This window comes from Chromobacterium sp. FG89 (genome assembly GCF_057808735.1).
Map to the genome: position 1 here is coordinate 57672 of NZ_JBMDIQ010000004.1, position 113520 is coordinate 171191.

Sequence of the window (113520 nt, forward strand, 5' to 3'; positions counted from 1 at the left end):
GCGGTGGCGCGGACAGAGGAGAACGCACATGTCGCTGAGAACATGGCTGAGCTGGCTGCGCGCGCAGCCGGAGGCGCCGGTGGACAAGAACCAGGAGGAAATCAACGCCAGCTACCGCCATTGGCGCCTCCACATCATGTTGGGCTTGTACGCCGGCTACGCCGTCTACTATTTCACCCGCCGCAGTTTCAATTCCATCCTGCCGGCGATGCTGGACGACCTGGGCTGGGAGCGGGCCGCCGGCGGCGCCATCCTGTCGATGTTCTACATCGTCTACGGCGTGTCGCGCTTCGTGTCCGGCATGATGAGCGACTTCGCCAATCCGCGTTACTTCATGGGCCTGGGCCTGATCGCCACCGGCGTCATCAACATTCTGTTCGGCTTCAGCAGCAGCTTGCTGGCCTTTACCGCGCTGTGGACGCTGAACGCCTTCTTCCAGGGCTGGGGCTGGCCGCCGTGCGCCAAGTTGATGACGGCCTGGTACTCGCGCAACGAGCGCGGTTTCTGGTGGGCGATCTGCAATACCTCGCACAATGTCGGCGGCGCGCTGATTCCCTTGCTGGCGGGCGCCTTGGCGATGGCCTACGGCTGGCGCTACGGCATGATCGTGCCGGGGGTGATCGGCATCGCCGTCGGCCTGTTGCTGTGCGTCCGCCTGCGCGATCGGCCGGCGTCCATGGGCCTGCCGACGGTGGGGGCCTGGCGGCGGGACGAACTGGAGCTGGAGCAGGAGAGGAATAGCGCCAAGCTGCCGATGTGGCAGGTATTGCGGCGTTATGTGTTCGGCAACCGCTTCATCTGGCTGCTGGCCGCGTCTTATCTATTCGTCTACGTGGTGCGCATCGGCATCAACGATTGGGGCAACAAGTTTCTGCAGGAGCAGCACGGTTACGCGTTGCTGAAGGCCAACTCGGCGATTTTCTGGCTGGAGGTGGGCGGCTTCATCGGCACCATCGTCGCCGGCTGGGGCTCGGACCGTTTTTTCCGCGGCAACCGGGTGCCGATGAACATCATCTTCACCCTGGGCATCCTGCTGTCGGTGCTGCTGCTGTGGACCTTGCGGGTGGATCACTACCTGTTGATCGCCGGCAGCTTCTTCTTCATCGGTTTCTTTATTTTCGGCCCGCAGATGCTGATAGGCATGGCGGCGGCCGAGGCCGCGCACAAGGAGTCGGCGGGCGCGGCCACCGGTTTCGTCGGCGTGTTCGGCTATCTGGGGGCGGCGCTGTCCGGCTACCCGCTGGCCAAGGTGACCGACGCCTGGGGCTGGGACGGGTTTTTCCTGGCCTTGTCCGTGACCACCATGCTGTCCGCCGTCTTGCTGCTGCCCCTGCTGGGGCAGCGCAAGCGGGTCAAGCTGGCGGATGAGCGGATCTGAGGCTCAGCGGACGTTGGCCGGGCTGAGCAGCTCGGCCAGCAGGGGGACGCCGGAGCGGTGTTGCAGCGGATCGAAGAAGCTGAAGTTCAAGCGCATCGCGTTGCCGGTGTCCTGTCCCGGGGTGTGGAACATCTGGGACGGCGCGAAGTGCAGCCCCTGTTGCATCGCCATCGGCAGCAGGCGGCGGCAGTCGACGCCGGGCGGCAGCTCCACCCACAGGAAGTAGCCGCCCTGCGGCCGGGCCATCCGGCAGTCGGCCGGGAAATGGGCGGAGATCTGCTGTTGCAGCGCGGCCAGATTGTTTTGCAGACGCTGGCGCAACAGGCTGAGCATGTCCTCGTGATGGCCGCCGGCCAGCAAGCGCGCCAGCGCCATCTGGCTGGGCAGCGGGGTGGCCAGCGAGCTGCACAGCTTGAGGCCCAGAATGCTGTCGCGGAAGCGTCCGGCGGCGATCCAGCCCACGCGATAGCCGGGGGCCAGCGATTTGCTGAAGGAGGAGCAGTGCAGCACGCTGCCGCGCTGATCGAAAGCCTTGAGCGGCAAGGGCGCGCCTTCGCCGAAGTACAGCTCGCGATAGGTGTCGTCCTCGATGATGGGCACGCGGTGGCGTTCCGCCAGCGCCAGCAGCGCGGCTTTTTGCGAATCGCTCATCACCTGGCCGGTGGGGTGCTGGAAATTGGGCATGGCGATGATGCCGGCCGGCTGGTGCTGGATCAGCAGCGCCTCCAGCCGCTCCAGGTCCAGCGGCTGCCCCGGCGGACAGTTGAAGCCGACGGCGCGCAGTTCCAGGTGTTCCAGTTGTTCGAAGATGGGCGGGAAAGCCGGGGTGATCACCAGCATGCAGTCGCTGCCGCTGAGGCGGGCCACCGAGCGGATCGCCAGGTTCAGCGCCTCCATGCCGCCGCAGGTGATCAGCATTTCCTCGCCGTCCAGCTCCACGCCCTGGGCGAGATAGCGCAGCGCCAGTTCTCGGCGCAGCCCCTCGTAGCCCTCGCTGTCGGTGCTGGACAAGGCGTAGCGGTAATCGCTGAGCGCGCGGGTCAGCGCGCGGGTCAGCGGCGTGGTGTTGATCAATACCGGGTTCATGAACGGGCAGCCCCAGGGCATGGGCAGTGCCATGGTCAGGTGCTCGGCGCGGAACTCGCCCGGGTGGTCCGGCAGCGGCGGCGATTGGCGCAGCGACAGCGAGGACAGGCCCAGCACCCGGAAACCGGAGCGGGGCAGGGACTCGATCAGGCCTTGTTTCTCCAGCTCGGCGTAGGCGCGTTGGGCGGTGGTGATGCTGACCTTGTGGTCCAGGCATAGCTTGCGCAGCGAAGGCATGCGATCGCCGGGGCGCAGATGGCCTTGCTCGATGGCATGGCGAAAGCGCTGGCTCAGTTGACTGGTCTTGCTCATTGTATTCCTGGCGGTTGAGCCGCGGCGGCGTTGCGCCGCGGCATGACTCCTGATGGACTGCCTAGGGCCGCCGACGTTTGCTTGGCGCTGAAAAACATCGGCGGGTCCTAGATTCATTCGCCGATGAAGCTGGATTTTTCCCTGATCATACTACCGTCATGGCTCAGCGAGCTGACCACGAAGTAGATGTCGTGCGCGCCGCGGGTGGCGTGCTCGGGCTCGGCCTGCACTCGCACGGTGACGGTCTCGGTGCGGGTGGGCGCGACTTCGACCACCTGGCCCGGCTTGTCCAGCCTCAGGCTGGGCAGGCCTTCCACCTGGATCTTGAAGCGCTGCGCCTGTTCGCTGGTGTTGATCAGCTTCAGGTTATAGCTGTTTTCCAGCAGGCCGTCGTCGGTGGCGCGCACCAGGACCGCGCGGTCGCGCAGCACGTCCACCTTGAACGGTTTTTTCAGGATCAGCGCGGTGGTGGACAGGGCGATGATGCCGGCCAGCAAGCTGGAGTAGACGATGACCCGCGGGCGATGGCTGCTGCTGGGGCGTTCCGGCTTGCCGGCGGCTTCCAGCGCGGCGGCGCTGGTGTAGCTGATCAGCCCGCGCGGCGCATGGATCTTGTCCATTACCTGATCGCAGGCGTCGATACAGGCGGCGCAGCCTATGCACTCGTATTGCAGGCCGTTGCGGATGTCGATGCCGGTGGGGCAGACCTGGACGCAGATGCCGCAATCGATGCAGCTGCCGCGCGCCTTGTCGGCCGCCTGCTTGCTCTTGCCGCGTGGTTCGCCGCGGCGGTTGTCGTAGGAGATGATCAGGGTGTCGTTGTCGAACATCGCGCCCTGGAAGCGCGCGTACGGGCACATGTGCAGACAGACCTTCTCGCGCAGCACGCCGGCCAGCAGCCAGGTGAAACCGCCGTAGAACAGGATCCAGAAGCTTTCCCACGGGCCGTAGGCCAGGCTGGGCGCGGCGGCGGCCAGCTCGCGCACCGGGGTGAAGTAGCCGACCAGGGTGAAGCCGGTGATCAGCGAGAACAAGCCCATCAGCCCGTGCGACAGCGTCTTGCGCGTGAACTTGTTCACGCTCATCGGCGCCGCGTCCAGTTTGCGGCGGGCGTTGTGATCGCCCAGGGTCAGCCGTTCTATCCACAACATGATCTGGGTGTAGACTGTCTGCGGACAGCTGTAACCGCACCAGAGCCGGCCGGCCAGCGCGGTCCACAGGAACAGGCCCAGCGCGCAGATCACCAGCAAGGCGGCGAAGAAGATGAAGTCCTGCGGCCAGAAGGTGAGGCCGAAGATCAGGAAGCGATGTTGTTCCAGATCCAGATGCACAGCCTGCCTGCCGTTCCACTGCAACCAGGGCAGGCCGAAGAACGCCAGTTGGGTAGCGAGAACCATGAACACCCGAACGTTGTTGAAGCGGCCGGTGGTCAGGCGCGGATAGATTTTGATGGGGACGGCTTGCTGGCTAGACATGGCAAAATGACCATTGGATGAAAACCCCTTATTAGTACTGCTTGGGATCGGTACAAACAATGAACAGTTGTCTTTGAAAATGTGTATACAGCGCCGTCTGTCTATATACAGATGCGGGCTTGGGCTTGAGCGTGGACATGGAAAACCCCAAGTAAAAACAAGGGGTTTTCCATGCGGCGAACGGGCGGAGCCCGGGTCTTGCCCCGCTTTGTCTGGTATTGAACGCCAGGCGCTGTGCTGATCGCCTCAGCACAATAATCCTGCCGAGTTTGTGGGTTTTTTGGGATTTTATCGTGCAAGCTGCGGAAAAAGCCGGTAAATCCCATCCACGATGATTTCCACCGACACCGCCGCCAGCAGCATGCCCATCACCCGGTTGACGATGTTGATGCCGGTCTGCCCCAGCAGGCGGGACAAGGGCGAGGCCAGCACCAGCGCGCCGTAGCAGGTGATGGCCACCAGCAAACTGCTTACCAAAAGGTAAACCACCTGTACCCACGACGAGGCCGTCGTCGCATAGATGATCACGGTGGAGATGGTGCCCGGGCCGGTCATCAGCGGGATGGCCAGCGGCACCACGGCGATATTGGTCTTGGTTTCCGCTTCCTCGCGCTCCACCTTGGTGGTCTTGGTCGGTCCCGGTTTGGCGTTCATCAGCGCGATGGCGATCAGCATCACCAACAGGCCGCCGCCCACCTGGAAAGAGCCGACGCTGATGCCGAGAAAGCGCAGCAGGGTCTCGCCGACGACGGCGAACAGGCAGAGCACGATGGCCACGGCGATGGCCGTGGTCTTGGCGATCTTCTTGCGCTCCAGCTGATTGGAGGTGGGCGTCAGACTGATGAAGATGGGAATGGCGCCCAGCGGATTGACCAGCACCAGCAGCGCGATGAATATTTTTGCGATTTCGACTTCCATGGTTCGGATCATACCTTTCGCTGGAGGCCGCCGCATTCAGGCGGGAGACGAGAAGCGTCGACGCCGCGCCACGGCGGCGCGCCGCAAAGCAAAAAAACCGGCCGCGCCAGGCGCAACCGGTTTCAGCATAGCCGGAATTCGGCTTAGTCAGTGTTCAGCAGCAGTTCCAGCGTGTGGCGATAGATGGCGGACAAGGGCTCGACATCGGCCGCCTCCACGCACTCGTTCAGCTTGTGGATGGTGGCGTTGACCGGGCCGAACTCCACCAGCTCGCGCGCGATGCGCTTGATGAAGCGGCCGTCGGAGGTGCCGCCGGTGGTGGAGAGCTCGGCCCGGCGGCCGGTGGCGTCGGCGATGGCGAGGCCAAGCGCCTCGGTGAGCTTGCCCGGCTGCGTCAGGAAAGGCTGGCCGGACAATTGCCAGTGCAACTCATAGCCCAGGCCGTGGCGGTCCAGAATGGCGCAGACGCGCTCCTTCAGCGATTCCGCGCTGCTCTCCGGCGAGAAGCGGAAGTTGAAGCGGATGTCGCAATGGCCGGGGATGATGTTGCTGGCGCCGGTGCCCGCATGGATGTTGGACACCTGCCAGCTGGTGGGCGGGAAAAAGGCGTTGCCCTCGTCCCAGCGCGTCTCCGCCAGTTCGGCCAGCGCCGGCGCCATCAGGTGAACCGGGTTCTTGGCCAGGTGCGGATAGGCGATGTGGCCCTGGATGCCGTGCACGATCAAATGGCCGGACAGCGAGCCGCGGCGGCCGTTCTTGATGGTGTCGCCCAGCGCCTGGTCCGAGGTGGGCTCGCCGACGATGCAATAATCTATGGTTTCGCCGCGCGCCTCCAGCGCGTCCACCACCTTGACGCTGCCGTCCACCGCCACGCCTTCCTCGTCCGAGGTGATCAGGAGGGCGATGGAGCCGGGGTGTCCGGGATGGCGGGCGACGAAGTCTTCGCAGGCGGTGACGAAGGCGGCCAGCGAGGCTTTCATGTCGGCGGCGCCGCGGCCGTAGAGCAGGCCGTTGCGGATGGTGGGTTCGAAGGGCGGGCTGTCCCATTGCTCCAGCGGACCGGTGGGCACCACGTCGGTGTGGCCGGCGAAGCAGACCAGCGGAGCTGCGTCGCCGCGGCGGGCCCAGAAGTTGTCGACCTCGCCGAAACGCATGCGCTCCACGCGAAAGCCTATGGCTTCCAAGCGGGCGATCATCAATTCCTGGCAGCCCTGGTCGCGCGGGGTGACCGAATCCAGCCGGATCAGCTGCCGCGCCAATTCTAAGGTTGCGCTCATTTCAGCAGGCGCTCCGCCCAGTCGGCTTCGACGAAGCCGACGCTGATTTTGCCGCCGGCGTCCAGCACCGGGCGCTTGATCACCGAGGGATTGGCCTGCATCAAGGCCAGCGCGGCCGGCAGTTGCTCTGCGCCGGCCTTGGCCTCGTCCGGCAGCGCACGCCAGGTGGTGCCCTGGCGGTTGATCAGCTTGGCGAGGCCGACCGCGGCGGCCCAGCGCTCCAGGCTGGCGGCGTCCGCGCCTTGTTTCTTGAAATCATGGAAGTGGTAGTCGAGGCCGTTGTCGCTCAGCCATTGGCGCGCTTTTTTGACGGTGCTGCAATTGGGTATGCCGTAAAGAGTAATCATGGGTGGGTTTACAGGTCCAGTTTGATGCTGTCGAAGCTTGGCGGCTCGCCGCCGGCTTGCTTATCGTCGCCGCTCGCCGCTTTTTCCTTGCTCTGATTGATCAACCAGTACAAGTTGGTGGGCGAGTCGGCGTTTCTCAGGGCCTCGTCCAGGCTGATGCGCCCCGTGCTGTAGAGCCGGTACAACGCCTGTTCGAAGGTTTGCGAGCCATCGCTCATGCTGCTTTCGATGGCTTCCTTGATTTTGTCTATCTCTCCGTTTCGGATCAACTCCGAAATGCGCGCGGTGTTGATCAGGATTTCGATCGCCGGCACCCGGGCGCCGTCCACCGTGGGGATCAGCCGTTGCGAAACCACCGCCTTCAGCGCGGAGGACAGGTCCATCAGCAAGGCGGCGCGGCTTTCCGCCGGGAAGAAGTTGATGACCCGGCTCAGCATGTGATAGCTGTTGTTGCCGTGCAGCGTGGAGATGCACAGATGGCCGGACTGGGCGTAGGTCACCGCCTGGGTTAGGGTTTCCGGGTCGCGGATCTCGCCTATCATCAGCACGTCCGGCGCCTCGCGCATCGCGTTTTTCAGCGCGCGGGCGTAGGAGAGGGTGTCGAAGCCCACTTCGCGCTGGTTGACGATGGACTTGTCGTGGCGGAACAGGAATTCGATCGGGTCTTCCACGGTGAGGATGTGGCCGCTCATGCTCTGATTGCGGGTTTGCAGCATGGCCGCCACGGTGGAGCTTTTGCCGGAACCGGTGGAGCCGACCACCAGGATCAGGCCGCGCTTGAGCTTGATCAGTTCGCTGAGCACCGGCGGCAGCTGCAAATGCTCCAGCGACGGAATATTGGGCAGGATGTAGCGCACCACCATGCCCACCGAGCCGCGTTGCCAGAAGATATTGATGCGGAAACTGCCGAGGCCGGGCACCGGGTGGCCCAGATTCATTTCGCGTTCCTGTTCGAAGACGCCGATTTCCTCTTCGCTCATCAGGCTGTAGGCCAGCTGTTTGACCATATCCGCGGTCAGCGGTTTTTCGTTCATCGGCAGCAGCTCGCCGTTCTGCTTGATCATCGGCGGGGAGAAGCTGGTGAAGAACAGATCGCTGGCGCGGCGTTCGGCCATCAATTTGAAAAACGGCAGCATCAACATAATCGTGCACCCGAAGCGGCAAGGTTTATCAATGGAACGGTTCTTTAAAGTGTAGCCGGCCCGCGCCCAAAAAAAACGCCGCCCGACAGCGCGGGCGGCGGCGATTTCATGGCGTCCGCATGGATCAGGCGGGTTTGGCGCCGCTGTTCTCGTCGCGCAGCGCGCGGCGCAGAATCTTGCCGACATTGGTCTTGGGCAGCTCGTCGCGGAATTCCACCAGCTTGGGCACCTTGTAGCCGGTCAGATTGTCGCGGCAGTGCTGGATGATGTCTTTTTCCGTCAGCGCGCGGTCTTTGCGCACCACGAAGACCTTGACCACCTCGCCGGACTTGTCGTCCGGCACGCCGATGCAGGCCACTTCCAGCACGCCGGCGTGGCCGGCCACCACGTCTTCGATCTCGTTGGGGTAAACGTTGAAGCCGGACACCAGGATCATGTCCTTCTTGCGGTCCACCAGTTTGACGAAGCCGTCCGGCGTCAGCATGGCCATGTCGCCGGTGGCGAGGAAGCCGTCCGGGCTCAGCACCTTGGCGGTTTCGTCCGGGCGGTTCCAATAGCCTTTCATCACCTGAGGGCCGCGGATGCACAGCTCGCCCTGCTCGCCGGGGGCCACTTCCTCGCCCTCGGGGCCGCGCAGCTGCATCTCGGTGGAGGGCACCGGCACGCCGATGGTGCCGTTGTAGGCGGCGAGATCCAGCGGGTTCATGCACACGGCCGGGCTGGCCTCGGTCAGGCCGTAGGCTTCCACCAGAGTGACGCCGGTCACTTGCTTCCACTTGTCCGCCACCGCTTTTTGCACCGCCATGCCGCCGCCCAGCGCCAGGCGCCAGGTGGAGAAGTCGAGCTTGGCGAATTCCGGATTGTTCAGCAGCGCGTTGAACAGGGTGTTGACCCCGGTCATGCAGGTGATCGGGTACTTGCCCATTTCCTTGATGAAGCCGGGGATGTCGCGCGGATTGGTGATCAGGATGTTGAGCGCCCCCACTTCGGTGAACACCATCAGATTCGCGGTCAAGGAGAAGATGTGATAGAGCGGCAGCGCGGTGACGATGATTTCCTGTCCCGGGCGGATCACCGGCTTCACCCACTCGCCGGCTTGCAGCATATTGGCGACGATATTGCGGTGAACCAGCATCGCGCCCTTGGAGACGCCGGTGGTGCCGCCGGTGTATTGCAGGAAGGCGATGTCGTCGTGGCCCAGCTCCACCGGCCGGTAGGGCGCGCGCGCGCCGCGGGACAGGGCGTCGCCGAAGCGGACATGGCCGGGCAGGCGCCACGGCGGCACCATCTTCTTGACCTTGCGCACCACGAAGTTGACCAGCATGCCCTTGGCGAAGCCCAGCATCTCGCCGATGGAGGCCACGATCACGTGCTTGACCTGGGTGCGTGGCAGCACCTGCTCCAGCACGCTGGCGAAGTTCTCCAGGATCACGATGGTTTCCGCGCCGGAGTCCTTCAGCTGATGCTCCAGCTCGCGCGGGGTGTACAGCGGATTGACGTTGACCACGGTGCCGCCGGCGCGCAAGGTGCCGAACACCGCGACCGGATATTGCAGCAGATTGGGCATCATCACCGCCACGCGGTCGCCCTTCTGGAGCTTCAGCTCATGCTGCAGATAGGAGGCGAACTGGCCGGAGAGCTGGTCCATCTCGCGGTAGCTGAGTTCTTTGCCCATGCAGGCCAGGGCGGGGCGGTCATGGAATTTCTTGACGCTGCGGTCGAAGACTTCGACCACGGATTGAAACTGGTTGATGTCGATTTCGTGAGCTACGCCCGGCTGGTAGTTTTTGAGCCACACCTTTTCCATAAATCCCGGTTTCTCCATCGTGCTGGTTAACGAGAGTCGCGCCAGCGTATCGCGCGCCGGCGGGCGTCGTACCTATTTGGTGACTATATATTTGTTATGTCGCGGCGGCTTGGCCGCTCATGACGTCAAACTGCTGTTTGAGTGCCCGGTAATGTACCGTAACTGGAACCGCTCGCAAAGAAGTCCGGCGCAAACAGCCGTCCGGTCCCGTTGGAGGCGGGCGGTTCGCCGGTTTTCTTTTTCAATGGAATAGGTTACAATCGCGTCGGTTAGGGATGGGCGTTTCGCCCATTTTTTATTTGTGGAAAAAGCAATGGATGTTCGTTTGCTGCTGGAAAACACCCTGCCGGGTCTGGGCTACGAGTTGGTCGATTTCGAAATGACCCCAGGGGGCGGTTTTCGCGTTTTTATCGACAAGCCGGGTGGCATCACCGTGGAAGATTGCGTCCAGGTGAGCAATCACTTCACCCGCCTTTTCATGGTCGAGAACATCGACTACGAGCGACTCGAAGTGTCTTCGCCGGGCTTGGACCGTCCGCTGAAGAAAGAGGCTGATTTCGTCCGCTTCGCCGGTAAGCTTGCCAAGATCAAGACGCGCATGCCGATCGAGCAGCAGAAGAAATTTACCGGTCGTCTTGCCGGGGTCGAGGAAGACTCTGTGAAGCTGGATGTGGATGGCCGCATCGTGGCGATTCCGTTTGCCAATATCGACAAGGCCAGGCTGGAGCCTGAGTTTTGATGTCTGGACGGCCATAAGCCACGCAAAAGGACAAAAATCGGAGAGGAATGAATGAGTCGCGAGATTTTGTTGCTGGTGGATGCCCTGGCGAGCGAAAAGAATGTCAGCAAGGATGTGGTGTTCTCCGCCCTTGAGATGGCGCTTGCCTCGGCAACCAAGAAAAAGTTTACCGATGACGAGATGGACGTGCGCGTCGAAATCGACCGCCACAGCGGTCAATATCAGACCTTCCGCCGCTGGTTGGTGGTGGAAGACGAGCTGCTGGAATCGGAAAGCAAGGAAATCGGCGTAATCGACGCGCGCGAGCGCGATCCGCGCATTGAAGTGGGCGCGTTCATCGAGGAGCCGATGGAGGCGGTGGAGTTTGGCCGCATCGGCGCGCAAACCGCCAAGCAAGTGATCCTGCAACGCATTCGCGACGCTGAGCGCGAGCAGCTGCTGAACGAGTTCCTGCAGCGCCGCGAGCACCTGGTGACCGGCACCATCAAACGCATCGAGCGCGGCAACGCCATCGTGGAATGCGGCAAGCTGGAAGCGGTGCTGCCGCGCGATCAGATGATCCCCAAGGAAAACCTGCGCGTGGGCGACCGCGTCAAGGCTTTCCTGTTGCGCATCGATCGTCTGGGTCGCGGCCCGCAGCTGGTGCTGTCGCGCACCTCTCCGGATTTCCTGACCAAGCTGTTCGAGCTGGAAGTGCCGGAAATCGACGAAGGCCTGCTGGAGATCAAGGCCGCCGTGCGCGACGCCGGCATGCGCGCCAAGATCGCCGTCAAGGCCAACGACGCGCGCATCGATCCGCAGGGCACCTGCATCGGCATGCGCGGTTCCCGCGTTCAGTCGGTCAGCCAGGAGCTGGGCGGCGAGCGCATCGACATTGTGCTGTGGGCGCCGGAACCGGCTCAGTTCGTGATCAACGCGCTGTCGCCGGCTGAAGTCAGCCGCATCATGGTGGACGAAGACAACCACAGCATGGACGTGGTGGTGGAGGAGGAGCAACTGGCGCTGGCCATCGGCCGCAGCGGCCAGAACGTCAAGCTGGCCGCCGAGTTGACCGGCTGGTACCTCAACATCATGACCGTTGCCGAGGCTGAAGAAAAGCATCAGGCGGAAGACGCCGCCGTGCGTGATCTGTTCGTGAGCGCCCTGGGCGTGAGCGAAGACGTCGCCGCCGTACTGGTGCAAGAAGGCTTTGCCGCTTTGGAAGAAGTGGCGTATGTGCCGATTGCGGAGATGCTGGAGATTGAAGGGTTTGATGAGGAGCTGGTCAACGATCTGCGCATCCGCGCGCGTGACGCTCTTTTGACACAGGCTATTGCGTCCGAAGAAAAGGTGGAAAGCGTTTCCGATGGCCTGCGCGATATCGAGGGCCTGGACGCCGAGCTGGTTCGCAAGCTGGCCGAAGGCGGCGTGATCACCCGCGACGATCTGGCCGATTTGGCCGTGGACGATCTGGTGGACATGACCGGCATGGAGGCCGAGACCGCCCGCGCCGTCATCATGAAGGCGCGCGAGCACTGGTTCGACCAGTAAGGCCTGTCCGGAAAGAATTTACAGAATTTGGGAAGACGCATGGTTTTGACAAACGTAAAACAATTTGCCAGTGAGCTTAACCTCACACCGGAACGCCTGCTGGAACAGCTGGGCGCGGCCGGCGTGAGCAAACGCTCGCCGGATGACGCGCTATCCGCGCAAGACAAGTCCCAGCTTCTTGACTATCTGAAGCGCTCCCACGGCGCGCGCGACGAAGAGTCGCGCATCGCCCTGACGCGCAAGTCCACCAGCGAGATCAAGACCGCCGACGGCAGCACCGTCAAGGTGGAGACCCGCAAGAAGCGCTTCGTGGTGCGTCCGGAAGAGGCGTCCGCGGCTCAGCCCGCCGCGGCCGAGTCCAGCCCGGCCGAGCCGGTGAAGGCGCCGGAACCGGCGCCGGCTCCGGCGGTGGAAGCCAAGCCCGAACCGAAACCGGAAATCAAGCCCGAGCCCAAGCCGGAACCGGCTCCGCAAGCCGCGGAAGCCAAGCCCGAGCCCAAGCCGGCTGAAGCGCCGCGCCAGGAAGCCGCCAAACCGGCCGCTCCCAAGCCGGCCGCTCCGGCGCAGCGTCCGACCGTGGCCTCCATCCTGAGCCCGGAAGAAATCGCCGCTCGCGAAGCCGAGGAAAAGCGCCAGGCCGCTTTCCGCGCCCGTCAGGAAGCGCTGATGCGCGAAAAGATCGAGCGCGAAGAGCGCCGCCAGGCCGCGCGCCAGGCCGCCTTGCAACCGCCGCCGGCTCCCGAGCCGGTGCGCGCCGCTGAGCCGCCGGCTCGCCGCGAAGAACCGCGCCGCGACGACCGTCGTCCGGCCGGCGCCGGCGACAACCGCGGCCCGCGCCCGGCTGGCGACAACCGTGGCCCGCGTCCGGCTGGCGACAACCGCGGCCCGCGCCCGGCTGGCGACAACCGTGGTCCGCGCCCGGCTGGCGACAACCGCGGCCCGCGTCCGGCTGGCGATAACCGCGGTCCGCGCCCGGCTGCTGCCGGCGCGCCCGGCGCCCCGGCGGTTCCGGCCACCGTGGCCGGCCGTCCCGACGCCAAGAAAGGCGGCGGCGGCAAGAAGGGCGGCGATCGCTGGGACGAAGGCAAGAAGGGCGGCCGCGGTCTGAGGACCAAGGGCGGCGATGCCGGCAACGACTGGAAATCCCGCGGCGGCAAGAACCGTCACAAGCAGAACAATCAGCACGCCTTCCAGGCGCCGACCGAACCCATCGTGCATGAAGTGCTGGTGCCGGAAACCATTTCCGTCGCCGATCTGGCGCACAAGATGGCCGTCAAGGCCGTCGAGGTGATCAAGGCGCTGATGAAGATGGGCATGATGGTGACCATCAACCAGGTGCTGGACCAGGAAACCGCGATGATCGTGGTGGAAGAAATGGGTCACGTGCCGAAGGCGGCTCAGGCCGACGATCCGGAAGCCTACCTGGAACTGGGCGGCGCCGAGTCCGCGGTGGAAGTCGTGGAACTGCCGCGCTCCCCGGTGGTGACCGTGATGGGTCACGTCGACCACGGCAAGACCTCGCTGCTGGACTACATCCGCCGCGCCAAGGTCGCCGCGGGCGAAGCCGGCGGCATTACTCAGCACATCGGCGCTTACCACGTGGAAACCCCGCGCGGCATGATCACCTTCCTGGACACCCCGGGTCACGAAGCGTTTACCGCGATGCGTGCCCGCGGCGCCAAGGCCACCGACATCGTGGTGCTGGTGGTGGCGGCCGACGACGGCGTGATGCCGCAAACCATCGAAGCCATCCACCACGCCAAAGCGGCCAAGGTGCCGATGGTGGTGGCGGTGAACAAGATCGACAAGCAGGGCGCCAACGTCGAGCGCATCCGTCAGGAACTGGTATCGCATGAAGTGGTGCCGGAAGACTGGGGCGGCGACACTCAGTTCGTCGAAGTGTCGGCCAAAATGGGCCAGAACATCGACGCGCTGCTGGAAGCCATCCTGCTGCAAGCCGAAGTGCTGGAGCTGAAGGCTCCGGTGGAAGCGCCGGCCAAGGGCATCATCGTCGAGGCTCGCCTCGACAAGGGCCGCGGCCCGGTGGCCACCTTGCTGGTTCAATCCGGCACCCTGAAGAAGGGCGACGTGGTACTGGCCGGCACCGCCTTCGGCCGCGTCCGCGCGATGATGGACGAAAACGGCAAGGCCATCGAATCCGCCGGTCCGGCGATTCCGGTGGAGATCCTGGGTCTGTCCGACGTGCCGCAAGCCGGCGAAGACGCGATGGTGCTGACCGACGAGAAGAAGGCGCGTGAAATCGCCCTGTTCCGCGCCGGCAAGTTCCGCGACGTGCGTCTGGCCAAGCAGCAGGCGGCCAAGCTGGAGAATATGTTCGCGCAGATGGCGGAGGGCGAGGTGCAAACCCTGTCCATCATCATCAAGGCCGACATGCAAGGTTCCTACGAAGCGCTGGCCGGCAGCTTGCAAAAGCTGTCCACCGACGAAGTGCGCGTGGGCATCCTGCACTCCGGCGTGGGCGGCATCTCGGAATCCGACGTCAACCTGGCGATCGCCTCCAAGGCCATCGTGATCGGCTTCAACACCCGTGCCGATGCCGCCGCCCGCAAGCTGGCGGAGAGCGAAGGCGTGGACATCCGCTACTACAACATCATCTATGATGCGGTGGACGAAGTGAAAGCGGCGCTGTCCGGCATGCTGGCTCCGGAGAAGAAAGAACAGATCCTGGGCACGGTGGAAATCCGTCAGGTGATCCCGGTGTCCAAGGTGGGCAATATCGCGGGTTGCATGGTGACCGACGGCATGATCAAGCGCACCGCTTCGATCCGTCTGATCCGCAACCACGTGGTGGTGCACACCGGCGAACTGGACTCCCTGAAGCGCTTCAAGGACGACGTGAAGGAAGTGAAGCAGGGCTACGAATGCGGCCTGATGCTGAAAAACTTCAACGACATCCAAGAAGGCGACCAGCTGGAAGCGTTCGAAATCGTGGAAGTGGCGCGCTCTCTGTAAGCGAGACGCCAAGGGCGGGCGCCGGTCTGACCGTGAGGTCGGCGGGCGCTCGCCTTTTTTCTTGTTTGAATTAGCCACGGAAGTACACGGAATGAATGGCGCTGAATGAGGGGGCCTGATTCGGTGGACAAGGGGGCGCGCCGCCGATGCGCGTTTTCCGTGCCGTTCCGTGTGCTTCCGTGGCTAATTAATCAATTTATTGGAAATGCTATGGCCAAAGCCAAAAAAGGTTTCTCCCGTTCCGACCGCATCGCCGAGCAGATTCAGCGCGAACTGGCGGAACTGACCCGCAAGGGCCTGAAAGATCCGCGCGCCGGTTGGATCACCATCACCCTGGTGCAAGTGACCCGCGACTATTCGCACGCCAAGGTGTTCTACACCGTGATGGACGAGAAGACGCGCGAAGCCACCCAGGAGGCGCTGGAAAGCTCGGCCGGCTATCTGCGCTCCGAGCTGGGCCGCAGCATCAAGATCTTCACCACGCCGCAGCTGCACTTCGTCTACGACGAATCGGTGGAGCGCGGCATGCATATGACCAGCCTGATCAATCAGGTGGCGCGCGAGGACGCCGAGAAGTTCGGCGGCCAGGAAGCCGCGGCCGGCGAGGACGGCGCCGAGGGCAAGGAATGAGCAAGCCGCGCAGCAATCGCCGCCTGATAGACGGCGTGCTGCTGATCGACAAGCCTTACGACATCTCCAGCAACGGCGCGCTGCAAAAGGCGCGCTGGCTGCTGAACGCCGCCAAGGCCGGCCATACCGGCGTGCTGGACCCGCTGGCCACCGGCCTGCTGCCGGTCTGCCTGGGCGAGGCCACCAAGTTTTCCTCCTATCTGCTGGACGCGGACAAGGGCTACCGCGCCACGGTGAAGTTCGGCGTGGTGACCACCACCGGCGACGTGGAGGGCGAGGTGGTGTCCGAACGTCCGGCGGCTTTCGACCGCGACGGCCTGCTGGCGGCGATGGCGGCCTTCCGCGGCGAAATTTCCCAGGTGCCGCCGATGTATTCGGCGCTCAAGCATCAGGGCAAGCCCTTGTACGAGTACGCGCGCGCCGGCATCGAGATCGAACGCGAGGCGCGGCGGGTGCATATCCGCAAGCTGGAGTTGATCAGCCTGGACGGCGACACCGCGGTGATCGACGTGCTGTGCAGCAAGGGCACCTATATCCGCACTCTGGCCTGCGACATCGGCGAAGCCCTGGGCTGCGGCGCGCATCTGACCGGCCTGCGCCGCACCGCCACCGGCGGTTTTTCGCTGGACGAGGCCTTGCAACTGGCGGATATCGAAGCGCTGGAAATGCCGCAGCGCGAGGCCTTGCTGTTGCCGGCGGACATCCTGGTGCGCCATCTGCCCGAGGCGGAACTGGCGGCCGAGGAGGCCGGTAAATTCATGCACGGACAGCCCGTGCGTTTTACCGAAAAATGTGCGAAAATGCAGCGTTTCCGGATTTACCGCGAGGGAAGCCGGGAATTCTTGGGGCTGGGCGAGGCGCGCGACGATGGTCGCCTGCATCCGATCCGGCTCCTGGCGAGCAAGGCGGCGACGTCTTGAACGCCGACGGCCGCAAGGCCGCTTTACCGGAGTGTTGATGGGTTGCGAGGGTTTCGGCCTTGGCTGCTCGCTGCACTTGTCGGGTTGAAAGACCCCTACTGATAATTTGGAGTTACCCCAAATGGCAATGACCGCCGCTCAAAAAGCAGACATCGTTAAAGACTTCCAGCGCAGCGAAGGCGACACCGGTTCGTCCGAAGTGCAAGTGGCTCTGTTGACCGCTCGCATCAACGACCTGACCCCGCACTTCAAAGCCAACACCAAGGACCACCACAGCCGTCGTGGCCTGTTGAAGCTGGTAAGCCGTCGCCGTCGTCTGCTGGATTACCTGAAGCGCACCGATGCCGATAGCTATCGCGCATTGATCGCTCGCCTGGGCCTGCGCAAGTAAGGTTGGGTTTTGGAAAAGTCGCAGCGTGCTGCGACTTTTTCATGCCGCATGCAAGATCGCGAGCATTATTGCTGTAACAACGGGGGGAGCCTCTAAAAATTCGGATCGGCGCTGTTGGTCGGAATTTTTAGGGGTTCCCGTTGTTTTTTCGGCTTGCGATTATTTGTCACACACAAAGAAATAGGGAAACCCTGTGTTCAATAAAATCACCAAGTCTTTCCAGTACGGCCGTCACACCGTCACCCTGGAAACCGGCGAAGTCGCCCGTCAGGCGTCTGGTTCCGTCATCGTCTCCGTTGAAGACACCGTCGTGCTGGTCTCCGTGGTGGGCGGCAAGAACGTCAAGCCGGGCCAGGACTTCTTCCCGCTGACCGTGGATTACCTGGAGCGCACCTACGCCGCCGGCAAGATCCCGGGCGGTTTCTTCAAGCGCGAAGGCAAGCAGTCCGAGAAGGAAGTGCTGACCAGCCGCCTGATCGACCGTCCGATCCGCCCGCTGTTCCCGGAAGGCTTCTTCCACGACGTGCAGATCGTCGCCACCGTGATGTCGCTGAATCCTGAAGTGGATTCCGACGTTCCGGCGATGATCGGCGCTTCCGCCGCTCTGGCCATTTCCGGCCTGCCGTTCGCCGGCCCGATCGGCGCCGCCCGCGTGGGCTACGCCAATGGCGAATACATCCTGAACCCGACTCGCACCGAGCTGGCCGCGTCCGAAATGGATCTGGTGGTCGCCGGCACCGAGCGCGCGGTGCTGATGGTGGAATCCGAAGCCAAGGAACTGCCGGAAGCCGTGATGCTGGGCGCCGTGGTGTTCGGTCACGAGCAGATGCAAGCCGCGATCAAGGCCATCAACGAACTGGCCGACGAAGTGAACCCGGTGATGTTCGACTGGGCCGCTCCGGTGGCCGATGAGGCGCTGATCGCCCAAGTGCGCGCCATCGCCGGCGAGCAACTGGCCAACGCCTTCCGCCTGCGTCAGAAGCAAGCCCGCACCGTGGCCATCAACGAAGCCTGGAGCGCGGTCAAAGCCGGTCTGATCGACGAAAACACCGACACCCTGAAGGCCAATGAGATCAAGGGCATCTTCAAGGGCCTGGAAGCCGAAATCGTTCGCGGCCAGATCCTGGCCGGCGATGCGCGCATCGACGGTCGCGACACCCGCACCGTGCGCCCGATCAGCATCCGCAACAACGTGCTGCCGCGCACCCACGGTTCCGCGCTGTTCACCCGCGGCGAAACCCAAGCCATGGTGGTGACCACGCTGGGCACCAAGCAGGACGAGCAGATCATCGACGCGCTGGCCGGCGAATACACCGAGCGCTTCATGCTGCATTACAACTTCCCGCCGTACTCCACCGGCGAAGCCGGCCGCATGGGCCCGCCGAAGCGCCGTGAAATCGGCCACGGCCGCCTGGCCAAGCGCGCGCTGGTTGCCGTGCTGCCGCCGGAATCGGAATTCGGCTACTCGATGCGCGTGGTGTCGGAAATCACCGAATCCAACGGCTCCTCGTCGATGGCTTCCGTGTGCGGCGGCTGCCTGTCGCTGCTGTCCGCCGGCGTGCCGCTGAAGGCGCACGTGGCCGGCATCGCCATGGGTCTGATCCTGGAAGGCAACCGCTTCGCGGTGCTGACCGACATCCTGGGCGATGAAGATCACCTGGGCGACATGGACTTCAAAGTGGCCGGTACCGCCGCAGGCGTGACCGCGCTGCAGATGGACATCAAGATCCAGGGCATCACCAAGGAAATCATGCAGGTGGCGCTGGATCAGGCCAAAGAAGGCCGCATGCACATCCTGGGTCTGATGAAGGAAGCCGTGGACGGCCCGCAAGAGCTGTCCGCTCACGCTCCGCGTCTGTACGTGATGAAGATCAACCCGGACAAGATCCGCGAAGTGATCGGCAAGGGCGGCGAAACCATCCGCTCCATCACCAAGGACACCGGCTGCGAGATCAATATCGAGGAAGACGGCACCATCACCATCGCTTCGGTCAGCAACGAAGGCGCGGAAGCCGCCAAGAAGCGCATCGAAGAGATCACCGTTGAAGTGGAAGTGGGCAAGGTGTACGAAGGCACCGTGGTCAAGATCCTCGACAACAACGTCGGCGCCATCGTGTCCATCCTGCCGGGCAAAGATGGTCTGGTCCACATTTCCCAGATCGCCAACGAGCGCATCAAGAACGTGGCCGACTATCTGAAAGAAGGCCAGGTCGTGAAGGTCAAGGCCATCGAAATGGACGACCGCGGCCGCATCCGCCTGTCCATCAAGGCCCTGCTGGAAGAAGAAGCCAAGACCGCGCAGGCGACTGCCGATTCCTTCGGTCTGAAAACCCAGTAAGCCAGCCTGAGCGCCGCTCCGATACGGAACGGCCGCCGGCTAGCATCACCCCCTGCCATGGCAGGGGGTTTTTTTACGTCCGCTTTTAGCGCTTGCTTATTGCCGTCATGTAGGGTCTTTATGTTTGTCGTGCTAACTTACATGTCTTTTGATTGGAATGTTATGCATGAAAATGACAAAATGAGAGGCTTTTGAATATTAGGAATGGGTTGATGATGAGAAAATTATTGTTTTGCGCCTTGGTGTTCAATCTATTGCTAGCCAATGTCGGTATCGCCGAAAGTTTGAAAACCCGCTATGGCACGGTTTCTGAAGATGGCGCTGGCCAACTGCACTTAGGCAAGAAACTACTGCATGACGCGGATGGTAATAATATTTATCTGCAAGGAAGCTTTCAGCTCAAGGACAAGGATGTGGTCTTGTTCAATAGCCATTGCGGTGGCAGCGGCTGTGAGGAGCAAAGCTTTTATCTGCTGACGGTAAGCAAGGGAGGTGCCAGCAAAAAATTCAAGCTGGGGGATTTCTCCATGGGTGCCGAGGCGACCGCCCGTGTTGAAGGCGAACGTTTGAAAGTGGTTTTCAGTCCGGAAAACGGTAGACAGGAAACCGTGGTTTTTGATGGTGAAAAGCCGGCGAAGACGGTTAAGCGCATCAAGTCCAAAGCGGAACTCAGCAAGGAGAACTGCCAGTGGGTTTATAAGTACGCCGATTCATGTGTGGACGCCGGTCAAAACGGAAATGATTGTAATGCGAAGCTGCGCGATAATTTTCCCGGCTGGAGCGCACGCGGTATCGCCGAGCTTGACGATAGCTACAAGCCGGCGGCCTTCGATAAGGCTTGCCGTTCAATGTGTCTGGCCAAGCGTAAGAATATGGGCTTTGATGCTTTTGCCAAGAGCGTGTGCAAATCGTGATGTTCTAGCTTCTAAAGAGAGCTTGGATATAAAAATGCCGGTACCCGTGGAAGGGGCCGGCATTTTTCATGGTCAGCGTTCAGGGCTGGGCCGGCTTGATCGCCATCCCGCGCGCCAATAGCCGGGCGCTGTCGCGGCACCAGTCGTCGATCAGGCTTTCCAGGCTTTCCAGCTTGACCGCCTCGCCGCGCTGGCGGCTCTTGTCGCTTTTGCGCAGATTGACGCTGCCGGCCAGCAGCTTGCCGTTATTGGCGTCTTCCAGTTGTCCCATGCTGGCCACCTTGGTCAGATAGGGTTCCTTGCCGGCGGCCAGCCGGCCCAGATTGAACACCGCCTTGATCGGCAGGATGTCCAGCGGCTCCACGCCCGGCCGTTCCTGAGCCATGCCGGTGACGGCCACGCGCAGGCGGGCGCTGTCCGGCAGCGCCTCGCGGCTGACCGGGATGCCGACCTTGTGCAATTCCTCGGTCATCCGTCGCTGAAAATAGGCGGCGATCCGGTTTTCCTCGCCGCTCTGCAGCAATTGCCAATCGCCGTCAGCCTGGTGGCGCATGAAGTACAGCGGTTCCACCACGATGGATTTGTAAGCGCTCAGCTGCGCGTCCGGAGCCCGGTACAGCTTTTGCGAGGCGTCGCGGTCCGCTGCCTTGAAGGCGGTCAGCGGCAGGCTGAACACGGTCTGCGGGGCCGCGGCGTCTTGGGCCAGAGCGGGCAGGGCGGCCAGCAACAGCAGGCCGAAGGTGAGGGTCTTGCGCATGAGGCGTTCCTGTTTCATGGGGTATGAGGCTTGCGGCGATGCTTGCGGCAACCGCGGCTAGACCGGCGGCGCGGCGCGGGCGTTCCCCGGCTTCACACATCTTTGCATTCCGCCATCATCATGCTAGCAGCCGGCCAGGGCGATGCGCGATTTTGATCTTGAGCATTGAATACCACATTAATACCAGTTAGCCTGTGCCCACGGTGGCATGCGGATGACGATTGGGAGTCGCGGCGATAGCGTTTCGCCGCGCGGCGCGCCACGCAAATCGCAGAGGTGAGCATGAGGACGAAACAACTATTGGCGGCGGGCCTGTTGTCGGCCAGCGCGCTGGCTTGGGCGCAGCCGGATGTCGCGGCGATGGCGCGGGACCTGTCGCTGGCGGTGGCGGTGGACAGCAATAAGGGCGCGGCCGCCGGCGCGCGCTGCGTGGAACTGGGCGCGGACTGGGGCAGTTGCCTGAAAGGGCGGCTGATCCTGCAAAACCATGGCCGGTCCGCGGTCCCGGCCAAGGACTGGACCTTGTACCTGCACAGCATCCGGCGGCTGCTGCGCGTGGACAGCCCGGACTTCGAACTGAGTCATCTGACCGGCGATCTGTATCGGCTGACGCCCAAGCCGGGCTTCGCCGGCATCGCCGCCGGCGCCAAGCTGGAACTGCCCTTGGTGGCCGAGTACTGGATGTTGCACAACAGCGACGTGCTGCCGCGGCCTTATCTGGTAACCGACGGCCAGGCGCCGGCGGTGCTGGCGCGCAATGACGACGACGACGCCAGCTATCTGCTGCCGCTGCCGGGCGATGAATGGAAGTCGCCGGCGGGCGAGGCGCGGCCCCTGATGGACGCCGCCGAGCGTTATCGCGAATTCGCGCGCCGCGGCCCGCAATTGGCCGCCGCCGATGTGGCCGCGCGGGTGATTCCCGCCGCGCTGCGCGTCAAGCCGGACGGCGGCAAGACGGCGGCCGCGGGGCTGAGCTGGCGGCTGCCGGCGCTGGCTCCGGACGCGCGCGCGGCGCTGGCGCAACGCAGCCGCCAGCTGGGCCTGGCCGGGCAGGGCCTGCCGGTCAGCGGCGCGGTGGTCAAGGGCCTGCCGGCCGACATCGCCGTCGCCGGCGGTTACCGCTTGCGGGTGGGGCGCGGCGGCGCGCGCATAGACGCGCATGACGCCGCCGGCCTGTTCTACGGCGCGCAGACCCTGCTGGGCCTGATGCCGCAAGGCGGCGGCGAGATCCCGACGCTGACGGTGGAGGACGCGCCGCGCTACGCGCACCGCGGCTTCATGGTGGACGTGGCGCGCAATTTCCGTCAGCCGGCCACGCTCAAGCGCCTGATCGAACAGATGGCCGCCTACAAGCTCAACAAGCTGCATCTGCATCTGTCCGACGATGAAGGCTGGCGCTTGCAGATCAACGGCCTGCCGGAATTGACCGAGGTCGGCGCGCGCCGCTGTCACGATCTGAACGAGGACCGCTGCCTGCTGCCGCAACTGGGGTCCGGTCCGGACAACCGTTCCGGCGGCGGCTATTTGAGCCGCGAGCAGTATGTGGAATTGCTGCGTTACGCCAAGGCGCGCTTCATCGAGGTGATTCCGGAAATCGACATGCCGGCGCACGCGCGCGCGGCGGTGATGGCGATGGAGCGGCGTTATCGCCACCTCAGTCAGTTGGAGCAGCCGGAAGCCGCCTCCGCCTACCGGCTGATCGATCCGCAAGACCGTTCCAACACCTTGTCGGTGCAATTCTACGACCGTCACACCTATGTCAATCCCTGCGTGCCCGGCGTGCCGCGCTTCGTCGACAAAGTGGTGTCGGAAGTGGCCGCCATGCACCGCGAGGCCGGCGCGCCGCTGGCGGTCTGGCACTTTGGCGGCGACGAGGCCAAGAACATCTTGCTGGGCGGCGGTTTCCAGGACCTGTCCGGCCAGGACCCAGGCAAGGGCAAGATCAAGCTGGCGGAGCAGGACAAGCCCTGGGCGCGCTCGCCGGCCTGCCGCGCGCTGCTGGCGGAGCGGCCGGGGAAAACCGTCGCCGATCTGCCCTTGCAGTTCGCCGAGGACGTCAGCCGCATCCTGGCGCGGCACGGCATCGCCACGATGGGCGCCTGGCAGGACGGTTTGAAAGGCGCGAAATCGCCCAAGGATTTCGCCACCGCCAAGGTGATGGTCACCGAGTGGGACGCCTTGTTCTGGGGCGCGGCCAAGGAGGCGCACGAGTTCGCCAACAAGGGTTTCCAGACCGTGCTGGCGATGCCGGATTATTTGTACTTCGACTTCCCCTATGAGTTGAACCCCAAGGAACGCGGCTATTACTGGGCCTCGCGCGCTACCGACAGCTATAAGGTGTTCAGCTTCGCGCCGGACAATCTGCCGCAGAACGCCGAGGTGATGACAGACCGTCAGGGCAAGGCCTTCGAAGTGCCCAGCGAGGCGGCGCCGGCGCGCTTCGCCGGCATCCAGGGTCAGGCCTGGAGCGAGGTGATGCGCAGCGACGCCCAGTTTGAATACATGGCCTATCCGCGGCTGCTGGCATTGGCCGAGCGCGCCTGGCACCGCGCGGGCTGGGAACGGCCTTATCGCCAGGGCGAGCGTTATCAGCTGGGCGTCAGCCATCTGGTGGACCGCGCGGCCTTGAACCGGGATTGGCAGCAGTTCGCCGCGGTGCTGGGCTGGCGCGAGGCGGCCAAGCTGGAGCGCGCCGGCATCGGTCTGCGCATCGCGCCGCCGGGCCTGGCGAGCGGGGCGGCGGCGGTGCTGACGGAGTTCCCCGGCCAGGCGCTGCAGTTCTCGCCGGACGGGCGCAACTGGACGCCGTACCGGCCGGGCCTGGGCGCGGAAGCGCCTTATTGGCGCGGCGTCAGCGGCGACGGCGCGCGCTTTAGCCGGCAGGAGGCGCGCGGCGGCGACTGAGCGCCGATGCGGGCAAGGTAAGGACGCTCGGGCCGCCGGTCCGGGCGTTTTTCATGGCTGAGCGGTTTCCCGGCGTTGATAAGACAATAGAGTTGATCTATCTTGATGATCCCGCAGCGCGCCGGAGGGCGGCGTTTACAGCCGGATTGAGCACAGTTGCCCTCTGTAATGGATGTTGTCGGACAAAATTTATTGCGCTGTATCAAAGAATGTATACGCCGGTGTCGCAAACCGGATATGGATTTGCGACGGGCTTACCTTAGAATCATTGAAACTTCATGAAATCATCGATAAAGCCGGCATCACGACCGGTCCGGCCAGCCGCTTGGGATTTCATGATACGGATAAGAAACGACGATAGAGCAGGAAGGGAACCATCAAGATGAGCAATACTGTAACGCGCGCCGATTTCGACCAGGTCATGGTCCCCAATTACGGTCCGGCCGGTTTCATCCCGGTCAAGGGCCTGGGTTCCCGCGTATGGGACCAGAGCGGCCGCGAATTCATCGATTTCGCCGGCGGCATCGCCGTCAACTCGCTGGGCCATTGCCACCCGCAGCTGGTGGCGGCCTTGACCGAGCAGGCTTCCAAGCTGTGGCACGTGTCCAATGTGTTCACCAACGAGCCGGCCTTGAAGCTGGGCAAGCTGCTGACCGAGTCCACCTTCGCCGAGCGCGTGTTCTTCTGCAACTCCGGCGCGGAAGCCAATGAAGCCGCCTTCAAGCTGGCGCGCAAATACGGTTCCGATCACTTCGGCCCGGAAAAGAACCAGATCCTGGCCTGCAAGAACTCCTTCCACGGCCGCACCCTGTTCACCGTCAGCGTCGGCGGCCAGCCCAAGTACACCGAAGGCTTCGGCCCGGTGCCGGGCGGCATCGCCCACGTCGAATACAACGACATCGAATCGCTGAAAGCGGCCATCTCCGACCAGACCTGTGCGGTGGTGATCGAACCCATCCAGGGCGAGGGCGGCGTGATGCCGGCCGACAAGGCCTTCCTGGAAGCCGCGCGCCAGCTGTGCGACCAGCACAATGCGCTCTTGGTGTTCGATGAAGTGCAAAGCGGCGTCGGCCGCACCGGTTCGCTGTTCGCCTATCAGGAATACGGCGTGACCCCGGACATCCTCAGCTCCGCCAAGGGCATAGGCGGCGGCTTCCCGATCGGCGCGATGCTGACCACCGAGAAAGTGGCCAAGAGCTTCGGCATCGGCACCCATGGCTCCACCTACGGCGGCAACCCGCTGGCCTGCGCGGTGGCGCACAAGGTGCTGGAACTGGTCAAGGAGCCGGCGGTGCTGGACGGCGTGCGCGCCAAGCACCAGCGCTTCGTCGACGGCCTGAACGCGATCAACGCCAAATACCAGGTGTTCAAGACCGTGCGCGGCATGGGCCTGCTGCTGGGCTGCGTGCTGACCGACGCTTACGCCGGCCGCGCCAAGGAGTTCCTGAAAGCCGCTGAAAAGCAGGGCCTGATGTTGCTGGTGGCCGGCCTGAGCGTGGTGCGCCTGGCGCCGTCGCTGGTGATCGAGGATAAGGACATCGACGAAGGCCTGGCGCGTTTCGACGCGGCCATCGCCGAACTGGTTGCCGGTCGATAAGCGCCCGCGGCACTGATTCCGGGCGGCCGCCGGCCGCCCTTGCTCCAAGACACAATACTGTTATCCGCCCACGCTCCCGCCCCTGGCAGGCGCGCGGGTGATGCTGCGCCGCGGTCCCGCCGCGGCCCGGCCGGATTTCAGCGATAGGGGAGATGTCCCATGCTTACCGTGCGTCCCGTCCGCACCTCCGATCTGCCCGCCATCGAACGCATGGCGGTGGCCAGCGGCATCGGCGTCACCAGCTTGCCCAATAACCGGGAAAAGCTGTTCGAGCGCATCCAGCAGTCCGTGTCCGCCTTCGAGCACGAGGCCACCGGCGACTCCGGCTGCGAATACTATATGTTCGTGCTGGAGGAGGGCGGCCAGGTGTTGGGCACCGCGTCCATCAACGCTTCCGCCGGCTTCGACGAGCCCTTCTACAGCTACCGCAGCGAAATCTTCGTGCACGCCTCGCGCGCGCTGAAGGTCAACAACCGCGTGCACGTGCTGAATATGTGCCACGACCTGACCGGCATGGTGCAGCTGTGCGGCTTCTACGTGGACGGCCACCTGGAGCCCTTGGCCGCCGAGCTGCTGTCGCGCGCCCGGCTGCTCTTCATCGCCAGCAAGCGCGAGCGCTTCGGCCGCCGCGTGATCGCGGAGATGCAGGGCATTCACGACGACGCCGGCCAGTCGCCGTTCTGGAACGCCATCGGCCGCCGCTTCTTCAATATGGATTTCCTGCAGGTGGAACAGGCCTTCGTCAGCCACAGCAAGACCTTCATCGCCGAGCTGATGCCCAGCTATCCGATCTACGTGCCCTTGCTGCCGGACGAGGCGCAGCACGCCATCGGCCAGATCCACGCCAGCTTCGAGCGCTCCTGCCAGCTGCTGTGCAACGAGGGCTTCGAAGCCGACAACTATATCGACATCTTCGACGGCGGCGCGGTGCTGACCGCCGAGGTGGACCGGCTGAAAACGCTGGAAAACAGCCGCTGCTACCCGGTGGAAGTGCTGGCCAGCCTGCCGGAGCAGGCGCAGCCGCAGTTGTTGAGCAATCTGGAGTCCAGCGAGTTCGCCGCCGCGGTGTGCCGCGTGGCGGTGGTGGACGGCGTGGCCTTCATCAATCCCGACGCCGCCCGCGCGCTGGGTCTCGCCAGCGGCGGTCAGGTTCAAGTGGCCGGTTTGCAGCAGAAGGAGTCCGCAGCATGATGTTCATCCGCCCCGTAGCCCACAAGGACCTGGACGGCCTGATGAATCTGGCGCGCAGCGCCGGCGTCGGCCTGACCTCGCTGCCGGTCAACGAAGAGCGGCTGTCGCGCCGCATCGCCCGCTCGGTGCTGTCTTTCGCCGGCGAGCTGGACAAGGCCGACCAAGGCTATGTCTTCGTGATGGAAGACGGCGCCACCGGCGCCATCGCCGGCATCTGCGCGCTGGAAGCCGCGGTGGGCCTGAAGGAGCCGTGGTACAACTACCGCGTCGGCACCATCGTCCACGCGTCCGAGGAGTTGGGCGTCTACTCGCGCCACGACACCTTGTTCCTGTCCAACGACCACACCGGCTATTCCGAGCTGTGCACGCTGTTCCTGCACCCGGACTACCGCGCCAACCGCAACGGCGGCCTGCTGTCCAAGAGCCGCTTCCTGTTCCTGGCGCAGTTCCCGCAGCTGTTCGGCAAGCTGGTGGTGGCCGAGATGCGCGGCGTGTCCGACGAGACCGGCCGTTCGCCGTTCTGGGAGGGTCTGGGCCGCCACTTCTTCTCCATAGACTTCGCCCACGCCGATTACCTGACCGGCGTCGGCCAGAAGGCCTTCGTCGCCGAGCTGATGCCCAAGCACCCGGTCTACATCGACTTCCTGCCGCCGGAGGCGCAGGCGGTGATCGGCCAGACCCATGAAAACACCCGCCCGGCGGTGGCGATGCTGGAATCCGAAGGCTTCCGCTACGAGGGCTATGTCGACATCTTCGACGCCGGCCCGACGGTGCAGACCTATACCAGCGAAATCCGCGCGGTGAAGGAAAGCGCGACGGTCGCGGCGCGGCTGGCGGACCCGCTGCCGGAAGGCGACAAGAACTTCTACCTGGTGTCCAACGACTCGCTGGCCGGCTTCCGCGCCGTCCTGGCCGAGACGCTGGCGCCCACCCATGAAATCCTGCTGACGCCGGAACAGGCGCAGGCGCTGAACGTGGAAGAGGGCGGCCATCTGCGCTGCGTCGCGCTCTACCCCAAGGAGAATGCATAGTGAGCAGCTTATTCATCAACGGTCAGTGGCAGGAAGGCGCCGGCGCGGCGCTGAGCAAAACCAATCCGGCCGACAATAGCCCGCTATGGCAGGGCCGCGCGGCCGACGCCGCCCAGGTGGACGCCGCCGTGGCCGCCGGCCGCGCCGCGTTCAAGCACTGGGCGCGCACGCCGCTGGACGCGCGCGTGGCGGTGGCCAAGCGCTTCGGCGAACTCCTGAGCGCCAATAAGGACGCGCTGGCCCGCGTGATCGCCCAGGAAACCGGCAAGCCGCTGTGGGAGGCGCAGACCGAAGTGACCACCATGGTCAACAAGGTGGATATTTCGCTGAAGTCCTACCACGAGCGTACCGGCGAACGCGCCGCCGCCATGGGCGACGCCCAGGCGGTGCTGCGCCACAAGCCGCACGGCGTGGTGGCGGTGTTCGGCCCCTACAACTTCCCCGGCCACCTGCCCAACGGCCACATCGTGCCGGCGCTCTTGGCCGGCAACGCGGTGATCTTCAAACCGTCCGAACTGACGCCGTGGACGGCGCAGGAAACCGTGCGCTTGTGGGCCGAAGCCGGCCTGCCGGCCGGCGTGATCGCGCTGCTGCAAGGCGCGCGCGACACCGGCGCGGCGCTGGCCGGCCATGCCGGCATCGACGGCCTGTTCTTCACCGGCAGTTCCGCCACCGGCGCGCTGCTGCACAAGAACTTCGCCGGCCATCCGGACAAGATCCTGGCGCTGGAAATGGGCGGCAACAATCCGCTGATCGTGGAAGGGGTTCAGGACATCGACGCCGCCGTCCACCACATCGTCCAGTCCGCCTTCGTCTCCGCCGGCCAGCGCTGCACTTGCGCGCGCCGGCTGCTGCTGCCGCAAGGCGCCTGGGGCGACGCGCTGCTGGCGCGGCTGGTGGAGGTGGCGGCCAAGCTGCGCGTCGGCAAATACGACGCCGAGCCGGCGCCCTTCATGGGCGCGGTGATTTCCAGCGCCGCCGCGGAGGCGCTGCTGCAAGCCCAGGCCGCGATGCTGGCCGCCGGCGGCAAGGCGCTGCTGGAGATGCGCCGCTTGACGCCGGACGCGGCGCTGCTGAGCCCGGGCATCATCGACACCACCGCCGCCGCGCGGCCGGACGAGGAATACTTCGGCCCGCTGCTGCAAGTGATACGCTACGCCGATTTCGATCAGGCCATCGCCATCGCCAACGACACCCGCTTCGGCCTGGCCGGCGGCGTGCTGTCCGACGAGCGCGCGCTGTACGAACGCTATCTGCTGGAAAGCCGCGCCGGCGTGGTCAACTGGAACAAGCCCTTGACCGGCGCGTCCAGCGCCGCGCCCTTCGGCGGCGTCGGCGCCTCGGGCAACCATCGCGCCAGCGCCTATTACGCCGCCGACTACTGCGCTTATCCGGTGGCCTCGCTGGAATGCGACAGCCTGACCGTGCCGGCGCAGCTGTCTCCCGGCATGGTGTTTTAAGAGCACCCCTCTCCCCAACCCCTCTCCCGCAAGGGGAGAGGGACTGAAGGCTGAGTGCGACGCCCGTTCATTCGTGCAGTAAGCGCGGGCGGTGCGGTTTTCTCCCCTCTCCCCTCGTGGGAGAGGGGCGGGGGAGAGGGGGCGTGTAGTCAACGCAAAAGAGTTAGGTGGCGAGAAGGGGCCAGATGGCCGTCCCGCCATTCAGATGGATTGAGGCAAGGGAGCATTCTCCAAATGAACGCCTATGAAGTGAATTTCGACGGCCTGGTGGGCCCGACCCACAATTACAGCGGCCTGTCCTTCGGCAATGTGGCGTCCACCAGCAACGTCAGCGCCGCGTCCAATCCCAAGCTGGCCGCCAAGCAGGGGCTGGCCAAGATGAAGGCCTTGCACGATCTGGGCTTCAAGCAGGGCGTGCTGGCCCCGCACGAGCGTCCGGACGTGGCCAGCCTGCGTCTGCTGGGCTTTGGCGGCAGCGACGCCGAGGTGGTGGCGCGCGCCGCCAGGGAAGCGCCGGCCATCCTGGCGGCGGCCTGCTCGGCCTCCTGCATGTGGACCGCCAACGCCGCCACCGTCAGCCCGTCCGGCGATACCGCCGACGGCCGCGTGCATTTCACCCCGGCCAATCTGAACAATAAATTCCACCGTTCGATCGAGCATCCGACCACGGGCCGGCTGCTGCGGGCGATGTTCGCCGACGAGTCCCGCTTCGCCGTGCATCCGGCGCTGCCGGCGCAGATGCATTTTGGCGACGAGGGCGCGGCCAACCACACCCGTTTCTGCGCCGAGTACGACGGCGCGGGGGTGGAGTTCTTCGTGTTCGGCGCGGCGGCTTTCGACGCCCGCTATCCCAAGCCGGCCAAGTTCCCGGCGCGCCAGACCCTGGAAGCCTGCCAGGCGGTGGCGCGCTTGCACGGCCTGAGCGCGGAGTGCGTGGTCTACGCGCAGCAGGACCCGGACACCATAGACGCCGGCGTGTTCCACAACGACGTGATCTCGGTGGGCAACCGCCAGGTGCTGTTCCACCACGAGAAATCCTTTGTCGACCAGCACAAGGTGCTGGCCGAGCTGAGCGCCAAGCTGGCGGCGGTCGGCGGCCGCTTCGTGTCGGTGGAGGTGCCGGCGGCGGAGGTCAGCGTCGAGGAGGCGGTGAAGAGCTATCTGTTCAACAGCCAGCTGCTGTCCAAGCCGGACGGCAAGATGATCATCGTGGTGCCGGAAGAGTGCCGCAATCAGCCGCGCGTCTGGGCCTACCTGGGCAAGCTGGTCGCCAGCGGCGGTCCCATCGACGAGGTCAAGGTGTTCGATCTCAAGCAAAGCATGCAGAACGGCGGCGGCCCCGCCTGCCTGCGGCTGCGCGTGGCGCTGTCGGCGGCGGAAATCGCCGCGCTCAATCCCAAGGTGCTGATGAGCGACGCGCTGTTCGCCACGCTCAACGGCTGGGTGGATCGCCATTATCGCGACCGCCTGAGCAGCGAAGACCTGGCCGATCCGCAGCTGCTGATCGAAAGCCGCACCGCGCTGGACGAGTTGAGCGGCATCCTGGGCCTGGGTTCGGTGTACCCTTTCCAGCTGGTTTGAGCCAGCGATACCCACGCCTGATTTCGAGTCAGGCGCTCTAGCGAAACAGGCCGGGATTCCCGGCCTGTTTTGCGTTTGAAGCGGCGGCGTCCGCCCGGATGCGCCGCTCTTGTCGTCGGGATGATGACAGCCTTTCTTTCACCGAAAACTGTCCTGATTAATGGTATCTATTTGACGAATATCATCTATTTTTGGTTTTTAATGTTGTTTGACATGACAAAAGTCATGTGATAGCTTGAATGACATTGGAATATATTGATCGATACGGCTTGCGGATTTAGGCCTCCTAGCCACGGAGGACGCGGGTTTGCGGCGCGGCCGTCCGCTGCGGCGCAGCGGTTTGGCGTTTGGCGAGGGCGGAGACGAAACGAGGCCTGAGGCGTTTCTACAACGGGATACGGCCTGGCCTTTGGTACTGGTCTGGACGAAATAGCGGAGGTTCATGCCGGAGCGGGCGGCGTTTCGCCCCCGGCGATGTTTTGGCGGTTTTGCGGTTGTTGTTGATTGCGAATGAGAGTGCCGGTTGGATTTTCCGCCGCTGCGATACGCAGTTCATCGCGGCTCCTTTTGTCTTGCATACACTTCAAGTGCCAATACACCATGAAATATCACTGCATCGGCATCGGCAGCGGGCCGTCCAATCTGAGCGTGGCTTCGCTCTTGCATGGCCAGCACGACATCAAGAGCATCTTCTTCGAACAGAAAGCGGCGTTCACCTGGCACGACGGCATGATGATTCCCGGCGCGGGGCTGCAAGTCTCCCTGTTCAAGGATCTGGTCACGCTGGCGGACCCGACCAACCGCTTTTCCTTTGTGTCCTATCTGCACCAGCACGGCAGATTGCTGCAGTTTCTCAATGCGCGCTTCGATCAGGTGTCGCGGCTGGAGTTTCGCGACTATCTGAAATGGGCGGCGGAGAGCAACGGCAATATCTGCTTTGGCGAGCGGGTGCTGGAGGTCGATTTCGACGGCGGCGCCTTCGTGGTGCAGACCACGAAGCGGAGGGTGCAGGGCGACAATGTGGTCGTCGGCGTCGGCATTGTGCCGGAGGTGCCGGACTTCGCGCGCTCCTGTCTCGACGACAGCACGCATTTCCACGTCAATGAGTTCGCCGCCAAGGCCGGCGTCGCGGCGGGCAAGCGCGTGCTGGTGATAGGCGGCGGCCAGTCCGGCGCCGAGGTGGTGCTGGATTTGCTGCGCCGCGGCGGCGGCCAGGCGCCGGCGGCGCTGAGCTGGCTGTCGCGGCGGGAGAATTACTTCCCGCTCGATGATTCCCCGTTCACCAACGATCTGTATACGCCCACCCATTCCAATTATTTTTACGAGCAGGACGAAATCTTTCGCAGCGCCTTCATCAAGCGCAATCTGCTCAGCAGCGACGGCATTTCCGAATGCACCTTGCGCAGCCTCTACCAACAGATCTACTCGCTGCGCTTCATCGAACGCTCGCCTATCGACATCCGCCTGCTGCCCTTCCGCGAGGTGCGCGCCATCGGCCGGAACGGCGAGCGCTGGTCCATCGCCGCCCGCCATCTGGGCGCCAACGCGCCGGAAACGCTGGAAGCGGACGTGGTGATCTGGGCCAGCGGCTTCAAGCCGGCGCCCACGCCCTTCTTGCAGCCGCTGCAGGAGCGCCTGGAGCGCGAGGGCGAGGAAATCGCCGTCGACCGCGATTACGCGGCGCTGGGCAAGCTGCCGCGCAATCGCAGCCTGTTCATCCTGAACGCCATCCGCCAGCAGCGCGGCCTGGCCGATCCCAATCTCAGCCTGACCGCCTGGCGCAGTCAGATCGTCATCAACCGCATGCTGGACGCGCCGCGCGCCGGCGATGTCGACGCCGCCTTCGTGTCCTGGGCGCCGCTGGCCTCGGCGCGCGCGGACGAGCGCAAGAACAAGAGGGAATGGGCATGACGGCGCCCCGCATCGTCGTCGTCGGCGGCGGCATCCTCGGCTGCACGATAGCCGCGCGCCTGCTGGAGCGCGAGCCGCGGGTCCGGCTCACCCTGGTGGACCGCGGCCTGGTCGGCGCGGGAGCGTCGATGTATTCCGCCGGCGTCCATTTTCCGGTGGGCCGCTCCGAGCGCGTGCGCCAACTGAGCGCGGCCAGCGCGGATTACTACCAGACCTTGCGCGCCCGCCATCCGCAGCTGCCCATGCACGGTTTCGACTTTTTCGTCGCGGCCGGCGCGGCCGACGCCGATGAGGTCCGCGCCCGCTGCGCCTGCCTGCTGCCCTTGTCGGCGGAGGAACAGTCGCGCGTCGCGCCGGATCTGCCGGCCGGCCGCGAGCTGTGGCGGATGCCGGATTGCCATGTGACGGATGTGCAGGGGCTGGCCTTATGGCACGCGCAGCGTCTGCGCGGCCGCGCCGAGGTGTTGGAAGGCGTGGGGGTCGAGGCGCTGGACGAGAGCGCCGACGGCGTCCGCCTGAGCTTGTCCAGCGGCCGGGAGCTGGCCGCCGATGCCGTGGTGCTGGCCCCTGGGCCGTGGGTCAACGAGGGCTGCTGGAGCGGGCTGACCGCCGGGCTGGGGGTGCGCGTCAAGAAAGTGGTGGCCCTGCATCTTCAGCGGCCGGCGGAGGAGGGCGCCGCGCTGTTCTTCCCCGCCGAGGACGCTTTTCTGGCGCCGCTGCCGCACCGCGGGCACTGGCTGTTCAGCTACACCTGCCAGCAATGGGACGTGTCGCCGGAACAGTGTCGGCAGGCCGGGGTGGAGGCTCGCGAGATCGCCGAGGCGCGCGAGGCGCTGCGGGGCGTCGCGCCGGCGCTGGCGCCGCTGCTGAGCTCGGGCCGGGTGTTCTGCGACGCCTACAGCCCAAGCCGCGAGCCGCTGGCGCAATACCTGGGCCGTCATCGACGCGTTCTGTTCGTCGGAGCGTGCAACGGTTCCGGTTACCGGCTGGCGCCCGGCGTCGCCGCGGAAGCCGTCGCCCTGCTCAATCACACTCTCACCAAGGGATAGCCGATCATGCACATCATAGAATTGAACGAAGCGCAGCGGTCGCCGGCTTTCGGCATCGAGATGGCGTCCATCGCCGGCCTGGGCGAGCAGGAGCAGGTGCGGCTGGCCTACGGCGTCGTCGAGCCCGGCGGGGAAAGCCAGCCGCACAAGCACGACGAGCTGGAAGCCTTTCTGATTCTGAGCGGCGAGGGCGTCATCGACGCCGACGGCTGCTCCCAGCCGGTGCGCGCCGGCAGCCTGGTGCTGTTCAAACCGTTTGAAAAACACGTGTTGCGCAATACCGGCGGGCAGCCGCTGCGCTTCTGCGACTTCTACTGGCGGGACGCGGCCAAACGCGAGGCCGCCGCGCAGGACAACGGCGCCGCGCGTCTGAAGGGGCGGCCGGTATTCGTGTTTTCCACGCCGCCCACGCCCAACGGCGACCTGCACCTTGGCCATCTGTCCGGTCCCTATCTGGGCGCCGACGTCTATGTGCGCTTCCTGCGCGCCAGCGGACACGAGGCCTACCACCTGACCGGCAGCGACGATTACCAGAGCTATGTGGTGGGCCGCGCCCGCCAGGAAAACAGCAGTCCCCAGCAAGTGGCCAGCCATTACTCGGCGGCGATCCAGTCCACGCTGGATCTGATGGACATCCATCTCGATCAATACACCGTCACCACCCGGGACCCGGCTTACGCGGCCGGCCTGCGCGATTTCTTCTCTCGCCTGGTGCGGGGCGGCGCGCAGCTGCGTTCCGACGCGGCGCTGTTCGACGCCGAAACCGGCGATTATCTGTACGAGGTGGACGTTTCCGCCAAGTGTCCAAGCTGCGGCTCGCCCTGCGGCGGCAATATCTGCGAGGAGTGCGGCGAGCCCAACAACTGCGTGGACCTGGACGCGCCGCGTTCGCGGCTGTCGGACGCGACGCCGGTCACCGGCGCCATCCGCCGCTACATGATTAATCTGTCCGCCTTCAAGGACGCGGTGGAGCAGCATCAGCGCCTGGGCAAGGTGTCGCCGCGTTTGCAGCAATTGGCGGAGCGGGTGCTGGCGCGCAAGGACTATTGGGTGCCCATCACCCATCCGGCGCAATGGGGCGTGCCGCCGGCGGAGGAGGTCGAGGGCGAGCAGGTGATCTGGGTGTGGCCGGAAATGGCTTATGGCTTCCTGTACGGCATCGCCGAACTGGGCGGCCGGCTGGGCAAGCCCTGGCAAGCCGACCGGCCGCAGCCGGACTGGAAGATCGTCCACTTCTTCGGCTACGACAACAGCTATTACCACTCCATCCTGTACCCGGCCTTGTACCGGATGGCCTTTCCGGACTGGCAGTGCGACATCGACTACAACGAGAACGAGTTCTATCTGCTCGACGGCCTGAAGTTCTCCACCAGCCGCCGGCACGCGGTATGGGGCAAGGACATCCTGAGCCCTGACAGCGTGGACGCGGTGCGCTATTACCTGGCGCGCACGCGCGGCGAGCAGGAGCGGACCAATTTCACGCTGGAGGATTTCCATGCGTGCGTGGAGCGGACGCTCTTGGGCCAGTGGCAGGCCTGGCTGAGCGGCCTGGGCGAGCGCCTGAGGCAGGATTTCCAACAGCGGGCGCCCGACGCCGGCAACTGGACCGCCGCTCACACCGCCTATTTCGACGCGCTGAGCAATCGGCTGACCAGCCTGAGCACCCATTACGGCGCCGACGGCTTTACGCTCAACCGCGTGACGGAAGAGCTGGACGGGCTGGTGGCCGGCGCGCTGCGCTTCGCCAAATCGAACGAGCGCATCCGTCGGAATCCGGCGCTGCGCGACGAATACCGGACCGCGGTCGCGCTGGAGCTGGCCACGGCCCGCCTGCTGGCTCAGGCCGCCGGCCCGCTGATGCCGCGCTTCGCCCAGCGCCTGGGCCGCGCCCTGGGCATGGAAGGCGTCGACGTCTGGCCGGAAAGCGTGGAGCTGTCGCCGCCGGGCGCCGCTCTGGACTTGGCGGAGCAGCGCTTTTTCACGCCGCTGCGCCGGGCGGGCGCGGCGGAGGAAGGACGGTCATGAGCGGACTGGGGTCTCAAGCGCCGCGCGGCCCGGACGTCGATCTGGTCAACGCCGTCGCGCTGCGCGGATGCGATGACGAGCGACATGTGATCCGCTTCCGGCAAGACGGCGTCGTGCGCGCCTGGACGCTGGCCGAGCTGGACCGCAAGGCGGCGCGCGTGGCCCGGCGCTTGCATGCGCTGGGCCTGCGTCCGCGAGACCGGGTGGGCGTTTTGTCCCGCAATCGGATCGAGTTCGTGTTGCTCGACCTGGCCATCCTGAAACTGGGAGCGGTGACCGCGGGCTTCGAGGCCGGGCGTTTCGAGCCGGCGCGCATCGTGGACCTTTACGGCTTGAAAGCCTTGTTCGCCGAGGGCGTGGACCGCTCGGGCGCGGTGTTCGACATCGCCGAAGTCCAGGCCTGGGCCGAATGCGTCGAGGCGGACGCGGCGGAGCGGCCCCTGCACGCCGGCTACGACCCGGCCGACGTGCTGGCGATCAAGTTCACCTCGGGCAGCACCGGCGCGCCCAAGGGCCTGGAAGCCACCGTCGCCAGCGTCAACAGTTCCATCAATGAAGTGCAGGCGATGTTCGGGCATGGGGACGGCGACAATCTGCTGGTGTTCCTGCGGCTGGCTTTGCTGCAGCAACGCTATTGGATTTATTCGGCGCTGGCGTTTGGACACGACCTCACGCTTTCCGATCTGGATCAGGCGCTGGACATGGCCAAGGCCTGCCAGCCCACCGTCGTCATGGGGGTGCCGGGCTTTTACGAAGCCTTGCGCGCCAGCCTGTCGCAGCGGCACGGGGACGCCGATCCCGCCGCCCGCGGCGCGCAGATACAGGCCGCCCTCGGCGGGCGCGTCCGTTATCTGTGGACCGGCTCCGCTCCGGCCAGCCGGACGGTGCTGGAATTCTTCAACCATGCCGGCGTGCCGCTGTACGAGGGATACGGCAGCAACGAGGCCTGCATCGTCGCCAAGAACCATCCCGGCGCCTTCCGCCTGGGCAGCGTGGGCAAGGTGCTGCCCAACAAGTCCATCCGTTTCGACCAGGACGGCGTCTTGATCGTGGCCAGCCGCCATCCGGTCAACTGCCGCTATACCTGGTGCGATCCCGGCGTCAGCGAAAAAAGCTTCCTGCCCAGCGCCGAGGTCAAGACCTGGGATCTGGGCCATGTGGACGAGGACGGTTTCTTGTACATCCACGGTCGCGTGGACGACGTCTTGACCATGGCCAGCGGGCGCAATGTGCTGGCGAGGCCGCTGGAAGAGGGTTTGCGCCGGCATCCGGACGTGCACGAATGCGTGTTGTACGGCACCGGCAAGCCCTTCATCACGGCCATCCTGTCCCCGGCCTTGGCCGGGGCGGACGCCGAGGCTTTGCGCCGGCATATCCGGGCGCTGAACGAGGATGTTTTCCAGGAGGCGCGCATCCTGGCGGCGCTCATCGTCGACGAGCCGTTTTCCATCGAGAACGGCCTGCTGACTTCTCAATTCAAGCCCAAGCGCAAAATGATTCATCAGCGCTATATGGCGCAGCTGGACGACATCTATGCGCGCCACGCGCGGACGCCGGAAGCGTTTTCGGCGGACGCGGCGTATGTGCGGGATGGCCGGGCGCCGCAGCCTTCTTTCTGATACGCGGCCCGCTTAAACCTATGCAAGGAGCGATACATGACTTGGCGTAATTTGAAGGACCTCACCCTGGAAAACGAACGCGTGCGCTTGCGCCGGATTCAGATCGGCGATTACGCGGCGTTCGAGCGCATCGTGTTCGAGCCCGCCATCTGGGAGTACTTCGTCGCCCGCATCCAGACGCCGGACGATCTGGGCCGCTTCGTCGAGCAGGCGATACAGGACACGCTCAACGGCAGCCGCATCGTGTTCGCCATCATCGACCGCCAAACGGACCGCATCGTCGGCAGCACCGCTTACGGCAATCTCGCCGAGGGCGAGCGCCGCCTGGAGATAGGCTGGTCCTGGCTGTGCCGGGACGCGCGGCGCACCGGCATCAACCGCGCGGTCAAGTTCGAACTGCTCAAGCACGCGTTCGAAGCGCTGGAATGCGAGCGCGTGGAGTTCAAGACCGATGTGCTGAACGCCGGCGCGCGCGCGGGCCTGGCCGGCATCGGCGCAACGGAGGAAGGCGTGCTGCGCAGCTTCAACTTCATGCCCGGCGGCCGTCGCCGCGATGTGATCTATTACAGCGTGCTGCGCCAGGAATGGGAGCGGGTCCGCGCCGAACGCTTCCCGGCGCTGGCCGCCGCGGCAAGCCGTTGAGCGGCCGGGCCGGCATCAAGATGGACGCCCCCGACATGTCCGCGAGCCCGCAGATGAAAACCGAAGACTTCGTCTTTAGCGCCGGCGAGCACTGGCTGGCCGCTACCCGCGTGCAGCCGGACGCCGGCGCGGCAAGCAGCGTCCTCACCCTGCACGGGCTGGGCCAGACCGCGAACCGGCACACCATACGCTATGTGTTGGACCACCTGGCCGGGCACGGCCTGGCTTCGGTGTGCTTTGAATTCTCCGGCAACGGCGACAGCAGCGGGGCGCTGGAAGAGGCCTGCCTGCGGCGTCGTTACGAGGAAACGCTGGCCGCCGCCGAACACCTGGACAAGCGCGAGCCGCTGACCCTGATCGGCACCAGCATGGGCGGCCATCTCGCCGCCTGGGTCGCGCCGGTGCTGAAGCCCGCCTGCCTGGTGCTGTTCTGCCCGGCAAGCTATCCGGCCGACGCCGCCGAATCCCGTTTCGACGGCGGCCTGGCCCGTCCCGGCCCCTATCCGGACTCCCCGGCCTATGCCGGCCTGCGCGAATTCAGCGGCGACTTGCTGATCATAGGCGCCGGCAAGGACGCGGTGGTGCCGGCCGAGACGCTGGACGGCTATCTGGCCGCGGCCATGAACGCCCGCAGCAAGAAGATGGTCTGGCTGGACGACTGCGAGCATTTCATCCATCGCTGGCTGCCGCATCAGGACGCTTTGCGGCCGCAAGTGCTGACGACGATAAGGGACACCATTCTGCGGGCGCGCGCCCGCCAATAAGACCCACTAACAAAACCCCTGATCCCGCGTTGCGCGGCCTTGTCGTACGACTTGTACTGTCCGCGTCGGCGCGCCTTGGCTCAGGTTCTCTGCGAGGTTTTGTTAGCGGCTCTAAGTCTATTGGAGGAATCCATGCAACACGCTCCCGTTCTGATCGAAGCGAATATCCTGAAGCGGCGCGATGTCGCCAGCCTGGAGATCGTTGAAAACGCGTTCTCCAGCGGCCCCGTCGCCGAGGCCCTGCGCCGGGCGCCGGGCATCGAGCGCCGCCGGGGCTTGAGCAAGGAGGCGTTCGACCGCGAATACCGCCGCCAGCAGCGGCCGGTGATTCTGGAAGGCTACGCCGCCGACTGGCCGGCGGTGCGCCATTGGAGTTTCGAGCATCTGGCCAAGCGCTGCGGCGCGACGCCGGTGGTGGTCAACAGCTATAGCAGCCAGCGTTCCGCCCAGGCCAGCTTCGCCGAGTTCGTCGACATGCTGATGCGCAACGAGGGGCCGGAGGCGACGCCCATCTATCTGCAGGAATGGTATTACCAGGCCTCCTGCCCCGAGCTGGCCGCGGACATGCCGGAACTGGACATCGCCCAATACGATTTCCGCCGCGATCTGTACGGCGAGGTGATTTCCACCAATCACCAGCTCTGGCTGGGCCAGCGCGGCGGCGTCACCCGGCTGCATCAGGACTCCTACACCATCGACGTCATGCATGTGCAGCTGGTGGGGGAAAAACACTGGACCGTCTTGGGGCCGCAGGCGATGTTGCCGGAAACGGAGACGGGAGGCGCGGATCTGCAAGCGCTGGCCGACGATCCCGCCGCCCAGCTGATGCAATGCACGCTGAAGCCCGGCGACGTGCTCTATCTGCCGGCGCTGTGGTTCCACCGCATCAAATTGTTGAGCAACTCCATCGGCCTGGGACGGAAGTGCCTGGACCAGGCCAATCTGCAAACCCATATCCGGCAACGGATGGCGGAGCTGCTGGCGCTCGCCCTCAATCCGGAAGAGGTCAAGCTCACCCATCCCGAACTGTTCAATGTGGTGATGATGCGCAACCGGGTCTGGGCCAAGCGCATGGGCATCGATTTGTCGAAACTGCGCCCATGATCCGGCTTTCGCCCCGCGGTGCGGGACACATCATCAGGAGAAAATAAATGAAGCAAGCGCATGTATTGGTTGTCGGGGGATTGAACCACACGCTGGACAGGCTGGAGCAATTGGGCGCCCGCTATTCGATGATGCAGATCCCGGAGCGCGTCAATGAGCGCCAGTACGGCGCGGCGGTGCGCTACGCGGTGATGGATTACGAAGACATGGAGGAGGTCTTGCTGCTGGCGCGCGCCTGGCACGCCAAGGACCCGTTCGACGCGGTGGTGTCCTTCACCGAATACGGCCTGCATCCGGCGTCGCAATGCGCGATCGAGCTCGGCGTCGCCGGCGACAATCTGGAAGCGGTGCTGAACACGCGCGACAAGATCAAGATGCGGGAGCTGCTGGGCCGCCACGGCCTGAGCCCGGTGCGATATCAGGTCTGTCAAAGCCTGGACGACGCGAGAAGCTTTTTCCACTCGCTCAACGGCGAGGCCATGGTGCTGAAGCCGTATGCCGGCGGCCTGAGCGAGGGCGTGTTCTTCGTGGATGAGGACGCGCATCTGGAGGCGCGCTGGAACGGCTCCCGCGCGGTGATGGACGGGCCGCTTCTGGCGGAGGAGTTCCTGCACGGCCCGGAGTACAGCGTGGAATCGCTGTCCATCAACGGCCGGCATGAGATCGCGATGATCACCGAGAAAGAGGTCACGGCGCTGCCGCGCTTCATCGAGCTGGGCCACCAGGTGCCGGCGCGGCTGGACGAGGCGCAGCAGGCGGCGGTCAAGGCCTTGGTCAGCCGTTTTCTGGACGTCATCGGCCAGAAAACCGGGCCCGCGCACACCGAGATCCGCCTGACGCCGTCCGGGCCCAGGATCATCGAATCGCAAACCCGGATAGGCGGCGATCAAATCTGGGAAATGTGCGAGCTGGTCAGCGGCGTCAACCTCACCGGCGAGACCATCGCGGCGCTCACCGATCTGCCGCGGCCCGAACGCAAGCCGGCGGCCAAGGCCGCCGCCATCCGCTTCTTCTCCTACGAAAACGCCCGCATTCTGGACGTGAGCGGCGTCGAGCAGGCGAAAAGCGCCCAGGGCGTGATCCGGGTGGAATGCCAGCTGCACGCCGGCCTGCGCTGCGAGACGCTTAAATCGTCCAATTCCCGCCAGGGCTACGCGCTGTGCGTGGGCGACTCGATAGAGCGGGCCGTCGCCAACGCGGAGGCCGCGCGCGACGCGGTGCGGGTGGAGTGGGAAGCGCTGAGCGCGGAGCAGGGCGGACTTTGAACCGTTTCTTGGACAACTCGAATAAAGACAGGCAAGCATGAACTCGCATCCGGTCCGGCGCAGCGTGTTGTACATCACCGCGCATTACATCATGACCTATCTCGGCTACTACGGCCTGGTCTCCACCCTGGTGGTCACGCTCAACAAGGCCGGGTTCAGCGCCGAACGGATCGCCATGCTGGTCATCCTGTTCACCTTGACGACCAAGGCGGCGAAGATACCGCTGGCGCCGTGGCTGGACCGGATGGCGGCGACGAAGTCCGTGCTGATAGGCTGCGTCATGGCCGCGGTCGGCTTCTTGCTCTTGTATTCGGCCAAGGATTTTTATTTGACCGCCTGTGCGCTGGCCCTGTCCGGCACCGGCATTTCCATCAACGCGCTGGCGAGCAAGCAGCTGGCCGCGGCGACCAGCGATATGATGGACAACCGCGCCAAGCTGTTCTCCATCACCTATATCGGCATCAATATCGCGGCGGCGGCGGCGGCGCCGCTGGCTCTGTACCTGGCGGCCAAGGGACAGTACCAGCTGGTGTTGATCGGCATCGCCGTCTCCTACTGCGTGGCCGGGGTGGTGACCTTCCTGAACTTCGGCAAGCTGGGCATGAAGCGCCCCGGCGGCGGCGCGCCGTCGTTTCTGGCTTATTGGAAGCTGCTCTACGTGCCCGGCATTCCCCCCTTCCTGCTGATCAATTTCTTTTGCTGGCTGCTGTACGGCCAGCTGTTCAACGTGCTCGCGCTCTATGTCTCGGAAACGCTGGCCCAGCCGGGCAAGCTGGGCTGGCTGTACACCCTGAACGCCTTGCTGGTGATCGGGCTTCAGCTCTTGGTCACCCATCTGGCCCACCGCTGGAGCGGCGGCAAGCCGCTGGGCATTGTCCGTTCTTCCTACGCCACCTTCGCGCTGGCCTTCATCATGCCCTTCATGCTTCCGGGCTATACCGGCGCGCTGGCCTTCGTGCTGCTGTTCACCTTCGCCGAGATGATGTTCGCGCCCAGCATGGACGTGCTGCTGCTGTCCTTGATCGGCAAGGAGAGCCGGGCGGTCGCTTACAGCGTGCTGTCCATCAGCACCGCGCTGGGGGAGTCGCTGGGCGGGGGCATGGGCGTTGCGGTTTATCGCTGGATGGCGGATTACGGCCATGCCGGCCAATTCTGGCTGGCGCTCGCCGGCTTGTCGCTGCTGTGCATCGCCGTCGCCTATGTGTTGCAGGAGTCGAGCGCCGGCTTGCGCGCGCAGGCGGCGGGCGCGGCTTAGAACCTGTTTACGATCTGCTGCGCGTCGTGAAACGTGACACGGTGAGTACCGCTTCGAAATGCTCATGTACCGTGTGTACACTCCGCTTTCTCAGCTGTTTTCGCCTTGTCTCGCCTTAGCTCGCGAGATCGTAAACACATTCTGAGCGCGCGCAGCAGAGTGTAAACCGCTATTCAGTGGCGGATTTGGGTGCTGCCGGCCTCCGCCAGCGCCTCCAGCAATAGGGCGGTGCTGGCGCCGGGCAGGCTGAACGGGTCCAGGCGCGCCTGGGCGGAATAGCGCAGCAGCAGCGAGGCGTTGAGTTTTTCCATCATCACTTCCGCCATGCTCCAGTTGGCGAAGCGGCGTTGCTCCATTTCCTGGTAGTCCAGCAGCGTCAGGCATTGATGGCGCGGATCATGGGCCAGTTTCTGGTACAGCAGATTGACCTCGGCGCGGCCGCCTTCCAGCGATTGCACGAATACGTCCTTGCTGTAGCACAGCACCCCGGTGATGCCCTGGGCCGGATTGTATTTGCGCGCGGCGATCATGATGTCGTCCACCAGATCGCTGTCTATGGATTTGTGCGCGCGGCTGCAGTAGGTCAGGCGTACCAGCATGATGTGCCCCTTGGATGCGAAGAAGCCGCGCCAGACCGGCGCGGCCTCGTTTCATCTTAGTCGCTGCGCGCCGTCTTGCCGCTGACCTTAAAACCTGTTCAAGACCTTGTCCCGAGCTTGCCCGAGAGACGGTGAACGGGCTCTTTATTTATGCATCAGGGACAGGAATTCGCGGCGCAGATTGGCGTCGCTGAGGAAGGAACCGCGCATCACGCTATTGGTCATCTTGCTATTGCTGTCCTTGACTCCGCGCCAGTGCATGCAGAAGTGGTCGGCCTCCATCACGATGGCCAGGCCGTCCGGCTGCAGCTTCTTCATCAGCAGGTCCGCGATCTGGGACACCGCCTCTTCCTGGATTTGCGGCCGGGTCATCACCCAGTCTATCAGCCGCGCGTACTTGGACAGGCCGATCAGATTGGAATGTTCGTTGGGCATCACCCCCACCCAGACGCGGCCGATGATGGGGCACAGATGGTGGGAGCAGGCGCTGCGCACCGTGATCGGACCCACGATCATCAACTCGTTGAGCTTCTCCACATTGGGGAACTCGGTGCTGGCCGGCATCTGCACATAGCGGCCGCGGAAGACTTCCTTGATGAACATCTTGGCCACGCGCTTGGCGGTGTCCTGGGTGTTGTGGTCGTGCTCGGTGTCGATGACCAGGCTTTCCAGCACGGCTTTCAGTTTCTCCTGAACCTCGGATTGCAGCAGGTCCAACTCGCCGTCTTCGATGTGGGCGGCGATATTGTCGTTGGCGTGGAAACGGACGCCGGCTTGCTGCAGGCGGCTGCGGATGCGTTGTGAGACCGGCAGATGGTCAACGGTATTGGTCTTGTTCATTGTGTTGGCAGTCTCGGATGCTTATTTATCATTTTGGCGCCGCCATGGCCGGCGGCTCTATCCATTGCGCATGACTTGGGGCAGGGCAGGCGGTGGGCGCCTCCCTGAAAGGCGGCGTGCTTGGAGCCTGGCCGATGCGACAGGAACGCTCCATGTTAGCACAAGCAAACGAAGCGCATCCGCAGCCGATGCGCCTAGTAGAAACCCTTAGCCCGTCAGGGCTTGACGCGGGAAGCCCTTAATTTGGCGGGCATGCAAAGTCAATGCCGGCGGCTGGCCATACAGGATATTGCTGTCCTTTTGGACGGGGTTGGGCGCGTGGCGGCGCCTCTCGCCGCGCCGGCGCAAGCCTTGTTGGCCGGAAGCGGGCGCGCCGCGCGGCGCAGCGTCCGTCCGCATTGGCGTTTTCGACACAGAAATTATCCGGATTGAATTTCCTCCCGCCTGGATTACCACTCACATAAGAACGAAAACTTATGGAGAGAGGCGGGACGGAATGAATAGCCAACAGCAAAACAGCCGGCAGCGCTGGGCCCGGGACTATGTGTTCGACGCATTGAGCCAATTGGGCATCCATCGCATTTTCGGCGTGCCCGGCACCAATGAGATTCCCATCATCGACGGCACGTCCTACCCGGAAAACCAGGTGGAGTACATCGAGTGCCTGCACGAGAACATCGCCATGGGCGCGGCCATGGGCTCGGCGCGGATGACGGGCAAGCCCGGCGTGGTGGTGGTGCACGTCACCCCGGGCATCGCCCACGGCATCGGCAATCTGTTCAACGCCTGGCGCTCGCAGGCGCCGCTGGTGATTCTGTGTTGCCAGCAGCAGAACGAGCTGGTCACGCAGGAGCCGCTGCTGGCCTCCAATCTGGTGGACCTGGCGCGGCAATACACCAAGTGGGCGCATGAGGTGCGCACCGAGCAAGAATTGCCGATGGTGTTGCAGCGCGCCTTCAAGGAGGCGATGGCGCCGCCCAACGGGCCGGTGTTCGTCGCCATTCCCTGGGAGTTCACCATGCGGCGCATCGGCGACGGCGACCGCCTGCCGGGCATTACCCGGATCTCCCCGCATTTCATCGCCGACGCCGACGCCATCCGTCAGGCGGCCGTCATGCTGCGCGAGGCGGTCAACCCATTGATCGTGGTGGGCGACGCCGCCGGCTACGCCGAGGCCTGGCCGGAATTGCAGGCGCTGGCGGAGTTGATCGGCGCGCCGGTGTCGCTGCAAACCTTCAGCAGCCTGGCCAACTTCCCCAATGGCGATTACCACTGGCAGGGCGAACTGCCCGGCGGGCAAAAAGATCTGCAGCAAGTGTTCGCCGGCCACGACGTCGCCTTTTTATGCGGCTTCAGCAACCAGGCTCAGGTCACGGTGTTCAAGTACAGCGACGGCCCCTTGATCCCGCCCTCGGTGCGCCAGGTGTATCTGAGCAACAACAGCTGGGACATCGGCAAGAACTACTACGGCGAATGCGCGCTGTTCGGCGACATCAAGGCCACCTTGCCGCTGCTGAACCGGGAGATCGGCGAGCAGCCGTCGGCGGCCGCGCGGCAGCGCAATGAGCTGTTGCGGCAAAAAGCCGAAGCGCGGCGCTTGCAATGGGACGTCTATCTGCGCGAGGCGATGCAACAGCAGGAAATCTGGGCGGTGGTGATCGCCGACGCGCTGCGTCTGGAAATCAGCGAACGCCGGCTGGAAAAGCAGTTCGTCTACGTGCACGAAGCGGTGTCGGACCCGGCGCCGTTCCAGTACCTGCTGCCCTTCACCGAAGAGGCCGCGGCGCCCATCAGCTACTACTGCGTCGGCGGCGGCTCCTTGGGCTGGTCCATGCCCGCCACCCTGGGCATCAAGCTGGAAGCGCAAGGCTGCCAGGGCATAGACACCCGTTTCGTGGTGGCGGCCACCGGCGACGGCTCCTCCTTGTTCTATCCGCAAACCTGGTGGACCGCTCAGCATCGCCAGCTGGGGGTGCTCTACATCATCACCAACAACCACGAATACCACACCCTGCAAATGGGGCTGCAACAAGTGGAGGCGATGTACGGCGACGCGCCGGGCTACGGCTGGCAGGCGCGCTCCCAGGACCCGGAATACCTGCGCATCCACCGGCCCAAACCGGATTTCGTCGCCTTGGCCCAGGCTTTCGGCGGCATGGAGGGCGAGGTGGTGGTCCATCCCGAGGCGGTGCGCGCGGCGGTGCGGCGCGGGCTGGACCACGCGCTGGCCGGCCGCGCCTATGTGCTGGACATGCAGACCGTGGGCCTGGATCAGCCGCCGCCCACGCCGCAGCAGGCCAACGCCCGCTACCGCCATCAGCCGAGGCTGGATTGCTTCCATGTCCCGGACGGGGACGGCCAGCGCAATACGGACAACGGCCAGCCGGCCAATGTGCCGGTGATTTTCTGATCCCGGCTCCACATAGCGAGGACGAGCAAACATGGCTAGCGAAAACATAGACATCGCCATTGTCGGCGGCGGCGTGTCCGGCGTGTACAGCGCCTGGCGGCTGCAACAACACTATCCCCAGAGCAAGATCGCGGTGTTCGAGGCCAGCGATCACATCGGCGGACGTCTGCTGTCGGTGCGGCCGCCGGACATTCCGGACATGGTGGCGGAACTGGGCGGCATGCGCATCCTGCCGGAGGTGCAGCCGCTGATCTACGACCTGATTCAGGAATTGAATACGCTATTGCCGGCGCCGGAACAGATCGAGCTTTACCGCTTTCCGGTGGACGAGCCGCAAAACATCGCCTATCTGCGCGGCGTCTATCTGCGGCTGCAAGACTTCACCACCCAGCCGGACAAAGTGCCGTACCGACTCAACTTCCTGGACCGCGGCCAGACCGGCGGCGCCGTCATCATCGACGCCATCGAGCAGATTGTGCCCGGCATCACCAATAAATCGCTGACCGAGGAAGAGCGCCGGCAGATGGCGCAGAACGCCAGCTTCGGCGGCGTGCCGCTATACCAGCAAGGCTTCTGGAACGTGCTGTTCCGCGTGATCACCGGCGAAGCCTATCAATACGCCGAAGACACCGGCGGCTACGACACCACCTTGTGCAACTGGAACGCCGCCGACGCCATTCCCTGGTTTCTGTCGGACTTCGGCGTATCGGCCCAGTACATGGGCTTTTGCAACGGCTTTCAGCAAGTGCCGCTGGTGTTGGCGCAATTGTTCGAACAGGCCGGCGGCGAGGTGCGGCTGGAGGCCCCGGTCAGCGGCGTGACGCGCAGCGAGTCGGGCTTCCAGTTCCAGGCCCAGGGCCGGACGATATCCGCCAAAACGCTGATTCTGGCGATGCCGCGCCGCGCGCTGGAGCTCTTGTCCGCCACCAGCCCCTGGCTGCAGGAGGCCGCGCGCTTCCAGCAACTGGCCGCCAGCGTCACGCCGCGGCCGCTGTTCAAACTGTTCACCACCTACAACAGCCCCTGGTGGCTGAATACGGGTTACAGCACGGCCGACGGCGACTACGTGCCGGTCAAATCCGGCCGCTCCGTCACCGATTTGCCGGTGCGCCAGACCTATTACTGGCCGCGCAGCAACGGCCTGCCCGCCTTGCACGGTCACGCCATGTTGCTGGCCAGCTACGACGACGGCGACAACACCGGCTTTTGGGACGGTCTGCGCGGCCGCCGTCACAGCGCCTGGAAGAAGGGGTTGGAGGTGGCCGAGCTGGCGGACCCCTTCATCGGCGCGGACGACCAGGTGCGCGCCAAGGAACTGAGCTGGCATCGCTACAAGGCTCCGCGGATGATGACCGAGGAAGTCACCCGCCAACTGACGGTGATGCACAGCCTGTCCTACACGCCCAAAGTGCGCAACGCCGCCTTCCGCGACTGGGGCGACGACCCGTACGGCGGCGGCTGGAACAGCTGGAACATCGGGGTGAAAAGCTGGGAAGTGAAACTGCAGATCATCCAGCCGCTGGACGGCCAGCCGCTATACGTGTGCGGCGAAGCCTATTCCGACGCCCAGGGCTGGGTGGAGGGGGCTTTGCAGACCGCGGACATGATGTTGGCCAAGCTGGTCTGAGAACCTGTTTTTGGCCTGCCGCGCGTCGGCGGGACCATCAGACGGGAGGAGGAAGCGTTTCCGGGAGCGGGACAGGCAGGCCTGTCCCGCTTGGCGCGCGGCCCGGCGCGCGCTACCATGACTGTTTGCCGCCGCGCCGGCCCCTTGCGCGGCCCCATTCTTTCCCGAGGTCTTCGTCCGATGCGCCATTGATGCCGCCGTCCTCCTGGACGGCCACGTTCTCCGCCCCCTGCGCGCAGGGGAATGTTCGGCATCCTTTGGAAAGCTTCATGACGCCTATCCATCTCACTTTGGACGACGTGTCCTATCAACTGCCCGACGGCAGGATTCTGTTCAGTCATCTCAATATGGCGTTTCACGCTCAGCGCATCGGCCTGGTGGGCCGCAACGGCGTGGGCAAGACCGTGCTGGCGCGTTTGTTGGCCGGAGAACTGCGGCCCAGCGCCGGCCGCTGTCTGCGCGGCGGGACGACGCATTATCTGGCGCAGCGGGCCGGCGCGCCCCGGGGCGACACCGCCGCCGGCCTTGCCGGACTGCAAGGCGCGCTGGACGCGCTGGCGCGCATCGAAGCCGGCAGCGTCGACGCGCGGGATTTCGAACGGCTGGCCGAGCGCTGGGATCTGCGCCAACGCTTGGAGCGGGAATGGCGGCGTTTCGGCCTGGGTCATCTGCGCCCGGAAACGCCGGCCGACGCGCTCAGCGGCGGCGAAGCCGCGCGAGCGGCGCTGTGCGGGGCCATGCTGTCCGACGCCGACTTCCTGATCCTGGACGAACCCAGCAATCATCTGGACCGGAGCCAGCGGCAAGCGCTGATCGAACAACTGTCCCTCTGGCCGCGCGGCCTGCTGGTGATCAGCCACGACCGCCGCTTGCTGGCCGGCATGGAGCGCATCGTTGAACTGTCGCCGCAGGGCCTGGCCGGCTACGGCGGCGCTTACGATTTTTACGCCGAACACAAGGAGCGGGAACAGGCGAGAGCGCTGCAAACGCTGGAGCAGCGCAAACAGGAGCGCTTGCGCGGCCAGCGGGCGCTGCGCGAACAGCAGGAGCGGCAAGAGCGGCGGCAGGCCCGCGGCGAACGGCGCGGCCGCGAGGCCAACCAGGCCCGCATCCTGTTGGACCGACAGCAGCAGCGCAGCGAGGACAGCGCCGGCAAGCTGCGGCGGCAACAGGCCGCGGCGCGGGAAGCGCTGGACCAGGCGGTGCGCGAGGCCGCCCGGCGGGCGGAGGACGACGCGGCGGTCGTCGTGCACGCCTTGCCGCAGGGGCCGGCGCTGCCGCGCGTCGCCGTCGCGCTGGACGAGGTGGCGCTGCCGTTCGCGCCCGAGGCCACGCGCCGGATTCACCTCAGCCTGGGCGGCGGGCGCCGCATCGGCGTCGTCGGCGCCAACGGCTGCGGCAAGTCCACCTTGCTCAAGGTGTTGGCCGGACGATTGCGTCCGCTCGCCGGACAGGCGCGGGCGCCGGCCGCCTGCGCCTATCTGGCTCAGGATCTGGACGGACTGGACCCCGGGCGCGGCGCGATCGAGCAATTGCTGGCGGCCAATCCCGCGGCGGGGGAAAGCCGGCTGCGCATGTTGCTGGCTCAATTGGGCCTGGACGCCGAGCGGGCGACCCGGCCCTGCGGCCGGCTCAGCGGCGGGGAACGGCTGAAGGCGGCGCTGGCCTGCGCGCTCTACGCCGATCCGCCGCCGACGCTGCTGCTGCTGGACGAGCCCAGCAATCATCTGGATCTGCCGTCGCTGCAAGCGTTGGAGGCGATGTTGCGCGCTTACCGCGGCGGCCTGCTGGTGGTGTCGCACGACGACGCTTTTCTGGACGCGCTGGATCTGGACGGCTGGCTGACGGCGGACGAGGACGGCTGGCGGCTGCTGGACGGAAGGGAGCGGCCGGAGCGCGCCATCGATAAAAGTTCGTTTTAGGTAATTTAACGTACAGATATACTAAAAACGCATGAATATAGTTAAAGCGCTGACGAAAACCGTCGGCGCTTTTTCATTCCAGTGACACGCAGGCCGGCTGGATGACGAGGCGGATGGGCGAGGCATTTGGGTGGGTGCGGAGATTCCCCTGGGGCGCGGCGGCCGCTTTGCGGCTCAGCGGCAATAGCCCTTTGCCGGCAAGAAGCCGATTGGGAGCGCGGACCGCATATTGCCTCCAGTCGCAGCACGCGCCGCCGCTTTCCGCTCCATCCAGACGAGGGCGCCGCCAAGCAGGCCTCGGTCACAGAGCTCAAGCCAGGAGGACACCATGGCCCAACCGGAAGTGAACAAACTGCTGATGCGCGCGGTGAGCGATAACGATTTCCGCGTCAAGTTCTTGTCGGACCCCATCGCCGCGGCGAAGGACGCCGGCGCCAACAGCGCAACGGTCGCCGAATTGAAAAAGATCGACGTCGCGCGCTTGCGCGCCCAGTTCGACCACCTGACCCGGGTGTCCGGCGATTTGCTGGCCGGCTCGGTGGTGGCGGCCGGGCATAGCCGCGACTGGAGCGACCGCAGCAATATCCACGACAACGACGGCCATATCCACGACAAGGCGGCCAGCGTGTTTTCCCCGGGCGATCTGGTCACCAATCCGGCGGTGTCCACCACGCTGAACCCGGCGGCGGTGCGCGACGCGCTCAAGGACCCGCTGGTGCTCAAGGAAATTGAAAACAACCCCCAGATCAAGGCGGCCTTGAAACGCGGCGTCAAATAGCCCGCGCGGCGGAGCGGACCCCGGCGCGGCCAGCCGCGTCGGGACGGATTTCCTGGCGGCCCGCTTGCGGGCCTCTTCGTGGGGCGACGGCGATGATCATCCGGCTGACGGCTTCCTGCAACAATAAGTGCTTCTTCTGCATCGTGGACGACGAGATCGCCCAGCGCGCCTTCCGGCCGCTGGCGGAGATCGTGGCCGAGCTGGACCAGGCGGCGCCGGACGAGGAGGTGGACATCTTCGGCGGCGAGCCCACCATAGACCCGGTATTCTGGGAGGTGCTGCGCGAGGCCTTGAAAACCGGCCGCCGCGTCAGCCTGGCCTCCAATGTACGGCTGTTCTCCCACCGCCCGTCGGCGGAGCGGCTGGCGGCCATGGCCGACGGCCGGCTGGAAGTGCGCACCAGCCTGATGGGCCACAGCGCGGAATTGCACGACAAGCTCAACGGCGTACGGGAGGGCGCGTTCCGGCAAACCCTGCAAGGCATCCGCCGCCTCAGCGAACTGGGCTTCGACATCCAGACCAATATCGTGATCCTGGCGGAAAACGTGGAACACCTGCTCGCCACCGGCGTGACCGCGGTGGAGGCCGGCTCGTCGCGCCTCAAGTTCAGCGGCACCGTGCGCACCGGCAAATTCATCGACTCCATCGCCGATCCGGCGCTGGTGCGCGAACGGCTGCGCACCATCGTGCCGCTGTTCCGCGCGCTGGGCGTGCCGGTGACGCTGGAGAAACTGGCGCCCTGTCTGATACCGGATTTCCTCGATCTCTTGATCCGGGATTCCGATCCGGCGGTGGACACCCATCCCTGGTACGAGAAAACCCGCGCCTGCCGCGCCTGCCGGCTGGCCGACGCCTGTCCGGGCGCCGAGCGCGGCGCGCTGATCCGCCACGGCCGGGACTGGGTGCGGCCCCTGGCCGAGATCCCGGCGGAATTGATAGACGAGGTGCGCGTCGCCGCGCTGGAGCGTTATCAGCCGCGGCGCGACAAGCCCTTCTTGCGCGTGCTGTTCGATCACCAGGACCTGTCCTCGCTGGGCGTCATCGCCAGTTTTTCGCGCCAGCATCCGCAACTTTATCTGATCGCCTGAACCCGCCACCCGTTTGCGAGGCCCGCCATGAACCACGTCGTCACCCCGATCCGCCCGATTGAAGCGCGCGCGCCGCGCGCCGCGCCCGCCCAGCCGGACCGGGCCGGCATGGAGGACATCTTCGCCGACTTCCGGCTGCGCGACCGCTGGAAACCCAATTACCGCGCCCGGGACGTGGGCGACGGCGTCTTCCTGTCCAGCGACCAGGGCAGCTGGGCGCTGTTGAGCCGGGAGGAGTACCGCGCGCTGCGCAGCATCGCCCTGCCCGCGGCGCTGCACGATCTGCTGGAAGAGCGCGGCCTGATCCTCACCGCGCGCAACGCCGGCAGCGTGATGCGGGCCTATGAAGACTGGTCCGCCAATTATTTTCCCGGCACCGCCTTGCACATCATCGGCATGACGCGGCGCTGCAATCTGCGCTGCGCCTACTGCCACGCCGCCGTGGTGCGCGACAGCTCGGACCCGGCCCGCTACGACCTGGACGAAGCCACCGCCCGCGCCATCGTCGACTTCGCCTACCAATCGCCGTCCTCGCGCATCCATTTCGAATTCCAGGGCGGCGAAGCCACGCTCAACTTCGGCGCGGTGCGCTATCTGCACGCCTACGCGATGATCAAGAACCTGGCGCACAAGCGCGCCTTGTCCTTCTCCATCGTCAGCAACGGTGTGGAACTGCCGGACGAGGTGCTGGACTATCTGGCGGCCAGCCGCATCAATATCACCACCTCCATCGAGTTCGACGCCGCCGAACACCCGTCGCTGCGCGTGGATTGGGAAGGCCGCGGCCATTGGGACGATATCCGCCGCAACCGCGCCCGCATGCGCGAACGCGGCCTGGACGTGCCTTCGCTGATCGTGGTGGGGCGCAACAATCTGCACAAGCTGCGTGAATACGTCGATTTCGCGGTGGCGGAAGGACAGTCCTCCATCTTCTTCTCCCCGGTGCAGAAAATGGGTTTCGCCAAGGGGAAGTGGGACAGCGTGGGCATGGGGATGGACGAGTTCTTCGACGCCTGGCGCGACGCGCTGGACTACATCTTTTCGCTGTGGGACCAGGGCATCCTGCTGGAAGAACGCTATTTCTCGCTGGCGCTGGAAAAGCTGTTCAACAACCGCGACGTCAAATACGTGGACTTCCGCAACCCCAGCGGCATGGTCTTGGGCAATCTGGCCTACGATCATCTGGGCAATGTCTACGGCTGCGACGAAGGCCGCGGCCACGCCGATTTCCGCATCGGCAATGTGCACACCGACAGCTACGCCGACGCGGTCACCTCCGACAAGGCGCGCCAGCTGGTGTCCTACTCGCTGCGCGAGCACGACGCCTGCCAGGTGTGCGCCTACCGGCCTTATTGCGGCGTGTCCCCCATCGTCAGCAAGGGCGAGACCCACTCGCTGGACCCGCAGCCCTTGACCAGCTCCTGCTGTCAGCGCACCCGGCATCTGTTCGACTTCGTGGTGAAGCTGATGCGCGAGCGGCCGCAGCGCATCGACCAGGCGCTGACCATCATCCGGATGAGCACCCAATGAGCGCCCGGGACCGGATCGCCGGCGAACTGCAAGCCGGCGGAGAAGGCGCCCGCATCGCGGTGGAGGCGCTGGCGGTGCTGGCCGGCCTCAAGCCGCTGGCGCGCTTCACCGCCGGCCGCGACAGCGCCGCGCGGCTGTGCGCGCTGCTGGACGCCTGCGGCCTGCGCCACGGCCGATACGTGCCGCCGCCGGACGACTGGGGCTACCGCCACGCCACCGCGGAGGAACGCGCCGCCTTCAGCCGCAACGACGCGCGCGTCTATTACGCGCTGGACGCGGAGGCCCTGGAGCGGGGGCTGGACGCCCAGCGGCGGCAAGACAATGTGGCGCTGGGGCGGGCGCTGGGCTACCCGGCCTGCTGCATCGCCGCCAACGAATACTTCGGCGCCGCGCCGATGACGGATCTGCTGCGGGTGGCGCGCACTCCGGGCGGGCGCGACTGGCGGCTCAATGTCTTCCTGACCGAGATGGAAGTGGGGCGCGGTTCGCCGTATTACCTGATTTCCCACTTTCCCTGCCACTTGGGCTGCCGCGCCAGCGTCGACTACGCCGCGGCGCTGCTGGAGGTCCTGCGCGACGCCGCCCCGGCCTTCGCCGCGCAACTGGAGCGCCTGCTGCCGCTGCCGCTGCTGCTGCGCGACGAGGAAGAGCCGCCGGAGGCGCGGCGTTACGGCAATTTCGGCGCCCAGCTCTACGGCGGCGCCGTGGGCGACGCGGTGTTTTATCAGGGCTGGCGGCCGCTGCGTTCCAGCGACCGTCTGCCGGAGGCCCGGCTGGATCAGGGCGATTGCATTGCATGGCAGGAGGAGGACTTATGCGTGCTCAGCGCGCGGAACGGGCGCGAAGTGGCGAGACTGCCCACGGAACGCTGGCATCTGGTGGCGTTTCAATAAGGGCGTCCGCCTCGCCCGAACGCTTGCGCGCCGTCTTGCCGCAGCTGACCCAGGCGGCGCGGGTGGACCTGGCGCTGACCCTGGCCGGCGTCAAGCCGCTGGCGCGGGTGTCCTGCGCCTACCGCGAGGCGGAGTCGGTGATCGGCGCGCTGCGGCGGCTGGGCTTGCACGCCCGGCGCTGGGAGCGGGCTTTGCGGCCGGCGGTGGCGGACGCCGACGACTACGTGGTGTCCGCCGTGGCCAGCGACGAGACGGCCGCGTCGGACGCGCGCGCCTTCGTCTTCGCCGCCCGCGACGGCGAACTGGCGGAGCTGGCCGCGCGCTTCACCGACAACGACGTCATCGCCGGCCGCCTGCTGGGCTATCCGGATTGCTGCGTGCAAGCCTATCTGGCGCATCGCGATCATCATCACGCCCGCCTGGAGCCGGCTTTCGCCGGCGACGGCGGCGCGCAGCCCTACTGGACCAACACCATGCTGGACGTGTTCGGCTGGCATCTGCTCAGCCACTTTCCCTGCCGCGCCGACTGCGCGGCCAGCCGCGATCAGGCGATGCGCCATTGGGAGGCGCTGTGCCGGCTCGACCCCGGCTTCGGCCTGGCGACGGCGCGCCATCTGCGCAGCCTGGTGCTGCGTCATCCGCGGCTGGGGCTGGTTTACGGCCAGCCGCTGGCGGACGGCGGCTTGCGGCTGCTGGGCGGCTCCGCCGCCTTCCGCGCCGCGCTGGGCGGCGCCGAGCGGGTGAGCCGCCGGCCCGGCGGGCTGGCGATCGGCGATTTTGCCGTGAGCGGCCTGGAAGCTTTCGACTTCACCGCGGGCAGCGACGATGTCCACCCCGTTTGACGATCTCGCCGCCAGCGCCGCCTGCCCGGGCGATCCGGACGGGCTGGCGCTGCTGGAAAGCTGCGCGGCCCGGGCCTGGCGGCAAAGCCTGAGCGTTTTCCTAGAGCGCGTCGCGCCGGCCATCGCCTTGCCCGGCGGCGCGGCGCGGGCGCTGCGCGAGCTGGCAGAAGCGGAGCCGGATTTCGAACGGCTCTGGCACCCGGCGCTGGGCGCGCTGGCCCAGGCCGAGCGCCAGCCTCGCGCCGGCTTTCTGTTGGCCTGCGCCTTGGAAATCGCCTGGCACGCCCACCTGAGCGGGGTCGCCGGCGAATGGCGCGCGCGCTGGAGCCCGCCGCGCACCCTGGCGCTGCCGGATCGGATCGCCGACGTCCGCGCGATCAGCGTCGTCGCGGACGGGCGGACGCTGACGCTGAAGGCCGCCGGCGCGGACGGTTCGCGGCTGGCGCTGAGCGCCGCGGCGGCGCCATGGGGCGGGGCGGGCAGAAGCCCCGTTCTGGCCGCCTATCCGGTGCGCACCCCGGACGATCGCGAGCAGGCCGCCGGCGAGCCGGACGCGGCGGCCGGCCGGGCGCTGGCCGCCGGGCTGGCCTTGATCGAGCAGGGCGCGCCGGCCTACGGCCCCTGGGTGCGCCGCCTGGTGCGCCAGGTCCGGCCGCTGAGGCAAAGCGGCGGCCTGGTGTCCAGCTGGAGCAGCCTGCACTATCCGGGGCTGGTGTCGATGACGCTGTTCGCCTCGCCGCTGGACATGGCGGAAACCCTGGTTCACGAAGCCAGCCATCAGCACTTCCACTTGCTGGACCGGTTGTTCCCCTTGAGCGAGCGCGGGGCGGAAGAATGGCTGTACTCCCCGGTCAAGCGCTGTCGGCGTCCGGCCCTCATGCTGCTGCTGGCCTACCACGCCTTCGGCAATGTGGCGCTGTTTTTCGACGCCTTGCGCCGCAACGGCCGCTTGGCGGACGCCGACTGGCGTCATCACATGGCGGACTTGCGCGACTGGCTGCCGCGCATGGCCGCGGAACTGGAGCGGGCGCGCAGTCTGAGCCCGGCAGGGCGGCGCTTCCTGGACGCCTTGCAGTTGCCATTGCGGCCGCTGCTGAAGCCGGCGGCGAGCCCGATCGAGGAGATCGCGCGATGACCCCTGAAATCGCCCGCGCTTATTCCAGCCCCTTCGAAGCCTTCGACGAGGACTGGCACGCCGGCTGGACGCGGCAGCTGCGCGGCCGGCAGTTGAACGCCTTTCTCGAGCATTGGCGGCCCTTGCTGCAGCGCCACGCGCCCGGCATCGCCCCGGCCTTGTCGGAGATGGCCGCCGCCATGCTGTCCGCGGGCGACGCCGACGCGGCCGAGACCGCGCGGCTGACCGAGCTGGCCGCGCATCCGTTTTGCAATCTGCAAGCGCTGCGAGATGAAGAGGCCCGTCAGCCGGACCTGTTGCTGTCGCGCGCCCTGCAATGCGCGCTGCACTGGACCGCGCACCGGCCCGGCCGCGAATTCCACCTGCGGCTGTCCCGGCCGCTGGCGCTGGGCTTCGCCGGCTACGCGCTGCCGGCCGCCGTCGCCTACCGCGTCAGCGGCGACGCGCAAAGGCTGGAAATCCGGCTGGACACCGCCGCGCACACGCAGCGCGGCTGCGCTTTCGAGCGCGAGGGCGAGAGCTGGCGCAGCGTGACGGGACCAGCGCGCAAACTGCCGGCCGTCGCCCTGGGCGAGGCGGGGCCGGACATCGTGCTGCGGCCCTTGCCGCGCAGCCTGCTGAACCCGGACCCGGAGGTCGTCCCGGCCGGCCCGGGCTGCGCCGCCACCTTGAACCGGGCGATGACGCTGATCGCCTGTTATTCCCCGGCCTACCACCGCTGGATCGCCCGTCTGCTGCGCGTGGTGTCCCCGCTGCGGCTGGAACCGGGCAAGTTCAACAGCGAAAGCTATTCCATGCTCAACGGCGCGCTGTACATGACCATCCATCCGGACCCCTTGCGCTGCGCCGAAACCCTGGTGCATGAGGTCAGCCACGATTATCTGCACCAGCTCGCCGCCATGGGCGCGCTGAGCGATCCCTCGCTGGGCGAAACCTTCCATTCCCCGGCGCGCGGCGCGCAGCGGCCGACGCTGGGCATCCTCAAGGCCCACCACGCCTTCGTCAACGTGCTGATTTTCTACTACCGGCTGATCATGGCCGGCGTCGCGGTGCACAGCGAGCTGGCGCGCAATGTGTCGGAGCTGGAAGACTGGCGCGCCCAGATGGAAGAATCTCTGGCCCGGGCGCGGGCGCTGACCGCGCTGGGACAGGCTTTGTGGCGGCCGCTGGCGCTGAGGGCGGACCAGTTCCGCGCGCTGGCCGGCCGCGACGCCGCGGCACATTGCGCATAGGGGGCGATCATGTTGGAAAACGTGCTGTTCTTCGAGCAACCGTACCGCCACTTCCTCTGCTTCGACACCTTCGACGAGACGGTGGCCCAACAGGCGGACGCGGTGCTCAGAGGCCCGCTGCCCTGGGAGGAGCGGGTGGGGGATTTCTTCGTCACCTACCGGCTGGATCTGCGCCGGCTCTATCAGCTGCGGCCGGACGCGCCGGCCTTTGTGCGCGAGGAGTTTCTGGACGCCTTGCGCGAGCAGATGCAAATCCTGTTCGAGGTGCCGCTGTCCGCGGACGACATTCAGGTGCTGGGGCACCGCATGGTGCCGGGCCAGCGCATCGGCGTGCATAACGACAATCCCGGCCTGGGCTACGAAGGCTACCGCGTGGTGGTGCAATTCACCCGCGACCACCGGCCGGAAGACGGCGGCTTGCTCAATATCCACGCCGGCGACGAGCCGGAGGCCGTCTACCAGAGCATCCGGCCCTATCCCAATATGGCCTTCGGCTTTGAGATGAGCGCGCATTCCTATCACTCGGTGTCGGCGTTGACGCGACAGCCGCGCGACGCGCTGATCTTCAATTTCTGGCACCAGGGCAATACCCCGGCGGTGGAGCGCCGGGTGCGGCAAACCCTGGCGCAGCTGTTTCCGGACGCGGCGCTGGCCGCATCCGATCCCGGCGAGCGCGGCCTGCACCGCGACGGCGACGTTTCGGATGCGTCCGATTGGCCGGCGCCGAGCGCGGCGCAAGCGCTGTTGGCGGAGTGGGGGCTGGGCGGCGCGGCGCAGGCGGCCGGCCTGCTGCTGGCCGCCGCCCGTTCCGGCGCGCCGGAACCCGTCCGCGCGCCGGAAGTGAGCGCGGCCCTGGCGCGGCTGGGATTCGCGCCCGGCGCGCCGCTGCCGGCCAGCGAGGCCATACACGCCGCCGCCCAGGTCAACGTGGGCTTGAGCACCGACCCGGACACCCTGCGCGCCGCGCTGGTGCTGGCGGTGTGGGTGGCCAGCGCGCCCAGCCGCATGTTCACCCACGAGCATTGGCGCCGCTGCGCCGCCCAGGTTCGCCCCTGGGCGCACCGCTTGCCGATACGCGTGATGCACCTGGCCGAGACGCTGTTCCCGGAATGGCCTCAGACCGGCGCGGGATAGGAGGGCCCGGCCGACGCGCCGAGCGCCGGCTCAGGCCTTGACGGCCGCCGTCCAAAGCGGGGCCATGGCGACGCGCACCGAGGCCAAGAGCCGCTCGCGCGGCACGCCGTCGCGCGCCTGCACCGAGATGCCGTGCAATTGCGCGGCGTAGAAATCGCCCAGAGCGTCCGCATCAGCGTCCGGCCGCAGCTGGCCGTCGGCCACGCCGCGCCGCAGCCGCTCCGTCACCGATTGGGTGCGCTCTTGGCGCTGCGCGCGCAGCCATTCCTGCACGCCGTCGTTCTGTTCCGAGCAATTGGTGGCCGCCGACACCACCATGCAGCCCTGCGGTGCGTCATGCCGGGTGTAGAGCATGACCGCGTCGCGCAGCATCCGCTCGATGGCGGCGGCCACATCGCTCTCCTGGCGCAGCGCCAGATCGGCGAAGCCGCCGTCCCCGGCGGCGTAGCGCGCCACCGCCTCGCGGAACAAGCCCTCCTTGCTGCCGAAGGCCGCGTAGATCCGCGCCGAGGCGATGCCCAGCGCCGCAACCAGATCCGACATCGACGTGCCCTCGTAGCCGCGCCGCCAAAAGGCCAGCATCGCCTGTTGCAACGCCTGTTCCCGGTCAAACTCCCTAGGCCTGCCCGCCATCTTTCCGCCTCGCTCGATTGTTCTTGGGCGGAATTTTATCGCGCTCCGCCGTTGACGTGTAGCCTTGGCGTCGCCTATTATTTGTCGATCGACAAACAATTAAGGGCGACACATGAAAACACTCAAGGGACCCAGCCTGCACCTGGCTCAATTCGGCGCGGATCAAGCCCCGTTCAACAGCCTGGACGGCATCGCCGGCTGGGCGGCGCGCACCGGCTTCAAGGCCTTGCAGATTCCGGCCTGGGACAGCCGCTTCATCGATGTGGAGCGGGCCGCCGCCAGCCAGGACTATTGCGATGAAATCACCGGCACGCTGGCCGCGCACGGTTTGGAGATCAGCGAGCTGAGCACGCATATCTTCGGGCAACTGGTCGCCGTGCACCCGGCCTACGACGCGATGTGCGACAACTTCGCGCCGCCCGGCCTGCGCGGCAAGCCGGCGGAGCGCGCCGCCTGGGCGTTGGAGCGTCTGCGGATGGCGGCCCAGGCCTCGCGGCGGCTGGGCCTGAGCGAGATGGGCACGTTTTCCGGCTCCTTCGTCTGGCCGTATCTGTTCCCGTTTCCGCAACGGCCGGAAGGGCTGATTGAAACCGCCTTCGAAGAACTGGCGCGGCGCTGGCGGCCGATTCTCGACGTCTGCGACGAACACGGCGTCAATCTGTGCTACGAAATCCACCCCAGCGAAGACCTGCACGACGGCGCCAGCTTCGAACGCTTTTACGAGCTGGTGGACCGGCACGCGCGCTGCAAGATGCTGTTCGACCCCAGCCACCTGGTGTTGCAGCAACTGGACTACCTCGCCTTCCTGGACATCTATCACGAGCACATCCGCATGTTCCATGTGAAGGACGCCGAATTCCGGCCCAACGGCCGGCAAGGCATTTACGGCGGCTACAGCGGCTGGATGGAGCGCGCCGGGCGCTTCCGTTCCCTGGGCGACGGCCAGGTGGACTTCAAGGCGATCTTCTCCAAGCTGGCGCAATACGACTACGCAGGCTGGGCCACGCTGGAGTGGGAGTGCTGCCTCAAGAACCAGGAGGACGGCGCGCGCGAAGGCGTCGACTTCATCAACCGCCACATCATCCACGTGACCGAGCGCGTATTCGACGACTTCGCCGGCGCCGCGGTCGATCAGCAGCAGATCCGCGCGATGCTGGGCATCGCCTGACTTCCCATTCCCTTTTTCAGCGAGACTACAGATGTCGGCACTTCCCCTTATCGACACCGAACCCGATTTCATTCACGACTACGTGCGGCTGGACGGCCAGCGCGTCCATGTGGTCACCGCCGGAGGCGGCCGGCCGGTGCTGCTGATCCCCGGCTGGCCGCAAACCTGGTTCGCCTGGCGTCATGTGATGCGCGCCTTGGCCGCGCGCGGCTTCCAGGCCATCGCCGTGGATCCGCCGGGCACCGGCTTGTCCAGCCGGCCGGACAGCGGCTACGACACCGGCGCCGTCGCCGCCACATTGCACCGGGTGATGAGCCGGCTGGGCCATGAGCGTTACCAGGTGGTGGGCCACGATGTGGGCATGTGGCTGGCTTACGCGCTGGCCAGCGACCACCCCGGCGTGGTCAGCCGGCTGGCGCTGACCGAGGCGGTGATACCCGGGCTGGCGCCGGCGCCGTCGATTTTCGCGCCGCCGGAAGAAAACATCTTCCTGTGGCATTTCATGTTCAACCAGTTGGCCGACTTGCCGGAAACGCTGATCGCCGGGCGTGAGCGCGCCTACCTGGACTTCATGTTCCAGCGCTGGTCATGGCGGCGTAACCGGGTGGCGGCGGAGGTGTATATCGACGCTTACTCCTCGCCGGGCGGCCTGCGCGGCGGCTTCGCCTATTACCGGGCCATTCCCGAAACCATTCGTCAGAACCAGCGGCGCGCGCAAAGCAAGCTGGCCATGCCGGTGCTCGCCATCGGCGCCGAGCACGCCACCGGCAAGGCCCCGCTGGACACCATGCGCGGCCGGGCCGACGATTTGCGCGGCGTGGTGATTCCGGATTGCGGCCACTTCATCATGGAGGAGGCCGCTGAGGCGTTCATCGCCGAACTGCTGCCCTTCCTGGAAAGCGAGGACTGAGATGCCCTTGGATAGCAAGATCCAGCAGTGGCTGGAACAGGCGGCGGCGGGCGAGGCCGGCGCGCCCGTGGACATGGCGCGGCTGCGCGCCGACACCGACGCCGGGCTGCGTCAACAGCAGGGCCCGCTGGAAGACGTGGCGCGGGTGGAGGTGTTCCAAGTGAAGGCGCGGGACGGCTACCCGCTGCGGGTGATCGGCTATTGGCCCGAGGCCCGCGCGGCGGCGCAGCCGGCGCTGGTCTTCGCCCACGGCGGCGGCTGGTGCCTGGGCTCGGCCGAGGTCTACGACAATCCCTGCCGCGCGCTGGCCCAGGCCACCGGCTGCGTGGTCTTGTCCGTCGATTACCGGCTGGCGCCCGAGCACCGCTATCCGGTGCCGCTGCGCGATGTGTACGACGCCTTGTGCTGGGCGTTTGAAAACGCGCAAGCGCTCGGCCTGGATCCCAAGCGGCTGGGCGTGGCCGGGGACAGCGCCGGCGGCAACCTCGCCGCCGCGGCCTGCCTGCTGGCGCGCGATCACGGCGGCCCGCCCATCGCCCATCAACTGCTGATCTACCCGGCCTTGAGCCACAAGATGGACAGCGCCTCCTATCAGGCTTACGGCGACGGTTATTATCTGACGCGTGAGCTGATGCGCTTCTGCTACGCCAGCTATCTGTCCGCGGAGGCGGAGGGGGCGTCGCCCTATGTCTCGCCGCTGCTGGCGACCCGCCTGGACGGCTTGCCGAGCGCGACCATCCTGACCGCCGAGTTCGATCCCTTGCGCAGCGAGGCGGAGGACTACGCCGCGCGGCTGAACGCGGCAGGCGTCAAGGCGACGCTGCGGCAGCTGGACGGCATGGTCCATGGCTGCATCCATATGCTGGGGCTGACGCCGGCAGCAGGCGCGCTGTTCGACATCGCCGGCGGCGAGGTGAGGGCGGCCTTGGGTGCTGGCGGTTGACTTCGTTATGAGGCCACTGGACAGTGGCTATTACGATGTGGGGTCAGATGAGGGCAAGGCGACGCTGGCCAATGCCACCAAACACATCATCGACACGGAGGACGCGCGTATCCGGCGCGAGGGCATGGGCACGGCCTTGGCGGGGGCGTTGCAGGAAGGGGAGGGGGATGGCTTTTTGATGCGCTGAGAGGAGGTAGCCAGACAAGGGGGTGAGCCGTGAGAGTTTATGTAATTTCATCTTTGTTATCATACCCATACCCATTCTTCTTGAATGTTTATTTGCGCGGGCGGGACTTGAATGGGAGTGGTCAGTTGAGAATGATGCTCAACTGTTGGCCAGGCGCAGCCTTTCACCTGTCCTGTAAAACAGACATTAGATTGGCTGCGTCACTTCGAAACTAGTATCGGGAACCACTTAATCAATAATACTTTTTCATATGCTGGAGCAGCAATCGGGATGTCGTTTCCAGTCGGACCACTTGATTGTTGGGTCTTCAGGAAATTTGATCAGCAGGCGCCTTTCCCCGCTCTTTTTTAACTTGGCATTGTTTGACCAAGCAATTTTCCCTCCAGAGCGAACGGCTAAGTAAATCGCTTGAGCTACATGCTGAGGAACTTGCATGTCGTTCATTCCATAGAAAAGTATTTTATCTGCTGTTTCCCTAGATTGTTTTTGGGTCCAGTACAAATAGTCGTGAATGATGGCAGGGAAGGTATAAACCCCATCAGGTGGTAAGAGCGACCAGAATACGCGGGGAATGCTTGCTAAGTCCGTTACAAAGCCAGCTGGTACCACTACGGAAGGGGCTTCTTGTCCTAGGCCTGGGGACCAGCGGATTTCTTTGTCGAGCCAGTAGGTTCGGTCCCGGAATCTTCCCATATGCAAAGCACCCGAGACGGAGCCGGGAGCATGTTGGAGAGACCGCAGCCAACGATCTGCTGCTTCAGGATCCGCATATGGCTTTTCGGCAAGAAGTCTTAGTGGTAGAGCTCCAATTAGAAGGCCTGCCCCCACTTGGAGTGCCTTACGACGAGAGTATATGGTTTTCATGTTGCCTCCTACATTAGGGTGTAAATATGCGTTACATTACCGTAACTGCTGACGCCCCCTTTAGTGAATCTCAAGATTATCGATAATAGCCTGTTTAGACTCACGCATAAGGTTGCGGATATATTCCCTGCTGGCATTTTCTACTGAAGAACATGCTCCTAGACCGAGTGTCATTATCGAAAAGCTGCCAAAATCAGCTTTTACACTTTCCTCTCCATCCAACGCAAAGATGAGTGTGCCAATTGCACCCCTCCCATTTCGTGTACATGGAATGCCGGACATCTTTGTCAGTATGAGGATGTTTGGCCTCCAAGTTTTTATGATTTTACGAGCGCCAAACGAAATTCCTTTTTGCAACGATTCTGTTATCTCCTCTCGGGTCTGTCCGGTATATTGTATTAATTTTTCATCGCTCATTTCATTGAAGCCCTCAGTGTCAAATCTTGAGGCAACAATTTTTGAAAGCTCATCGGGCAGAGATGGCGTCTTGGGTAGTGCGAAGGCACGTGGAGCTCTTTCTATACGAATGTCAAAGAAAGCAAGATAGATACTTATTCCTTGGTGCTTGATTTTATTTAAAAATTGATTGGCAAAATCAGATGAAGTGTCTATTCGTAATCTCCAGTTTCCGATCGAGGTGCGTGTAGCCAACTTTGTAATTTTTCCATTAGAAAAAGTAACGTATTCGATAGCCTCTGGACCATAATCAGATACTTTCGGAGAGGTTCGCGCAAAGCCATGGCTCACTAGCGAAGCGGCAGGCTTGGTTGCACCGAACTGAACATTGAAACCAAAATCGTGCTTGGCTATTGGCATAAGTATTGTTGGAAAGGTTGTGTCAACAACCCTTGATGCATCACCGTTCGAACCTGGGCATCTCTTGGCCTCCTCAAGGTAGTTAGCGATACGAGAGGAGTACTTGGACACATAATTTGCCTTATAGTCAGAAAGTAGTGAACCTGCTGCAGGTCGGAAGCATGCTATAGTCTGTGCTCCCATGTTGGATGCCTGAATGCACCTGAAATCTGAGAGGGAAGTGAGCGGTGGGTGCTTCAGGATGCAGAGCTTTGAGTCATTGCCAGCGGCAAAGTCGCGTATAATTCGCTCAGTGATGTCCGTCGCGGTTCGACAGCTAGCGGCCGGTCGTTTCAAGCTGTTAAGCATTGTAGTAATATCATCACAGGCATTTAACCGGACTAGTTCTAATTCAGTAGCCATCAATGTATTTGTACTTGTAAGTGCTAAGACGGCCAAAAAAAAGTGAAATGCTCTAGCGGGATAAGAGTGGGTAATCATTGAGATACCAATAGTTTAATGCTTCTGCAATTGTCAGCTCTGGATAAGGATATTGGCGGTTGGCGCCGCGCCGGAATGCCACTGTTCGATTGTCTGGCGTTCCATGATCGTCGCGTTCCAATTTGTATGATCCCACTAAATGCAAGCTGGTCTCGAAGTCGTTGGTGGTTAGTCGATGTAAAGAAAGATTGAATGCGAGGCCTGCAAGGAAGTCGGCTCCAAGTTCAATACGACGTGAATTATCCTCTGGATTAAGTGCTTCAAGGCCACCTGCATAACGCATCTGTAGTACGTGGCCTAATTCGTGGACTATCGGTGCAAGATAGTTAGACTTCACATTGCTGGGATATCGCACCACAAATCGCTTGCCGTCATCGACCCCATCTGGCATCGCAGAGAATCGCCCACCTGGGCAGGCCTTGAACACGACCGAACTTCGGGGAATATTGAGCGTACGCATAACAGCCAAAACATCTGGGTTTGAGCCAATGCGCTTGATATCACCGACACAAGGCTCTATGGGCGTTTTCTCTCCTCCTTGGGTGGTTGTGCCATAGAGGCAATTCGGAGCCATGTCGTCGGCTGTTGTTAGTTGCATTGTCAGCAAGAGGACAGGCACTCCCAGTGCAGTGTGTAGGGTAATGTATTTCATGATCTGGAGTGTCTTATCAATGGGGCTGTATGGTTGTTAACTGCATACTCCTTGCCAAGCGTACCCACCAGAGGGACATAATTGTGGGCACATGCGTGGCACCGCGTAGCCACTTCTGCAGGTTTGATTTGGCTCATGGTATTGTGGATTAATAGGTCCCCAGCACCCGCAAGGGGCTAGCGGTGTGCCGGCGCTCAGACCCTGATTCTGCCGAAGTCTGGTATTTGGTGCGTTCCCTTGTTCTCTATGCAGTGCTGGGCCAGACTCATCTTTATCATCTTCCTCATAGTCTTCCTCAAGGATGCTCCTTACCTTTTCAACCTCTATGTCACAGGCTCTAGAGATGGCTGTAACAGTTCTCCCCTGTTGCGAAAAACGCTTGACCTTACTGTCCGTACAGGCTGCGGATGCTGCAATCGGGATGCAAGCTAAGGTCGCCATGGCAATGAGCAGGATAAAATAATTTGCTTGCCTCCGGGTACGTGTAACTGGCTTCATTTTGCTTACCTCTTCATGAGTAAAGGTACTAGTGCAACTGAAATACTTTGATTGTGAATTAGTTGTCTCAACTTAACCTATGGGCCACTAGTCGAATCTATGTTTAGAATTCAAGGGTAAAATGGATTAAGTAGTGTTCTTGGTAGAGGTGATGTAATTAGAATGGTAGGTGATTTTATATAAATCAAGCTCTGATCGTGTGTGGCTGTTCAGAATATGAATTTTTGTTGTTTTTGTTAGGATTTATTAAAAAATATGACCAATTTTTAAAATAACAAAATTAGTATAAATTCATAGTAAAAATACCTATTGAACACGCAAAATTTCATTGATTCGTTGAAATTTTAACGCAAGGTTTTGAATGGTAAAATTTTGTTGAAAAATGAATTATTTTTCAATGGGTTTGACTGGTAGGTGTCATGAATTATTTATGCTGGATACGGCGGACTTAGGAGGTATGAACGACTCACTATAGATTGGAAAAATCGATATAGTGGGTGGGCTAGGTATTATGATGTAGCTGGAAGTGCCAATCAGCACACTTCCGAAAATGGTGAGGCGCTACCAAGCTTTGGCGCATAAAACAACCAAGGAGCGCTGGGCGCTCCCTGGCGATGGCCCGGCTACACCAGGCGGTTGATGCGGCTTAGGCCGTGGCTCAAGCGCTGTTGCACCGGCTCCAGCAGCGCCACCGCTTCATCGCTGCTGAACAGCAGCGGTTCATCGCGCCGTTGCAGCAGGGTCAGGATGGCTTGCAAGCCGATATGGGCGGCACGCAGTTCCATCAAGCCCTGCAGCAGACAGGCATCCATTTCCGCGCACTGCTGGGCCAGTTGCTGGCCCAGATGGGACAGCGCGGTTTGATCCGGCTGGGCGTCCATCAAGTTTTGATTCAGCTGCTTCAATTGCTCCATCACGGGTATTGGGCCATCCATATCATTCTCCTTCCGGCTGCGCCAGCGTGGCTTCAATACCGGCCGCCAATTTCAGAATATGGGTGTCGCGGCCGTGCAGCCCGCAGACGCTCAGGCCGATTTGGGGGGATAGGGGCAGGCTGACGGCGCAGCCGTCCAGCAGATTGACGACGGCGCTATTGCGCTGCACCAGGCGATTCAAGCGGGTATAGGCGTCATCGTTCTCCAGCTGAGCCAGCGTGGGCGGCAGGATCGCCACAGTGGGTATGAGCCAGGCGTCGGCCATGGAGAGCCGTTGCGCGGCGACGGCTTGCAGCGTGCGGCGTTGCTCAAGCAGGTCTTGATAATCCACGGCGCTCTGATTTGCCCCTTGCCGGATGAGTTGGGCAATGCGCGGATCAATGTGGCGGCAGTCTGCCTCTTCCAGCCGCGCATGGTGCCAGCGCCAAGCTTCGGCTGCGATTTGCCCGCCCTGAGCGTTCATTTCAGCAATCTGCCTGAGTTCGGGAAAGTCGAAGCGAATGATGCGGGCACCGGCTTTGGACAAGCGCGTCAGCGCCTTGTCGAACGCTTGGGCCACCTCGGGGTCCAGTTGCTCCGCGAGATAGTCCTCGGTGACATAGAGCTGGCATCTTTTGATTCCCGGGGGCTGGCTGTTGCGGATATGGGTGGGCATCCAGCCTCCGCTGAGCACGGCGCTCAGGACTGAGCAACAAGAGACCGAACGCGCCAACATTCCTACGGAGTCCAGCGAGGGCGATAAGGACAGGCAGCCTTGCAGCGGCATCTGTTTTGCCGTGGCCTTGAAGCCGACCAGGCCGCAGAAGGCGGCGGGAATGCGCGCGGAGCCGCTGCTGTCTGACACCAGCGCGGCCGCGCTCATGCCCAGGGCCACGCTGACCGCCGCGCCGGAACTGGAGCCGCCCGCCACGCGCGTTGGATCGCCGGGGTTCAGCGGGGTGCCGTAGTGAGGGTTCAGGCCCAGGCTGGAGTAAGAGAACTCGCTCATATTGGTGCGCGCCAGCAGTACCGCTCCGGCTGCGCGCAGGGTTGCGACCACGGCTGCGTCCTGGCTGGCGGGCGGGTTGGATTTCAGCACCACGGAGCCGGCGCAAGTGACTTGGCCTTGAACGTCGAAACCATCGCTGATGACGAGGGGAAGGCCGGCCAGCGGGGTGGGGTAGAGCCGGGCGGCGTCAAGTTGCCGGGCAACGGCCAGGGCGGTTTTGGCGTTGACTTGGGTAAAAGCCGCGCCGCCGGCTTGCTGATGGCAGGCAATGGCGTGGAGCGCCTGTTTCGTCAGCGCCACGCTGCTGGTGTTGCCCAGCAGCAAATCCCTATGCAAATGCATCAAGCTGGGTTTCATGTCGTCCCCCATGCCAGATACTCGCTTTGGGCCGCGGTGTTGATCTGCTGCAACTGGGCAGCGTAGTGGTCCAGTACGTCGACGGAGAGGCGAGCTAATAGATGTTGATGGGAGGGGGGAGTGGTTTGGGCTTGGATCGCGGCCAAGGTGGCGCGCAATTGGGAGAGGCAGTTCAAGGCCAGCGCGCAAGCGTCCAGGGTTTGGGACAGCAGGCGCAGTTGTTCCTGGTGAATGGTGGGGGGCGGTTTGGCGAGAGTCGAGGGAGAGGTCATTGCGGTCTCCAAGTCAGCGTTGGAAACCTGTCCGGCGAGACTTGGACAGGCGCGTGACAAGGTTGGAAGACCGGTATCCTAGATCAAAGACCGGTAGTTCACGAGGAACTCCCTGCCACGGCCTGTCCGAATGGGCACAGCGTGGCAGCAGACGTAGTTGTGCCAAAGCTGACACAAACGAGTCTGCGATCTAGGATTTTTGGGCTTCCAAACCCTGCGCGGCGTTATTGGGCGCTGCGCGACACAAAGGGTACTGAGGCGGGGTTGGGGCGTCAAGCTGATGGCGGGACGGATTGTTTTTGTTGGGACTAATGGATTGGGGAACGACAGGGGTTGGCCGTTTAAGGTTGGGGCGCAGGCGTCAAATTTAGTGGGTTCTGTGGGGCAAGTTGTAGAAGTTCAGACTTGATCTGGCAGCCTTCTGTTTTGACGGCGCCCGATTGTCAGTTCAAATCAGAACTTTTACAGATGAGCGCTTTCATCGCCTGTGCCCGGCCAGCGGCCAGTTCCGCGTCGGCTTTGAACAGCTTGATCAGAGCATTGTCATTTATTGTTGTGCTCAAGCTAGGCGCATCTCTTGCTTCGCTGGACCCTGCGCGCCTGGCCCGGGCTGCCGCCCTTCCACCTGCGGTTTGCGGGCGGATTGAAGGTCGGGGCGGAATTAGGGCATCATGTGCGGCCCGCGTCGTCATGCCGGCCGGGTTCGGCGGTTGTGATGGCCTAGCATGGATATTCTGCAATTGTAACTTTGAGCGATGACAGATCAACGCCCTTGCACTCAAACCCTGCTGACGGGTTTTCGCATCGTATTCCGCCTCCAGCTCATAGTGTTGGCGGTATCCTGCGTGATGAGCTGGCTCCAGTACCATGACCCGCATGGCAGCATGCATCAGGATTTGACCGGGAGCGGCGTGCTGCTGCTGGGCATCAATCTCATGGCTTTTCTTATCGGCTGTAGCGTGTTTCTGCAGCGGGTGCGGCTGGATTGGGTTGGCCGCAAGATCGCTTATGTGGGTGTGGAAACAGAATATCGCTGGCGCGAGGTTGATGTTGCCGCTATTGATGCCATCCGTTTTCTGACGCATGGCCAGGGCAATAGAGGGGCGGTGGATCGTCTGTGGCTGAAAGCCGACGCCCATCCGCGTGGTGGCTTGGTGCTGCTCGATTCTCGCATCCGCCCGCTGTTCTGGCGGCGGCCCTCGCCCTTCTTCTGCGCGGTGGTGGATTTCGTCAGGGAGCAGAATCCCGAGGTCAGCCTGCCACAAGCGCTGGTGTAGTGTTGTAGCCGCGCAATGGCGGCTTGATTTCATTTGGGAACGACGATGCCGGAATACTCGAATCTGCTGGCCTTTGCGCTGGTCTCCTTGGGCATGGTGGCCACCCCGGGGCCGAATATGATGTATCTGATCTCGCGCTCCATTTGCCAGGGCAAGCGGGCCGGGCTGATCTCCTTGTCCGGCGTGGCGCTGGGCTTTGTGTTCTACATGTTGTGCGCGGCGCTGGGCATCACCACCTTGCTGCTGGCCATCCCCTATGCCTACGACGCCTTGCGCTTGGGCGGCGCGGCGTATCTGCTGTATCTGGCGTGGCAAGCGCTCAAACCCGGCGGCAGCTCGCCCTTCCAGCTGCGCGAGCTGGCGCCGGACAGCGACCGCAAGCTGTTCATGATGGGTTTTCTGACCAATCTGCTGAATCCGAAAATCGCCGTGATGTATCTGGCCCTGTTGCCGCAGTTTCTGTCCAAGGCGGGCGGCGACGTGTTGTCCCAATCGCTATTGCTCGGGTTCACGCAAATCCTGATCAGAGTCAGCGTCAACGCCTTGATCGTGCTGAGCGCCGGCGCCATGGCCGCGCTTCTGGTCCGGAAACCGGCCTGGGGCGTGGCCCAGCGCTGGATCATGGGCACGGTCTTGGGCGGCCTGGCGGTCAGAATGCTGTTTGAAAAGCCGCGCTGACGCGATTGAGCGCTTGCCGGCGAGAAAAACAATGCGGCGGCCCCGTTGAATGGGGCCGCCGCATTGTTTCAGCCTAAGAACCGGTTCATGGCCTGCCGCGCGTCGGCGGGGTGGATGGACGAGCGTTGAAAACCGCTCTTGCTCGCCAGGCGCTTAGGCGGGGAGAGCCTTACTGCAACACGCCGTTGATCGTGTAGCGCAAAGCGCCGCTCGCCGCGGGAACTGCCTTGCTGGCCAGCGTTTTTCCGCCGCAAACCACTTTCGCGTTTTGCGGCTGCAAGGCGCTGGGCACGTTGACGTGGAATTTGTTCATCACCTCGCCGTTGACGCGCGTGCTTTGCAGTTTGAACTTCAGCTGCCCGCTGGCGGTGTCGACTTGCAACTGGCATTGCGCGGAGGACGCCGACGCGCCGTCATCCGGGTAGCTATAGCCGTAAGCGCCGCGCAGGGCCGGGTAAATATAGGAGGTGAGTTTCATCTCCGGGTCGTAATACCCCAGCAAGGTGGTGACCGGCACGCCAAAGCGCTGCGGCTTGCGGTCGGTTTCGATGGACTGCGTCTTGACCCACAGCCGGCCGTCGGACACGAAGTGATTGTCCCCGCTGCGGCCCGTTATCGTAAACGTCTGGCCGGGCGCTAGCAGGCTGGTGGCGTAGGTGGCGCGGTTGTCTATGGTGATGAGCTTGCCCTTGTTGGCGGCGCTGGCCGCCGGCGCCTTGACCTCCCGTGTCCAATAGCCGTCTTCCATCTTGATCAGCGCGCGGTCGGCCTTGCCTATCGCCTCGGCGAGATAGGCCTCGCTCAGTTTTTCCAGCGGCACGGTCGCCGTGTCCGGCGCGATCCGGTGAGGGTAGGGCTGCATGCTTTGGCTGGACGCGTTCCACAGGCTGAAGCCGGTGGCCGAGGCGGGGTCGAACACCGGCTTGCTCTCCAGGAACTGCTGAATCCGCTTGGCCACATAGGGCGTATACAGTGTGAAGCGGTTGACGGCGCTCATCGGGCTGCCGCCGGCCATGGCGTCCAGGCCGTAACTGCGGCCGGCGAAGGGCGTTTGGCAGGGTTTGCCTTCCGGCATGCAAGTGTCTTGATTGCTGACGACGCCGCTGAAGTTGGGAAGGAAGCGCTTGAGGTCCGCATCCCAGCCCCAGCTGGAGTTGATGGCCCCGGCGGGACGGTGAACCGAACCGTCGAAACCGCCGACATAATGGCCCAGACCGTAGTTGTGGCCCACTTCGTGGCTGAACTCGTTGCCCAGGGACGCGTCCAGCGTGACCACGCCGCCGCCGCCGGAGCCGCCGTGCACTTGCACGCCGTTGGCGTATCGGCCCTGGCTGTTGTGCGCGGTCAGCAAGGCGGCGGTCAAGGGGAAGTCCGCCCCGCGGCCGGCCGTGCTGTTGACGCCGTAATTGGCGTAATTGATGCCGGTGGAAATCAGTTCCTTGCCGATGTCCTCCCGCATGGTGCCGGTATGCCAGCCGCCCTCGCTGGGGTCTTGTTGAGTCAGCCGGCTGCCGTCCGGCAGCATCACTTCTTTCAGATGGACGGGTTCGTACTGGGCCACCAGCAGTTGATTGAGCGGAACGGTTTGCAGGTACTCGCGATGCGCGCCGGGATCGTTGGCGAAGGCGAAAGCCCGGCGCGGCTCCACCAGCATGCCGATGTCTATGGTGTTGATCAGCAGCTGGGTGGCCGGGCCCACTTCAAGCTTGGCCAGGGTGCCGGATTTCGCCGCGTGGCTGAACTGCAGGGACATGCCCGGCTTTACCCAGGCGGCCGGCAGGACGGCGCTCCAAAGGTTTTGCGCGTAGACGATCCGGTTGTTGTCCAGCTCTCCTTGGCGGAACCATTGGCCGTTGACGTATTTGAACAGCAGGGTGTCGCCGCGGCTGACGTCCACCGCGCGCGAGCTGTAGCGCACCGTGGAGCCGTAACCGGCCTGGGACTGGAAGCGGATCATCTTGCCTTCGAAGGAGGCGTCGGCGGGCAGATAGGCGGTCTTGACCCAGCTGCCGTCCGCGGTCTGGATATTCACCATGGCGTTGGCGCCGAGCTTGCCGCGCAGGAAGGCGCCGTTGGGGTCGTCGAGCTTGGCCAGATCGGCGTTGCTGCTGATGGTGGTTTGAGCGCCTGACGGCGGCGTGAAGTCAATGCCGCCTACCGGCGCGCCGTCGACGAAATACGCCGTCTTGGGCTGTTTGTCGGGCGGATTCAGCGACAGCGTGCCCAGCGTGGCGCCGCTCTTGTCCTTGACGGCGACTTGCAGCGGCTTGTCGGCGCTGATGGCGGAAATCGGGCGCAGCATCAGCAAGGCTTGGCGTCCTGCCACCAAATGCGGCTGGCTGTCTCCGGGAACGCCGGAGCCGGCCGGCATGATCTGGCTTTGGGCGACGGACACCTCGCCCTCAAAGGCGCCGCTTAGATCATTGCGCGGCGCGACGGCGTTGAACGGCCAGGCATTGGCGACGGCGGCATAGCCGGCGGCCTGTCCGGCCAGCTGTTTTTGCGCATCGTCTTCATTACAGCCAAATAAAGAAACCCCGATCAGCAGACTTGGAATAATAGCTAGGCGCATGTTCTCTTTCCCTTATATGAATGAGGGTGGTTGACATTTGGATCCATAGCCGCGCAGCTATCAGCAGTGACTGAACCTTATGCGGTAAGTTTCTGGATGGGGGTGGTTTTTGTGAATAATGCCGATTATTTTAACGCGGCATTTTGTTTTAAAGATGACTGTATTTATTGGTTTTTTCGTTGTGGATGCTTGGAGGTTAATTGCGGCGTGGCGGTTTTCCGTCTATTTGATCCCGCCGTGTTTTGGCGGTTTGATCGTCCCAGGTTTTAAAGGACGGCGGCTTGTTTGATGTGAATAGAGAGAGCGGTGTTTTCTTGGCTTTTATGGAAGACGAAATTGTTCTTTCATTGATTTTCCGGTGGTTTGATTGTCAATGAAATAATGGAAACGCCAAGAGGCTTAGCGATGACAGCAGCGCTTCCTTACGGCGTTGAAACCCGCTTAAAAATGCTCATGCGCCAGGTGTGGATTCCGCTTTCTCCTCAGCGGTTTTCGCCTTGTCTCGCTTGTGCTCGCGAGACTTTGAACCGGCTCCAAGGCCCGCCTCCTCTTGGCGTTCGGCTAGCCGAATAAAGGCCGGCCGCCGGTCGGAGACGTCGCAGGCCGGTTCGGCCGCCGCGGGATGTGAAGGGCGGTGCGGTCTTGGACTCAGTCCAGCTCCGGGTCTTGCTCCACCAATTCCAGGCGCGCCACCACCGCGTGCGGCGGCAGCAAGGTGCCGGGAGACAGCACGGCGTTGGCGCCGATGCGGCTGTGGTCGCCCACCAGGGCGCCGAATTTCTGCGTGGGCAGGGTCCAGGCCTGCTGGCGGCAGCGCAGCGTGATGGTCTTGTCGCGGCGCTCGTTCCAGTGGTTGGCGATGACGGCGCCGGCCTCCATATTGATGTCCGCGCCCAGCACGGAATCGCCGACGAAGTTGAAATGGGCCAGCCGCGAGTAAGGGCCGATGACGCAGGTTTTGAGTTCGCAGCCCGGTCCCACCGTCACGTCGTTGGCCAGCGCCACGCCGCCGCGCAGATAGGCGTGGGCGGCGATGCGGCAATTGGGGCCGATCAGCAGCGGGCCTTTGAGGACGGCGCCGGCTTCGATCGAGGCGCTGCGGTGGATGGCGATGTCGCCGTCCACCGCCCAGTGCGCCGGGTCCAGCAAGGCGTTTTGCCGCGCCAGGCTGTCGGGCAGCCGGCCAAGCCAATGCCACGGCGGCTGGGCGCGGTCCAGCCAGGGAAAGTGGGTGAGCAAGTCGGCGAACAGCTCGGCGGCGAGGGCGGAGGACATGGTTGAGCCTGTTGCGTAAGGAGATTTGTATTGTAGGGCCGGCGGCGCGAGGCGGCCAGAAGGCCGGCCGTCGCGGCTTCAGATTTCGTAGACCCAGCTGATGGAGTCGCCGGGGCGCTCCACTTGGGAGGATTCCAGGCTGAACAGTTCCATTTTGCGCAGCGGCGGCGAATACAGATGCAGGGTGACCAAGTCTTCGCCGTAGGGCTGGAGGTTGGAGATCTGGTGGATGTCCAGATGGCTGTTGACGGTCAGGCTGCCGCTTTCCAGGCGGTGGGACTCCACCGCGTACACCAGGCCGTGATCGGTGCGTTCGAACACGGTTTCGGTGGCGGCGCCTTGCAGCACGCGCAAGCCGCACAGGCTGCCGCGGTGGTTGTGGATGCGGCTGCGCTGGGTGCTGCGCCAACAGAGCAGCAAGAGTTCGCACCAGGGGCTGAGGTAGATTTGGTTGCGGCGGTAGCGTTCGTCGCTGAATTGGCGGAAGGGCTGCAAATCGTCCGGGCCGAGTTGCAGCGAATCGTGAAACAGCCGGATCTGCTCGATGTTCAGATTGGCCTGGTAGGCGTCCAATTGCCGCAAGGAGGCGGCCAGGCTGGGGCTGAGGGGGAAGGCGGACTGCGCGGCTGCGCATAAGGTGTCGTTCATCGGTTTCTCCTTTGGCCGGCGCGGCCGCGGACAGTGGGTTCTGTCCGTCGGGCTGGAGCGCGGGCGGCGTTTTTCTGACTGGGCCCGCGCCGGCAAAGTTCGCGGCGGCGGGGCCGCGGCTATGGATTCGGTATAGCCGATGGGGCCGCGGCCCGGCTGCCTGAATGGGCAGGTTTCAGCCGCTCGGCGCGCCGGACGCCTCGCCGTGGCGCCGCAGCGCGGAGCGCGTACGGCGCAGGCCCAGGGCGATGGCCAGCGCCAGCAGCGGCACCGCGGCGGCGGTGGCCAGCTCCACGTTGAGCGGCAGGCCGGCGGCCTTGGCGCCTTTGAGCAGATAGCCGATCAGGCCGGCGCTGTAATAGGTGATGGCGGCGATGGACAGCCCTTCCACGGTTTGCTGCAGGTGCAGCTGCATGGCGGCGCGGCGCTCCATCGAGGTGAGCAGCGCCTGGTTCTGCCGTTCGCGGCGGATGTCCACGCGGGTGCGCAGCAACGCGGTGGCGCGGTTGACCCGCGCCGCCAGTTCGCGCTGGCGCGCGGCCACGGCGCGGCAGGTGTCCATGGCCGGCGCCAGGCGGCGTTGCATGAATTGCTGGAAGGGCTGCAGGCCGTGAATCCGGCGTTCGCGCAGCTCGGCGACGCGGCTGCGGACAATGTCGTAATAGGCGAGGGAGGCGTTGAAGCGATGATCGGTGCGGGACAGCGCGTTTTCCGTCGCGCCCGCGAGCTCGGTCAAGCGGTGCAGCAGTTGGGGCTCGCTGTCGGCGCCGGCGCCGCTCATGGCACCGGTGAGCTCGGCCAGCTCCTCGTCCGCCTTGGCCAGCTCCGGGGCGATGCTCTTGGCCACCGGCAGCGCCAACAGGGCCAGCATGCGGTAGGTTTCCAGCTCCAGCAGGCGCTGCAACATGCGGCCGGCCTGGCGGCGGCCCATATAGAGGTCCGCCAGCAGATAGCGGGAGAAGCCGTCCGGGTGGATGCGGAAATCGGTGTAGGCGCGGCCGGCGCCGTCGCCTATCTCCGCGCCCGCCAGATCGTGGCCGTTGAAGCACTGAGCGGCCAGATCCTCGATGCGCAGCGGCAGCGCGCCGGGCGGCAACAGCGCGGCGTGGGCGGCCACCAGCACATTGCCGGGCAGCAGCGGCAGCCAGGCCGCCGGCAGCGCTTGCAGCGCGGGTTGGGCGAAGGGGCTGGTTTCCGCGCCGTGGGCGAGGATGGTGAAGCTGGAAAATTCCCCGTGCCGTTCCCAGCGCACGCGGCCAAACGCGGCGTCCAGCTGAAACTGGCCGGTCCCGACGTCGGGCGCCGGCTGTCCCAGTTGCAGCGCCAGTTCCCGGCATAACCAGTTTTCCTGTTCGCGGCTGATGTGACGGTGCAGATAGGCCAGATAGCTGACGCGGTTGTCGGAGGCGATCTGCAGCGCGGGCCTGGCGTGGGCTTCGCGGTTGAGTTGCCGGCGTTGCGGATGTTCGTTGAGGCGGAGGCGGGGCGGATCGGAGAGTTCGGCGGTCATGGCGGGCTCCGGTTGCGGGCGGGCAGTCTTCAGCATAAAGCGTTTTATGCTGCAATGCAGCATATTTTGATGCAGGATTGTTTCGCCATGAATAAAGGGCGGCCGTGGCCGCCCTTTGGTTTTGTTCTCGGTCTTTAGATCCGTGTTTTGCCCGCCTTGCCTTGGGTTGATCACCGTTCAGCTTAGACCCGCTCACAAAACCCCCTGATCCTGCGATGCGCCCCCTTGTCGTACGACGGGACTGTAGCTTCGCGGAAACGTCGTGTTAGCTGCGCTGCTACAAGGTCGTCTGCGTCGGCGCGCTGGGGCTCGGCTTATCCATGAGGTTTTGTTTGCTGCTCTGAATCGGGTGCTGGTCTGTTATGGCTGGCTGGCGACGGCGTCCGGCGCGACCAGGGCAAGCGTCTTGTCGTGCCGCCTCATCAGCAGGTAGTAGGTCGATAAGCCCAGCCCGCAGCCGATGAACCAATTGAAGTTGGCAAGCGTTTCCCATGAGCTGAAGGTAATGATCAGGCCAATGAGCACGGAAGGGGCCAAGGCGTAAAGGGCTTTGGGATTGACGCCGTTTTGATACCAGTAACGGCCTTCGGGCTGATTGCTGTAGAGGTCGTCGACGTGGATGACGCGATGACGGATGAGGTAGAAATCGGCAATCAGGATGCCGAACAAGGGACCGATAAAAGCAGCCAGCACGTCCAGCGTATAGTGGATGACCTGAGGGGAGTTGAACAGATTCCAGGGCGTGATGAAAATCGAGGCGAAAGCCGCGATGAAACCGCCGGTCCGCCAACTGATGTGCTTGGGGGCGACATTGGAAAAGTCGAAAGCCGCGGAAACGAAATTGGCCACGATGTTGATGCCAATCGTGGCGGTGACGAAAGTGAAGCCTCCCAGCACGGCGGCCAGCGTATTGTCGATCTTGCTGACGGTTTCGATGGGGTCGGTGATCATGCGGCCGAATACGGTCAGGGTTCCGGAGGTGATGACCACGGTGACGATGGAAAAGGCCAGGAAGTTGACCGGCAGGCCCCAGAAATTGCCGCGTTTGACCTCTTTGAACGTTTTGCCGTAACGGGAAAAATCGCCAAAGTTGAGCATGGGGCTGGAAAAATAGGAGACCACCAGGGCGGTGGCGATCGCCATCTGACCCAGGGCGAGGAGGCCCTGATGGCTGGTTTCGCTCAGCGTGGGGCTGATATTGGCGGGGCCCGCCCGCCAGACGACCCACGCCGCGAGCAGCAGCATGACGGCGTATACCGCGGGGCCGGCCCAATCGATGAATTTTCGGATGGACTCCATGCCATGCCAGAACACGATGGCCTGCAGCGTCCACATGATCATGAATCCCAGCCAGCCAAGGTAGGACAAGCCCAGCAGACTGCCGTGGGCAAGGTCTGCGAGCTGAGGGAAGAAGCGCAGCAGTATGATGTTGAGCGCGCTGGAAGCCAGGAAGGTCTGGATGCCATACCATGCCACGGCGATCAGTCCGCGGATGACGGCGGGCACGTTTGCGCCGTATACGCCGAAAGACATGCGACAGACCACGGGGTAAGGGATGCCGGCTTGCTGGCTGGGTTTGGCCACCAGGTTGCAGAATAGGTTGACCAGGCAGATGCCGATCAGCAGGGAGAGCAGAACCTGCCAGACATTGAGGCCTAGAGCGAACAGGCTGCCGGCAAACACATAGCCTCCAACGCTATGCACGTCCGACATCCAGAAGGCGAAGATGTTGTACCAGTTCCAGTTCTGCTGCTTGAGAGGTCCGAGATCTTCGTTGTATAGCCGGTCGCTATAGCGGGCGGGGTGTTGCTCTGACATAGGGTGACTCCTGGTGGGGGTGAGTCGCTCCTTTTTTGTCTACGATTTTTTTGTTTTCGTATACAAAATAAAGGATGATTTACTAGGGTTTTGCAAGGCTCGATGGCTGTCCATGGCCTAACAAAACATCTCTGCAGCAAACCACATGCCAATCCGCTGATTTTAATGGTTTTTTCTTGTTGGATACTGATGGCGCATTGTATTTTGCGTTTTTTGTTGTGTACAATATTATTGTGGATTGTGAACAATTTTTGTTGTTTTGATGGTCGGCGCCGTTTTGCGCCGCGGATGGGACAGGGAAAGGGAGGGGAGGGTGTCGGAGCGCAGCAAGGAGGAGGACGCGGCTTTGGACGAGGTCGGCGCCAAGGATGCGTTGGTCTACGAGCATTTGCTGACGGCCATTTACGAGGCGCAGTTGCCGCCGGGCACTAAATTGCCGGAGGATGCGCTGGCGGAGGCGTTTGGCGTCAGTCGCGCAGGGGTGCGCAAGGCCTTGCAGCGCCTGTCGATTGCGAGGCTGGTTGATTTGCGTCCGAATAGAGGGGCTTCGGTGGCGGAGCCGACGGTGCAGGAGTCGCGTGATGTTTTCGCCGCCAGAAGGTTGATCGAGTGCGGCGCTTTGCCGCTGGCCATGGCCAATTTGCGCAAGGAAGATCTGTCCGCGCTGGCGGACGCGCTGCGGCAAGAGTGCAAGGCCCAGCACGAGCAGAACCGGTCGGCGGCCATTACGTGGTCCGGCGCCTTTCATCTGCGGCTATTGTCCATCGCCGGGAATCAATTATTGACCGATATCCTGCATGAATTGATTGTGCGCAGCTCTTTGATCATTGCCCGCTACGGCGCGCCGATTGCCGGTTCATGCCGCCATGCCGATCATCAGCAGATTCTCGAACTGATGGAGAACGGACAGGCGGATGAGGCGGTGGAATGGATGCGGCGTCACCTCGACGCCGTGGAGGGCAACTGTCGGTTTGAGGAAGAGAGCGCCGGCGGGCCGGATTTGAAGGCGGTGTTGCATGGTATCGCCAAGCGGCGCAGCGGCCGATAAATGGCGTTTGCGCATGGAGCGTGCTCATGAAGATTTGCGTGATTAATCCTAATACGACCGCGGATATGACCGAGCGTATCCGTTTGGCGGCGGTGCGGGCGGCCAGGCCTGACACTTTGATCGTGGCCAGGAATCCAGAGGATGGACCGGTGTCGATCGAGTCGCATTTCGACGAGGCGGTCAGTGTGATCGGGGTGTGCGAGGAGATCAGGGAGGGCGCGCGGCAAGGCTACGACGCTTACGTGCTGGCTTGTTTTGGCGACCCCGGTTTGAACGCGGCGCGGGAACTGGCGCGCGCTCCGGTGGTGGGGATCGCGCAGGCCGCTTTTCAGATGGCGTCCTTGATCGCCACGCGTTTTTCGGTGGTCACCACATTGGGCCGAACGTGCGTGATCGCCGAGCATTTATTGCATAGCTACGGCTATGCCCATCTTTGCCGGCGGGTGCGCGCCGCCGAGGTGCCGGTGCTGGATCTGGAGCGAGAGCCCGATATCGCTTACCGGCTCATCGTCGAGGAGGCGCGCAGGGCCCGAGACGAGGATGGCGTCGGCGCCATTGTGCTGGGGTGCGCCGGGATGGCGGATCTGGCTCCCCGTATCGGAGATGCGATCGGCCTGCCGGTTGTGGAAGGAGTGGGCGCGGCGGTGGCGTTGGCGGAGTCGCTCGTCGCCCTGGGTCTGCGGACCAGCAAGACGGGCGACCTGGCTTTCCCTCCGCCAAAGCATTTTTCCGGGCGCTTCGCCGCTTTTTCGCAATAGCGCGCGGGCTCCAATGAAAACAGGGCGGCTTTGGCCGCCCTGTTGGTTTGGCGCGTCGGTTTCAGTCCGGCAGGTTCAGCGCCGCCGCGCCCTTGGCGTCGAACCAGGCCACGCCGCTGCCCAGCATCGCCTGGCCGTTGCGCACGAACAGATTGTGCGCCATCGGCTGCTTCAGCTGTTCCAGATAGGCGGGAGTGAAAATGGCGCTCCACTCGCTTTGCAGCTGGCGGGCATTGGCGATCTGGCGGCTGCCGCCCTTGTGGTTGATCCGGAGCGGAAAGTGCACGTAGCGGCTGGCCTGCTGGGCTTCGCCGGCCAAAGCGGCGCGCTGGAAGCCTTGGACTTTGGCTTCGAAGGCGGCGTCGCTTTCTTCGGTGACGTCCTGATACCAGCGGCCTTCGGAGGCCGGCGCCATATCGCCCATGGTCAGCGCCACCGGCAGGGTCTTGGCCTTCAGCGTCCAGTCGCCGTCCAGGCCCACGCTGTTGTCGAAGCTCAGCGGCTGGCCGTCGGCGCTGCCGTTGCCTTTGAAGCGCAGCTTGAACACGCCGCCGCCCGGTTCGCTGAGTTGCAGGATCTCGCCTTGCAGCTTGCCGCGCAGCGGGATGTCCTTCAGATAGCGGCCGTAGAAGTAGTGGCCGCCGCTGAAGGTTTTGCCGTCCTTCACCAGCAGGCTCATGCCTATGCGTTCCTGTCCCAGCGTGCCTTCCAGATTGACGCGGTCGATGTCGTCGGCGGCGTGGGCGGCGCCGGCCAGGCCGGCGAGCAGGGCGGCGGCCATCAGGCCGCGGGATGCGAGTTTGAGCGCGGTCATGGGATGTTTCTCCGTTAACGGGCGATGAGGCGTTTGCGGTAGCTGGCGCGGTCTATTTCCTGGATTTCCACGCACAATTGCACTTCCATGCCCGGCGGCAGCGCCGCGCTGTCGGCCAGCGCCTGCAGACTCAGTTCGGACAGACGCTGTTTTTCCTCGGGGCTGCGCCCGCTGAGTATGGCCAGTTTGGCGTGGACGAAGCCGCGCGGCAGATCGTGGACGCCGATGCGGCAGGCGTCCAGCGCCACGGCGCGGCTCTTGATGTCGGCTTCTTCGAAGTGGCCGCTGGCCAGCAGCGCGCGGTTGATGTCCAGCAGCGCGTCCGCGGCGGCGAAGCCGGCCAGATTGCCGCTGTACTCCAGTGTCAGATGGGGCATGTGTGAGCCTGTGGTGTTGCGCCGCCTTCCGTGTGCGCCGGGAGGGCGATGGAATGGTTGCGCGGCGATCGATACGCCATTGTATTGCAACGGCTCAGTGTACCCAAGCCCGGGACGGGAGAACAGGGGCGCGGCCGGCGCGATCAGGGCTTTTTCGCGGTCCGGATCAGGCTTTGGATGTCTTCGGGCTGGATGATCTCGTGTTCCAGGCTGCGGCTGATCAGCTCCAGCAAATAGGTTTTCTTGAATACCGGGGAGCCTTCCCATTCGCTGCCCGGCTGTCCAAGCACGCTGGACTGGGTAATGATGGCGGGTTCGCCGTCAATCACGTCCAGCGCGAATTCATCTTCTGAAATTCTCATTTAAGCGCTTTCCTCTGCATTGCGTCGTGGCGGGCTTTTGCGTCGCGTTGATTGTTCTTATTAATATTTTTCTTCTTTTAAATTTATGGTTCGCGAGTATCTTGCGCCTGCCCCGAATGATATAGTGTTGCAAAATTATTATATTGTCTTTTTGTTTAAAAGAGTAGTGCCGGAATTACAAAAGATAGTCTGATAAAAACAATATCGTTTGATGCTTGCGCCGGGTTTGGCGCTTGCGTTTAAAATGGGCGTGCATGTTTGGACGTGAAATTAAAAATGGAATCGAAACGGATTCGACTTGCATGGAGGGCTGAATGAGCAGGGCGGTGTGGAAAGAAGAGGCCGAGAATGGCGCTTTGTTGAGCAAGGCGTCGAAAAACCTGACGTGTCTGATGGGGCGCGCCGGCGTCGACGCCGCGCAATTAAGCGAGGCGATAGGCCTGGGCGTGGCGACGATCAACAATATCAAGCGCGGCGTGGGCAATCCCACCTTGCTGACCTTGATGGAGCTGGCCCGGTTTTTCGATGTCAGGCTCAGCGATTTCGTGGAGAGCGATCTGGGACGCGAGGCCGGCGACAGCCCCGCGGCCATGGCGGTGCCCTTGATCAAATTCACCGAACTGACCCTATTTTTTGACGGAATGATTATCGAGCCGGAACGGTATTTTGTGGATGCCGCCGGTTTCGACGCCGCGGACGCGTTTGCGGTGTTGTTGAACAATGATTCGCTGTTTCCCGGTTTTTCCCAGGGCAGCGTTTTCATCGTGGCCCGGCAGGAGCGCCCGGCGGACGGCGATGTGGTCTTGGTCAGCATGGCCGGCCAGCAGCCTTGTTTCCGGCGGGTGTTCATCGACGGCGAGCATTGTCTGTTTTCAAGCATTTCCTTGATGCACGATTTGCAGCCTTTGGTGTGCCGGGATTTCAAGGTGCTTGGCGTGGCGGTCAAGGCGATTAAGACTTTTAGCGCAGGATGAAGGTGTGGAACAGTTCAGAGTTTACGGATTGATTGTGGGTTTGTCGGTGACCATCATGGTGGTCTGCGATTCGCTGGTGTACAAGACGCTGGATATTTACGGCTTGAAGATCACCGCCAGCGGCATCGTGTTTTCGCTTTGCTATCTATTGTCCACGGTGTCCACCGAGGTGTACGGCTATAAGCTGGGCGGACGCACGGTGTGGATTCTGGTGGCGTGCCAGACCTTTTTCGTTCTGATCATCAATGGCTTCGCCTTGCTGCAGCCGGATAATAACGAGATTTCCAAGCAGTACTACCTCTTGTTCAACGAATTTTGGCGGGTGATGGTGGGCACCTGGATCTCGGTGCCGGCCTCTTATTTTTGCAATGGCTTCGTCGTGTCGCGGATGAAGGTTTTTTTCGCCGGCCGCTTCTTTTTCATCCGCTATGTGATCGCGTCCATGCTGGCCCAGGCGGTGCTGCTGACCACGGCCTATCCCATCAGCCTGTCGTCGCGCTATAGCGGGCAGGAACTGCTCAACATCATCGCCACCACCTGGTCTTACAAGGTGTTCGTTTCCATCGCCTTGCTGCCGGTGGGCTATTACCTGGTGGGCGTGGTGAAGCGGATAGAAAAGACCGATTACTTCGACTGGAACGTGTCCTACAACCCCCTGGCGGTGTTCAAGGAGGACGGCGAAGACGTCAAGAGAAACAAATACGCGATGGAGGAAGGACGATGAGGGCCGCGCAGATATCCGACACGCATCTGTTCGCCGAGGCCGGCGGGCAGTTGATGGGCTACGACACTTATCGCGAGTTCGACCGGGTGCTGAGCCAGCTGGAGCGGCGGCATGCGGCGGAGCTGGACGCCGTTCTGGTCACCGGGGACATTTCTCAGGATGAGAGCGCGGCTTCCTATGAGCGCTTCGCGCAGCGGCTGGAAAGAACGGGCCTGCCGGTGTACTGGCTGGCCGGCAATCACGACGCCGCGTCCTTGGCGGCCGAGGTGCTGGGCCGCTACCCTTTCATGCGGCCGCTGGAGCGCCTGGAAACGGAGGACTGGCTGTTGTTGGCGCTGGATTCGGTGCGGCCGGGCACGGACGACGGCCATATCGACGAGCGCGCCGCCGCCGCCTTCCGGCAACGGCTGGCCGGGGCGGACGCCGCCGGCAAGCGCTGCGCCGTGCTGTTGCATCATCATCCGGCGGCGGTGGGCACGCCGCTATTGGACAGCTGCATGTTGCAGGACACGGAGCGGTTTTGGGAATTGATGGCGGAGACGCCGCGTTTGCAAGTGCTGTTGTGCGGCCACGCGCATGGGGATTACCGGCTGGAGGCGCGCGGCGTGGCGCTGGAAGTCTGTCCGGCCAGCTGTTTCCAGTGGCGCAAGGGCACGGCGGCGCTGGACACCGTGGACGCGCGCGGCTACAAGCTGCTGGAGTTCGACGCGGCCGGCTTCCGTAGCCAGACCGTGATGATTTAGCGCCTGTTTTCAACGCCGTATCGCCGACGCGCAGCAGACTATGAACAGGCTCTTAGCGCGGCCGGGCCCGCCGGAGGGCCAGCACCTTGCCCGAGCCGTCCGTCGCCGGCGTGTCCTGGCGGCGGGCCTCGGCTGCCGCGCGGCTGATGTGGCCGGAGACGGCGCGGCCTTTCTGAAAGCCGGTGGCGTAGGCGATCTTGCAGACTTCCTGCGGGGCCAGGTCGGCGAAATAATCGATGTTTCGACAGATGCTTTCGCCGGAAAAGGTTTCGCTATTGCCGTGCAGATGAATCCGGTATTGATTGCCGCGCAGTTCTTCCTCCACTTTGCAGCGCTTTTCTTCTTCTTTCCTATGGTTTTCCAATAACGCGATTTTTATCAGATCTCGCGGCCGGATGGCGGACAGGAGCTGATTGCTGGCCAGGATGTCCGCGTGGGACAGCTTGACGAAGTCGTGGCTGCCGTAAAGCTTGAACAGATAGAGATATTCCTTGGAGTTCTTCTTGAGCATTCTGTCGCACAATACCAATTGGTAGGGCGGATTGAATACGCTGATGATCCATTTTTTTATTCGAGTCAGAAAACGAGCGCGCATCGTGCATTACCCCTGCATTTAACGCGCTCTAGTTTACCCAAAGCCGACAAAAGGCGCTTGAGGGAATGTTTTTGGAATATCCTGATCCTTATTATTTTAACGGCGCGGCGGATCCGATTTTCGGCGCAGGCGTTTGCAGCGGCAGAAACAAATCGCAGACGGCTTCGTTTTCCGCCACGTCCGGGTAGAAACGCACGCGCTGGAGAAACAGCGGGTCATCGCGCGGGGTTTCGCCGCTGGCGGGCAGCCATTCCGCGTACAGGCGGCGCGCGAGGGCGGCCAGCGCGTCGTCGGAGCCGATGTGGCGCAGCCGGGCGCAGCGTCCGGCGGGAATCAGCGCGGCGCGCACCCCTTGGCGGTTGGCGGCGATGTCGCCGTCGAAAGCGGCGCAGAGGCCGAAGCGGTAGTCCGCCGGCGCGCAGTCGTCCGGATCGGCGTACAGCAGGTTGTAGGTGGCGGCGGCGCTGGGCGGCAGGCGGTGTTCCCGCCGCCAGGCGATGAAGTCGCGCAGGCTGTCTCCCAAGAGCGCGGGGTCGCCGCGGTGTTCCAGCAGGGCGATCGGGGTGGCGGGGAAGTCGACGATGTCGACGGCGAGCGGGATTTGGCGGGATGGCATGGAACGGCTCCTCAGTTGGGATAGGGCGTGGAAGTGCTGATGCCAAGGCCGCCAGCGCGGCCGCCGCCTAAAGGCGGACGGCGTTTGGCCCGTCGCCTGCCGGAAAGCGCGGGCAAAGGCCTCCGGGCTGCGGTAGCCGCTGTCCAGCGCGATGTCCAGCACGGCGCAGCGGCGGAAGGCCAGCCGCTCTCCGGCGCGGCGCAGCCGGCAGAGCCGCACGTATTGATGCAGGCTGAGGCCGAAGCGGGCGCGGAACAGGCGGTGGAAATGGAAGCGCGAGCAGGCGGTCACTCGGCTGAGCCGTTCCAGGCTCAGGTCGGCGTCCAGATGGGCGTCGATATAGGCCAGCGCCTTGTCCAGGCGCGGGCTGGCGGTGTCGTGCTGCATGCTTTCCTCCTTGGCGCCGCCAGTCTAGCGCGGCCGCGCCGCCGCGCGCCTGACCGATCTTGCGGTGTTGTCGGACACCTTAAAGCAGCGGTTTCTGCATCGCCACGCGCCGCCTGAGGCCGTGCTCGGCCTCGGCGCGCAACAGGGCCAGCAGGAAGGGCGGGCTGTCGGCGGGGTCTAGGGTCAGGAAACCGCGTTTGTGGTAGTAGGGCGCGTTCCAGGCCAGGTGTTCGAAGGTGGTCAGCGTCAGGCGGCGCAGGCCCTGCCGGCGCGCGGCGGTTTCCGCGTGCGCGATCAGCGCCGAGCCCAGGCCCCGGCCCTGATGCTTGGGGCAGACGTCCATTTCCTGCAGGTGCAGGCTGTCGCCGTGGCGGCGCGCCAACAGGAAGCCGTGCACGCCGTCGGCGTCGGCCGCCGCCCACAGGAGGCCGGCCGCGCAGGCGGCGGCCAGTTCGTCGCGGGGCAGCGTGTCGCCGGCCAGCGCCGGCGGCAGGTCTTGCGGGTCGAAGCGGGCGGCGGCGGCGCGTTCGATTTCGGCCAGCCGGGCAAAGTCTGCCGGCGCGGCCGGACGGATGCGCGGGGCGTTCATGTCAGCGCGCCTCCCGCCACAGGCCCTGGTAGTCGCGCGGCAGGCCGTCCGGGGTGAGGCTGAGTTCGGCCTGGAACGCGCCTTGTCGCGATTCGTAGCGGTAGCCGATCTCGGACAGGCGGGTGTAGCGCTGCGGCAGCGGCGCCAGGGTCAGCGCCGGGAATTGCAGCCAGGCGGCGTTCAGTTCCAGCGCCGCGCCGATCTCAAGCCGGCCGCGGCGGATGGGCAGCAGATTGGTGGCCGGGGTGAAGGCCAGGTCGATGTCGACGCAGCCTTGCACTTGCGGCTGTTCCGCGCCGTTGAGCCGCCAGCGGCCTTCGGCGTCGGTTTCCAGCCGCAGGGCGATGGCTTCCGCGCCGCGGTAGCCGTTCACCTCGACGCGACGGGTGCTCCAGTCCGGCGCGCAGTCCACCTGGTATTGCAGCAGGCAGTTGACGCCGTCTTCGACGAAGACGGCGCAGCCCTTGAGGCGCGGGCCTTGCTCGCTCTGTTCAAGCGCCGCGTAGTCGTGGCCGGAGGCGTCCAGCCGTTGCCAGACGATGGAGGAGACGAAGGTGTGGGACATGCGGCGGCCTTGCTGTTTTTATGATGTCGTATTTCACCGCATTGTCCTGTTGCTTGTCCATGGCGGGCATTGCCCGATCTGGTGTTTATGCGGCCTGGCCGGCCAGCCGCCGTTCCCGGCTATGCCACAGCAAGGTGGCCGCCAGCGCCAGCGCGGCCAAGGCGCCGCCGGCGACGAAGGTGCTGGCGCTGCCGTGGCGGTCCCACATCCAGCCGGCCAGCACGCTGGCCAGCAGCAGGCACAGGCCGCTGACCAGATTGAACAGGCCGAAGGCGGTGCCCTTCATGTCGGCCGGCGTTTCCTCCGCCACCAGCGTGGCCAGCAGGCCCTGGGTGAAGCCCAGGTGCAGCCCCCACAGGGCGATGCCGGCCAGCGTGACGGCGACGGAACCGGACAGCGCCAGCGTGACGTCGGCCAGGATCAGGATCAGCAGGCCTGTCGCCAGCAGCGCGCTCTTGCTGCAGCGGTCGGCCAGCACGCCCACCGGGTAGGCGGTGAGCGCGAAGACCAGGCTCATCACCACCATCACCAGCGGCAGCCAGCTCAGCGGCAGGCCGTGGCGCTGCGCCAGCAGCACCAGAAAGGCCTCGCTGAAGCGGGCCAGGGTGAACAGCGCGCCGATGGCGACGATCCACCAGTAGCGGCCGGAGAAGCGGCGCAGCAGCGCCAGGCGCAGCGGCGAGCGGAAGGGCTTGCGTTCGCCGCCGTCCGGCTCGCGCACGCCGGCCGCCAGCAGCAGCACCGCCAGCAAGGCCGGCAGGCAGGCCCACCACAGCACTTGCTGGATGTCGTCCGCCAGCCAGAACATCAGCGCGATGCCCAGCAGCGGGCCGGCGAAGGCGCCGACGGTGTCCATGGACTGGCGCAGGCCGAAACAGGCGCCGCGGATGGCCGGCGGCGCGACTTCGGCCACCAGCGCGTCGCGCGGCGCGCCGCGTATGCCCTTGCCCACGCGGTCCATCAGCCGCGCGGCCAGCACGGTTTCGGCGCTGTGAGCCAGCGGGAACAGCGGCTTGCTCAGCGCCGCCAGGCCGTAGCCCAGCAAGAGCAGGCCTTTGCGGCGGCCCCAGTAGTCGCTGATGGCGCCGGAGAACACGCGCAGGATCAGCGCGGTGGCCTGGGCCAGGCCTTCGATGACGCCCAGGGTCAGCGCGCTGACGCCCAGGGTGGAGACCAGGAAGACCGGCAGCAGCGCGTGGATGATCTCGGAGGACATGTCCATGCACAGGCTGACCAGGCCCAGGGCCCAGATGGTGGCGGGGATGCGGGGCTGCATGCGGGAGGCCTTTCTCGATGGGGGAATGCGTTCACGGCAGGCGCCACAGGCTGAGCAGCAGGCCGGCCAGCGCCGCGCCGGCTATCACCGGCATCGCCTTGACTTGTTTTTTCAGCAGCGCCCAGGCCGCCAGCGCGGCGATGGTGGCGGCGGCCCCGTCCACGCCGCCGCGCCAGCCTTGCGGCCACAGCACATGCCAGCCGAAGAACAGGGCGAGGTTGGCGATCACCCCGACCACGGCGGCGGTGACGGCGGTCAGCGGCGCGGTCAGGCGGATCTCGCCATGGCTGTGTTCGATCAGCGGGCCGCCGGCCAGGATGAAGACGAAGGAGGGCAGGAAGGTGAACCAGGTGACCAGCGCCGCGGCCAGCGCGCCGGCCAGGAACAGGTGCTCCGGGCCCAGCAGGGCCTTGGCGTAGCCGCCGACGAAGCCGACGAAGGCCACCACCATGATCAGCGGCCCCGGGGTGGTTTCGCCCAGCGCCAGGCCGTCCAGCATCTGGCCGGCGCTCAGCCAGCCGTAATGCGCCACCGCGCCCTGGTAGACATAGGGCAGCACCGCGTAGGCGCCGCCGAAGGTCAGCAGCGCGGCCTTGGTGAAGAACCAGCCCATCTGGGTGAAGCCGCCGTGCCAGCCGTAGGCGGCTGTCAGCAGCGCCATCGGCAAGCTCCACAGCAGCAGGCCGGCCAGCGCCGCGCGGCCCAGCCGTAGCCAGGAGAAGCGGGCGTGCGCCGGCGGCGGGGTGTGATCGTCGATCAGCGCCGGGCCGTAATGCGCGTCCGCGCCGCCGTGGCCGCCGGCCTGGAACCAGCGCGGCCGCAGCCGGCCGGCCAGCGCGCCGATCAAGGCCGCCGCCAGCACGATCAGCGGGAAGGGGGTTTGCCACAGCGCGATGGCGCACAGCGAGGCCAGCGCCACGCCCCACAGCCAGGGCCGTTTCAGCGTGCGCGTGCCGATGCGCCAGGCCGCCTGGGCCACGATGGCGACCACCGCGGGCTTGATGCCGTAGAACAGGCCGGCGATCCAGGCCAGGTGGCCGTAGGCGATATAGACCCAGGACAGCAGCACCAGCAGGAAGAAGGACGGCAGCACGAACAGCGCGCCGGCGGCGACGCCGCCCCAGCCGCGGTGCAGCAGCCAGCCGATATAGGTGGCCAGTTGCTGCGCTTCCGGCCCGGGCAGCAACATGCAGTAATTCAGGGCGTGCAGGAAGCGGCGTTCGGAAATCCAGCGCCGGCGCTCCACCAGCTCCTGGTGCATGATGGCGATCTGGCCGGCCGGGCCGCCGAAGCTGATCAGGCCCAGCTTGAGCCAGAAACGGAGCGCTTGCCGGAAGCCGACGGGGGCGGGCGCGGCGTCGCGGGGGCTGGGCGGCATGATCAGCTCTCCTTGGCGAACTGTTGGTAGAGCCCGTCCCAGATATGGGCGGCGGCGCTCAGCAATTGGTCGTCGTCGCTCAGCGCGGCGCGCAAGCCGGCCAGCACGGTTTCCACGCCGCTGGCTTCCGGCGGCGCCGCGCCGCCCACGTCCAGATAATGGACCAGCTCGGCCAGCCTTCGCAGCGGGGGCGCGTCCAGACCGAAGCTGGCCAGCAGCACCTCGAAGCTGACCTTGTCGCCGACATGGGTGAAGGCGGCGCCGTCGAAATCGAAGCCCAGCGCCTCCGGCGGGCAGTCGCCGGGCGCGGCCAGCCACAGGATGCGCGCCTGCGGATCGATGAAGCGGCGGATCAGCCAGGCCGAGGCCAACCGGTCCACCCAGGGGCGGCGGCGGGTGGCCCAGGTCCGGCCTTGGTGCTCGGCCACGGCGCGGCGCGGAATCTGCATGTCCAGACTATGAGGCTCGCCCGGCGACAATTGCAGCTGGATGGCGGTTTCCAGCTGTTGCAGCGCGGCTTGCGCCTGTTGCTGGCCGGCGCCGGGGAAGAAATCGATGGCGGCGACGCCGGCCAGGGTCTTGCTCAGCCGCCGCCATTGTTTCAGCCGCTCGGCGGCGTTGTCGGGGTCCAGCCCGCTCAGTTGTTCCTGGATGTCCTGCCGCAGCTGCTGATAGTCGGCGTCGCGCTGGAACAGCGGCGGAAAATCGCTGCCGTCCAGCGGCCGGCAGGCCAGCAGCCGCGCGACGCCGCCGTGTTGTTGGATGTCGGAGGCGATGGCCTCCAATTGTTGCAGCCGGGCGTTGCTGCCGGGCAACAGGTAGGCGCCGTCGCGCAGCGCGGCGGAGCCGCAGGCTTTCAAGGCGCGCCAGGCGCGCATGCGCGCGGTGGCGTTTTCGGTGGGCAAAGAAGTGATCAGCAGCAGCCAGTCCATGATGCGCTCCATTTTTTTGTAGCGTATTCTACAATTATGTAGCGATCAATATATTTTGTCGGGTGCGAGATACAGTTGGACTCAAGCTTGGCCGGCGCGTGGTCGATAATCTAAATCGGGCTCAACAGAGACGGGAGACGAAGATGAAGCGATGGAAGCAATGGTCTGTGTGCTTGTTGGCGGCGGCGCTGGCGGCGCCGGCGCTGGCCAATCCGCCGGAAGGCAAGGGCCAGGGTCATGGCCAGGGGCAGGGCAAGCACAAGGATAAAGACAAGGACAGGGAAGCGTCGCCGGAGCGGTCGGACCGGGATTTGGTGGCGGCGGGCATCAGCGTCGCCGCCGCGCGGCGCCTGGCGCTGGATTCCGGGGTGACCGGCTATAAATCCTTGCCGCCGGGCATGCGCAAGCGCCTGGCGCGCGGCAAGCCGCTGCCGCCCGGCATCGCCAAGCAGGTCTTGCCGGCGCCCTTGCTGAGCCAGCTGCCGCGCCACCCCGGTTACGAGTGGCGGGCGGTGGGCGCGGACCTGGTGCTGGTGGCGGCCAGCGGCTTGATCGCGGATATCTTGCTGGACGTGCTGCGCTGATCCGGCCGGCTTACAAGATTTGGCGGTAGATCACCGCGTCCGCCAGCTCCGCCACCTGGTCGTACAGGCGGCGCGCGACGAGGTTGTCGCCGGCGGTGCGCCAGTACAGCATGGCGGCGCCGTCGTCGCGCGCCCGTTCCGCGGCGGCTAGCAGCAGCGCGCGGGCGACGCCGCCGCCCCGCGCCGCCGGCGCAACGTATAGATCCTGCAGATAGGCGCTGTCCTGGATCTGGATGGTGCTGCGGTGGTAGAGCAGGTGGGCGATGCCCAGCAGCGCGCCGTCGGCGACCGCGGCCAGCCCGCGCACCGGTTCCTCCGGCGCGAGCAGGCGGCGCCAGGTTTCCCGGTCCACCTCCTCGGGCAGGGCGCTGACGCCGACGCGGCCGTAGAAGGCGTTGTAGTCGCGCCATAAGGGCAGCCAGCCGGCGTGATCGCCGGCTTGCAGCGGGCGGATGGAGAAGACGGCCTCAGCCATGGCGCGCTTCCGTTTCGCCGGCGCCGGCCATGTGTTCCAGCCCGGCCAGCACTTGCAGGCTGGCGGCTTCCATCATCGCGACATGTTCCACCGCGGCCCGGCTGTCGCCGTCGGCGTGGGCGCGCAAGGCGTCCAGCGCCGCGGTGTGCACCTTGGCGTGCGGCGCTTCGATTTCGCGGAAGCCGGGCAGGTGGGAGAAGCCGGCGCGGCCTTCGCCTTCGTAATACCACTTGCCGAAGCGGCAGTGCTGATGCGAGCCGAAGTGGCCGATGTCCTCGTCCGACAGGCCGAACATCACCTGGTAGACGCGGAATTTGTAGATCAGGTGGTCCATCTTGGCCAGTTCGCAGAAACCGCGCAGCGCGGAGGCGGCGATGCTGCCTTCCATGCTGGTGGACATGTCCAGCAATTGTTTCATGGTGCCGGCGGCGGCCTCGCCGTCCTGGCTGAAACCGGCGGCTTGTTCCGCCAATTGCTCCATCTGGCTGCGGCTGCCGGCGCTGTCGCCGCGGATCTGCTCCACCAGCTTGGCGATGTCGGCGGTGGCGGTGGCGGTGCGTTCGGCCAGCTTGCGTACTTCGTCGGCCACCACGGCGAAGCCGCGGCCTTGCTCGCCGGCGCGCGCCGCTTCGATGGCGGCGTTCAGGGCCAAGAGATTGGTCTGGTCGGCGATGTCGCGGATCAGTTGCACGATGCCGCCCACCTCCTGGGCGCGGGCGTCCAGTTCCCCCACTTTTTCCGCCGCGCCCTGCGAGGCGCCGGCCAGTTTGGACAGATCGGCGGCGATCTGGTCTATGGATTGGCGGCTGCGCAGCGAAATGCCCTGAGCGGCGACGGCGCGGTCTTTTTCCCGGCTCATCACGCTGGAGAGGGTGGCCAGCGACTGCTGGGTGTCGGTCATCGATTGGGCGAAGGCGGAGAGGTTGGCGATCAGTCCGTTCAGTTCCTGAACTTTGGCCTGACTGGCGGCCAGCTGGCGTTCGGCTTCATCGGCGCGGCTGCGGGTGTGTTGCAGCTCCTGGCGCATTCGCTCCGCCTCCTGGCTGAGTTGCAAGCGCTCCGCCTGCTCGCGCGCGGCCTTGTCCTTGTTCCGGAACCACATTCCATTCTCCTCTTGAAGCCGGACCGGCACAGGCAGGCGTGGCTTGCGCTTGCATGTCGCCGGGTGATTTTAAATAAACGTTTAGCATTATCCGAATGCCGTCATGAATCTGCAATCATTTGTCTTGTTTAAGTTTGATTAATTATGACAAAAATCAGACTTGACGCTTGTTGCGCCGTTTACTAAGGTATCATTTTGATACGTTAAATAAGAGGCTCTTATGCACTCCCGTTTTGATGTCTTTCGCGAACAGGCGTTGGGCCGCCAGTTGGAGGCTTTGATCGACACGCCGCAGCGTTATGTGGAATACGCGGCCTTGTCGCGCGCCGAAGTGCCGGCGATTGCGGCCATCGTCCACGATGTGCGCCAGCTGTTTCCGGAAGTGGAGGCGGACGCCAGCGCGCGCCAGTTTTGCGGCGCGATGGTGGCGGAGGTGATGCGCCGCCATTATCACGAGGTGTTGCGGCCGCGCGGCCGGGTACCGGGCGGTTATTTCACTTACGGGGTGGTGTGGACGCCTAGGCCGCAACAGTTGGACTGGGAGCAGCGGCTGGAGGCGCTGCGGGCGATGCCGGCCCAGTTGGCGGCGGCGCTGCGCGTGATTCCGGTCGCGGACTGGCGGCGGCGGCCGGACGGCATCGATTTTGCCGCGGTGGAGCATGCCTGCCATCTGCGCGATCTGGACCGGATTTTCTGCCAAAGGGTGGCAAGGGTATTGACCGAGGACATGCCGGATATTCCGTCGGTAGACGGCACTGAAATGTCGCGCGAACTGGCTTATCTGGAGCAGGACGGCTCAGCGGCCTTGGACGATTTCCTGGCCGGACGGCGGCATTTGCTGACAGCGCTGGCCGGCGCCGAAGCGGCCCAGCGCGGGCGGCTATGTCTGTTTGGCGGCGAGCGGCGGATGAGTCTGGAGGATTTGGCCGAGGACATGTTGCAGCACGACCGCGCCCATTTGCTGGAGGTGGAGGAGCTGACGGCGGAGTTGGGCGGCGAGCCGGTTTGAGCGCCGGCCCGGCTCAGAGTCGGTTGACGATCTGCTGCGCGTCGGCGATACGGCGTTGAGAACGGCCCTTGTACACTCCGCTGCTTCCGCAGCAAGGCCTGGTCTCGCCTTGGTTCGCGAGATGGTAAACGCCCTCTCAGGGTTGTTGGTACCAGGGGCGGCGCAGCAGCGCGGGCAGCAGGGTTTCGCGCAGTTTGCCTATCTGCTGCCACAGGCAGCGCGCCAGGGCCGGATTGTCCCGGTGCCAGCGCTTGCCCAACACCAGATAGTAGTCCTTGCGCGACAGCGGCGGCTGCAGGCGGACGATGCCGGCCTGCGGGTGGTCTTCCAGATAGCGGTCGCCGATGTGGTTCTGCGTGGCGTAGGCGGCGATGTGGCGCGCCAGCAGTTTGCGGAAGTTCATCTCGGTGTCTTTGGCGGCCTCCACTTGGGCGCCCTTGGCGCGTAGATCGTCGGCGATGGACCAGCCGGCGTTGACGCCGATGGCGCCCAGCGCCGGCAGGTTCTTGCCGTTCCAGGCCGGCGGCGCGTTTTTCAGCGCGTACAAGGAGTAGGCCAGCGTGGTCAGCCGGTAGCGCGGGTCGGGTTCCTCGCCCTGCATCGGGTAATCGAAATAGGCTTCGCGTTCTTTGTTGTGGGAGAACATGAAGGCGGCGTCATGCTGATCGTGCTGCATCTCGGTGAGCAGGCGCTTGCCCGGCAGCCGCGACAGCTTAAGCGCGATCCGGCAGCCCTTGGCCGCCGCCTGCGCCATTTCCACCACCGCGCCGGGGTGGGGCGGCATTTGATCGCCTTCGCCGCTCATATACGGGTCCGAGGCCACCGCGCCGTAAACCATGTCCAGCGTCGCCGCCGCCGCCGGCTGCGCGGCCAGCGCCGCGATCAGCAGTCCTATCTGTTTCAAGCCCAATCCACGCATCCATCGCTATCGCCTGCGCAGAGGGTAACAGCGCCGGACTCCCTTAGCATAGAGTTCCGCGCCGGGGTTTCAATATTCCCGTTCCGCCTGTCGCGCCAGCATGCGTTTCAGTTCCGGCAGACAGGAGCCGCAAACGCCGCCGCAACCCAGCCGCGCCTTGAGTCCGGCCAGGTCCGCGCCGTCGGCGATGGCCGCCTGGATGCGCTCGGCGTCCACTTGCAGGCAGTTGCAGACGATGCGCGCGGCGGCGGCGGGCGCGGCCGCGGCGCCGGGGACCAGCGCGCTGAGCCGGCTGCCGGGCCAGGGCCGGCCGCTTTGCATCGCGGCCAGCAGCCGCGCGCCGTCGTCCTGGCCGCCGGCGAAGACGTAGGCCCAGGGCGCGTCGTCGCGCCAGGCGATGCGTTGTTCCAGGCCGTGGCGCGCGTCGCTGAAGGTTTGCAGCTGCGGGCCGCCGTCCAGGTCCAGCAGCCAAGTCAGCTCGGCGAGCCAGTCCGGCCGCGGCTGGGCGTGGGCGGCGTTCAGCACCAGGATGTCCGGCGGGCGCAGGCTGAGCGCGGCGTAGCCGCAGCCGGCCAGCAAGGGCTGCAGCCGCGCGCGCAGCGCCGGCAGGTCCGGGTGGCGGCTGGCGGCGCGCACCCGCCACGGCAGTTCGGCGCGTTCCACCCGCACCGCGGCGTGCTTGAGTTCGGGCTGGAACGATTGCGGGTCCACCGCCGGCGAGCAGGCCTGGTTGACGCCGCCGCTGTCCAGATGCTGGCCGCTCCAGTGCATGGCGGCGAACACGCTGCCGCCCGGCAGTTCCTCGCAAAGCGCCAGCGGCAGCACCAGACCGCCGCGCCGGCTTTCCACCCTGACCAGTTCGCCGGCCTGGAGGCCGCGGCGGGCGGCGTCGGCCGGGTGCATGTCCAGCGTCGGTTCCGGCGCGTGGGAGAACAGCCGCGCCACCCGGCCGCTGCGGCTCATGCCGTGCCATTGGTCGCGCAGCCGGCCGGTGAGCAGGCGGAAGGGGTAATGGGCGTTGACCGCGTCCGCCGGCGGCCGGTAGGGCGTGGCGTGGAACAGCGCGCGGCCGTTGGCGGTGGCAAAGCGGCCGTCCTCGTAACGCCGAGCCTGGCCGGCGGCCGCGCCGGCCGGGAACGGCCATTGCTGCGGGCCGTCCCGCTCCAGCCGAGCGTGGCTGAGGCCGCTGAGGTCCAGATCACGGCCGGCGGTCAGCGCCGCGTGTTCGGCGAACACCGCCGCCGGTTCGCTGTGTTCGAACAGGCTGGGCGCGTCCGGGTAGAGCAGCCGTTCCAGCCGGCGGCCCACTTCGGCGGCGATCCAGCCGTCGGCGCGCGCCTCGCCCGGCGGCGGCACGGCGGCGCGCACCCGGCTGATGCGGCGTTCGGAGTTGGTGACCGTGCCTTCTTTTTCGCCCCAACTGGCGGCGGGCAGCAGCGCGTCGGCGCAGGCGGCGGTGTCGGTGTCGGCGTAGGCGTCCTGGACGATGACGAATTCGGCCTGGGCCAGCGCCTGGCGCGCTTGCTCCAGGTCCGGCAAGGAGTGGGCGGGATTGGTGCAGACTATCCACACCGCCTTGACCCGACCGGCCTTGAGCGCGTCGAACAGCGCGACGGCCGGCAGGCCGGGGCGGTCGGAGAGCCGCTCCGGCGGCACGCCCCAGTGGGCGGCCACTTCGGCGCGGTGTTGCGGGTTGGCGATATCGCGGTGGGCGGCCAGCATGGTGGCCATGCCGCCCACTTCGCGGCCGCCCATGGCGTTGGGCTGGCCGGTCAGCGAGAAGGGGCCGGCGCCGGGGCGGCCGATCTGGCCGGCGGCCAGATGCAGATTGATCAGCGCCAGGTTTTTGGCGGTGCCGTGGCTGGACTGGTTCAAGCCCATGCAGTACAGCGACAGGCTGGCCGGGCTGCGGCCGAACCATTCGGCGGCGGTGGTCAGATCGGCCTCGGCGATGCCGCACAGGCCGGCGGCCTGGCGCGGCGAATAGTCGCGCAGCAGGCGCTTGAGCGCGTCGAAGCCCTCGGTGTGGGCGGCGATGTAGCTCTCGTCTATCAGCCCTTCCCAGATCAGGTGGTGCAGCATGCCGTTGAACAGCGCCACGTCGCTGCCGGGCTGGATCTGCAAATGCAGGTCCGCCAGCGCCGCGGTGTCGGTGCGGCGCGGGTCCACCACGATCCACTTGCGGTCCGGCCGCGCCGCCTTGGCGGCCTCCAGCCGGCGGAACAGCACCGGGTGGGCGTAGGCCGTATTGCTGCCGGCCAGCAGCACGCAATCGGCCAGGTCCAGGTCCTGGTAGCAGGTGGGCGGGCCGTCGGCGCCCAGCGCCAGCTTGTAGCCGCTGACGGCGCTGGACATGCACAGCCGGGAGTTGGTGTCGATATTGTTGCTGCCGATCAGGCCCTTGGTCAGCTTGTTGAACAGATAGTAGTCCTCGGTCAGCAGCTGGCCGGAGGCGTAGACCGCCACCGCGTCCGGCCCGTGGCGGCGGATGACGCCGGCCAGCCGCTCGGCCACGGTGTCCAGCGCGCTGTCCCAGTCCACGCGCCGGCGCGCGGCGTCGCGGGTCAGCCGCAGTTCGGGGTGCAGCGCGCGGCCGGACGGGCTGGCGCAGCTGTCCGCCAGCGCCAGGCCCTTGGTGCACAGCCGGCCGTGGTTGGCCGGGTGGGCCGGATCGCCTTCCACGCCGGTGACGCGCGCGCCGTCGCTGTGGATCAGCACGCCGCAGCCGACGCCGCAGTAACAGCAGGTGGAGGGGGTGGTGGTCATGGCGCGGTCCCCGGGTTCACAGTTGCAGGTAGACGTCGCCGTCCCGCAGGCTGACCGGGAAGCGTCGCGCGCAGCCGCGGTCAGGCGCCTGGGCTTCGCCGTCGTCCAGATTGAGGGTCCAGCCGTGCAGCGGGCAGGTGACCGCCGCGCCGTGCACCAGGCCCTGGCTCAGCGGGCCGCCCTTGTGCGGGCAGCGGTCCAAGAGCGCGAACACTTGCTGCGGCTGCGGCCGGAACAGGGCGATGTCGCCGTCGTCGCGCGCCAGCACGCGGCTGCCCAGCAGCGGGATGTCGTCCAGCGCGCAGATGCGCAGCCAGCGGGAGGAGGGGGGCGGGGTGGGTTCCATGGCGGCCTCAGGCGATGACTTTCAAGGGGATGTATTCCTGGCGCTGCGCGCCGGCGATGCGGGCGGCCCAGGGGTCGGGCAGGCCTTCCAGCGCGAACAGCAGCCGCTGGTACAAGGCCTGGCGGTTGGCGGCGTCGTCCACCACCCGCGCCTTGACGTAATCCAGGCCGACGCGGGCGATGTAGCGGACGGTGCGGTCCAGGTAATAGCCCTCCTCGCGGTAGAGCTGCAGGAAGGCGCCGCTGTATTCCTTCACTTCCTCGGCGGTTTTCACCTTGCACAGGAATTGCGCCACCTCAGTCTTGATGCCGCCGTTGCCGCCCACGTACAGCTCCCAGCCGGAGTCCACCGCGATCACGCCCACGTCCTTGATGCCGGCTTCGGCGCAGTTGCGCGGGCAGCCGGACACCGCCAGCTTGACCTTGTGCGGCGCCCACATATTGGCCAGCATGGTTTCCAGGTCTATGCCCATCTGGGTGCTGTTCTGGGTGCCGAAGCGGCAGAATTCGCTGCCGACGCAGGTTTTCACGGTGCGGATGGATTTGCCGTAGGCGTGGCCGGATTGCATGCCCAGGTCTTTCCAGACATCGATCAGGTCTTCCTTGCGGATGCCCAGCAGGTCGATGCGCTGGCCGCCGGTGACCTTGAGCATGGGCACCCGGTATTTGTCGGCCACGTCGGCGATGCGGCGCAGCTCGGCGGCGTTGGTGACGCCGCCCTTCATCTGCGGGATCACCGAGAAGGTGCCGTCCTTCTGGATATTGGCGTGCACCCGCTCGTTGACGAAGCGGCTTTGCGGATCGTCCACCGCCTCGCGCGGCCAGGTGGACAGCAGGTAGTAGTTGATCGCCGGGCGGCAGCTGGCGCAGCCGTTGGGGGTGCGCCATTCCAGGAAGTGGTAGACCGCGGCGTGGTCCAGCAGGCGGTGGTCGCGGATGGCCTTGCGCACCTCGGCGTGACTGTGATCGGTGCAGCCGCAGACGGCCTTGGTCTTGGGCGCTTCCTGGAAGCTGGAACCCACGGTGTTCATCAGGATCTGTTCCACCAGGCCGCTGCAGGAGCCGCAGGAGCTGCCGGCCTTGGTGCATTGCTTGACCTCGTCCAGGGTGAACAGGCCGTTTTCCTTGATCGCTTTGACGATGGCGCCCTTGCTGACGCCGTTGCAGCCGCAGACTTCGTCGCCGTCCCGCATGCCGGCGGCGCGGCTCTGGCCTTGGACGCCGACGTCGCCGATGGCGGTTTCGCCGAAGATCAGCCGCTCGCGCAGATCGCCTATCGCGCGCTGTTCGCGCAGCAGCTTGAAGTACCAGGCGCCGTCGGCGGTGTCGCCGTATAGGCAGACGCCGATCAGCTTGTCCTCGCGCAGCACCAGTTTCTTGTACAGGCCGCCGGCCGGGTCGGACAGCACGATCTCTTCGCAATCGCCGCCGCCGATGAAGTCGCCGGCGGAGAACAGATCGATGCCGGTGACCTTGAGCTTGGTGGCCATCACCGAGCCCTGGTAGCGGCTGCTGCCCAGTTGGGCCAGATGGTTGGCGCAGACCTTGGCCTGTTCGAACAGCGGCGCCACCAGTCCGTAGCAGACGCCGCGGTGGCTGACGCATTCGCCCACCGCGTAGATGCGCGGGTCGAAGGTCTGCAGCGCGTCGCTGACCACCACGCCGCGCTCGCAGTGCAGGCCGGCGCCGGCGGCCAGCGCGATATTGGGGCGGATGCCCACCGCCATCACCACCAGCTTGGCCTCCAGGGTTTCGCCGTCGGCGAGCTTCGCCGCCGCCACCGCGCCATGGCCGTCGTCCAGCAGCGCGGCGGTCTGGCGGCCCAGCAGGAAGCGCAGGCCGCGCGCTTCCAGCGAGGCCTGCAGCAACTGGGCGGCCGCGGGGTCCAGTTGTCTTTCCAGCAGCCAGTCCGCCAGGTGGACCACGGTGACGTCCATGCCGCGCTGTTTCAGGCCGTAGGCGGCTTCCAGGCCGAGCAGGCCGCCGCCTATCACCACCGCCCGGCCGCCGCCGGCGCTGGCGGCCAGCATGGCTTCGGTGTCGCGGATGTCGCGGTAGCCGATGACGCCGGCGAGATCGCGGCCCGGCAGCGGCAGCATCACCGGCAGCGAGCCGGTGGCGAGCAGCAGCCTGTCGTAAGGGGCGACGCTGCCGTCGTCGGCGCGCACCAGGCGGCGCGCGCGGTCCAGCTCCACCACGGTCTTGCCGGTGTAAAGGCTGATGCCGCGTTCGGCGTACCAGGCGCGCGGATTGAGCACGATGTCGTCGAAGGTCTGTTCGCCGGCCAGCACCGGCGACAGCTGGATGCGGTTGTAATTGGGGTGCGGCTCGGCGCCGAACACGGTGATGTCGTACAGGTCCGGCGCCAGCGTCAGCAGCTCTTCCACGGTGCGGATGCCGGCCATGCCGTTGCCGACCACCACGAGTTTGGGTTTGGTCATGATGGATGTCCTCGCGGGTTCAGAGCCGGGCGCTGGCGAGAGACCAGCCGGCGCGCCAGCGCTGGCGCAGCCCGGCCAGGCCGGCCCAGCCGGCCAAGGCCAGCGCGGCGTACAGCCACAGTCCGATGGCGTAGCCGCCGCTGGCCTGCTTGATCACGCCCAGGCCGGCAGCCAGCAGGAAGCCGCCGACGCCGCCGGCCATGCCGATCAGGCCGGTGACCGCGCCGATCTCGCCGCCGAAGCGCTGCGGCACCAGCTGGAACACCGCGCCGTTGCCGGCGCCGAGGCAGAGCATGGCCAGCACGAACAGCAGCAGCGCGCCGCCGGCGCCGCCCGCTTCCAGTCCGGCGGCGAACAGCAGCGCCGCCACCGCCAGGTAGACGGCCAGCAGCGAGCGGGTGCCGCCGACGCGGTCCGCCAGTACGCCGCCCAGCGGCCGCATCATCGAGCCGGCGAACACGCAGGCGGCGGTATAGAGCCCGGCGGTCTTGGCGTCGAAGCCGAACTGGTCGTGGAAATAGCCGGGCAGCGCGCTGGCGAAGCCGGCGAAACCGCCGAAGGTGATGGCGTAGAACAGCATCAGCCACCAGGCGTCGCGCTGGGCCAGCACCGCCAGATAATCGGCCCAGCGCTTGGGCGGCGGCGCGCCTGGCGCGTCCTTGGCCAGCCGGGCGAACAGCAGCAGCGCCAGCAGCAGCGGCAGACAGGCGAGGCCGAACACGTTCTGCCAGCCAAACTGCAGCGCCAGCGCCGGCGCGAACAGCGCCGCCAGCACGGTGCCGGAGTTGCCGGCGCCGGCGATGCCCAGCGCCGTGCCCTGATGCGCCGGCGGATACCAGCGCGAGGCCAGCGGCAGCGCCACGGCGAAGGAGGCGCCGGCCACGCCCAGGAACAGGCCCAGCAGCAGCGCGCCGCCCAGGCTGGAGAGGCCGACGCGCCAGGCGGCGAGCAAGGCGGCGATGACGACGATCTGGGCGATCAGCCCGGTGCGCTTGGCGCCGATGCGGTCCGCCAGCATGCCGACGGCCAGCCGCAGCAGCGCGCCGGCCAGGATGGGAGTGGCCACCATCAGCGCGCGTTCTTGGGTGTCCAGGTCCAGCGCGGCGGCGATGGGCACCTGCAGCGGGCCCAGCAGATACCAGACCATGAAGCTGAGGTCGAAGTAGAGAAAGGCGGACAGCAAGGTGGGCTTGTGCCCGGTGTGCCAGAAAGAACGGTCCATGCGAAACTCCTGTGCCGCGAGCGGCCGGGGGCCGGCCAAAATAAAAACGGCGTTCGCTCCTCGGTGATAGCAGGAGCGGACGCCGTTGTCCGTTGCCGTCCCGGCCGCCATTGGCCGGACAAGCATTTGGGGTGGGCGGGGCACGTCTTTGTGCCAGGCCCGGCTTGACTTATGCAAACGCCGTGCCAGCCTCCGCGAGCCGGAAATCCGGGTTTCGCGTGGATTCGCGGCGGGAAGCCGCACCGCGCTGGTGCGAAAATAGCCGGCCGCGCACTGAGTTTGTGCGTTGCAACATGCGGGGCTTAATCAAGCAGACGCTCCGTCGCCGGGTAGCGCGGCCGTCCGTCCCACTCCACGCCGTCGCACAGCCGGCTGCGGCGCTGCGGCCGGGCCGGCACGGGCAGGCCCAGCGCGTCTGCCGCCTGCCGGTAAAGCCGGCTCTGGCTCACCGCGGCGGCCACGGCCTGCGCGTCCTCGTCGCCGCGCAGCCAGCCCCAGCGCCGGAACTGGTCGATGAACCAGACGCCGTCGGACGGATAGGGATGGTTGACCCGGCCCTGGTCGAAGAAGCGCAGCGCCGACGCGCCGGCGGCGGCCGAGGGCAGGGTGGCGGCGATCAGCGTTTCCGGCAGGGCGATATGCTCCGGCCGCGCCAGCCAGCGCGCCGCCTGGCGGCGGTTTTCGCCGTGCTCCAGCCAGCGGCAGGCCTCCAGCAGCGCCATGATCAGCGCGGCGGCGGCGGCCGGTTCTTCTTGCGCGAAACCACGGCGGCAGAGCAGGGCTTTTTCCGGGTGGCCGGGCCAGATCTCGCCGCTGGCGACGGCGATGCGGCCGGCCTGGCGCGCCGCCGCCTGCTGGTGCCAGGGCTCGCCCGCGCAAAAACCGTCCAGCTGGCCGGCTTCCAGCGCCGCGCCCATCTGCGGCGGCGGAATCACCACCAGGCGCGCGTCGCGCAGCGGGTCCAGGCCTTGCGCCGCCAGCCAGTAATTGAGCCACAACGCGTGGGTGCCGGCGGGAAAGGTGTGCGCCAGCGTCAGCGGCGCGCCGCCTTGGCGGACGCGGCGCGGCAAGGCCTGCTGCGGCGCCGCCGCCAGAGCGTCGGCCAACGGGTGGCTGAGGGTGATGGCCTGGCCGTTCTGGTTCAGCGTCATCAGCAGCGCCATGTCCGCTTGCGGGCCGGCGAGGCCCAGCTGCATGCCGTAGGCCAGGCCGTACAGCGCCGCGGCGGCGTGCAGGCGGCCGTCCAGCAGCTTGTCGCGCACCGCGCTCCACGAAGGCTGGCGCAGCAATTCCAGTTCAAGGCCGTGGCGGCGGTCCAGGCCGAGCTGGCGCGCGACGATCAGCGGCGCGCTGTCGGTCAGCGGCAGATAGCCCAGGCGCAGGCGGTGGGGGACGGTCATGGGATTTCCTCGCGGCTCAGCCTAGCAGTTCGGCGGCCTGGATCAGTTGTCGGGCGAGATCGGCGACGCGCAGGCCCTCGCGCATCGCCTGCCGGCGCAGCGCCTGGTAGGCGTCGTTTTCGCTGAGCCGGCGCTTGTCCATCAGAATGCCCTTGGCGCGCTCGATCAGCTTGCGTTCGGCCAGTTGCTGTTCCGCCGCCGCCAGCCGCTGTCGCAGCCGGGCGTCCTCGGCGAAGCGGGCGCGGGCCAGGTCGATGATGGGCGCCAGCCGCGCCGCGTCGGCCTGGTCCACCACATAGGCCGCCACGCCGGCGTGGACGGCGGCTTCTATGGTGGGCAGGTCGCCCTGGTCGGCGAACATCACCACCGGGTGCGGCGCGATCTCGCCCAGCAGCGCCAGCTGCTCCAGGGTGTCGCGCGACGGGGATTCGGTGTCCACGATCACCACGTCCGGCCGCAGCCGCTCCACCGCCTGCAGCAGCGCCGCGGCGCCGTCCACCTCGGCGACAACGGCGTAGCCGGCGCGCGCCAGCGCCTGGCGCAGCGAGGCGATGGTTTTGGCGTGGTCGTTGACCAGCAGCAGGCGCAGCGGCGGAGGCGTGGACATTGCGGCACCGGGGAGAAGGGACGGCTTGGCTGAAGCAAGCGCCGTGCCCAAGGGAATTCTTGACGCGATTTTTAGCGAGGACGGGGCCGGATTGACGCGGCGTTTAGCCGCGATGTCTTAGAGTGGCTAACAAAAATCAGTTTTACGGCTGAGGCAAGGCGTGCCGACGCAGGCAGTACTTGAGTACGACAAGTCGGCGCAACGCAGCATCAGGGGTTTGTTAGCCGCTCTTATCGTGGAGCGGAGACAAGGCCAATGGACAGGAGGTGAAACACGGGTGAACAACAGTCGTTGGCGAGGCCGGCCCCGCGCGAGCGGAGCCGGCCGATTTCATTTGAGTTTGACGTTCCAGTTGTCCTCGACGCAGCGCTGGTAGTTGCCGGCTTGCAGCGCGCTGTACGGGGTCTGGTAGTTCACCAGCTGGCATTTGTAGTCATTGCCCCATTTCCAGTCCTTTTCCCAATAGATGTTGTAGGCGGCGGAGCTGGCGGCGCTGAAGCGCTGCATATTGGCGCAGGACAGCTGCTCGTTGCCGTAGTCCCAGCCCAGGTCCTTGGCGAACTGGCGGTAGTAATCGATGCGGTTCTGCGCCGCCTGGCGCTCGGTGCCGCCGCCGCACTCGGCGTTGATGATCTGGATGGTGGTGGCGAAGTTGTTGCCGGCGCCGGCGGCCTTGTCCGCGGCGTTGGGCACCCAAGTGCCGTCCAGCACATGCAGCATCGACGGCTTGGGCGGCTGCGGGAAGACGAAGAAGAAGGTGGCCGAGCTCAGGTTGAGCCAGGTGGAGGCCACCAGGTCCGGGTTCTTCAGCAGCACGGATTGGTCGCCGTCGTGCATGGCTTGGGAGAAGGGGCCGTAGTTGTAGTTGTAGGACAGCTGCTTGGCGCCGCGGCCGAAGTACTTTTTCCAGCTGCCGTCGGCGTTCTTGCCGCAGGTCCACACCTTGTTGAACACCGGATCGGCGCATTCGGTGTTGTAGCCGCAGCCGGGGCCGGTTTCGGCGCAGCCCATTTCGCGCAGGTATTTCAGACCTTGCCGCCATTCCGGCACCGTGTCGCTGCGGTTGTGGTCGCCGGTTTCCTGGGCGAAGTGGGCGAACATGGTGGCCAGGCTGTGGCGGCAGATGGCGTCGCCGTCGCGGCCGTCGCCGTAGTCGTCGCAGATGGCGGGGAACTTGGCGATGGCCTGCAAGAAGCGCTGGTAGCTGTAGCTGGCGTCGCGGCGGGAGAAGTAATACTCCCACTTGGCGGCAGGCAGCAGGCGCTCCACCCGGCGCACGTTCAGCGGGTTGGCGGCGCGGCCGGGGGTCACTTGTTCCACCTGGGCGTTAGGCAGGGTGCGGATCGAGGCTTTGACGTTGCGGAAGAAGGGGGTGTCGGTCAGAGCGGCTTCGTATTGCAGCGCTTGCTGCAGCGTGGGCGGCTGAGGCTGGCCCGGTTCGGCCAAAGCCGTGGCCTGGGCCGCCGCCGGCGTCCAGCTGCCTCTGGGATTGGCGGCCGGCGTTTCGGCGCGGGTGCGCCATTTGGCCTGCCAATCCTGGCCTTGCCATTGGACTTGCTGTCCGGCCTGATAGACGGCGCCGGCGTTCCAGGGCGCGGCCAAAACGGACTGGCAGGCCAGGCTCAGCAGCAGGGCGGTGAAGGGTTTGCGCATGTTGGCTCCTGTTGTCGGGCTGCCGGCGCGGGGGACGCCGCGCGAAATCATCGCAGCCGTTTATGGGGGCCTCGACAAACCCGTTGCGCGGTCCGATGGCCTCGCTCAGTCACAGGCTTCTGGCTTTGCCTTGCGCGCAGTCTCGGGGCTTGCGTTCTGATGTCAGAGGACGCGTCTTGCTCTTGAACGGATCGCGGCGGTTTTCGAGGTTGCCCTAGATGGTTTTCTGCCGCGCGCGACGCACGGCATAGATACCACTATGGAACCAATTTTTGATATGTCAAACGACTTTTTGAAGGAGAATGGGATTGACGCGGCCATGCGGCCGGCGCGCGGCTAAGCCGGAAGGGGCGAAGAAGGCGGAAGCGGCCGCGGCGGGCGCCGGGGTGAGATCCCGGACGGGTGCGGCGTTGAGCGTCAATCGGATCGTGCGGCCGTCTCAGGGGCGAGAGGCGTTGATCCAGGCGTCGTGCGGGTAGCTGGCGGAATCCAGGCCCAGTTCCGACGAAAAAGTGACGTGACAGTGACGTCCTACTGCATTGACCGCAATCACGGTAAATGTGATTGCGGCGCTATCGTGTTGTTCGGCGATGTAATCGCCGGGTTTGAGTTCATTGACTCGCAAATGTTGCTCCAGGGCATGACCGCGATAGCGGGTCATGCCGGCAGATCAACGGCGTCGGTTGTGATGGGGGCGAGGCGTGCCGCCGCCGGCCGGCGCCGTCGGATGACGGAAATTGATGCGGCCCTTGGTCAAGTCGTAGGGCGACATCTCTACAGTGACGCGGTCGCCTACCAGAACGCGAATACGGTGCATCTTCATCTTGCCCGAGCCATAGGCCAGGATTTCGACGTTGTTGTCCAGACGCACGCGGAAGCGGGACTCGGGCAACATTTCAATGACAACACCTTCCAGTTCGATCATGTCTTCTTTGGACATTACGATTCCTTTCTAATACGGTAGGCCAACAGCCACAGCGGCAGTCACATGGACTGCCGCGAGCGGGTGCTATTGGCGCGTCTATTCGGTAACCAAGCTAGGGAGGGGCTGGCTTCACAGGCAGCCCTCAGGCAAGGCGGAGCGTCCGACAGGCAGCTGCCGGAACGATCAGAAAATCTGAGGCGAACGGTATTATATATCTAACGCACTGATTTGTCAGAAAAATACAAGAATTTATCCGGCAATGGCCGAATCAGACGCGGCGATGAGGCGGTTTTCACAAAAAAATCAGGGAGATGGATTTATCCGCCGCCGTCGCCGTTGTGTTGAAAATCGCATTGGCAAGCGGGTTTCAGCGCCCTTGTCCCGCTATCCCGTCTAAGCGCGGCGGATCGTAAACCGGTTCATTTAGTTTAGAGGCGGAGCGGGGCCGCGCCGCCTTTCTTGACCAGTTCGGCGAATTCGTTTTCCGGCATCGGCCGGGCGTAGAGAAAACCTTGGCCGTGCTCGCAACCGGCGTCCAGCAGGAAGCGGCGCTGGGCTTCGTTTTCCACGCCTTCGGCCACCAGGCCCAGGTGCAGGGTTTTGGCCAGCGAGATGATGGCCAGGCTGATGCTGGTTTCGTGCTCGCGGTCCGGCAGGCCGCGCACCAGCGATTGGTCGATTTTCAGCGTTTGCACCGGCAATTGGCGCAGATAGCTGAGCGAGGAATAGCCGGTGCCGAAATCGTCGATGGACAGGCCGACGCCCAGTTGGCGCAGCTCGCGCAGCACCGACAGATGCGCGTCCGGATTGCTCATCACGAAGCGCTCGGTGATTTCCAGTTCGATCTGCTGCGGCGGAACCCGGCAGTCGCGCAGCGCCTGTTTCAGGGTTTGCAGAATGGGCGCGCGCTGGATTTGCGCGCCGGCGATATTGAGGCTGAGCACACCCGGCGACAGGCCGGCGCCCTTCCAGCGGCGCAGAATGCCGCAGGCGTGGCGGATCAGCCAGCTGCCGATCGGGATGATCAGGCCGGTTTCCTCGGCCAGCGGAATGAAGGTGTCCGGCCCGATCAGGCCCCGGCTCGGGTGCTGCCAGCGCAGCAAGGCCTCGGCGCCGATCAGGGCGCCGCTTTGCAGATGATATTTGGGCTGGAACACCAGGAAGAGTTCGCGCCGCTCCAGCGCCAGGCGCAGCTCGCGTTCCTGTTCCACCCGCAGCCGCGCGCGCTGGGTCAGTTCCTCGGTGTAAAAGCGGAAGGCGCCCTTGCCGTCGTTCTTGGCCTGGTACATGGCGGCGTCGGCGTTGCGCATCAGCGTTTCCGCGTCCTGGCCGTCGCGCGGGTAGATGCTGATGCCCACGCTGCAGCCCACTTCCACCTCCTGTTCTTCCAGGCGGAACGGCCGGGCGCAGGCTTTGACGATCTTGTTGGCGATGTCGATCACCGGATTGTCGGCTTTCTGGTTCTCCAGCAGGATCAGGAATTCGTCGCCGCCGATGCGGGCCACGGTGTCGTTGGCGCGCAGGCAGTCCTTGAGCCGGGCGGCCACTTCCACCAAGAGGCGGTCGCCGGCGCCGTGGCCGCGGGTGTCGTTGATCTGCTTGAAATTGTCCAGATCGATGAACAAGACCGCCACGCGGCGGCGTTCGCGTTTGGCGGTCTGGATCGCGTGTTCCAGCCGCGACAGGAACAGCAGCCGGTTGGGCAGGGTGGTCAGCGAGTCGTAATGCGCCAGCTGCGCCATTTCGGCGGCGGATTTCTTGATCTGGGCGATGTCGGAGAACACGCCGACGTAGTTGCGCACCGCGCCGTCGGCGTCGCGCACCGCGGTGACGGTGAGCCAGGCCGGCGCCACGCTGCCGTCCTTGTGCCGGTTCCAGATTTCGCCTTGCCAGCGGCCGTGTTCCGCCACGGTCTGCCACAGCCGGCGGTAGAAGCCGGTGTCGTGGCGCCCGGAATGCAATAGGCGCGGGCTCTGGCCCAAGAGGTCGGCGCGGGCGTAGCCGGTGAGCGCGCTGAAGGCCGGGTTGACGTCGAGGATGCGCAGATCGGCGTCGGCGATCATCACCCCTTCCAAAGTGTGTTCGTAAACGGCGGCGGCCTGCTGCAGGGTCTGTTCGCGGCGCTTGAATTCGCTGATGTCCTGCAAGGTGCCGCTCAGGCGGACGACGCGGCCGCGGCCGTCCTGTTCCAGCGAGATGTGATGGCGCACGTGGCGGTCGCCGCCGTCCGGCAGCAGGATGCGGTGGTCAAGCTGCGCGGTTTCGCGCCGGCGCAGCACTTGGCGCAGGCAGCGGCGCAGCGGCGGCCAGTCGGCGGGCGGCAGCAAGGCGGGCAAGCGCGCCAGCGGCGGCGGGGGCCGGGCGGGGTCCAGCCGCCACAATTGGTACAGCTCTTCCGACCAATGCGGGGCGGCGTCGCCGCGCCGCCATTCCCAATGGCCTATCCGCGCCTGGGCCAGCGCCTCGCTCTGACGGCGTTGAGCGTCGCTGTGGTATTGGCTGCGCTCCAGGAAGTTGGACAGCATGTCCGCCACCGATTGCAGCATGTGTTGCTCTATCCACAGCCAGCTATGCGGCGTCGGCGCGCTGACCGCCAGCACGCCGCGCCAGCATTGGCGAGGCCGCAGCGTGGCCAGCAGCGCGCTCTGGCCGTTGTCGCCCAGCAATTGGCGCAGCGCGGCGGCGGCTTCCGGCGCGTCGGCGCTGTCGTTCAGTTGCAAGGTGCGTTGCTGGCCCAGCTGTTGTTCCAGCCAGCAGAGTTTGGAGCGGGGGATGGCCGGGGCCTCGGCCGGCGGTCCGGCCGCCCGCGCCTCGTTTCGCCATTCTCGGGCGATGCGCACTTGCTTGCCTTCGGCGTCGAGCAGGGCCAGCAGGCAGCGGTCGGCGCCCAGGAATCGTCCCACGCGCTCCAGCAGGCCGCTCATGCGCGCCCACAGAGGTTCGGCCGGTTGGCTGGCCAGTTCGGCGGACAGGCCGGCCAGTTGCGCGAGGATGTCCAGATGGCGGGTCAGCAGTTGCTCGGAGGTGAGCCGGTCGGTGGCGTCGTGGAAGGTCAGCAGCAGGCAGTCCTGGCCTTCGGCCCGCAGCGGCCGCGCGCGGATGTCGGCATGGCCGGCGTCGCCGTCCGGCCGGCGCAGCGGGGTGGCGGCGATCTGGCTGGGTTTGTCCTTGGGCAGGGCCAGCAGCGGCCGCAGCGCTTCGGCCAGTCCGCTGTCGGGCGCCAGCGCCGAGAGCGCGAGGGGATAGGCGGGCGGCTCGGTGAGGCCCAGCAATTCCATCAGCGCGGCGTTGGCGTACAGCACTTGCTGGCCGCTGGGCTCCAGCAGCAGCACGCCGTCGTCCAATTGCTCCAGCATGGCCTGGGCCGGCGGCGGCTGGGGTTTGGCGGCGGCGCTCAGCGCCGGTTGCAGCAGCTGCCGCCCCAGGCTGTGGGTCATGTCGGTGAGCATCTGCCGCGCCTGTCGTCCGGCGGCGCTGTCCTGCGGCAGCGCGGGCTGGGCGGCCAGCGCGGACAGCATCTGCGCTTCGCCTATGGCGTGGCGCAGCGCGTAATCGCGCACTTGCTCCAGCTGGCGCAACAGGCTGTCCAGCGACGCGCCGGCGGCGAAGGCGGCGTCGTAGCGGTTCAGCAAGTCGCGCAGACGGCGTTGGTGTTTGCCGGCGGCGGGCCCGCTATCGGCGGCGGCTGGTTTCTTGATCGTCGGCATGAAGTCTCTTTCTGCGCTCGCGCCCGCTGCGGACGCGGTCAGGTCTTGCTTCATTGTTAGGCATGGATTTCAAAAAGGCCAACCACTTAATAGCTATATGAGTGGTTCATAAAAACGCCGGCGCGTCTTGAACATGTCTTCGCGCGCGGCGGGGCGCGGACTTGCGCGGGATCCGCCGCCGGCTGGCGTTGCCGGCGGGGTTTTATGAACGCCGGAGCAGGCCGGCCAGTTCGCCGACGCGCGCCAGCGCCGCCAGATAGCGGTCGTCCAGCGGATAGCAGCAGGACAGCCGCAGCGCGTTGGGATAGCGGCCGCTGGGGGAGTACAGCGGGCCGGGCATGATGCTGATCTTTTCCGCGATGGCGGCGTGGAACAGCGCCACCGCGTCGATGTCCTCGGGCAGTTCCACCCAGATCAGGAAACCGCCGGAAGGCGCGGTGGCGTGGGTGCCGGCCGGGAAGTGGCGCGCGATCATGCCGCGGACTTTTTCCACGTGGGCGGCGTAGCGCCGCTTCAGCGCGCGCAGATGATGGTCGTAGCCGCCGGACTCCAGAAAGGCGCCCAGGGTTTCCGCCAGCACCGCCGGCTCCGCCACCGAGGAGGCGAATTTGAGCTGGCGCAGCGCGTGGCCGAAGCGTCCGCCCTCCATCCAGCCGATGCGGAAATCGGGCGCCAGGGTCTTGGTGTAGCTGGAGCAGACGATGACCCAGCCTTCGTCGTCGAAGGCCTTGACCGCAGGCGACAGGGTGTCGCCGAACTGCAGCTCGGCGTACAGCGCGTCCTCGATCAACGGCACTTGGTGACGGGTGATCAGCCGCGCCAGCCGTTTCTTGGCCTCCAGCGGCATGGTCGCGCCCAGCGGATTGTGCACATTGGGCATCGCCACCAGCGCGTTGATGCGTTTTTCCGCCAGCAAGAGTTCCACCGCGTCGATGGACAGGCCGGTTTGCGGGTCGGTGGGGATCTCCACCGTTTTCAGGCCCAGGCTGGCGATCAAGGGCAGCAGGTTGAAATAGGTGGGCGATTCCAGGCCCACGGTGTCGCCGGGCCGGGTCACCGCGCGCAGCGCCAATTGCAGCGCTTCCATGCAACCGTGGGTGAGCACGATGTCCTGCGCCTGCAAGGTCATGCCCAGTTCCAGACCGCGGCGCGCGATCTGGGTGCGCAGCCGCAAGGAGCCCGGCGGCAGCGCGTAGCGGCTGATCATGCCGGGCTGGCGGCGCAGTATCTGTCCCATTAGCCGGCCCAGCTTGCCGCCGGGGTAGAAGTCGCCGCCGTGCGGACAGGCCAGCGCCAGGTCGATGTAGTCCTCGTTCTGCTGCGCCTCCAGCACGGTGTCGATCAGGCCCAGCACCTGCGGGCGGGTGGGTGCCGCCGGGCTGCTGAGGGTGGCGGCCGGCCGCGCCGGCGACGGCAGCCGCGCCCGCACGTAGTAGCCGGATTGCGGCCGGGCCTCGATCAGGCCGCGGTCTTCCAGCACCCGGTAAGCGGCCACCACGGTGTTCAGGCTGAGCTGGCGGCTTTGCGAGGTGCGCCGCACCGACGGCAATTTGGCGCCGGGCGGCAGCGTGCCGCGCTTGATGGCCAGCGACAGATCGTCGGCCAGTTGCTGATACAGCGTGGGGGCTTGGGGGGCGACAATGGGTTCCATGAGCACAGCTTGCCGCGCTTGGGCGGTGGTAGACAGACACAGTGCCCATGATAGGCGATGGTGACAGTTTGAGGAAACGCCGCGCTGTCACCACCGCGAAAGGTGACAGCTGCGGCTGTCGGCGCGGCGAGTCGCTGCGTAGCATGGATTGGGAAAGCGGGGCCGCGTCGGCCCCATGCATCGTCATACCGCGCCGCCGGCCGGCGCGGAGCAAGAAAGTGAAGCCCGTCATGCCCGAATTCGCCCTACTGTCCTACGTGGCGGTGATGTCCATCACCCCCGGCCCCAATAACCTGATGCTGACCGCGTCCGGCGTCAATTTCGGCTTTCGCCGCACCATCCCGCACATGCTGGGCATCAGCCTGGGCTGCGCTTTCCAGGTGTTCCTGGTGGGCAGCCTGCTGTCGCTGCTGCTGGACGGCATCCAGGCCGCGCGGTTGCCGCTGGCCCTGCTGGGCTGCGCTTATCTATTGTGGCTGTCCTGGAAGATCGCCCGCGCCGGCCAGCCGGAGGCGGGCGCGGCGGCGCGCCCGCTGGGCTTTGTCGGCGCGGCGCTGTTTCAATGGCTGAATCCCAAGGCCTGGGTGATGGTGATCAACGCCGCCATCCTGTTCATGCCGGCGGCGGACGGGCAGCGCTGGCTGGGCGCGGCCATGCTGGCGGCGGTGTTCGCCGTGGTCAACCTGCCCTGCATCGGCGTCTGGGCCTGGGCCGGCGAGCGCTTGCGCGCCTGGCTGGCCAGCCCGCGCGCCTTGCTGGGTTTCAATCTGAGTATGGGCGTGTTGATGGCGGCCACCGCGCTGTGGCTGTTGTACGACGAATTCCAGCCGCAGGGCCCGGCGCGGGCGGCCGAGGTCGTGGCCGCGCAGGCGGCGCCGCGAGCGGTGGGCACGATGTCCGTTTTTGACAGCGGCTTGTCCGTAATCAGCGTTAAATAAAGGCGGGAGAGTCCGTAGCATTCGGGCTGTGTTCAACAGCGTCCGGCCCGGACGCGAGGGAGAAACCGCCATGAAGAAAACCGCCTTGCTGGTGATTGACGCGCAAGAGTCGTTCCGCCACCGTCCGTATTGGAAGGAAGACGAGATTCCGGCCTTTCAGGACAAGCTGCAGCAATTGATCGCCGGCGCCGAGAGACTGGGCGCGCCGGTGATCAACATCCTGCACGAAGACGGCGACGCCGCCTTTTCCGCCGAGTCCGGCCTGGTGCGGCCGCTGGAGTGGCTGCGCCACCGGCCGGCCGCCACCTTCGTCAAGCACGTGCACAACGCCCTGACCGATTCCGGCCTGCAGCCCTGGCTCATCCGCCACGGTATCCAGCGCTTGATCGTGTCCGGCATCCGCACCGAGCAATGCTGCGAAACCACCACCCGGGTGGCCTCGGACTTGGGCTACGAGGTGGATTTCGTCACCGAGGCCACGCTGACTTTCGACATGAGCCATCCGCATAGCGGCCAGGTGTTCAGCGCGGCGGAGATTCGCGCCAAGACCGAGCTGGTGCTGGCCGGCCGTTTCGCCGACATCGTCAGCGTGGAGCAGGCGCTGGCCAAGCTGGCGCGCTGAACGGCGGGTATTTGATCATCGCCATCTCGACTATCTGATGTTACCGTAAAGCGATATCCAAAATGAATGCGGCGGGCGCGGCCCGCCGCGCAGCCATGGGAGAATTGCATGCAGCCCACCCTTCCGCCCGACGACATGCCGGTCTACCGTCTGCTGACCGGCCCGGACGACGCCGGCTTCTGCCGCCGCGTCAGCGAGGCGCTGGCCCTGGGCTACCGGCTGTACGGCTCGCCGGCGGCCACCTTCAACGGCGAGCGCGTCATCGTCGCCCAGGCGGTGCTGTGGCCGGGCGCGCAAGCCCAGGGAGGCGGCGATGCCGTGGAGTGATCTCTTGCAGGCGCTGGCCATCGTGCTGGTGTGGGGCGTCAACTTCGTGGTGATCAAATGGGGCGTGTCCGATGTGCCGCCCTTGCTGCTGGGCGGCCTGCGCTTCTGTCTGGCCGCGGTGCCGGCCTTGTTCTTCATCCGCCGGCCGGCGCTGCCGTGGCGCTATCTGCTGGCCTACGGCCTCAGCGTGGGCGTCGGCCAGTTCGCCTGCCTGTTCACCGCGATCAAGCTGGGCATGCCGGCCGGCCTCGCCTCGGTGGTGCTGCAATCGCAGGCTTTCTTCACCCTGATCCTGGCCGGGCTGTGGCTGCGCGAGCGCTGGCAGGCCAGCCAGATGGCCGGCCTGCTGCTGGCCCTGGGCGGCCTGGCGCTGATAGGCCTGAGCAAGGGCGGCAGCATGACGGCGGTGGGCCTGGGTCTGACCATCGCCGCCGCCTTCAGCTGGGCATTGTCCAATGTGGTGGTGAGGCAGATGGGCCGCGCCGGCTACAGCGTGCAGCCGCTGGGCCTGGTGGTGTGGTCCAGCCTGGTGCCGCCGATTCCGTTCTTCCTGCTGTCCTGGTGGCTGGAAGGGGGCGAGCGCATCGCCGCCGCCTTGGAGCATTTCACACCGCAGGCGCTGTTCGCGGTGGCCTATCTGGCTTTTGTCGCCACTCTGTTTGGCTATGGCTTGTGGAGCCGGCTGCTGTCGCGCCATCCGGCCGGCAAGGTGGCGCCGTTTTCCCTGCTGGTGCCGGTGGTGGGCGTGCTGGCCTCGGGCCTGCTGCTGGGCGAGCGCCTGAACGCGCTGCAGGCGGCCGGCAGCCTGTTGTTGCTGGCCGGGCTGGCGGTGAACGTGTTCGGCGC

98 protein-coding genes (1 of these 98 cut by a window edge) are annotated in these 113520 nt (G+C 65.1%); 52 read left to right on the forward strand and 46 right to left on the reverse strand.

Annotated elements, in window-relative coordinates; genetic code table 11:
* Positions 1-28 precede the first annotated feature (28 nt).
* Entirely contained in the window at positions 29-1378 is a 1350-nt protein-coding gene (uhpC, locus tag ACODRW_RS05210; protein WP_107799029.1) for an MFS transporter family glucose-6-phosphate receptor UhpC, read from the forward strand.
* 3 nt (positions 1379-1381) lie between these two features.
* On the opposite strand, the gene ACODRW_RS05215 is transcribed toward uhpC, so the two are convergent.
* The 7 genes from ACODRW_RS05215 to ACODRW_RS05245 all read right to left on the reverse strand — a co-directional run bounded on the left by ACODRW_RS05215 (position 1382) and on the right by ACODRW_RS05245 (position 9742).
* Positions 1382-2776: an aminotransferase-like domain-containing protein gene (locus ACODRW_RS05215; RefSeq protein ID WP_158274263.1), complete on the reverse strand. Its 1395-nt coding sequence runs from the start codon at positions 2774-2776 to the stop codon at positions 1382-1384.
* A 113-nt stretch (positions 2777-2889) separates the two neighbouring features.
* Complete coding sequence (gene ccoG, locus ACODRW_RS05220) at positions 2890-4251, reverse strand: cytochrome c oxidase accessory protein CcoG (RefSeq protein ID WP_107799031.1); 1362 nt, start codon at positions 4249-4251, stop codon at positions 2890-2892.
* A gap of 288 nt (positions 4252-4539) precedes the next feature.
* Positions 4540-5169, reverse strand: a complete 630-nt coding sequence (locus ACODRW_RS05225; protein ID WP_019103674.1) for a MarC family protein — start codon at positions 5167-5169, stop codon at positions 4540-4542.
* Positions 5170-5312: 143 nt separating this feature from the next.
* A complete protein-coding gene (gene dapE / locus ACODRW_RS05230) occupies positions 5313-6446 on the reverse strand; it encodes a succinyl-diaminopimelate desuccinylase (RefSeq protein WP_107799032.1) in 1134 nt (377 codons plus the stop codon).
* Complete coding sequence (locus ACODRW_RS05235) at positions 6443-6793, reverse strand: arsenate reductase (RefSeq protein WP_488905294.1); 351 nt, start codon at positions 6791-6793, stop codon at positions 6443-6445. The genes dapE and ACODRW_RS05235 overlap by 4 nt, the downstream gene beginning before the upstream one ends.
* An 8-nt stretch (positions 6794-6801) precedes the next feature.
* Positions 6802-7929: a PilT/PilU family type 4a pilus ATPase gene (locus ACODRW_RS05240; RefSeq protein ID WP_233246666.1), complete on the reverse strand. Its 1128-nt coding sequence runs from the start codon at positions 7927-7929 to the stop codon at positions 6802-6804.
* Positions 7930-8059: 130 nt separating this feature from the next.
* Positions 8060-9742 carry a long-chain-fatty-acid--CoA ligase gene (locus tag ACODRW_RS05245; RefSeq protein WP_486636817.1) on the reverse strand — a complete coding sequence of 561 codons (1683 nt, stop codon included), beginning with the start codon at positions 9740-9742 and terminating at the stop codon, positions 8060-8062.
* 313 nt (positions 9743-10055) lie between these two features.
* Here ACODRW_RS05245 and rimP point away from each other — a divergent pair, with 313 nt between their 5' ends.
* From rimP to ACODRW_RS05285, 8 genes are all read left to right on the forward strand, one after another.
* Positions 10056-10481 (forward strand): ribosome maturation factor RimP, encoded by a 426-nt coding sequence (gene rimP / locus ACODRW_RS05250; protein WP_048409119.1) that lies wholly within the window; start codon positions 10056-10058, stop codon positions 10479-10481.
* Between the two features lie 51 nt (positions 10482-10532).
* Positions 10533-12011 carry a transcription termination factor NusA gene (gene nusA, locus ACODRW_RS05255; protein WP_107799036.1) on the forward strand — a complete coding sequence of 493 codons (1479 nt, stop codon included), beginning with the start codon at positions 10533-10535 and terminating at the stop codon, positions 12009-12011.
* A 39-nt stretch (positions 12012-12050) separates the two neighbouring features.
* Positions 12051-14984: a translation initiation factor IF-2 gene (infB, locus tag ACODRW_RS05260; protein ID WP_488905295.1), complete on the forward strand. Its 2934-nt coding sequence runs from the start codon at positions 12051-12053 to the stop codon at positions 14982-14984.
* Positions 14985-15194: 210 nt separating this feature from the next.
* A complete protein-coding gene (rbfA, locus tag ACODRW_RS05265) occupies positions 15195-15614 on the forward strand; it encodes a 30S ribosome-binding factor RbfA (RefSeq protein ID WP_107800119.1) in 420 nt (139 codons plus the stop codon).
* Entirely contained in the window at positions 15611-16534 is a 924-nt protein-coding gene (truB, locus tag ACODRW_RS05270) for a tRNA pseudouridine(55) synthase TruB (RefSeq protein WP_488905296.1), read from the forward strand. The genes rbfA and truB overlap by 4 nt, the downstream gene beginning before the upstream one ends.
* 121 nt (positions 16535-16655) lie before the next feature.
* Positions 16656-16925 carry a 30S ribosomal protein S15 gene (gene rpsO / locus ACODRW_RS05275; RefSeq protein WP_019104449.1) on the forward strand — a complete coding sequence of 90 codons (270 nt, stop codon included), beginning with the start codon at positions 16656-16658 and terminating at the stop codon, positions 16923-16925.
* A 193-nt stretch (positions 16926-17118) separates the two neighbouring features.
* Positions 17119-19263 (forward strand): polyribonucleotide nucleotidyltransferase, encoded by a 2145-nt coding sequence (pnp, locus tag ACODRW_RS05280; RefSeq protein WP_107800117.1) that lies wholly within the window; start codon positions 17119-17121, stop codon positions 19261-19263.
* Positions 19264-19475: 212 nt separating this feature from the next.
* Positions 19476-20177 (forward strand): hypothetical protein, encoded by a 702-nt coding sequence (locus ACODRW_RS05285; RefSeq protein ID WP_488905297.1) that lies wholly within the window; start codon positions 19476-19478, stop codon positions 20175-20177.
* Positions 20178-20256: 79 nt separating this feature from the next.
* Here the strand turns inward: ACODRW_RS05285 and ACODRW_RS05290 are convergent, their stop codons facing one another.
* Positions 20257-20934, reverse strand: coding sequence for a DUF3313 domain-containing protein (locus tag ACODRW_RS05290; RefSeq protein WP_227107495.1), 678 nt, complete (start codon positions 20932-20934; stop codon positions 20257-20259).
* Between the two features lie 282 nt (positions 20935-21216).
* Between ACODRW_RS05290 and ACODRW_RS05295 the strand changes: the two genes are divergently transcribed.
* The 15 genes from ACODRW_RS05295 (at position 21217) to ACODRW_RS05365 (ending at position 42332) form a co-directional block, all read left to right on the forward strand.
* Positions 21217-23838: a family 20 glycosylhydrolase gene (locus ACODRW_RS05295; protein WP_488905298.1), complete on the forward strand. Its 2622-nt coding sequence runs from the start codon at positions 21217-21219 to the stop codon at positions 23836-23838.
* A 382-nt stretch (positions 23839-24220) separates the two neighbouring features.
* Positions 24221-25435 carry an aspartate aminotransferase family protein gene (locus tag ACODRW_RS05300; protein ID WP_488905299.1) on the forward strand — a complete coding sequence of 405 codons (1215 nt, stop codon included), beginning with the start codon at positions 24221-24223 and terminating at the stop codon, positions 25433-25435.
* A gap of 159 nt (positions 25436-25594) precedes the next feature.
* A complete protein-coding gene (aruF, locus tag ACODRW_RS05305) occupies positions 25595-26626 on the forward strand; it encodes an arginine/ornithine succinyltransferase subunit alpha (protein ID WP_253315265.1) in 1032 nt (343 codons plus the stop codon).
* Complete coding sequence (astA, locus tag ACODRW_RS05310) at positions 26623-27657, forward strand: arginine N-succinyltransferase (protein WP_488905300.1); 1035 nt, start codon at positions 26623-26625, stop codon at positions 27655-27657. Before aruF ends, astA begins: the two co-directional genes overlap by 4 nt.
* Entirely contained in the window at positions 27657-29117 is a 1461-nt protein-coding gene (astD, locus tag ACODRW_RS05315) for a succinylglutamate-semialdehyde dehydrogenase (protein ID WP_227107501.1), read from the forward strand. Before astA ends, astD begins: the two co-directional genes overlap by 1 nt.
* Before the next feature lie 234 nt (positions 29118-29351).
* On the forward strand, positions 29352-30698 hold the full coding sequence (astB, locus tag ACODRW_RS05320) for an N-succinylarginine dihydrolase (protein WP_488905301.1): 1347 nt from the start codon (positions 29352-29354) through the stop codon (positions 30696-30698).
* A 600-nt stretch (positions 30699-31298) separates the two neighbouring features.
* Positions 31299-32609 carry a lysine N(6)-hydroxylase/L-ornithine N(5)-oxygenase family protein gene (locus tag ACODRW_RS05325; RefSeq protein ID WP_488905302.1) on the forward strand — a complete coding sequence of 437 codons (1311 nt, stop codon included), beginning with the start codon at positions 31299-31301 and terminating at the stop codon, positions 32607-32609.
* Positions 32606-33658, forward strand: a complete 1053-nt coding sequence (locus ACODRW_RS05330; protein WP_488905303.1) for an NAD(P)/FAD-dependent oxidoreductase — start codon at positions 32606-32608, stop codon at positions 33656-33658. Before ACODRW_RS05325 ends, ACODRW_RS05330 begins: the two co-directional genes overlap by 4 nt.
* Positions 33659-33664: 6 nt before the next feature.
* Entirely contained in the window at positions 33665-35683 is a 2019-nt protein-coding gene (locus ACODRW_RS05335) for a class I tRNA ligase family protein (protein ID WP_488905304.1), read from the forward strand.
* A complete protein-coding gene (locus ACODRW_RS05340) occupies positions 35680-37302 on the forward strand; it encodes an AMP-binding protein (protein WP_488905305.1) in 1623 nt (540 codons plus the stop codon). Before ACODRW_RS05335 ends, ACODRW_RS05340 begins: the two co-directional genes overlap by 4 nt.
* Positions 37303-37338: 36 nt before the next feature.
* A complete protein-coding gene (locus ACODRW_RS05345) occupies positions 37339-37944 on the forward strand; it encodes a GNAT family N-acetyltransferase (protein WP_107800104.1) in 606 nt (201 codons plus the stop codon).
* 53 nt (positions 37945-37997) lie between these two features.
* Positions 37998-38708: an alpha/beta hydrolase gene (locus ACODRW_RS05350; RefSeq protein WP_488905306.1), complete on the forward strand. Its 711-nt coding sequence runs from the start codon at positions 37998-38000 to the stop codon at positions 38706-38708.
* A 132-nt stretch (positions 38709-38840) separates the two neighbouring features.
* The gene (locus ACODRW_RS05355; protein WP_488905307.1) at positions 38841-39812 is read left to right on the forward strand and encodes a cupin-like domain-containing protein; all 972 of its coding nucleotides are present in this window, start codon (positions 38841-38843) and stop codon (positions 39810-39812) included.
* A 47-nt stretch (positions 39813-39859) separates the two neighbouring features.
* A complete protein-coding gene (locus ACODRW_RS05360) occupies positions 39860-41077 on the forward strand; it encodes an ATP-grasp domain-containing protein (RefSeq protein WP_488905308.1) in 1218 nt (405 codons plus the stop codon).
* Positions 41078-41114: 37 nt separating this feature from the next.
* Positions 41115-42332, forward strand: coding sequence for an MFS transporter (locus tag ACODRW_RS05365; RefSeq protein WP_227107514.1), 1218 nt, complete (start codon positions 41115-41117; stop codon positions 42330-42332).
* 173 nt (positions 42333-42505) lie between these two features.
* On the opposite strand, the gene ACODRW_RS05370 is transcribed toward ACODRW_RS05365, so the two are convergent.
* Together ACODRW_RS05370 and folE are read right to left on the reverse strand one after the other, a co-directional pair.
* Complete coding sequence (locus ACODRW_RS05370) at positions 42506-42931, reverse strand: BLUF domain-containing protein (RefSeq protein ID WP_107798585.1); 426 nt, start codon at positions 42929-42931, stop codon at positions 42506-42508.
* A gap of 144 nt (positions 42932-43075) precedes the next feature.
* Positions 43076-43771, reverse strand: coding sequence for a GTP cyclohydrolase I (folE, locus tag ACODRW_RS05375; RefSeq protein ID WP_227107517.1), 696 nt, complete (start codon positions 43769-43771; stop codon positions 43076-43078).
* A gap of 496 nt (positions 43772-44267) precedes the next feature.
* On the opposite strand from folE, the gene ACODRW_RS05380 reads away from it, so the two are divergent.
* The 11 genes from ACODRW_RS05380 (at position 44268) to ACODRW_RS05430 (ending at position 58362) form a co-directional block, all read left to right on the forward strand.
* Positions 44268-46181, forward strand: coding sequence for a thiamine pyrophosphate-binding protein (locus ACODRW_RS05380; RefSeq protein WP_488905309.1), 1914 nt, complete (start codon positions 44268-44270; stop codon positions 46179-46181).
* A gap of 31 nt (positions 46182-46212) precedes the next feature.
* The gene (locus ACODRW_RS05385; protein WP_488905310.1) at positions 46213-47808 is read left to right on the forward strand and encodes a flavin monoamine oxidase family protein; all 1596 of its coding nucleotides are present in this window, start codon (positions 46213-46215) and stop codon (positions 47806-47808) included.
* Positions 47809-48077: 269 nt separating this feature from the next.
* Positions 48078-49730: an ATP-binding cassette domain-containing protein gene (locus tag ACODRW_RS05390; protein ID WP_107798580.1), complete on the forward strand. Its 1653-nt coding sequence runs from the start codon at positions 48078-48080 to the stop codon at positions 49728-49730.
* A 328-nt stretch (positions 49731-50058) separates the two neighbouring features.
* On the forward strand, positions 50059-50508 hold the full coding sequence (locus ACODRW_RS05395) for a hypothetical protein (protein ID WP_107798579.1): 450 nt from the start codon (positions 50059-50061) through the stop codon (positions 50506-50508).
* A gap of 92 nt (positions 50509-50600) precedes the next feature.
* A complete protein-coding gene (locus tag ACODRW_RS05400) occupies positions 50601-51596 on the forward strand; it encodes a radical SAM protein (protein ID WP_227107525.1) in 996 nt (331 codons plus the stop codon).
* Positions 51597-51623: 27 nt separating this feature from the next.
* Positions 51624-53126, forward strand: a complete 1503-nt coding sequence (locus ACODRW_RS05405) for a radical SAM/SPASM domain-containing protein (protein WP_227107527.1) — start codon at positions 51624-51626, stop codon at positions 53124-53126.
* Positions 53123-54019: a hypothetical protein gene (locus tag ACODRW_RS05410; RefSeq protein WP_107798576.1), complete on the forward strand. Its 897-nt coding sequence runs from the start codon at positions 53123-53125 to the stop codon at positions 54017-54019. The genes ACODRW_RS05405 and ACODRW_RS05410 overlap by 4 nt, the downstream gene beginning before the upstream one ends.
* 35 nt (positions 54020-54054) lie before the next feature.
* The gene (locus tag ACODRW_RS05415) at positions 54055-54861 is read left to right on the forward strand and encodes a hypothetical protein (protein ID WP_488905311.1); all 807 of its coding nucleotides are present in this window, start codon (positions 54055-54057) and stop codon (positions 54859-54861) included.
* Entirely contained in the window at positions 54845-55996 is a 1152-nt protein-coding gene (locus ACODRW_RS05420; protein WP_488905312.1) for an aKG-HExxH-type peptide beta-hydroxylase, read from the forward strand. Before ACODRW_RS05415 ends, ACODRW_RS05420 begins: the two co-directional genes overlap by 17 nt.
* Entirely contained in the window at positions 55993-57228 is a 1236-nt protein-coding gene (locus ACODRW_RS05425; RefSeq protein ID WP_107798573.1) for an aKG-HExxH-type peptide beta-hydroxylase, read from the forward strand. Before ACODRW_RS05420 ends, ACODRW_RS05425 begins: the two co-directional genes overlap by 4 nt.
* 9 nt (positions 57229-57237) lie before the next feature.
* On the forward strand, positions 57238-58362 hold the full coding sequence (locus tag ACODRW_RS05430; RefSeq protein WP_488905313.1) for a 2OG-Fe(II) oxygenase: 1125 nt from the start codon (positions 57238-57240) through the stop codon (positions 58360-58362).
* Between the two features lie 30 nt (positions 58363-58392).
* Here ACODRW_RS05430 and ACODRW_RS05435 read toward each other — a convergent pair whose 3' ends face one another.
* Positions 58393-58995 carry a TetR/AcrR family transcriptional regulator gene (locus ACODRW_RS05435; RefSeq protein WP_227107533.1) on the reverse strand — a complete coding sequence of 201 codons (603 nt, stop codon included), beginning with the start codon at positions 58993-58995 and terminating at the stop codon, positions 58393-58395.
* Positions 58996-59107: 112 nt separating this feature from the next.
* Here ACODRW_RS05435 and ACODRW_RS05440 point away from each other — a divergent pair, with 112 nt between their 5' ends.
* The 4 genes from ACODRW_RS05440 to ACODRW_RS05455 are packed head-to-tail and all read left to right on the forward strand — an operon-like array spanning position 59108 to position 62203.
* Entirely contained in the window at positions 59108-60163 is a 1056-nt protein-coding gene (locus ACODRW_RS05440; RefSeq protein WP_488905314.1) for a sugar phosphate isomerase/epimerase family protein, read from the forward strand.
* 31 nt (positions 60164-60194) lie between these two features.
* Positions 60195-61073 (forward strand): alpha/beta hydrolase, encoded by an 879-nt coding sequence (locus tag ACODRW_RS05445; RefSeq protein ID WP_253314092.1) that lies wholly within the window; start codon positions 60195-60197, stop codon positions 61071-61073.
* 1 nt (position 61074) lies between these two features.
* Positions 61075-62016 (forward strand): alpha/beta hydrolase, encoded by a 942-nt coding sequence (locus ACODRW_RS05450; RefSeq protein WP_488905315.1) that lies wholly within the window; start codon positions 61075-61077, stop codon positions 62014-62016.
* A 7-nt stretch (positions 62017-62023) separates the two neighbouring features.
* Positions 62024-62203, forward strand: a complete 180-nt coding sequence (locus tag ACODRW_RS05455; RefSeq protein ID WP_488905316.1) for a hypothetical protein — start codon at positions 62024-62026, stop codon at positions 62201-62203.
* A gap of 246 nt (positions 62204-62449) precedes the next feature.
* Here the strand turns inward: ACODRW_RS05455 and ACODRW_RS05460 are convergent, their stop codons facing one another.
* The 6 genes from ACODRW_RS05460 to ACODRW_RS05485 form a co-directional block, all read right to left on the reverse strand.
* Positions 62450-63067, reverse strand: a complete 618-nt coding sequence (locus tag ACODRW_RS05460; protein ID WP_488905317.1) for a DUF1353 domain-containing protein — start codon at positions 63065-63067, stop codon at positions 62450-62452.
* A gap of 60 nt (positions 63068-63127) precedes the next feature.
* Entirely contained in the window at positions 63128-64066 is a 939-nt protein-coding gene (locus ACODRW_RS05465) for a hypothetical protein (RefSeq protein ID WP_488905318.1), read from the reverse strand.
* A 271-nt stretch (positions 64067-64337) separates the two neighbouring features.
* Positions 64338-65015, reverse strand: coding sequence for a hypothetical protein (locus ACODRW_RS05470; protein ID WP_488905319.1), 678 nt, complete (start codon positions 65013-65015; stop codon positions 64338-64340).
* Between the two features lie 1121 nt (positions 65016-66136).
* Positions 66137-66448 (reverse strand): hypothetical protein, encoded by a 312-nt coding sequence (locus ACODRW_RS05475; RefSeq protein WP_488905320.1) that lies wholly within the window; start codon positions 66446-66448, stop codon positions 66137-66139.
* A gap of 1 nt (position 66449) precedes the next feature.
* Positions 66450-67793 (reverse strand): amidase, encoded by a 1344-nt coding sequence (locus ACODRW_RS05480; RefSeq protein WP_488905321.1) that lies wholly within the window; start codon positions 67791-67793, stop codon positions 66450-66452.
* Positions 67790-68065 carry a hypothetical protein gene (locus tag ACODRW_RS05485; RefSeq protein ID WP_253314098.1) on the reverse strand — a complete coding sequence of 92 codons (276 nt, stop codon included), beginning with the start codon at positions 68063-68065 and terminating at the stop codon, positions 67790-67792. Before ACODRW_RS05485 ends, ACODRW_RS05480 begins: the two co-directional genes overlap by 4 nt.
* Before the next feature lie 755 nt (positions 68066-68820).
* Between ACODRW_RS05485 and ACODRW_RS05490 the strand changes: the two genes are divergently transcribed.
* Positions 68821-69342 (forward strand): hypothetical protein, encoded by a 522-nt coding sequence (locus ACODRW_RS05490; protein ID WP_488905322.1) that lies wholly within the window; start codon positions 68821-68823, stop codon positions 69340-69342.
* A 45-nt stretch (positions 69343-69387) separates the two neighbouring features.
* Positions 69388-70020 (forward strand): LysE family translocator, encoded by a 633-nt coding sequence (locus tag ACODRW_RS05495; RefSeq protein ID WP_488905323.1) that lies wholly within the window; start codon positions 69388-69390, stop codon positions 70018-70020.
* 169 nt (positions 70021-70189) lie between these two features.
* Here ACODRW_RS05495 and ACODRW_RS05500 read toward each other — a convergent pair whose 3' ends face one another.
* The 5 genes from ACODRW_RS05500 to ACODRW_RS05520 form a co-directional block, all read right to left on the reverse strand.
* Positions 70190-72592, reverse strand: a complete 2403-nt coding sequence (locus tag ACODRW_RS05500) for a M66 family metalloprotease (protein ID WP_488905324.1) — start codon at positions 72590-72592, stop codon at positions 70190-70192.
* Positions 72593-73240: 648 nt separating this feature from the next.
* On the reverse strand, positions 73241-73867 hold the full coding sequence (locus ACODRW_RS05505; RefSeq protein ID WP_107800293.1) for an LbetaH domain-containing protein: 627 nt from the start codon (positions 73865-73867) through the stop codon (positions 73241-73243).
* A 78-nt stretch (positions 73868-73945) separates the two neighbouring features.
* The gene (locus ACODRW_RS05510) at positions 73946-74515 is read right to left on the reverse strand and encodes a cysteine dioxygenase (protein WP_107800292.1); all 570 of its coding nucleotides are present in this window, start codon (positions 74513-74515) and stop codon (positions 73946-73948) included.
* A gap of 175 nt (positions 74516-74690) precedes the next feature.
* A complete protein-coding gene (locus ACODRW_RS05515) occupies positions 74691-76025 on the reverse strand; it encodes a DUF3422 family protein (RefSeq protein ID WP_253314101.1) in 1335 nt (444 codons plus the stop codon).
* A 360-nt stretch (positions 76026-76385) separates the two neighbouring features.
* Positions 76386-77843 carry an NCS1 family nucleobase:cation symporter-1 gene (locus ACODRW_RS05520; protein ID WP_488905325.1) on the reverse strand — a complete coding sequence of 486 codons (1458 nt, stop codon included), beginning with the start codon at positions 77841-77843 and terminating at the stop codon, positions 76386-76388.
* A 262-nt stretch (positions 77844-78105) separates the two neighbouring features.
* On the opposite strand from ACODRW_RS05520, the gene ACODRW_RS05525 reads away from it, so the two are divergent.
* Both ACODRW_RS05525 and ACODRW_RS05530 read left to right on the forward strand, forming a co-directional pair.
* Entirely contained in the window at positions 78106-78891 is a 786-nt protein-coding gene (locus ACODRW_RS05525; RefSeq protein WP_488905375.1) for a GntR family transcriptional regulator, read from the forward strand.
* A 26-nt stretch (positions 78892-78917) separates the two neighbouring features.
* Positions 78918-79649: an aspartate/glutamate racemase family protein gene (locus tag ACODRW_RS05530; protein ID WP_227107562.1), complete on the forward strand. Its 732-nt coding sequence runs from the start codon at positions 78918-78920 to the stop codon at positions 79647-79649.
* Positions 79650-79710: 61 nt separating this feature from the next.
* On the opposite strand, the gene ACODRW_RS05535 is transcribed toward ACODRW_RS05530, so the two are convergent.
* The 3 genes from ACODRW_RS05535 to ACODRW_RS05545 form a co-directional block, all read right to left on the reverse strand.
* Positions 79711-80463, reverse strand: a complete 753-nt coding sequence (locus ACODRW_RS05535; RefSeq protein WP_486636849.1) for a hypothetical protein — start codon at positions 80461-80463, stop codon at positions 79711-79713.
* Positions 80464-80477: 14 nt separating this feature from the next.
* Complete coding sequence (locus ACODRW_RS05540) at positions 80478-80840, reverse strand: 5-carboxymethyl-2-hydroxymuconate Delta-isomerase (protein ID WP_235089461.1); 363 nt, start codon at positions 80838-80840, stop codon at positions 80478-80480.
* Between the two features lie 143 nt (positions 80841-80983).
* Positions 80984-81202 (reverse strand): hypothetical protein, encoded by a 219-nt coding sequence (locus ACODRW_RS05545; protein WP_107800286.1) that lies wholly within the window; start codon positions 81200-81202, stop codon positions 80984-80986.
* A gap of 314 nt (positions 81203-81516) precedes the next feature.
* On the opposite strand from ACODRW_RS05545, the gene ACODRW_RS05550 reads away from it, so the two are divergent.
* Genes ACODRW_RS05550 through ACODRW_RS05560 form a run of 3 tightly spaced genes read left to right on the forward strand, consistent with a single transcriptional unit; the run spans position 81517 to position 83643 of the window.
* A complete protein-coding gene (locus tag ACODRW_RS05550; protein WP_107800285.1) occupies positions 81517-82176 on the forward strand; it encodes a helix-turn-helix domain-containing protein in 660 nt (219 codons plus the stop codon).
* Positions 82177-82180: 4 nt separating this feature from the next.
* Positions 82181-82900: a VUT family protein gene (locus tag ACODRW_RS05555; protein ID WP_199225913.1), complete on the forward strand. Its 720-nt coding sequence runs from the start codon at positions 82181-82183 to the stop codon at positions 82898-82900.
* Positions 82897-83643, forward strand: a complete 747-nt coding sequence (locus ACODRW_RS05560) for a metallophosphoesterase (RefSeq protein ID WP_488905326.1) — start codon at positions 82897-82899, stop codon at positions 83641-83643. The genes ACODRW_RS05555 and ACODRW_RS05560 overlap by 4 nt, the downstream gene beginning before the upstream one ends.
* Before the next feature lie 52 nt (positions 83644-83695).
* On the opposite strand, the gene ACODRW_RS05565 is transcribed toward ACODRW_RS05560, so the two are convergent.
* The 7 genes from ACODRW_RS05565 to ACODRW_RS05595 all read right to left on the reverse strand — a co-directional run bounded on the left by ACODRW_RS05565 (position 83696) and on the right by ACODRW_RS05595 (position 89981).
* On the reverse strand, positions 83696-84238 hold the full coding sequence (locus ACODRW_RS05565; RefSeq protein ID WP_488905327.1) for a hypothetical protein: 543 nt from the start codon (positions 84236-84238) through the stop codon (positions 83696-83698).
* Positions 84239-84329: 91 nt separating this feature from the next.
* Positions 84330-85241 carry an AraC family transcriptional regulator gene (locus ACODRW_RS05570; protein WP_227107566.1) on the reverse strand — a complete coding sequence of 304 codons (912 nt, stop codon included), beginning with the start codon at positions 85239-85241 and terminating at the stop codon, positions 84330-84332.
* A 79-nt stretch (positions 85242-85320) separates the two neighbouring features.
* A complete protein-coding gene (locus ACODRW_RS05575; protein ID WP_488905328.1) occupies positions 85321-85830 on the reverse strand; it encodes a GNAT family N-acetyltransferase in 510 nt (169 codons plus the stop codon).
* A gap of 1 nt (position 85831) precedes the next feature.
* A complete protein-coding gene (locus tag ACODRW_RS05580; protein ID WP_235089445.1) occupies positions 85832-86395 on the reverse strand; it encodes a putative glycolipid-binding domain-containing protein in 564 nt (187 codons plus the stop codon).
* Between the two features lie 85 nt (positions 86396-86480).
* Entirely contained in the window at positions 86481-87671 is a 1191-nt protein-coding gene (locus ACODRW_RS05585; RefSeq protein ID WP_107800279.1) for an MFS transporter, read from the reverse strand.
* A 31-nt stretch (positions 87672-87702) separates the two neighbouring features.
* Positions 87703-89049: a chromate efflux transporter gene (chrA, locus tag ACODRW_RS05590; protein WP_488905329.1), complete on the reverse strand. Its 1347-nt coding sequence runs from the start codon at positions 89047-89049 to the stop codon at positions 87703-87705.
* 2 nt (positions 89050-89051) lie between these two features.
* Positions 89052-89981, reverse strand: coding sequence for a chromate resistance protein ChrB domain-containing protein (locus ACODRW_RS05595; protein WP_488905330.1), 930 nt, complete (start codon positions 89979-89981; stop codon positions 89052-89054).
* 143 nt (positions 89982-90124) lie between these two features.
* Between ACODRW_RS05595 and ACODRW_RS05600 the strand changes: the two genes are divergently transcribed.
* Complete coding sequence (locus tag ACODRW_RS05600; protein WP_227107573.1) at positions 90125-90565, forward strand: anti-virulence regulator CigR family protein; 441 nt, start codon at positions 90125-90127, stop codon at positions 90563-90565.
* 10 nt (positions 90566-90575) lie between these two features.
* On the opposite strand, the gene ACODRW_RS05605 is transcribed toward ACODRW_RS05600, so the two are convergent.
* Positions 90576-91040, reverse strand: coding sequence for a GNAT family N-acetyltransferase (locus ACODRW_RS05605; RefSeq protein WP_227107575.1), 465 nt, complete (start codon positions 91038-91040; stop codon positions 90576-90578).
* On the reverse strand, positions 91033-92142 hold the full coding sequence (locus ACODRW_RS05610) for a methyl-accepting chemotaxis protein (RefSeq protein ID WP_305883544.1): 1110 nt from the start codon (positions 92140-92142) through the stop codon (positions 91033-91035). The genes ACODRW_RS05605 and ACODRW_RS05610 overlap by 8 nt, the downstream gene beginning before the upstream one ends.
* 220 nt (positions 92143-92362) lie before the next feature.
* Here ACODRW_RS05610 and ACODRW_RS05615 point away from each other — a divergent pair, with 220 nt between their 5' ends.
* Positions 92363-93151: a DinB family protein gene (locus tag ACODRW_RS05615; RefSeq protein ID WP_488905331.1), complete on the forward strand. Its 789-nt coding sequence runs from the start codon at positions 92363-92365 to the stop codon at positions 93149-93151.
* A gap of 136 nt (positions 93152-93287) precedes the next feature.
* Here the strand turns inward: ACODRW_RS05615 and ACODRW_RS05620 are convergent, their stop codons facing one another.
* The 12 genes from ACODRW_RS05620 to ACODRW_RS05675 all read right to left on the reverse strand — a co-directional run bounded on the left by ACODRW_RS05620 (position 93288) and on the right by ACODRW_RS05675 (position 110787).
* Entirely contained in the window at positions 93288-94055 is a 768-nt protein-coding gene (locus tag ACODRW_RS05620) for a type 2 periplasmic-binding domain-containing protein (RefSeq protein WP_227107578.1), read from the reverse strand.
* A gap of 84 nt (positions 94056-94139) precedes the next feature.
* A complete protein-coding gene (locus tag ACODRW_RS05625) occupies positions 94140-96836 on the reverse strand; it encodes a nitrate reductase (protein WP_488905332.1) in 2697 nt (898 codons plus the stop codon).
* A 16-nt stretch (positions 96837-96852) separates the two neighbouring features.
* Positions 96853-97182 (reverse strand): nitrite reductase small subunit NirD, encoded by a 330-nt coding sequence (gene nirD / locus ACODRW_RS05630; protein WP_048409167.1) that lies wholly within the window; start codon positions 97180-97182, stop codon positions 96853-96855.
* Positions 97183-97189: 7 nt separating this feature from the next.
* Positions 97190-99622 (reverse strand): nitrite reductase large subunit NirB, encoded by a 2433-nt coding sequence (gene nirB / locus ACODRW_RS05635; protein WP_235089439.1) that lies wholly within the window; start codon positions 99620-99622, stop codon positions 97190-97192.
* Positions 99623-99641: 19 nt separating this feature from the next.
* Positions 99642-100844, reverse strand: a complete 1203-nt coding sequence (locus tag ACODRW_RS05640) for an MFS transporter (protein WP_048409169.1) — start codon at positions 100842-100844, stop codon at positions 99642-99644.
* Between the two features lie 302 nt (positions 100845-101146).
* Positions 101147-102244, reverse strand: a complete 1098-nt coding sequence (locus tag ACODRW_RS05645; protein ID WP_488905333.1) for a CmpA/NrtA family ABC transporter substrate-binding protein — start codon at positions 102242-102244, stop codon at positions 101147-101149.
* A gap of 16 nt (positions 102245-102260) precedes the next feature.
* Positions 102261-102851, reverse strand: a complete 591-nt coding sequence (locus ACODRW_RS05650; RefSeq protein ID WP_107800268.1) for an ANTAR domain-containing response regulator — start codon at positions 102849-102851, stop codon at positions 102261-102263.
* 330 nt (positions 102852-103181) lie between these two features.
* Entirely contained in the window at positions 103182-104504 is a 1323-nt protein-coding gene (locus ACODRW_RS05655) for a glycoside hydrolase family 19 protein (protein ID WP_488905334.1), read from the reverse strand.
* 439 nt (positions 104505-104943) lie between these two features.
* Complete coding sequence (locus ACODRW_RS05660) at positions 104944-105165, reverse strand: hypothetical protein (protein WP_048409173.1); 222 nt, start codon at positions 105163-105165, stop codon at positions 104944-104946.
* A 9-nt stretch (positions 105166-105174) separates the two neighbouring features.
* A complete protein-coding gene (gene infA / locus ACODRW_RS05665; RefSeq protein WP_019104365.1) occupies positions 105175-105444 on the reverse strand; it encodes a translation initiation factor IF-1 in 270 nt (89 codons plus the stop codon).
* 413 nt (positions 105445-105857) lie between these two features.
* Positions 105858-109136: a sensor domain-containing protein gene (locus ACODRW_RS05670; protein WP_488905335.1), complete on the reverse strand. Its 3279-nt coding sequence runs from the start codon at positions 109134-109136 to the stop codon at positions 105858-105860.
* 202 nt (positions 109137-109338) lie between these two features.
* The gene (locus ACODRW_RS05675) at positions 109339-110787 is read right to left on the reverse strand and encodes an aminotransferase-like domain-containing protein (RefSeq protein WP_107800265.1); all 1449 of its coding nucleotides are present in this window, start codon (positions 110785-110787) and stop codon (positions 109339-109341) included.
* 230 nt (positions 110788-111017) lie between these two features.
* Here ACODRW_RS05675 and ACODRW_RS05680 point away from each other — a divergent pair, with 230 nt between their 5' ends.
* The 4 genes from ACODRW_RS05680 to ACODRW_RS05695 form a co-directional block, all read left to right on the forward strand.
* Positions 111018-111725 (forward strand): LysE family translocator, encoded by a 708-nt coding sequence (locus ACODRW_RS05680; RefSeq protein ID WP_488905336.1) that lies wholly within the window; start codon positions 111018-111020, stop codon positions 111723-111725.
* A 70-nt stretch (positions 111726-111795) separates the two neighbouring features.
* Positions 111796-112347, forward strand: coding sequence for an isochorismatase family protein (locus ACODRW_RS05685; RefSeq protein ID WP_235089436.1), 552 nt, complete (start codon positions 111796-111798; stop codon positions 112345-112347).
* A 108-nt stretch (positions 112348-112455) separates the two neighbouring features.
* Positions 112456-112674 carry a DUF1737 domain-containing protein gene (locus ACODRW_RS05690; protein WP_449727709.1) on the forward strand — a complete coding sequence of 73 codons (219 nt, stop codon included), beginning with the start codon at positions 112456-112458 and terminating at the stop codon, positions 112672-112674.
* Positions 112661-113520 carry the 5' portion of an EamA family transporter gene (locus ACODRW_RS05695; protein WP_107800261.1) on the forward strand. The gene runs 49 nt beyond the window's last position, so only the first 860 of its 909 coding nucleotides appear in the window; its start codon is at positions 112661-112663; its stop codon lies off the right edge, out of view. The genes ACODRW_RS05690 and ACODRW_RS05695 overlap by 14 nt, the downstream gene beginning before the upstream one ends.

Excerpts from the sequence above, each read along its gene's own strand:
- ACODRW_RS05495 (WP_488905323.1), top strand. The coding sequence starts at position 69,388 with ATGCCGGAATACTCGAATCTGCTGGCCTTTGCGCTGGTCTCCTTGGGC.
- ACODRW_RS05440 (WP_488905314.1), top strand. The coding sequence starts at position 59,108 with ATGAAAACACTCAAGGGACCCAGCCTGCACCTGGCTCAATTCGGCGCG.
- ACODRW_RS05480 (WP_488905321.1), bottom strand. The coding sequence starts at position 67,793 with ATGAAACCCAGCTTGATGCATTTGCATAGGGATTTGCTGCTGGGCAAC.
- ccoG (WP_107799031.1), bottom strand. The coding sequence starts at position 4,251 with ATGTCTAGCCAGCAAGCCGTCCCCATCAAAATCTATCCGCGCCTGACC.
- ACODRW_RS05225 (WP_019103674.1), bottom strand. The coding sequence starts at position 5,169 with ATGGAAGTCGAAATCGCAAAAATATTCATCGCGCTGCTGGTGCTGGTC.
- ACODRW_RS05540 (WP_235089461.1), bottom strand. The coding sequence starts at position 80,840 with ATGCCCCATCTGACACTGGAGTACAGCGGCAATCTGGCCGGCTTCGCC.
- ACODRW_RS05530 (WP_227107562.1), top strand. The coding sequence starts at position 78,918 with ATGAAGATTTGCGTGATTAATCCTAATACGACCGCGGATATGACCGAG.
- ACODRW_RS05390 (WP_107798580.1), top strand. The coding sequence starts at position 48,078 with ATGACGCCTATCCATCTCACTTTGGACGACGTGTCCTATCAACTGCCC.
- ACODRW_RS05435 (WP_227107533.1), bottom strand. The coding sequence starts at position 58,995 with ATGGCGGGCAGGCCTAGGGAGTTTGACCGGGAACAGGCGTTGCAACAG.
- ACODRW_RS05585 (WP_107800279.1), bottom strand. The coding sequence starts at position 87,671 with ATGCAGCCCCGCATCCCCGCCACCATCTGGGCCCTGGGCCTGGTCAGC.
- ACODRW_RS05325 (WP_488905302.1), top strand. The coding sequence starts at position 31,299 with ATGAAATATCACTGCATCGGCATCGGCAGCGGGCCGTCCAATCTGAGC.
- astA (WP_488905300.1), top strand. The coding sequence starts at position 26,623 with ATGATGTTCATCCGCCCCGTAGCCCACAAGGACCTGGACGGCCTGATG.
- ACODRW_RS05685 (WP_235089436.1), top strand. The coding sequence starts at position 111,796 with ATGAAGAAAACCGCCTTGCTGGTGATTGACGCGCAAGAGTCGTTCCGC.
- ACODRW_RS05575 (WP_488905328.1), bottom strand. The coding sequence starts at position 85,830 with ATGAACGCCCCGCGCATCCGTCCGGCCGCGCCGGCAGACTTTGCCCGG.
- ACODRW_RS05520 (WP_488905325.1), bottom strand. The coding sequence starts at position 77,843 with ATGTCAGAGCAACACCCCGCCCGCTATAGCGACCGGCTATACAACGAA.
- infB (WP_488905295.1), top strand. The coding sequence starts at position 12,051 with ATGGTTTTGACAAACGTAAAACAATTTGCCAGTGAGCTTAACCTCACA.
- ACODRW_RS05380 (WP_488905309.1), top strand. The coding sequence starts at position 44,268 with ATGAATAGCCAACAGCAAAACAGCCGGCAGCGCTGGGCCCGGGACTAT.
- ACODRW_RS05235 (WP_488905294.1), bottom strand. The coding sequence starts at position 6,793 with ATGATTACTCTTTACGGCATACCCAATTGCAGCACCGTCAAAAAAGCG.
- ACODRW_RS05370 (WP_107798585.1), bottom strand. The coding sequence starts at position 42,931 with ATGCTGGTACGCCTGACCTACTGCAGCCGCGCGCACAAATCCATAGAC.
- ACODRW_RS05525 (WP_488905375.1), top strand. The coding sequence starts at position 78,106 with ATGGTCGGCGCCGTTTTGCGCCGCGGATGGGACAGGGAAAGGGAGGGG.
- ACODRW_RS05365 (WP_227107514.1), top strand. The coding sequence starts at position 41,115 with ATGAACTCGCATCCGGTCCGGCGCAGCGTGTTGTACATCACCGCGCAT.
- ACODRW_RS05690 (WP_449727709.1), top strand. The coding sequence starts at position 112,456 with ATGCAGCCCACCCTTCCGCCCGACGACATGCCGGTCTACCGTCTGCTG.
- ACODRW_RS05470 (WP_488905319.1), bottom strand. The coding sequence starts at position 65,015 with ATGAAATACATTACCCTACACACTGCACTGGGAGTGCCTGTCCTCTTG.
- rimP (WP_048409119.1), top strand. The coding sequence starts at position 10,056 with ATGGATGTTCGTTTGCTGCTGGAAAACACCCTGCCGGGTCTGGGCTAC.
- ACODRW_RS05395 (WP_107798579.1), top strand. The coding sequence starts at position 50,059 with ATGGCCCAACCGGAAGTGAACAAACTGCTGATGCGCGCGGTGAGCGAT.
- ACODRW_RS05615 (WP_488905331.1), top strand. The coding sequence starts at position 92,363 with ATGCACTCCCGTTTTGATGTCTTTCGCGAACAGGCGTTGGGCCGCCAG.
- ACODRW_RS05300 (WP_488905299.1), top strand. The coding sequence starts at position 24,221 with ATGAGCAATACTGTAACGCGCGCCGATTTCGACCAGGTCATGGTCCCC.
- truB (WP_488905296.1), top strand. The coding sequence starts at position 15,611 with ATGAGCAAGCCGCGCAGCAATCGCCGCCTGATAGACGGCGTGCTGCTG.
- ACODRW_RS05550 (WP_107800285.1), top strand. The coding sequence starts at position 81,517 with ATGAGCAGGGCGGTGTGGAAAGAAGAGGCCGAGAATGGCGCTTTGTTG.
- folE (WP_227107517.1), bottom strand. The coding sequence starts at position 43,771 with ATGAACAAGACCAATACCGTTGACCATCTGCCGGTCTCACAACGCATC.
- ACODRW_RS05570 (WP_227107566.1), bottom strand. The coding sequence starts at position 85,241 with ATGCAGCACGACACCGCCAGCCCGCGCCTGGACAAGGCGCTGGCCTAT.
- ACODRW_RS05600 (WP_227107573.1), top strand. The coding sequence starts at position 90,125 with ATGAAGCGATGGAAGCAATGGTCTGTGTGCTTGTTGGCGGCGGCGCTG.
- ACODRW_RS05500 (WP_488905324.1), bottom strand. The coding sequence starts at position 72,592 with ATGCGCCTAGCTATTATTCCAAGTCTGCTGATCGGGGTTTCTTTATTT.
- ACODRW_RS05485 (WP_253314098.1), bottom strand. The coding sequence starts at position 68,065 with ATGACCTCTCCCTCGACTCTCGCCAAACCGCCCCCCACCATTCACCAG.
- uhpC (WP_107799029.1), top strand. The coding sequence starts at position 29 with ATGTCGCTGAGAACATGGCTGAGCTGGCTGCGCGCGCAGCCGGAGGCG.
- ACODRW_RS05655 (WP_488905334.1), bottom strand. The coding sequence starts at position 104,504 with ATGCGCAAACCCTTCACCGCCCTGCTGCTGAGCCTGGCCTGCCAGTCC.
- ACODRW_RS05645 (WP_488905333.1), bottom strand. The coding sequence starts at position 102,244 with ATGACCGTCCCCCACCGCCTGCGCCTGGGCTATCTGCCGCTGACCGAC.
- ACODRW_RS05420 (WP_488905312.1), top strand. The coding sequence starts at position 54,845 with ATGTCCACCCCGTTTGACGATCTCGCCGCCAGCGCCGCCTGCCCGGGC.
- ACODRW_RS05410 (WP_107798576.1), top strand. The coding sequence starts at position 53,123 with ATGAGCGCCCGGGACCGGATCGCCGGCGAACTGCAAGCCGGCGGAGAA.
- ACODRW_RS05425 (WP_107798573.1), top strand. The coding sequence starts at position 55,993 with ATGACCCCTGAAATCGCCCGCGCTTATTCCAGCCCCTTCGAAGCCTTC.
- chrA (WP_488905329.1), bottom strand. The coding sequence starts at position 89,049 with ATGCCGCCCAGCCCCCGCGACGCCGCGCCCGCCCCCGTCGGCTTCCGG.
- ACODRW_RS05445 (WP_253314092.1), top strand. The coding sequence starts at position 60,195 with ATGTCGGCACTTCCCCTTATCGACACCGAACCCGATTTCATTCACGAC.
- ACODRW_RS05285 (WP_488905297.1), top strand. The coding sequence starts at position 19,476 with ATGATGAGAAAATTATTGTTTTGCGCCTTGGTGTTCAATCTATTGCTA.
- dapE (WP_107799032.1), bottom strand. The coding sequence starts at position 6,446 with ATGAGCGCAACCTTAGAATTGGCGCGGCAGCTGATCCGGCTGGATTCG.
- ACODRW_RS05675 (WP_107800265.1), bottom strand. The coding sequence starts at position 110,787 with ATGGAACCCATTGTCGCCCCCCAAGCCCCCACGCTGTATCAGCAACTG.
- rpsO (WP_019104449.1), top strand. The coding sequence starts at position 16,656 with ATGGCAATGACCGCCGCTCAAAAAGCAGACATCGTTAAAGACTTCCAG.
- ACODRW_RS05450 (WP_488905315.1), top strand. The coding sequence starts at position 61,075 with ATGCCCTTGGATAGCAAGATCCAGCAGTGGCTGGAACAGGCGGCGGCG.
- ACODRW_RS05510 (WP_107800292.1), bottom strand. The coding sequence starts at position 74,515 with ATGAACGACACCTTATGCGCAGCCGCGCAGTCCGCCTTCCCCCTCAGC.
- ACODRW_RS05430 (WP_488905313.1), top strand. The coding sequence starts at position 57,238 with ATGTTGGAAAACGTGCTGTTCTTCGAGCAACCGTACCGCCACTTCCTC.
- ACODRW_RS05605 (WP_227107575.1), bottom strand. The coding sequence starts at position 91,040 with ATGGCTGAGGCCGTCTTCTCCATCCGCCCGCTGCAAGCCGGCGATCAC.
- ACODRW_RS05595 (WP_488905330.1), bottom strand. The coding sequence starts at position 89,981 with ATGGACTGGCTGCTGCTGATCACTTCTTTGCCCACCGAAAACGCCACC.
- infA (WP_019104365.1), bottom strand. The coding sequence starts at position 105,444 with ATGTCCAAAGAAGACATGATCGAACTGGAAGGTGTTGTCATTGAAATG.
- ACODRW_RS05670 (WP_488905335.1), bottom strand. The coding sequence starts at position 109,136 with ATGCCGACGATCAAGAAACCAGCCGCCGCCGATAGCGGGCCCGCCGCC.
- ACODRW_RS05560 (WP_488905326.1), top strand. The coding sequence starts at position 82,897 with ATGAGGGCCGCGCAGATATCCGACACGCATCTGTTCGCCGAGGCCGGC.
- ACODRW_RS05350 (WP_488905306.1), top strand. The coding sequence starts at position 37,998 with ATGAAAACCGAAGACTTCGTCTTTAGCGCCGGCGAGCACTGGCTGGCC.
- ACODRW_RS05505 (WP_107800293.1), bottom strand. The coding sequence starts at position 73,867 with ATGTCCTCCGCCCTCGCCGCCGAGCTGTTCGCCGACTTGCTCACCCAC.
- ACODRW_RS05650 (WP_107800268.1), bottom strand. The coding sequence starts at position 102,851 with ATGTCCACGCCTCCGCCGCTGCGCCTGCTGCTGGTCAACGACCACGCC.
- ACODRW_RS05580 (WP_235089445.1), bottom strand. The coding sequence starts at position 86,395 with ATGTCCCACACCTTCGTCTCCTCCATCGTCTGGCAACGGCTGGACGCC.
- nirD (WP_048409167.1), bottom strand. The coding sequence starts at position 97,182 with ATGGAACCCACCCCGCCCCCCTCCTCCCGCTGGCTGCGCATCTGCGCG.
- ACODRW_RS05295 (WP_488905298.1), top strand. The coding sequence starts at position 21,217 with ATGAGGACGAAACAACTATTGGCGGCGGGCCTGTTGTCGGCCAGCGCG.
- ACODRW_RS05475 (WP_488905320.1), bottom strand. The coding sequence starts at position 66,448 with ATGGATGGCCCAATACCCGTGATGGAGCAATTGAAGCAGCTGAATCAA.
- ACODRW_RS05290 (WP_227107495.1), bottom strand. The coding sequence starts at position 20,934 with ATGCGCAAGACCCTCACCTTCGGCCTGCTGTTGCTGGCCGCCCTGCCC.
- ACODRW_RS05460 (WP_488905317.1), bottom strand. The coding sequence starts at position 63,067 with ATGAAAACCATATACTCTCGTCGTAAGGCACTCCAAGTGGGGGCAGGC.
- nirB (WP_235089439.1), bottom strand. The coding sequence starts at position 99,622 with ATGACCAAACCCAAACTCGTGGTGGTCGGCAACGGCATGGCCGGCATC.
- ACODRW_RS05400 (WP_227107525.1), top strand. The coding sequence starts at position 50,601 with ATGATCATCCGGCTGACGGCTTCCTGCAACAATAAGTGCTTCTTCTGC.
- ACODRW_RS05215 (WP_158274263.1), bottom strand. The coding sequence starts at position 2,776 with ATGAGCAAGACCAGTCAACTGAGCCAGCGCTTTCGCCATGCCATCGAG.
- ACODRW_RS05640 (WP_048409169.1), bottom strand. The coding sequence starts at position 100,844 with ATGGACCGTTCTTTCTGGCACACCGGGCACAAGCCCACCTTGCTGTCC.
- rbfA (WP_107800119.1), top strand. The coding sequence starts at position 15,195 with ATGGCCAAAGCCAAAAAAGGTTTCTCCCGTTCCGACCGCATCGCCGAG.
- ACODRW_RS05340 (WP_488905305.1), top strand. The coding sequence starts at position 35,680 with ATGAGCGGACTGGGGTCTCAAGCGCCGCGCGGCCCGGACGTCGATCTG.
- ACODRW_RS05515 (WP_253314101.1), bottom strand. The coding sequence starts at position 76,025 with ATGACCGCCGAACTCTCCGATCCGCCCCGCCTCCGCCTCAACGAACAT.
- ACODRW_RS05405 (WP_227107527.1), top strand. The coding sequence starts at position 51,624 with ATGAACCACGTCGTCACCCCGATCCGCCCGATTGAAGCGCGCGCGCCG.
- ACODRW_RS05245 (WP_486636817.1), bottom strand. The coding sequence starts at position 9,742 with ATGGAAAAGGTGTGGCTCAAAAACTACCAGCCGGGCGTAGCTCACGAA.
- ACODRW_RS05455 (WP_488905316.1), top strand. The coding sequence starts at position 62,024 with ATGAGGCCACTGGACAGTGGCTATTACGATGTGGGGTCAGATGAGGGC.
- ACODRW_RS05345 (WP_107800104.1), top strand. The coding sequence starts at position 37,339 with ATGACTTGGCGTAATTTGAAGGACCTCACCCTGGAAAACGAACGCGTG.
- ACODRW_RS05240 (WP_233246666.1), bottom strand. The coding sequence starts at position 7,929 with ATGCTGCCGTTTTTCAAATTGATGGCCGAACGCCGCGCCAGCGATCTG.
- ACODRW_RS05355 (WP_488905307.1), top strand. The coding sequence starts at position 38,841 with ATGCAACACGCTCCCGTTCTGATCGAAGCGAATATCCTGAAGCGGCGC.
- ACODRW_RS05660 (WP_048409173.1), bottom strand. The coding sequence starts at position 105,165 with ATGACCCGCTATCGCGGTCATGCCCTGGAGCAACATTTGCGAGTCAAT.
- ACODRW_RS05385 (WP_488905310.1), top strand. The coding sequence starts at position 46,213 with ATGGCTAGCGAAAACATAGACATCGCCATTGTCGGCGGCGGCGTGTCC.
- ACODRW_RS05565 (WP_488905327.1), bottom strand. The coding sequence starts at position 84,238 with ATGCGCGCTCGTTTTCTGACTCGAATAAAAAAATGGATCATCAGCGTA.
- ACODRW_RS05545 (WP_107800286.1), bottom strand. The coding sequence starts at position 81,202 with ATGAGAATTTCAGAAGATGAATTCGCGCTGGACGTGATTGACGGCGAA.
- ACODRW_RS05360 (WP_488905308.1), top strand. The coding sequence starts at position 39,860 with ATGAAGCAAGCGCATGTATTGGTTGTCGGGGGATTGAACCACACGCTG.
- ACODRW_RS05330 (WP_488905303.1), top strand. The coding sequence starts at position 32,606 with ATGACGGCGCCCCGCATCGTCGTCGTCGGCGGCGGCATCCTCGGCTGC.
- ACODRW_RS05610 (WP_305883544.1), bottom strand. The coding sequence starts at position 92,142 with ATGTGGTTCCGGAACAAGGACAAGGCCGCGCGCGAGCAGGCGGAGCGC.
- ACODRW_RS05680 (WP_488905336.1), top strand. The coding sequence starts at position 111,018 with ATGCCCGAATTCGCCCTACTGTCCTACGTGGCGGTGATGTCCATCACC.
- ACODRW_RS05535 (WP_486636849.1), bottom strand. The coding sequence starts at position 80,463 with ATGACCGCGCTCAAACTCGCATCCCGCGGCCTGATGGCCGCCGCCCTG.
- ACODRW_RS05490 (WP_488905322.1), top strand. The coding sequence starts at position 68,821 with ATGACAGATCAACGCCCTTGCACTCAAACCCTGCTGACGGGTTTTCGC.
- ACODRW_RS05465 (WP_488905318.1), bottom strand. The coding sequence starts at position 64,066 with ATGGGAGCACAGACTATAGCATGCTTCCGACCTGCAGCAGGTTCACTA.
- astB (WP_488905301.1), top strand. The coding sequence starts at position 29,352 with ATGAACGCCTATGAAGTGAATTTCGACGGCCTGGTGGGCCCGACCCAC.
- ACODRW_RS05625 (WP_488905332.1), bottom strand. The coding sequence starts at position 96,836 with ATGACCACCACCCCCTCCACCTGCTGTTACTGCGGCGTCGGCTGCGGC.
- nusA (WP_107799036.1), top strand. The coding sequence starts at position 10,533 with ATGAGTCGCGAGATTTTGTTGCTGGTGGATGCCCTGGCGAGCGAAAAG.
- ACODRW_RS05335 (WP_488905304.1), top strand. The coding sequence starts at position 33,665 with ATGCACATCATAGAATTGAACGAAGCGCAGCGGTCGCCGGCTTTCGGC.
- aruF (WP_253315265.1), top strand. The coding sequence starts at position 25,595 with ATGCTTACCGTGCGTCCCGTCCGCACCTCCGATCTGCCCGCCATCGAA.